Here is a 115,343-nt window from a genome sequence, read left to right on the forward strand (position 1 = left end):
TCACTGTTATCGCGCCCCAGCCGCAGCGGAATACGATAACGCTCAGCATGTTTTTGCAGCATTCGCAGATCGAACTGCACCACGTTCCAGCCGATGATCACATCGGGATCGTGAGTCGCAAACCAGGCGTTGAGTTTTTCCAGTAGCTGCGGGCGGCTGGCGACGTACTCCAGTTCGAAATCGAGCGCGGAGGCGTCGCCATTCTCTGGCCCCAGCATATAAACGATGCGCTGCCCGCACCCTTCCAGGCCGATGCAGTACAGCTCACCGTGGCGGGTGGTTTCAATATCAATAGAAACCCACTTGAGCGGCGGACGATAGTTGGGATGCGGTTTCAGACGGGCATTAACGATAGCGCCATTGCGGATATCACCCTCGACCCACACCGGTGAGGTGATAAACCGCTCCATCAGATAGCGTTCTGGCGGGCGCACATCGGCCTCGTAGACGGTAACGCCAGCTTCACGCAGGCGCTTTTCGTAATTTATCAACTGGCGATGGGCGCGACAGTAAAGGCCATACACCGGCTGGCGATGAAAATCCTTTAACGCCAGCGGCGTCAGGCGAAAGCCTTGTTCACCCTGCAAAATATGCTGAGCGCGGGGAACCTGATCGGCGGGAATAAAGGCCACGGACTCTTGCGGTGCAAGCGTAACCTGCAACGGCCCGTTGTCCGTCGCTAACCAAAAGGAAACTTCGGTTCCTTGCGGGGTATCCCGCCAGTGTCGGGTTAAGATAAAACCTGCCTGCGCCACGCTGAAAATCCAATAAAAAACCAGGCTTGAGTATAGCCTGGTTTTGGTTGACTGGCTGTGGTTTTATACAGTCATTACTGGCCGTAATAGGCTTTTGCGCCATGCTTACGCAGATAGTGCTTATCCAGCAGCGTTTGCTGCATATCCGGTAACTGCGGCGCTAACTGACGGCAGAATATCCCCATATAAGCGACTTCTTCCAGCACGATGGCGTTGTGCACCGCATCTTCGGCATTTTTGCCCCATGCAAACGGGCCGTGAGAATGGACCAGAACGCCGGGCATTTGTGCTGCGTCGATCCCCTGTTTTTCGAAGGTTTCTACGATGACGTTACCGGTTTCCCACTCATATTCACCGTTGATTTCTGCGTCGGTCATTTTGCGGGTGCAGGGAATGGTGCCGTAGAAATAGTCGGCGTGGGTGGTACCGGTTGCCGGAATTGACTGGCCCGCCTGCGCCCAGATGGTGGCGTGGCGGGAGTGCGTATGCACAATGCCGCCAATGGACGGGAATGCCTGATAGAGCAGCCGGTGAGTTGGCGTGTCGGAGGAGGGCTTTTTCGTACCTTCAACCACTTCACCGGTTTCGATGCTAACCACGACCATATCGTCAGCGGTCATGATGCTGTAATCGACGCCGGAAGGTTTGATCACAAAGACGCCGCGCTCGCGATCAACGGCGCTGACGTTGCCCCAGGTGAGCGTGACCAGGTTATGTTTTGGCAGCGCCAGGTTGGCTTCTAATACCTGGCGTTTGAGATCTTCTAACATGTTGACTCCTTCGTGCCGGATGCGCTTTGCTTATCCGGCCTACAAAATCGCAGCGTGTAGGCCTGATAAGACGCGCCAGCGTCGCATCAGGCGTTGCATACCTGATGCAGCTACTTAGCGGCGAAACCCGTAATACACTTCGTTCCAGCGCAGCGCGTCTTTAAACGCTGGCAGGCGGGTGTCGTTATCAATCACCGTGATTTCAATGTCGTGCATCTCGGCAAACTGGCGCATATCGTTGAGGTTCAGCGCATGGCTGAAGACGGTATGGTGCGCGCCACCAGCAAGGATCCACGCTTCGGAAGCGGTTGGTAGATCCGGCTGCGCTTTCCACAGCGCATTCGCTACCGGTAGTTTCGGCAGGGTATGCGGCGTTTTCACCGTGTCGATGCAGTTAACCAGCAGACGGTAACGATCGCCGAGATCAATCAAGCTGGCGACAATGGCTGGGCCGGTTTGGGTATTGAAGATCAGGCGGGCAGGATCTTCTTTACCGCCAATACCGAGGTGCTGAACGTCGAGGATCGGTTTCTCTTCTGCGGCGATCGACGGGCAGACTTCCAGCATGTGGGAGCCGAGCACCAGGTCATTGCCTTTCTCGAAGTGATAGGTGTAGTCCTCCATAAAGGAGGTGCCGCCCTGCAGACCGGTTGACATCACCTTCATGATGCGAAGCAGGGCGGCAGTTTTCCAGTCGCCTTCGCCCGCAAAGCCGTAACCCTGCTGCATCAGACGCTGTACGGCCAGACCAGGAAGCTGTTTCAGACCGTGCAAATCTTCAAAGGTGGTGGTGAACGCGTGGAAGCCACCTTGTTCCAGGAAACGCTTCATCCCCAGCTCAATACGCGCCGCTTCCAGCACGTTCTGGCGTTTTTCGCCGTGGATTTGTGTCGCAGGCGTCATGGTGTAGCAGCTTTCGTACTCATCGACCAGCGCGTTAACATCGCCGTCGCTGATGGAGTTCACTACCTGCACCAGATCGCCAACCGCCCAGGTATTGACGGAGAAACCGAACTTGATCTGTGCGGCAACTTTATCACCATCGGTGACCGCCACTTCACGCATGTTATCGCCAAAACGGCAGACTTTCAGATGACGGGTATCCTGTTTAGAGACCGCCTGACGCATCCAGGAGCCGATACGCTCATGGGCTTGTTTATCCTGCCAGTGACCGGTAACGACGGCATGTTGCTGACGCATACGCGCGCCGATGAAGCCGAACTCACGACCGCCATGTGCAGTCTGGTTCAGGTTCATAAAGTCCATATCGATGCTATCCCACGGCAGCGCCGCGTTAAACTGGGTGTGGAATTGCAGCAACGGTTTGTTGAGCATGGTCAGGCCGTTGATCCACATTTTGGCCGGGGAGAAGGTGTGCAGCCACACCACCAGGCCGGCGCAACGATCGTCGTAATTCGCGTCGCGGCAAATAGCGGTGATTTCATCCGGCGTGGTGCCCAGCGGTTTCAACACCAGTTTGCAGGGCAGCTTCGCTTCCGTATTCAGCGCATTAACAACGTGCTCGGCATGTTGGGTGACCTGACGCAGGGTTTCCGGGCCATACAGATGCTGGCTGCCAATTACAAACCACACTTCATAATTATCAAAAATCGTCATTGTCGTGTCCTTATAGAGTCGGAACGGCCTGGGCAGCCTGTGCCGGGGCGGAAGTTGGAAGATAGTGTTGTTCGGCGCTCATCGCCCATTGCTGATAGCGGCGATAAAGCTGTTCAAAGCGTTGTGCCTGTTCGCTGCGCGGTTGCAGGGTTTTCTCTACCGCACTGGCCATTTTTTGCTGGGCTGATGGGATGTCTGCGTGCACTTTCGCGGCGACGGCAGCGAAAATCGCCGCACCGAGCGCACAGCACTGGTCAGAGGCAACAATTTGCAGCGGGCGATTCAGCACGTCGCAGCAGGCCTGCATAATGACCTGGTTTTTCCGCGCGATGCCGCCCAGCGCCATCACGTTATTAACGGCGATCCCCTGATCGGTAAAGCACTCCATGATTGCGCGTGCGCCAAAGGCGGTGGCAGCAATCAAACCGCCGAACAGCAGCGGAGCGTCGGTAGCGAGGTTAAGATCGGTAATCACCCCTTTCAGGCGTTGATTAGCGTTCGGTGTGCGGCGGCCGTTAAACCAGTCGAGCACCACCGGCAGGTGATCTAGAGACGGATTTTTGGCCCATGCTTCGGTCAGCGCCGGAAGCAGTTGTTTCTGGCTGGCGTTGATTTGCTCTTTCAGTTCCGGATGCTGGGCGGCAAGCTGTTCCAGCGGCCAGCCGAGTACGCGACCGAACCAGGCGTAGATATCACCAAACGCCGATTGGCCTGCTTCCAGACCGATAAATCCAGGCACCACGCTGCCATCAACCTGACCGCAAATACCTTTCACTGCCCGCTCGCCAACGCTCTGTTTGTCGGCAATCAGAATGTCGCAGGTGGAAGTACCGATAACTTTTACCAGTGCGTTAGGCTGTGCGCCTGCGCCAACTGCGCCCATATGGCAGTCAAACGCGCCGCCGGAAATCACCACGCTTTCAGGCAGGCCGAGACGCTGCGCCCATTCCGGACATAAAGTGCCTACCGGAATATCGGCAGTCCAGGTATCAGTGAACAGCGGGGAAGGCAAATGGCGATTGAGGATCGGGTCCAGTTCGTCAAAGAAACTGGCTGGCGGCAGGCCGCCCCAGCTTTCGTGCCATAGCGACTTATGCCCGGCGCTGCAACGTCCGCGACGAATATCCTGCGGGCGGGTGGTACCGGAAAGCAGAGCTGGTACCCAGTCGCACAGCTCAATCCACGATGCGGCAGATTGCGCCACGGCGCTGTCCTGGCGAGTCACATGCAGTATTTTTGCCCAGAACCATTCGCTGGAATAAATACCGCCAATATAGCGGGAGTAGTCAACGTTGCCCGGCGTGTGACATAAGCGGGTAATCTCTTCCGCTTCTTCAACCGCGGTGTGGTCTTTCCACAATACGAACATCGCGTTCGGGTTTTCGGCAAACTCCGGGTGCAGCGCCAGCACGTTACCGTCGGCGTCAATCGGTGCGGGCGTCGAGCCGGTTGTGTCAACGCCAATCCCGACCACAGCTGCGCGCTGCTCGGCGCTAAGCTCTGCAAGCACGGTTTTCAGCGCCGCTTCCATTGACTCAATGTAGTCACGCGGATGATGACGGAACTGGTTATTTGGGGCATCACAAAATTGCCCTTTCTGCCAACGGGGATACCACTCTACGCTGGTGGCGATCTCTTCACCGGTGGCGCAGTCCACCGCCAAAGCTCGCACAGAATCACTGCCAAAATCGAGGCCAATTGCAATCGCCATCGTTTCACTCCATCCAAAAAAACGGGTATGGAGAAACAGTAGAGAGTTGCGAAAAAAAGCGTCAGGTAGGATCCGCTAATCTTATGGATAAAAATGCTATGGCATAGCAAAGTGTGACGCCGTGCAAATAATCAATGTGGACTTTTCTGCCGTGATTATAGACACTTTTGTTACGCGTTTTTGTCATGGCTTTGGTCCCGCTTTGTTACAGAATGCTTTTAATAAGCGGGGTTACCGGTTGGATTAGCGAGAAGAGCCAGTAAAAGACGCAGTGACGGCAATGTCTGATGCAATATGGACAATTGGTTTCTTCTCTGAATGGCGGGAGTATGAAAAGTATGGCTGAAGCGCAAAATGATCCCCTGCTGCCGGGATACTCGTTTAACGCCCATCTGGTGGCGGGTTTAACGCCGATTGAGGCCAACGGTTATCTCGATTTTTTTATCGACCGACCACTGGGAATGAAGGGTTATATTCTCAATCTCACCATACGCGGCCAGGGGGTGGTGAAAAATCAGGGACGAGAATTTGTCTGCCGACCGGGTGATATTTTGCTGTTCCCGCCAGGAGAGATTCATCACTACGGTCGTCATCCGGAGGCTCGCGAATGGTATCACCAGTGGGTTTACTTTCGTCCGCGCGCCTACTGGCATGAATGGCTTAACTGGCCGTCAATATTTGCCAATACGGGTTTCTTTCGCCCGGATGAAGCGCACCAGCCGCATTTCAGCGACCTGTTTGGGCAAATCATTAACGCCGGGCAAGGGGAAGGGCGCTATTCGGAGCTGCTGGCGATAAATCTGCTTGAGCAATTGTTACTGCGGCGCATGGAAGCGATTAACGAGTCGCTCCATCCACCGATGGATAATCGGGTACGCGAGGCTTGTCAGTACATCAGCGATCACCTGGCAGACAGCAATTTTGATATCGCCAGCGTCGCACAGCATGTTTGCCTGTCGCCGTCGCGTCTGTCGCATCTGTTCCGCCAGCAGTTAGGAATTAGCGTCTTAAGCTGGCGCGAGGACCAACGCATTAGTCAGGCGAAGCTGCTTTTGAGCACCACCCGGATGCCTATTGCTACCGTCGGTCGCAATGTTGGTTTTGACGATCAACTCTATTTCTCGCGAGTATTTAAAAAATGCACCGGGGCCAGTCCGAGCGAGTTCCGTGCCGGTTGTGAAGAAAAAGTGAATGATGTAGCCGTCAAGTTGTCATAATTGGTAACGAATCAGACAATTGACGACTTGACGGAGTAGCATAGGGTTTGCAGAATCCCTGCTTCGTCCATTTGACAGGCACATTATGCAAGCATTGCTGGAACACTTTATTACCCAATCCACCGTGTATTCATTGATAGCGGTGGTGTTGGTGGCCTTTCTGGAGTCGCTGGCGCTGGTCGGTTTGATTTTACCCGGTACGGTGCTAATGGCGGGACTGGGGGCGCTGATTGGCAGCGGCGAGTTAAGCTTCTGGCACGCGTGGATGGCGGGGATTGTCGGTTGCCTGCTGGGCGACTGGATCTCCTTCTGGCTGGGCTGGCGTTTTAAAAAGCCGTTGCATCGCTGGTCATTTCTTAAGAAAAACAAAGCACTACTTGATAAAACTGAACATGCGTTGCATCAACACAGCATGTTTACCATTCTGGTCGGTCGTTTTGTCGGCCCAACGCGTCCGCTGGTGCCAATGGTGGCGGGAATGCTGGATCTCCCGGTGGCGAAATTTATCACGCCGAATATTATCGGCTGCCTGCTGTGGCCGCCGTTTTACTTCCTGCCAGGGATTCTGGCGGGTGCGGCGATTGATATTCCTGCCGGAATGCAGAGTGGCGAGTTTAAATGGTTGCTGCTGGCGACGGCGGTATTTTTGTGGGTTGGGGGCTGGCTGTGCTGGCGGTTATGGCGCAGCGGCAAAGCAACCGATCGTTTAAGTCATTATTTGTCGCGCGGTCGTTTGTTGTGGCTGACGCCGTTGATTTCTGCCATCGGCGTGGTGGCGCTGGTGGTGTTAATTCGCCACCCGTTGATGCCGGTGTATATCGATATTTTGCGTAAAGTGGTTGGGGTTTAGGGGATAGCCTTGTGCGGGTTGCCTGATGCGACGCTTGCCGCGTCTTATCAGGCCTACAAAACGCACTGTCCGTAGGTCGGATAAGGCGTTCACGCCGCATCCGACAGTGCATACTAACCCGTAATCCCCAATAGTGCCGAAGCACTCGCCTTACCGCTCAACAACTCATTGGTCATACCCTGCCAGGCGATGCGCCCGTCGGCGACTACCACCGAGCGCGTGGCAATCCGCGCAGCATCTTCCACACTGTGCGACACCATCAATAACGTCATTTTTTGCTGTTGGCAGCTCGTGCTCACTAGCGTTAGCATCTCCTGACGTAGCGCCGGATCGAGCGCAGAGAACGGTTCATCGAGCAATAAAATCGGCTGTTCGCGCACCAGACAACGCGCTAACGCCACGCGCTGTCGTTGACCGCCAGAAAGCTCGCCCGGTAATCGCGCCATTAAATTATCAATCCCCATCTGGCGGGCGATAGCGTGCATTTTCTCCTGCTGTGCCGTGTTCAGCTTCAATCCTGGATTAAGCCCCAACCCGATGTTCTGCGCGACCGTCAGGTGACTGAACAGGTTGTTCTCCTGAAACAGCATCGACACCGGACGGCGTGACGGCGGCGTCGTGGTGTGATCAACGCCGTCGATAGTCAGCGAACCGCTGGCTGGCGTCAGAAAACCGGCGATCAAATTCAGCAGGGTACTTTTACCCGCGCCGCTTGGCCCGAGGATCGCCACCTGCTCGCCCCGTTCCACCGTTAAGCTAAAACGCATCGGCAAATGGTGGTAAAGCCAGGTGATATCAGTCAGTTTTAACATTTCGCCCCGGTAGTTTTTCAATCACAGTAAACAGCAGAAAACAGAGTAGCAGCAGAATTAACGCGGTGACCGCGCCGTCCTGGCTGCGATAGGAGCCAATTTGCTGGTAGAGATAAAACGGCAGGGTGCGGAAATCATCGTTACCGAACAACGCCACCACGCCAAAATCACCAATCGATAGCACACAAGCAAAGGCCAGTGCCTGCGCCAGTGGGCGTTTCAGGGCGCGCAGCTCCACCACTTTTAAGCGTGACCAGCCTTCAATGCCCAGCGACTGACACAACATACTGTAACGCGCGGTGATATCGCGCATCGGGTTTTCCAGCACCTTCAGCGCATAAGGGATCGCCATTAACGCATTGGTGAAAATCACAATGCCGTCAGCAGATTGCGGCAGGCCGATAGTGTTGTTGAGCAGTAAAAAGAAGCCCGTAGCCAGCACAATCCCCGGCATGGCGAGGATCAACATGCCGCTCATCTCCAGCGCCTGACCGGCCAGCATTTTTTGCCGCGCCCGCAGTTCGCGACTGCTCCATAGCAGCATCATGGTCAGCACTACGCATAATACGCCTGCCGCCAGCGCAATACGCAACGAGGTCCACAGCGCCTGCCACAGCACCGGCTGCGCCAGCACTTCCGGCAACTGGCGATTTACCCCATCGACGATCACCGCCAGTAACGGTGGTAGCAACAGCAGCAGCGCCAGCACAATTAACACCGTGTCGCAAATGCGGCTATGCAGACGATCGTCCGGGTCGCGCCAGCCTTGCAGCAGCGTAGTGCCGGGCGCAATGGCCTTACTCAATCGCTGACTCAGCAGCACCAGCCCAAGGCAACACACCATCTGGATCAGCGCCAGCATCGCCGCGCGGGCAGGATCGTAGTCGTAACTCAGCGCCTGATAAATAGCCAGTTCGATAGTGGTCGCCTGCGGACCGCCCCCCAGCGACAACACGGTGGCGAAGCTGGCGAAACAGAGCATAAAGATAAGCGCAGCAACTGGCGGGATTTGTCGCCGTAACCACGGCCATTCGACGAAACGAAAGAAGTGCCAGCCACGCATCCCAAGCTGGGCGGCAAGTTGACGTTGTTCGCCGGGAATGTTTTCCAGTGCCTGGAGTAATAAACGGCTAGCCATCGGCAGATTAAAAAACACATGGGCCAGCAAAATGCCTTGCAGGCCGTAGGGCGAAAAGGTCCACTCCAGACCGAGCGATTGGCAGAGTGATGCCAGCCAGCCCTGGCGACCATAGACGCTAAGAATGCCGAAAACAGCAACCAGCACCGGGAGGATCAAGGTCATGGCGCACAGACGCAACAGCGCCAGCCGACCCGGAAAGCGCCTGCGGTAGAGGGCGCGGGCGAGGAATATCGCGGGCACGACAGAGAGCAGCGCAGAGAGAAACGCCTGCCAGAAGGAGAAGCGCACCACATGCCACAGATAGCTGTCCTGCCAGACTGCCGACCAGTCACCCTGCGGCGCGTTCCACCACAGGGCAAGAAACGCCGCCAGCGCAACCGCCACCACCAGCGTGGCGGCGCTTATTCCTGGAATTAACCAGCCGGGAATTAACGGCTGACGGCGCGTTGCCATTCGCTAATCCATGCCTGACGTTGTGCCGCTACCTCGGCTGGCGTGAACTCCAGCGTGGTTGCCGGTTTGGTCAATTGTTCAAAACCGGCAGGCAGCGTGACGTTTGCCACCGGATACATCCAGTTGCCGGTTGGGATCGCATTCTGAAAAGCCGGAGAAACCATAAACTGGAGGAATTTTTGCGCCAGCTCTGGCTGCTTGCTGGCAGCGGTGCGGGCGGCGACTTCCACTTGCAAATAGTGACCTTCGCTGAAGTTCGCGGCGGCGTAGTTATCTTTCTTCTCTTCGAGAATGTGATAAGCCGGAGAGGTGGTGTAACTCAGTACCAGATCGCTTTCACCTTTTAAAAACAGGCCGTAGGCTTCGCTCCAGCCTTTGGTGACCGTGACCGTTTTCTTCGCCAGTTTCTGCCAGGCTTGTGGGGCGTCATCGCCATAGACTTTTTGCATCCACAACAGCAGACCCAGCCCCGGCGTGCTGGTGCGCGGATCCTGATAAATCACCCGCCAGTTTTGATCGCTCTCAACAAGCTCTTTCAGGCTTTGCGGCGGATTTTTCAGTTTGTTCTTGTCATAGACGAAGGCGAAATAGCCGTAATCAAACGGGACGAAAGTGTCATTATTCCAGCCGCCGGGAACGTTAACGGCATCCGCTGCCACACCGCTTTTAGCAAACAGCCCGGTTTTGCTGGCGGCATCTAACAGATTGTTATCCAGCCCCAGCACCACATCGGCTTTGCTGTTTTTGCCTTCCATCCGTAGACGGTTGAGAAGCGAAACGCCATCTTCCAGCGCCACCAGTTTCAGTTCGCAATTACAGTCGGCTTCAAAGGCTTTTTTAACCACCGGACCTGGACCCCAGTCGGCGGCGAAGGAGTCGTAGGTGTAGACGGTCAGAACGGGTTTAGCGAAAACGGGCGCTGTGCACAGCAACAGCAGGGGCAGACATTTTTTTAACACTTTGCACCTCAAAAAAGAGTGGCAAAGGACTTGAGAAGGAGCCTCAAATCCCTTCGCCGGCGTTATCCGGATCAGGTTCGACGGGTATTTTCTCAGCGCACGCGTCTGCGTGGCACCCCGTTGAGAACGGCGTTAGTGTAGTGATTTTGTTATCAACCAGCAATCCATAGAGAAGGCGTATTAAAAAAGCCAATATTCGTTCAGCTATCAAGGACGTATTTGCATAGCTGGGAAGCTTTGAACCGAAAGAATCCCTTAGCACAGTCAAAATCGGTAATGCAACGGCTTATTGCGTGAATGAGCGATTTTTGACAGTATTCTTATTCAGGACGCTTATTCTGAGTTTTTAACTCAGAGTGGAGCTATCAGCATGAAAGTAAGAAACCCAGAACAGATTAGTATCTCTGCTAGTAATACCACTAAAGATCCAGGCCTTACTCATTCTCAGATTATGAGGATGGTTAACCTGGTCAAAAAGTCCGAGAATATGAATATCTTTGAAGAGCTATGGGAGACGTTACGCAATCTCTTCCGGTCAGATAAACATTCCCAGACTGCGGCAAGGCAAATTCTGAAGGATGCATTTTATTTCCATAATAGTGATGACTACTCAAAATACTTTACCGGGGCTGTCGATGGGGATGCGCGTGATAAGTTTACCCACTGGCTGATAAATTTTAATAAACTCAAAGAACATGCAATAGATCCGGAAAATATGGCCGCGAAGGCCTCACTCTCGTCAGGAGATACGTTAAGAGTCAGTTTTTTTATTGGCGATGAGGCGATATTTACTCTGGAGTTGCAGATGAAAGAGAACACCAGGACCGGGTGCATTGATCTGAGTAATGCTTACTTTAACGGGGTTGTCATTAGTGGTATTGACCGTCTCGAGGTTGACCTGAGCAATGCTGAAATGAACAATAGCAGATGGTATGACTGACCTGTGCGAGGTTAACCTGAAAAAGCTGACCGTTCCGGCCAGAACAAGGCCAGACTGCGCCGTTATTGATTAACTCAGAATATGAAAGAGGGGCTGGAATGCCCCTTCTTTAATCTTATTTGCGACGCTAATCAGACGATGCATAAAACAGAGAAAATATAAAAGTAATGTATTTTATTCATTCCGTCTGAATATAAAAAACGCGCTCATGACCGCCAAAAGGCGTGAGCTACTCTGGATCCGGCGGCGCAAACCACGCTGATTTAAAATCGAACCAGCCGAGGGTGTTCATACGCAGGCCGCGCATACTGCGTTGCCCCTGAATGATCAGCCAGTGGTGGATAAGTGGCACCATTGCTTTGCTGGCGACCAGTTGCTGGCACCAGTTCGCCAGGTTCATTTCGCCATTGCGCCAGCGGGCGGCGTCGGCTTGCCAGTCGATCGGAATACAGTGTTGGAGCAGCGGCACCTCGCACAAGTGCGCGAACAGCGAAAAATCCAGCGGCAGCGTAAAGTTGGCGCTGTTAAGCCAGATATCGCTCTCGATCTCTCCTTCATGCCACTGATCGTAGCTGATCTCTTTGATTTCCAGCGTGACCTGGTGACTTGCCAGAATCTGCTGCATGATCCCGGCAATCACCCGATGCTCACTGTGATCCTGATAAAAGGTCAGGGTGAGGCTTTCCAGGCCAGCCGGTTTTTCGCTCTTTATGGTGCGGGCATGGTGCCAACGGGGGAGCAGTCCATAAGCCGGGAACCACAGTTGCTGGTACTGTTCCTCAGCGAAATAGACCAGATTAGTTGGAGAAAGCACATAGCTTACCCAGTCCCTGACTTGCTGATTCGCCCCGCGATGGGTGCGGCTGTCGAAAAGTAAATAGTAGCAACCTTCCTCCAGGCGGCTTTCAATCTCTTTTTCCTCGCCCTGTGGACCTTTTAGCATCAGACCTCCGGCTGGCTCGTCGGCAATTTCCGGCAGAACCCAGACGTTAACTTCGTCGATTAATGCCCGGTAACCGAAGAAGTCATCGAATGCCTGAATTTTCAGTTGATTGGTGCTGTTGCGGATCACCGCATACGGACCCGTTCCGATGGGATGGCTGGCAAAGTTGCTGAGGGTTTCCCATTCGCGCGGCAGGATCATCGCCGGAACTTGCCCCAGTAGTAACGGTAACCAGCGGTCCGGTTGCGTGAGATGGATATCCAGCGTCCAGGGCGTCGGCGACACAATGTCAGCAATATGCGAATAGAGCGGCAGCGTATTGATTCGTTTTAAAGAGGCGATCACGTCGTCCATGTCAAGTTCACGACCATGATGAAAATGGACTCCTGGACGCAAAAAGAAACGCCAGTGAAGCGGTGAAATTTGCTGCCAGTGGTGGGCGATGTCTGCCTCCAGTTCCCCATTTTCCTCATTTATGCGCGTTAGCGAACTGAAGATTTGCCGGGCGATATGGGTTTCGGAACGGCGCAATGCACTGCCAGGTAGCAGATTACGCAATGGACGATAGTAGAGCACGCGCAGGATGTGTCGCCCCTGGCGGAAGCTGCGGCCCAGATGAGAAACCAGCATTTGCCGCACAGTCGCTTTGTCGCCAACCAACTGCACTAGTTGATCGATACGATCCTGCTCCAGCAGGTCCTCTGCTCGCTGTTGCTGAAGCGCCAGCCCGGTATAGAGGAATGTCAGACGCGAGCGTTTGCCGCGCCCGACTTCCGCTTCCCACGTCAGCCAGCCGCGATCCTGCATGGTGTTGAGCAGGGTGCGCATATGACGACGCGAGCAGCTCAATAACGCTGCCAGTTCGTTGAGCGTCGTGTCCTGCGATTTACCCTCGCAGCATTGCCACAGGCGGATGAACTGTTGTTGCAGACGAGCAGATGGCATAAAAGGGGAACTCCTGCGCAAAAGTCAGCAATTTTATTTTCCCTATATTAAGTCAATAATTCCTAACGATGAAGCAAGGAGGTGCCCCATGCGTCAGTTTTATCAGCACTATTTTACCGCGACAGCGAAGTTGTGCTGGTTGCGTTGGTTAAGCGTCCCACAACGATTAACTATGCTTGAAGAACTGATGCAGTGGGAGGGGAGTCATTCTGACTACTGATTTGCGGACATCATGTGTGACTGAGTATTGGTGTTAATCGCCACGCCAGCAGTGATTATCTGCTGGCTTTTTTCTTTTTGGCGATTGAGTGCCGAACGGTTTACAAACTAACGCATAAATGCCGGTTGCTTCTCTTCATAAGACGCAATAGCGTCGTCGTGCTGCAGGGTCAGGCCAATGCTGTCCAGACCATTCATCATGCAGTGGCGGCGGAAGGCATCAATGGTAAAGCGATAGGTTTTCTCTCCCGCTTTCACCTCTTGCGCTTCCAGGTCTACATCAAAATGAATCCCCGGATTGGCTTTCACCAGCGCAAACAGTTCGTCCACTTCTGCATCGCTTAATTTCACCGGCAGCAGCTGGTTGTTAAAGCTATTGCCGTAGAAGATGTCAGCAAAACTCGGCGCAATCACTACTTTAAAACCGTAGTCAGTCAATGCCCAAGGCGCGTGCTCACGCGAGGAGCCACAGCCGAAGTTTTCCCGCGCCAGCAAAATGGAAGCGCCCTGATACTGCGGGAAGTTCAGCACGAAGTCCGGGTTTGGCTGTTGGCCTTTTTCATCCAGAAAACGCCAGTCGTTAAACAGATGCGCGCCAAAACCTGTACGGGTCACTTTCTGCAAAAACTGTTTCGGGATGATTGCATCGGTATCGACATTGGCGGCATCCAGCGGAACCACCAGGCCTGTGTGTTTGATAAATTTCTCTGCCATGGTGTGCTCCTTATTTAATGTTGCGAATGTCGGCGAAATGTCCGGTCACAGCAGCAGCGGCAGCCATTGCCGGGCTGACCAGATGCGTGCGCCCTCCACGCCCCTGGCGGCCTTCAAAGTTACGGTTGCTGGTGGAGGCACAACGCTCACCCGGATTCAGGCGATCGTTGTTCATCGCCAGACACATTGAGCAGCCGGGTAAACGCCATTCAAAACCAGCTTCAATAAAGATTTTGTCCAGACCTTCCGCTTCTGCCTGCGCTTTTACCGGGCCAGAGCCGGGAACCACCAGTGCCTGCACGCCTGGCGCGACTTTCCGCCCTTTGGCGATTTCAGCCGCCGCGCGTAAATCTTCAATACGCGAGTTAGTGCAGGAACCGATAAACACTTTGTCGATAGCCACTTCGGTCAGCGGAATACCCGGTTTCAACCCCATATAGGCCAGCGCTTTTTCTGCCGACGCGCGTTCAACCGGATCGGCAAACGAAGCCGGATCGGGAATGTTGTCGTTCACGGAAATCACCTGGCCTGGGTTGGTGCCCCAGGTGACCTGCGGCGAAATCTCTTCTGCCTGCAAAGTGACAACGGTATCGAAAGTTGCGCCTTCGTCGGTTTGCAGGGTTTTCCAGTAGGCAACGGCGTCGTCGAAATCATTGCCTTTCGGCGCATGCAGACGGCCTTTGACATAGTTAAAGGTAGTTTCGTCCGGTGCAACCAGACCGGCTTTCGCGCCCATTTCGATTGCCATATTGCACAGGGTCATACGACCTTCCATGCTTAAATCACGGATTGCTTCGCCGCAAAACTCCACCACATGCCCGGTGCCGCCTGCGCTGCCGGTTTTACCGATAATCGCCAGCACGATATCTTTCGCGGTAATGCCTGGCGCGGCTTTGCCCTGGACTTCAATTTTCATGGTCTTCGCACGACCCTGTTTCAGGGTTTGCGTTGCCAGTACGTGTTCAACTTCGGAAGTGCCGATACCAAAGGCCAGTGCGCCAAACGCGCCGTGAGTGGCGGTATGCGAGTCGCCGCAGACGATGGTCATCCCCGGCAATGTGACGCCCTGTTCCGGCCCCATTACGTGGACGATCCCCTGATACGGGTGATTCAGGTCATACAACTCGACGCCAAATTCTTTGCAGTTTTTGATCAGCTCCTGCATCTGGATGCGCGCCATTTCACCGCAGGCATTAATGTCTTTAGTCTGAGTTGAGACGTTGTGATCCATGGTGGCGAAGGTTTTCCCCGGCTGACGTACCGGGCGACCGTGGGCGCGCAGACCATCGAACGCCTGCGGTGAGGTCACTTCATGCACCAGGTGGCGGTCGATATATAACAGCGGGGTTTCGTTTTCGGCTTCGTACACTACGTGAGCGTCGAACAATTTTTCGTATAACGTTTTAGCCATGATTACACCCCTTCTGCCACATAGCGGGCAATGATATCGCCCATTTCATCGGTACTAACGGCGGCAGCGCCACGGGCCAAATCCCTGGTGCGAATGCCTTCTTCTAATGCGCGGTTAATGGCGCGTTCAATGGTGGAAGCCGCATCATCGGCATCCAGGCTGTAGCGCAGCAGCAGTGCCAGCGACAGGATTTGTGCAATCGGGTTGGCGATATTTTTGCCTGCGATATCTGGTGCGGAGCCGCCTGCCGGTTCATACAGACCAAAACCTTGTTCGTTCAGGCTGGCGGAAGGCAACATCCCCATTGAGCCAGTGATCATTGCGCACTCGTCAGACAGAATGTCGCCAAACAGGTTGGAGCACAGCAGAACGTCAAACTGTGATGGATCTTTAATCAGCTGCATGGTGGCGTTGTCGATGTACATATGCGCCAGTTCGACATCCGGGTATTCCGTGGCGATCTCGTTAACGATCTCCCGCCATAAAATAGAGGATTGCAGCACGTTGGCTTTGTCGATAGACGTCACTTTATGGCGACGTTTACGAGCAGATTCAAACGCGATGCGGGCGATACGTTCAATCTCAAAACGGTGATACACCTCGGTATCAAACGCTTTTTCATATTGTCCGCTACCTTCGCGGCCTTTTGGCTGACCGAAATAGATGCCGCCGGTCAGTTCGCGCACGCACAGGATGTCGAAGCCGTTAGCGGCAATGTCAGCACGCAGCGGACAGAATGCTTCCAGCCCCTGATACAGTTTTGCCGGACGCAGATTGCTGAATAATTTGAAGTGCTTACGCAAAGGCAACAGTGCGCCGCGTTCTGGTTGCTGGTCTGGCGGCAAATGTTCCCACTTCGGGCCGCCTACCGAGCCAAACAGAACGGCATCGGCTTGCTCACAACCTTCAACCGTCGCAGGCGGCAGCGGCTGCCCGTGGTTATCAATGGCTGCGCCGCCTACATCGTAATGGCTGGTGGTGATACGCATCGCAAAGCGGTTGCGCACAGCATCCAGCACTTTCAGCGCCTGGGTCATCACTTCCGGACCAATACCGTCCCCCGGCAATACGGCAATATGGTAATTCTTCGACATCACACGGTTTCCTTGTTGTTTTCGTTGTGTTGAGCTTTGCGTTGCAACTCTTTTTCGACTTCTGTGGCACGCCAGATATTGTTAAGTACGTGCACCATGGCTTTGGCGGAGGACTCGACAATATCGGTGGCCAGGCCGACGCCGTGGAAGCGGCGACCGTTGTAGTTGGCGACAATATCCACCTGACCCAGCGCATCTTTACCGTGACCTTTGGCGGTCAGGCTGTATTTCACCAGTTCGACGTTATAGTCAGTGATGCGGTTTATCGCCTGATAGACGGCATCGACCGGGCCGTTACCGTTGGCGGCTTCTGCTTTGACTTCTTCGCCGCAGGCCAGTTTGACGGCGGCAGTGGCAATATCGTTAGAACCTGACTGCACGCTGAAGTAATCCAGACGGAAATGCTCTGGCTCTTCTTGCTGCTTACCGATGAAGGCCAGCGCCTCCAGATCGTAATCAAACACCTGACCTTTTTTGTCCGCCAGCTTCAGGAAAGCATCGTACAAATTGTCTAAATTATATTCACTTTCTTTATACCCCATCTCATCCATGCGATGTTTCACCGCCGCACGCCCCGAACGAGAGGTCAGATTCAGCTGGATTTGGTTCAGACCAATAGATTCTGGTGTCATGATTTCGTAGTTTTCGCGGTTTTTCAGCACGCCATCCTGGTGGATACCGGAGGAGTGTGCGAATGCGCCGCTGCCAACAATGGCTTTGTTCGCCGGGATCGGCATATTACAAATCTGGCTAACTAACTGGCTGGTGCGCCATATCTCCTGGTGATTAATGGCGGTGTGGACGTTGAGAATATCCTTACGAACTTTGATCGCCATGATGACTTCTTCCAGCGAACAGTTACCGGCGCGTTCGCCGATCCCGTTCATTGCACCTTCCACCTGGCGTGCACCGGCATGTACCGCCGCCAGTGAGTTGCCGACCGCCAGGCCCAAATCGTCGTGGGTATGTACGGAAATAATGGCTTTGTCGATGTTAGGCACGCGTTCATACAGGCCGCTGATGATTCCTGCGAACTCAAATGGCATGGTGTAGCCCACGGTGTCCGGAATGTTGATGGTGGTGGCACCGGCATTAATCGCCGCTTCGACCACTCGCGCCAGATCGGCAATTGGGGTGCGTCCGGCATCTTCGCAAGAAAATTCAACATCATCGGTGTAGTTACGGGCGCGTTTCACCATATAGATAGCGCGTTCGATCACCTCGTCCAGCGTGCTACGCAGCTTGGTGGCAATGTGCATTGGCGAAGTGGCAATAAAGGTATGAATCCGGAAGGCTTCGGCGACTTTCAGAGATTCAGCTGCCACGTCAATATCTTTCTCCACGCAGCGAGCTAACGCACATACGCGGCTGTTTTTGACCTGGCGAGCGATGGTTTGCACCGATTCAAAATCACCCGGCGAAGAGACGGGGAACCCGACTTCCATCACGTCAACACCCATACGCTCAAGGGCCAGCGCAATTTGCAGTTTTTCTTTCACACTCAAGCTTGCCTGTAACGCCTGTTCACCGTCGCGCAATGTGGTATCGAAAATAATGACTTGCTGGCTCATGGTTTGGGTCCTTGTCTCTTTTTGAGCGCCTCGCTTCGGGCATAAAAAAACCCGCGCAATGGCGCGGGTTTTTTGTTTGACTGAGTGCTGACTTAATTCTGAATGCCGCTCACCAGTCTACCGCGCAAAGAAGATGCGTTTAGTAGTAGTAGACCGATAAAGCGAACGATGTGAGTCATTAAATCAGCTCCAGATGAATGCGATATGCTTTTAGAGTTACTGGATACAAAAACGGATGTCAACCCTGACGCAATAAAAACGTCCCGCCAGCATGAGTTCTGCATCCGTCAAATTAGCTAATTGTGCTGCGGTGGTTAAAACAAGCGATATTAATTTCTGCTTAACCACCGCTGCTTTTCATCGGTTGACATATTTCAGAATAAATTTTTGCATCTAATCGACGAGGGAAAGGGGGGATAAAATGCACGCGTTACAAAACCTATCCTGATGATTTGTATTGAATTATATGTTTTGCGAATTTTTTGATATTCATTTGGTGAATATTATTGATCAATTAATGTTAAGAATTAATGCATTAAACATATAAATTAATTATTAAAAAAGCACATTTAATCCATTTTGTGGATGATTGAGTATTCGTGGTAGTTATGATTAGATTGTTTTCGCAACAAAAACATTATGGATTATTATGCTGTGGTAAATGACTCTTTGCTCGGCAGTGGATTCTGTTTTTATCAGAACCCGTATCTTTATGTTTTCCTAATTTTACTCATTTTCCTTTTTCTTATTTTATATGCATGATAAATCATATTCTCGAGGATTATTTCTCTGCATTCCAATAAGGGAAAGGGAGTTAAGTGTGACAGTGGAGTTAAGTATGCCAGAGGTACAAACAGATCATCCAGAGACGGCGGAGTTAAGCAAGCCACAGCTACGCATGGTCGATCTCAACTTATTAACCGTTTTCGATGCCGTGATGCAGGAGCAAAACATTACCCGTGCCGCTCATGTTCTGGGAATGTCGCAACCTGCGGTCAGTAACGCTGTTGCACGCCTGAAGGTGATGTTTAATGACGAGCTTTTTGTTCGTTATGGCCGTGGTATTCAACCGACTGCTCGCGCATTTCAACTTTTTGGTTCAGTTCGTCAGGCATTGCAACTAGTACAAAATGAATTGCCTGGTTCAGGTTTTGAACCCGCGAGCAGTGAACGTGTATTTCATCTTTGTGTTTGCAGCCCGTTAGACAGCATTCTGACCTCGCAGATTTATAATCACATTGAGCAGATTGCGCCAAATATACATGTTATGTTCAAGTCTTCATTAAATCAGAACACTGAACATCAGCTGCGTTATCAGGAAACGGAGTTTGTGATTAGTTATGAAGACTTCCATCGTCCTGAATTTACCAGCGTGCCATTATTTAAAGATGAAATGGTGCTGGTAGCCAGCAAAAATCATCCAACAATTAAAGGCCCGTTACTGAAACATGATGTTTATAACGAACAACATGCGGCGGTTTCGCTCGATCGTTTCGCGTCATTTAGTCAACCGTGGTATGACACGGTAGATAAGCAAGCCAGTATCGCGTATCAGGGCATGGCAATGATGAGCGTACTTAGCGTGGTGTCGCAAACGCATCTGGTCGCTATTGCGCCGCGTTGGCTGGCTGAAGAGTTCGCTGAATCCTTAGAGTTACAGGTATTACCGCTGCCGTTAAAACAAAACAGCAGAACCTGTTATCTCTCCTGGCATGAAGCTGCCGGGCGCGATAAAGGCCATCAGTGGATGGAAGAGCAATTAGTCTCAATTTGCAAACGCTAACTGAATGCAGAATAGGTCAGACATCAATGTCTGGTTTATTCTGCATTTTTTATTAAATGTAGAATTTTATCCTGAATGTGTGGACTCTCTATTTTAGGATTAATTAAAAAAATAGAGAAATTGCTGTAAGTTGTGGGATTCAGCCGATTTATTATCAATTTAATCCTTCGTAATGGAGGATTTTATCGTTTCTTTTCACCTTTCCTCCTGTTTATTCTTATTACCCTGCGTTTATGTCTCTGGCTGCCAATTGCTTAAGCAAGATCGGACGGTTAATGTGTTTTACACATTTTTTCCGTCAAACAGTGAGGCAGGCCATGGAGATGTTGTCTGGAGCCGAGATGGTCGTCCGATCGCTTATCGATCAGGGCGTTAAACAAGTATTCGGTTATCCCGGAGGCGCAGTCCTTGATATTTATGATGCATTGCATACCGTGGGTGGTATTGATCATGTATTAGTTCGTCATGAGCAGGCGGCGGTGCATATGGCCGATGGCTTGGCGCGCGCGACCGGGGAAGTCGGCGTCGTGCTGGTAACGTCGGGTCCAGGGGCGACCAATGCGATTACCGGCATCGCCACCGCTTATATGGATTCCATTCCATTAGTTGTCCTTTCCGGGCAGGTAGCGACCTCGTTGATAGGCTACGATGCCTTTCAGGAGTGCGACATGGTGGGGATTTCTCGCCCGGTGGTTAAACACAGTTTTCTGGTTAAGCAAACGGAAGACATTCCGCAGGTGCTGAAAAAGGCTTTCTGGCTGGCGGCAAGTGGTCGCCCTGGGCCCGTGGTCGTTGATTTACCCAAAGATATTCTTAATCCGGCGAACAAATTACCCTATGTCTGGCCGGAGTCGGTCAGTATGCGATCTTACAATCCCACTACTACCGGACATAAAGGGCAAATTAAGCGTGCTCTGCAAACGCTGGTGGCGGCAAAAAAACCGGTTGTCTATGTAGGCGGTGGGGCAATCACGGCGGGCTGTCATCAGCAGCTAAAAGAAACGGTGGAGGCGTTGAATCTGCCCGTTGTTTCCTCATTAATGGGGCTGGGGGCGTTTCCGGCAACGCATCGTCAGGCACTGGGCATGCTGGGAATGCACGGCACCTACGAAGCTAATATGACGATGCATAACGCGGATGTGATTTTTGCCGTCGGGGTACGTTTTGATGACCGAACGACGAACAATCTGGCGAAGTACTGCCCAAATGCCACGGTTCTGCATATCGATATTGATCCTACTTCCATTTCTAAAACCGTGACTGCTGATATCCCGATTGTGGGGGATGCTCGCCAGGTCCTCGAACAAATGCTTGAACTCCTGTCGCAAGAATCCGTCCATCAACCGCTGGATGAGATCCGCGACTGGTGGCAGCAGATTGAACAGTGGCGGGCTCGTCAGTGCCTGAAATATGACTCTTACAGTGAAAAGATTAAACCGCAGGCGGTGATCGAGACTCTTTGGCGGTTGACGAAGGGGGACGCTTACGTGACGTCCGATGTCGGGCAGCACCAGATGTTTGCTGCGCTTTATTATCCATTCGACAAACCGCGTCGCTGGATCAACTCTGGCGGCCTCGGCACGATGGGTTTTGGTTTACCTGCGGCACTGGGCGTCAAAATGGCGTTGCCAGAAGAAACCGTGGTTTGCGTCACTGGCGACGGCAGTATTCAGATGAACATTCAGGAACTGTCTACCGCGTTGCAATACGAGTTGCCCGTACTGGTGGTGAATCTCAATAACCGCTATCTGGGGATGGTAAAACAGTGGCAAGACATGATCTATTCCGGCCGTCATTCACAATCTTATATGCAGTCACTACCCGATTTCGTTCGTCTGGCGGAAGCCTATGGTCACGTCGGGATCCAGATCTCTCATCCGCAAGAACTGGAAAGCAAACTTAGCGAGGCGCTGGAACAGGTGCGCAATAATCGCCTGGTGTTTGTTGATGTTACCGTCGATGGCAGTGAGCACGTCTACCCGATGCAGATTCGCGGGGGCGGAATGGATGAAATGTGGTTAAGCAAAACGGAGAGAACCTGATTATGCGCCGGATATTATCAGTCTTACTCGAAAATGAATCAGGCGCGTTATCCCGCGTGATTGGCCTTTTTTCCCAGCGTGGCTACAACATTGAAAGCCTGACCGTTGCGCCAACCGACGATCCGACATTATCGCGTATGACCATCCAGACCGTGGGCGATGAAAAAGTACTTGAGCAGATCGAAAAGCAATTACACAAGCTGGTCGATGTCTTGCGCGTGAGTGAGTTGGGGCAGGGCGCGCATGTTGAGCGGGAAATCATGCTGGTGAAAATTCAGGCCAGCGGCTACGGGCGTGACGAAGTGAAACGTAATACGGAAATATTCCGTGGGCAAATTATTGATGTCACACCCTCGCTTTATACCGTTCAATTAGCAGGCACCAGCGATAAGCTTGATGCATTTTTAGCATCGATTCGCGATGTGGCGAAAATTGTGGAAGTTGCTCGCTCTGGTGTAGTCGGACTTTCGCGCGGCGATAAAATAATGCGTTGAGAATGATCTCAATGCGCAATTTGCAGCCCAACATGTCACGTTGGGCTTTTTTTGCGAAATCAGTGGGAACCTGGAATAAAAGCAGTTGCCGCAGTTAATTTTCTGCGCTTAGATGTTAATGAATTTAACCCATACCAGTACAATGGCTATGGTTTTTACATTTTACGCAAGGGGCAATTGTGAAACTGGATGAAATCGCTCGGCTGGCGGGAGTGTCGCGGACCACTGCAAGCTATGTTATTAACGGCAAAGCGAAGCAATACCGTGTGAGCGACAAAACCGTTGAAAAAGTCATGGCTGTGGTGCGTGAGCACAATTACCACCCGAACGCCGTGGCAGCTGGGCTTCGTGCTGGACGCACACGTTCTATTGGTCTTGTGATCCCCGATCTGGAGAACACCAGCTATACCCGCATCGCTAACTATCTTGAACGCCAGGCGCGGCAAAGGGGTTATCAACTGCTGATTGCCTGCTCGGAAGATCAGCCCGACAACGAAATGCGCTGCATTGAGCACCTTTTACAGCGTCAGGTTGATGCCATTATTGTTTCGACGTCGTTGCCACCTGAGCATCCTTTTTATCAACGCTGGGCTAACGACCCGTTCCCGATTGTCGCGCTGGACCGCGCCCTCGATCGTGAACACTTCACCAGCGTGGTTGGTGCCGATCAGGATGATGCCGAAATGCTGGCGGAAGAGTTACGTAAGTTTCCCGCCGAGACGGTACTTTATCTTGGCGCGCTGCCGGAGCTTTCTGTCAGCTTCCTGCGTGAACAAGGTTTCCGTACTGCCTGGAAAGATGATCCTCGCGAAGTGCATTTCCTTTATGCCAACAGCTATGAGCGGGAGGCGGCTGCCCAGTTATTCGAAAAATGGCTGGAAACGCATCCGATGCCGCAGGCACTGTTCACAACGTCGTTTGCGTTGTTGCAAGGGGTGATGGATGTCACGCTACGTCGTGACGGCAAACTGCCTTCTGACCTGGCAATTGCCACCTTTGGCGATAACGAACTGCTCGACTTCTTACAGTGCCCGGTGCTGGCAGTGGCTCAACGTCACCGCGATGTCGCAGAGCGTGTGCTGGAGATTGTCCTGGCAAGCCTGGACGAACCGCGTAAGCCAAAACCTGGTTTAACGCGCATTAAACGTAATCTCTATCGCCGCGGCGTGCTCAGCCGTAGCTAAGCCGCGAACAAAAATACGCGCCAGGTGAATTTCTCTCTGGCGCGTTGAGTACGGAATGGACATCAATATCCTTAAAGTAAATAAGACTATTCCTGGCTATTATTGATAAATGCTTTTAAACCTGCCCGTTAATTACCTCACCAGCTGAAATTCACAATAATTAAGTGATATCGATAGCGCGTTTTTGCATTATTTTGTTACATGCAGAGATGAATTGCCGATTTAACAAACACTTTTCTTTGCTTTTGCGCAAACCCGCTGGCATCAAGCGCCACACAGACGCAACAGGGACTGTTAACCGGGGAAGATATGTCCTAAAATGCCGCTCGCGTCGCAAACTGACACTTTATATTTGCTGTGGAAAATAGTGAGTCATTTTAAAACGGTGATGACGATGAGGGATTTTTTCTTACAGCTATTCATAACGTTAATTTGCTTCGCACGTTGGACGTAAAATAAACAACGCTGATATTAGCCGTAAACATCGGGTTTTTTACCTCGGTATGCCTTGTGACTGGCTTGACAAGCTTTTCCTCCGCTCCGTAAACTCCTTTCAGTGGGAAATTGTGGGGCAAAGTGGGAATAAGGGGTGAGGCTGGCATGTTCCGGGGAGCAACGTTAGTCAATCTCGACAGCAAAGGGCGCTTATCAGTGCCTACCCGTTATCGGGAGCAGCTGCTTGAGAACGCTGCCGGTCAAATGGTTTGCACCATTGACATTCATCACCCGTGCCTGCTGCTTTACCCCCTGCCTGAATGGGAAATTATCGAGCAAAAATTATCGCGTCTGTCGAGCATGAACCCGGTTGAGCGCCGTGTGCAGCGCCTACTGTTAGGTCATGCCAGCGAATGTCAGATGGATGGCGCAGGTCGATTGTTAATCGCGCCAGTACTGCGGCAACATGCCGGGCTGACAAAAGAAGTGATGCTGGTTGGACAGTTCAACAAGTTTGAGCTGTGGGATGAAACAACCTGGCATCAACAGGTCAAGGAAGATATCGACGCAGAGCAGTTGGCTACTGGAGACTTATCAGAGCGACTGCAGGACTTGTCTCTATAAAATGATGGAAAACTATAAACATACTACGGTGCTGCTGGATGAAGCCGTTAATGGCCTCAATATCCGTCCTGATGGCATCTACATTGATGGGACTTTTGGTCGCGGTGGTCACTCACGTCTGATCCTCTCGCAGCTTGGCGAAGAGGGGCGTTTGCTGGCGATCGATCGCGACCCGCAGGCTATCGCCGTTGCGAAGACTATTGATGATCCGCGCTTCTCCATCATCCACGGACCTTTCTCCGCGCTGGGCGAATATGTTGCCGAGCGCGATCTTATCGGCAAGATCGACGGCATTCTCCTCGATCTTGGCGTCTCTTCACCGCAACTTGATGATGCTGAACGCGGCTTTTCCTTTATGCGCGATGGTCCGCTGGACATGCGTATGGACCCAACCCGTGGGCAGTCAGCCGCTGAATGGCTACAAACCGCAGAAGAAGCCGATATCGCCTGGGTATTGAAAACCTATGGTGAAGAGCGTTTTGCCAAACGCATTGCCCGCGCCATTGTCGAGCGTAACCGCGAACAGCCGATGACCCGCACCAAAGAACTGGCGGAAGTCGTGGCTGCTGCAACGCCGGTGAAAGATAAGTTTAAACATCCCGCGACTCGGACCTTCCAGGCGGTGCGCATTTGGGTAAACAGTGAACTGGAGGAGATAGAGCAGGCGCTAAAAAGCTCGCTCAACGTGCTGGCCCCGGGTGGGCGGCTTTCGATCATCAGCTTCCACTCGCTGGAAGACCGTATTGTGAAACGTTTTATGCGTGAAAACAGCCGCGGTCCGCAAGTTCCGGCAGGGTTACCGATGACTGAAGAGCAGCTCAAAAAACTGGGTGGCCGTCAGCTGCGAGCACTAGGCAAGTTAATGCCGGGCGAAGAAGAGGTGGCTGAGAACCCTCGTGCCCGTAGTTCAGTTCTGCGTATTGCAGAGAGGACGAACGCATGATCAGCAGAGTGACAGAAGCTCTAAGCAAAGTTAAAGGATCGATGGGAAGCCACGAGCGCCATGCATTGCCTGGTGTTATCGGTGACGATCTTTTGCGATTTGGGAAGCTGCCACTCTGCCTGTTCATTTGCATTATTTTGACGGCGGTGACTGTGGTAACCACGGCGCACCATACCCGTTTACTGACCGCTCAGCGCGAACAACTGGTGCTGGAGCGAGATGCTTTAGACATTGAATGGCGCAACCTGATCCTTGAAGAGAATGCGCTCGGCGACCATAGCCGGGTGGAAAGGATCGCCACGGAAAAGCTGCAAATGCAGCATGTTGATCCGTCACAAGAAAATATCGTAGTGCAAAAATAAGGATAAACGCGACGCATGAAAGCAGCGGCGAAAACGCAGAAACCAAAACGTCAGGAAGAACATGCCAACTTTATCAGTTGGCGTTTTGCGTTGTTATGCGGCTGTATTCTCCTGGCGCTGGCTTTTCTGCTCGGACGCGTAGCGTGGTTACAAGTTATCTCTCCGGATATGCTGGTAAAAGAGGGCGACATGCGTTCTCTTCGCGTTCAGCAAGTTTCCACCTCCCGCGGCATGATTACTGACCGTTCTGGTCGCCCGTTAGCGGTGAGCGTGCCGGTAAAAGCGATTTGGGCTGACCCGAAAGAAGTACATGACGCTGGCGGTATCAGCGTCGGTGATCGCTGGAAGGCGCTGGCTAACGCGCTTAATATTCCGCTGGATCAGCTTTCAGCCCGCATTAACGCCAACCCGAAAGGGCGCTTTATTTATCTGGCGCGTCAGGTAAACCCTGACATGGCGGACTACATCAAAAAACTGAAACTGCCGGGGATTCATCTGCGTGAAGAATCTCGCCGTTATTATCCATCCGGCGAAGTGACTGCTCACCTCATCGGCTTTACTAACGTCGATAGTCAGGGGATTGAGGGCGTCGAGAAGAGTTTCGATAAATGGCTTACCGGGCAGCCGGGTGAGCGCATTGTGCGTAAAGACCGCTATGGTCGCGTAATTGAAGATATCTCTTCCACCGACAGTCAGGCGGCGCACAACCTGGCGCTGAGTATTGATGAACGCCTGCAGGCGCTGGTTTATCGCGAACTGAACAACGCGGTGGCCTTTAACAAAGCTGAATCTGGTAGCGCCGTGCTGGTGGATGTCAACACCGGTGAAGTGCTGGCGATGGCTAACAGCCCGTCATACAACCCAAACAATCTGAGTGGCACGCCGAAAGAGGCGATGCGTAACCGTACCATCACTGACGTGTTTGAACCGGGTTCAACGGTTAAACCGATGGTGGTGATGACCGCGTTGCAACGTGGCGTAGTGCGGGAAAACTCGGTACTCAATACCATTCCTTATCGAATTAACGGCCACGAAATCAAAGACGTGGCACGCTACAGCGAATTAACCCTGACCGGGGTATTACAGAAGTCGAGTAACGTCGGTGTTTCCAAGCTGGCGTTAGCGATGCCGTCCTCAGCGTTAGTAGATACTTACTCACGTTTTGGACTGGGAAAAGCGACCAATTTGGGGTTGGTCGGAGAACGCAGTGGCTTATATCCTCAAAAACAACGGTGGTCTGACATAGAGAGGGCCACCTTCTCTTTCGGCTACGGGCTAATGGTAACACCGTTACAGTTAGCGCGAGTCTACGCAACTATCGGCAGCTACGGCATTTATCGCCCACTGTCGATTACCAAAGTTGACCCCCCGGTTCCCGGTGAACGAGTCTTCCCGGAATCCATTGTTCGCACCGTGGTGCATATGATGGAAAGCGTGGCGCTACCGGGTGGTGGCGGCGTGAAGGCGGCGATTAAGGGCTATCGTATCGCCATTAAAACCGGTACCGCGAAAAAGGTCGGGCCGGACGGTCGCTACATCAATAAATATATTGCTTATACCGCAGGCGTTGCGCCTGCGAGTCAGCCGCGCTTCGCGCTGGTTGTTGTTATCAACGATCCGCAGGCGGGTAAATACTACGGCGGCGCCGTTTCCGCGCCGGTCTTTGGTGCCATCATGGGCGGCGTATTGCGTACCATGAACATCGAGCCGGATGCGCTGACAACGGGCGATAAAAATGAATTTGTGATTAATCAAGGCGAGGGGACAGGTGGCAGATCGTAATTTGCGCGACCTTCTTGCTCCGTGGGTGCCAGACGCACCTTCGCGAGCACTGCGAGAGATGACACTCGACAGCCGTGTGGCTGCGGCGGGCGATCTCTTTGTAGCTGTAGTAGGTCATCAGGCGGACGGGCGTCGATATATCCCGCAGGCGATAGCGCAAGGTGTGGCTGCCATTATTGCAGAGGCGAAAGATGAGGCGACCGACGGTGAAATCCGTGAAATGCACGGCGTACCGGTCATCTATCTCAGCCAGCTCAACGAGCGTTTATCTGCACTGGCGGGCCGCTTTTACCATGAACCCTCTGACAATTTACGTCTTGTAGGCGTAACGGGCACCAACGGCAAAACCACGACGACCCAGCTGCTGGCACAGTGGAGCCAACTGCTTGGCGAAACCAGCGCGGTAATGGGCACCGTTGGTAACGGCCTGCTGGGGAAAGTGATCCCGACAGAAAATACCACCGGTTCGGCAGTCGATGTTCAGCATGAGCTGGCGGGGCTGGTGGATCAGGGCGCGACTTTTTGCGCAATGGAAGTTTCCTCCCACGGGCTGGTACAGCACCGTGTGGCGGCATTGAAATTTGCGGCATCGGTCTTTACCAACTTAAGCCGCGATCACCTTGATTATCATGGTGATATGGAACACTACGAAGCTGCGAAATGGCTGCTTTATTCTGCACATCATTGCGGTCAGGCGATTGTTAACGCCGACGATGAAGTGGGTCGCCGCTGGCTGGCAAAACTGCCAGACGCGGTTGCGGTGTCAATGGAAGATCATATCAATCCGAACTGTCACGGACGCTGGTTGAAAGCGACCGACGTGAACTATCACGACAGCGGTGCGACGATTCGCTTTAGCTCAAGCTGGGGCGATGGCGAAATTGAAAGCCATCTGATGGGCGCTTTTAACGTCAGCAACTTGCTGCTGGCGCTGGCGACGCTGCTGGCGCTGGGCTATCCACTGGCTGAGCTGCTGAAAACCGCCGCGCGTCTGCAACCGGTTTGCGGACGTATGGAAGTGTTCACTGCACCAGGCAAACCGACGGTGGTGGTGGATTACGCGCATACGCCAGATGCACTGGAAAAAGCCTTACAGGCGGCGCGCCTGCACTGTACGGGCAAGCTGTGGTGCGTCTTTGGCTGTGGTGGCGATCGTGATAAAGGCAAACGTCCACTGATGGGCGCAATTGCTGAAGAGTTCGCTGACGTGGCGGTGGTAACGGACGATAACCCGCGTACCGAAGAACCGCGTGCCATTATCAACGATATTCTGGCGGGAATGTTAGATGCCGGACATGCCAAAGTGATGGAAGGCCGTGCTGAAGCGGTGACTTGCGCCGTTATGCAGGCTAAAGAGAATGATGTGGTACTGGTCGCGGGCAAAGGTCATGAGGATTACCAGATTGTTGGCAATCAGCGTCTGGACTACTCCGATCGCGTCACGGTGGCGCGTCTGCTGGGGGTGATTGCATGATTAGCGTAACCCTTAGCCAACTTACCGATATTCTCAACGGTGAACTGCAAGGTGCAGATATCACCCTTGATGCTGTAACCACTGACACGCGAAAACTGACGCCGGGCTGCCTGTTTGTTGCCCTGAAAGGCGAACGTTTCGATGCTCATGATTTTGCCGACCAGGCGAAAGCTGGCGGCGCGGGCGCACTACTGGTCAGCCGTCCGCTGGATATCGATCTGCCGCAGTTAATCGTCAAGGATACGCGTCTGGCGTTTGGTGAACTGGCTGCATGGGTTCGCCAGCAAGTTCCGGCGCGCGTGGTTGCTCTGACGGGCTCCTCCGGCAAAACCTCTGTTAAAGAGATGACGGCGGCAATTTTAAGCCAGTGCGGCAACACACTTTATACGGCAGGCAATCTCAACAACGACATCGGTGTACCGATGACGCTGTTGCGCTTAACGCCGGAATACGATTTCGCAGTTATTGAACTTGGCGCGAACCATCAGGGCGAAATTGCCTGGACTGTGAGTCTGACTCGCCCGGAAGCGGCGCTGGTCAACAACCTGGCAGCGGCACATCTGGAAGGTTTTGGCTCGCTTGCGGGTGTCGCGAAAGCGAAAGGTGAAATCTTTAGCGGCCTGCCGGAAAACGGTATCGCCATCATGAACGCTGACAACAACGACTGGCTGAACTGGCAGAGCGTAATTGGCTCACGCAAAGTGTGGCGTTTCTCACCCAATGCCGCCAACAGCGATTTCACCGCCACCAACATCCATGTGACTTCGCACGGTACGGAATTTACCCTCCAAACCCCAACAGGTAGCGTCGATGTTCTGCTGCCGCTTCCAGGGCGTCACAATATTGCGAATGCGCTGGCAGCCGCTGCGCTCTCCATGTCCGTGGGCGCAACGCTTGATGCTATCAAAGCGGGGCTGGCAAATCTGAAAGCTGTTCCAGGCCGTCTGTTCCCCATCCAACTGGCGGAAAACCAGTTGCTGCTCGACGACTCCTACAACGCCAATGTCGGTTCAATGACCGCAGCAGTCCAGGTACTGGCTGAAATGCCGGGCTACCGCGTGCTGGTGGTGGGCGATATGGCGGAATTGGGCGCTGAAAGCGAAGCCTGCCATGTACAGGTGGGCGAGGCGGCAAAAGCTGCTGGTATTGACCACGTGTTAAGCGTGGGTAAACAAAGCCATGCTATCAGCACCGCCAGCGGCGTTGGCGAACATTTTGCAGATAAAACAGCGCTTATCGCGCGTATTAAATCACTGATTGCTGAGCAACAGGTAATTACGATTTTAGTTAAGGGTTCACGTAGTGCCGCCATGGAAGAGGTAGTACGCGCTTTACAGGAGAATGGGACATGTTAGTTTGGCTGGCCGAACATTTGGTCAAATATTATTCCGGCTTTAACGTCTTTTCCTATCTGACGTTTCGCGCCATCGTCAGCCTGCTGACCGCGCTGTTCATCTCATTGTGGATGGGCCCGCGTATGATTGCTCATTTGCAAAAACTTTCCTTTGGTCAGGTAGTGCGTAACGACGGTCCTGAATCACACTTCAGCAAGCGCGGTACGCCGACCATGGGCGGGATTATGATCCTGACAGCGATTGTGATCTCCGTGCTGCTATGGGCTTATCCATCCAATCCGTACGTCTGGTGCGTACTGGTGGTGCTGGTAGGTTACGGCATCATTGGCTTTGTTGATGACTATCGCAAAGTGGTGCGTAAAGACACCAAGGGCCTGATTGCGCGCTGGAAGTATTTCTGGATGTCGGTGATCGCGCTGGGTGTTGCCTTCGCGCTGTACCTTGCCGGCAAAGACACGCCCGCAACGCAGCTGGTGGTTCCGTTCTTTAAAGATGTGATGCCGCAACTGGGGCTGTTCTACATTCTGCTGGCTTACTTCGTCATTGTGGGTACTGGCAACGCGGTAAACCTGACTGATGGTCTCGACGGTCTGGCAATTATGCCGACCGTATTTGTCGCCGGTGGTTTTGCGCTGGTGGCGTGGGCGACCGGCAACATGAACTTTGCCAGCTATTTACACATACCGTATCTACGACACGCCGGGGAACTGGTCATTGTCTGTACCGCGATAGTTGGGGCAGGGCTGGGCTTCCTGTGGTTTAACACCTATCCGGCGCAGGTCTTTATGGGCGATGTCGGTTCGCTGGCGTTAGGTGGTGCGTTAGGTATTATCGCCGTACTGCTGCGTCAGGAATTCCTGCTGGTGATTATGGGGGGCGTGTTCGTGGTAGAAACACTTTCCGTCATCCTGCAGGTCGGCTCCTTTAAACTGCGCGGACAACGTATTTTCCGCATGGCACCGATTCATCACCACTATGAACTGAAAGGCTGGCCGGAACCGCGCGTCATTGTACGTTTCTGGATTATTTCGCTGATGCTGGTCCTGATTGGTCTGGCAACGCTGAAGGTACGTTAATCATGGCTGATTACCAGGGTAAAAATGTCGTCATTATCGGCCTGGGCCTCACCGGGCTTTCTTGCGTGGACTTTTTCCTCGCTCGCGGTGTGACGCCGCGCGTTATGGATACGCGTATGACACCGCCTGGCCTGGATAAATTACCCGAAGCTGTAGAACGCCACACGGGCGGTCTGAATGATGAATGGCTGATGGCGGCCGATCTGATTGTCGCCAGTCCCGGTATTGCACTGGCGCATCCATCCTTAAGCGCTGCCGCTGATGCCGGAATCGAAATCGTTGGCGATATCGAGCTGTTCTGTCGTGAAGCACAAGCACCGATTGTGGCGATCACCGGTTCTAACGGCAAAAGCACGGTCACCACGCTAGTGGGTGAAATGGCGAAAGCGGCGGGGGTTAACGTTGGTGTGGGTGGCAATATTGGCCTGCCTGCGTTGATGCTGCTGGATGATGAGTGCGAACTGTACGTGCTGGAGCTGTCGAGCTTCCAGCTTGAAACCACCTCCAGTTTACAGGCGGTAGCAGCGACCATTCTGAACGTGACTGAAGATCATATGGATCGCTATCCGTTTGGTTTACAACAGTATCGTGCAGCAAAACTGCGCATTTACGAAAACGCAAAAATTTGCGTGGTTAATGCTGATGATGCCTTAACAATGCCGATTCGCGGTGCGGATGAACGCTGTGTCAGCTTTGGCGTCAACATGGGTGACTATCACCTGAATCATCAGCAGGGTGAAACCTGGCTGCGGGTGAAGGGCGAGAAAGTGCTGAACGTGAAAGAAATGAAACTTTCCGGGCAGCATAACTACACCAATGCACTGGCAGCTCTGGCACTGGCAGATGCCGCTGGTTTGCCGCGCGCCAGCAGCCTGAAAGCGTTAACCACATTCACTGGTCTGCCGCATCGCTTTGAAGTTGTGCTGGAGCATAACGGTGTGCGCTGGATTAACGATTCAAAAGCGACCAACGTCGGCAGTACGGAAGCGGCACTGAATGGCCTGCACGTAGACGGCACGCTGCATTTGTTGCTGGGCGGCGATGGTAAATCGGCAGATTTTAGCCCACTGGCGCGTTACCTGAATGGCGATAACGTACGTCTGTATTGTTTCGGTCGGGACGGCGCGCAGCTGGCGGCGCTACGCCCGGAAGTGGCAGAACAAACCGAAACCATGGAACAGGCGATGCGCTTGCTGGCTCCGCGTGTTCAGCCGGGCGATATGGTTCTGCTCTCCCCGGCCTGTGCCAGCCTTGATCAGTTCAAGAACTTTGAACAACGAGGCAATGAGTTTGCCCGTCTGGCGAAGGAGTTAGGTTGATGCGTTTATCTCTCCCTCGCCTGAAAATGCCGCGCCTGCCAGGATTCAGTATTCTGGTCTGGATCTCCACGGCGCTAAAGGGCTGGGTGATGGGCTCGCGGGAAAAAGATACCGACAGCCTGATCATGTACGATCGCACCTTACTGTGGCTGACCTTCGGCCTCGCGGCGATTGGCTTTATCATGGTGACCTCGGCGTCAATGCCCATCGGGCAACGCTTAACCAACGATCCGTTCTTCTTCGCGAAGCGTGATGGCGTCTATCTGATCCTGGCATTCATTCTGGCGATCATTACGCTGCGTCTGCCGATGGAATTCTGGCAACGTTACAGCGCTACGATGCTACTCGGATCAATCATCCTGTTGATGATCGTTCTGGTAGTGGGTAGCTCTGTTAAAGGGGCATCGCGTTGGATCGATCTCGGCTTGCTGCGTATCCAGCCTGCGGAGCTGACAAAACTGTCGTTGTTTTGCTATATCGCCAACTATCTGGTGCGTAAAGGCGACGAAGTACGTAATAACCTGCGCGGCTTCCTGAAACCGATGGGCGTGATTCTGGTGTTGGCAGTGTTACTGCTGGCACAGCCAGACCTTGGTACGGTGGTGGTGTTGTTTGTGACTACGCTGGCGATGTTATTCCTGGCGGGAGCGAAATTGTGGCAGTTCATTGCCATTATCGGTATGGGCATTTCAGCGGTTGTGTTGCTGATCCTCGCCGAACCGTACCGTATCCGCCGTGTTACCGCATTCTGGAACCCGTGGGAAGATCCCTTTGGCAGCGGCTATCAGTTAACGCAATCGCTGATGGCGTTTGGTCGCGGCGAACTTTGGGGGCAAGGTTTAGGTAACTCGGTACAAAAACTGGAGTATCTGCCGGAAGCGCACACTGACTTTATTTTCGCCATTATCGGCGAAGAATTAGGTTATGTCGGTGTGGTACTAGCACTTTTAATGGTATTCTTCGTCGCTTTTCGTGCGATGTCGATTGGCCGTAAAGCATTAGAAATTGACCATCGTTTTTCCGGTTTTCTCGCCTGTTCCATTGGCATCTGGTTTAGCTTCCAGGCGCTGGTTAACGTAGGCGCGGCGGCGGGGATGTTACCGACCAAAGGTCTGACATTGCCGCTGATCAGTTACGGTGGTTCGAGCTTACTGATTATGTCGACAGCCATCATGATGCTGTTGCGTATTGATTATGAAACGCGTCTGGAGAAAGCGCAGGCGTTTGTACGAGGTTCACGATGAGTGGTCAAGGAAAGCGATTAATGGTGATGGCAGGCGGAACCGGTGGACATGTATTCCCGGGGCTGGCGGTTGCGCACCATCTAATGGCTCAGGGTTGGCAAGTCCGCTGGCTGGGGACTGCCGACCGTATGGAAGCGGACTTAGTGCCAAAACATGGCATCGAAATTGATTTCATTCGTATCTCTGGTCTGCGTGGAAAAGGTATAAAAGCACTGATAGCTGCCCCGCTGCGTATCTTCAACGCCTGGCGTCAGGCGCGGGCGATTATGAAAGCGTACAAACCTGACGTGGTGCTCGGTATGGGCGGCTACGTATCAGGTCCAGGTGGTCTGGCCGCGTGGTCGTTAGGCATTCCGGTTGTGCTTCATGAACAAAACGGTATTGCGGGCTTAACCAATAAATGGCTGGCGAAGATTGCTACCAAAGTGATGCAGGCGTTTCCAGGCGCTTTCCCTAATGCGGAAGTGGTGGGTAACCCGGTGCGTACCGATGTGCTGGCGCTGCCGTTGCCGCAGCAACGTTTGGCTGGACGTGAAGGTCCGGTTCGTGTGTTGGTAGTGGGTGGTTCCCAGGGCGCACGCATTCTTAACCAGACAATGCCGCAGGTTGCTGCGAAACTGGGTGATTCAGTCACTATCTGGCATCAGAGCGGCAAAGGTTCGCAACAATCCGTTGAACAGGCGTATGCCGAAGCGGGGCAACCGCAGCATAAAGTGACGGAATTTATTGATGATATGGCGGCGGCGTATGCGTGGGCGGATGTCGTCGTTTGCCGCTCCGGTGCGTTAACGGTGAGTGAAATCGCTGCGGCAGGACTACCGGCGTTGTTTGTGCCGTTTCAACATAAAGACCGCCAGCAATACTGGAATGCGCTACCGCTGGAAAAAGCGGGCGCAGCCAAAATTATCGAGCAGCCACAGCTTAACGTGGATGCTGTCGCCAACACCCTGGCCGGGTGGTCGCGAGAAACCTTATTAACCATGGCAGAACGCGCCCGCGCCGCATCCATTCCGGATGCCACCGAGCGAGTGGCAAATGAAGTGAGCCGGGCTGCCCGGGCGTAATTGTAGCGATGCCTTTTGCATCGTATGAATTTAAGAAGTTAATGGCGTAAAGAATGAATACACAACAATTGGCAAAACTGCGTTCCATCGTGCCCGAAATGCGTCGCGTTCGGCACATACATTTTGTCGGCATCGGTGGTGCCGGTATGGGCGGTATTGCCGAAGTTCTGGCCAATGAAGGTTATCAGATCAGTGGTTCCGATTTAGCGCCAAATCCGGTCACGCAGCAGTTAATGAATCTTGGGGCGACAATTTATTTCAACCATCGCCCGGAAAACGTACGTGATGCCAGCGTGGTCGTTGTTTCCAGCGCGATTTCTGCCGATAACCCGGAAATTGTCGCAGCTCATGAAGCGCGTATTCCGGTGATCCGTCGTGCCGAAATGCTGGCTGAGTTAATGCGTTTTCGTCATGGCATCGCCATTGCCGGAACGCACGGCAAAACGACAACCACTGCGATGGTTTCCAGCATCTACGCAGAAGCGGGACTCGACCCAACCTTCGTTAACGGTGGGCTGGTAAAAGCGGCGGGCGTTCATGCGCGTTTGGGGCATGGTCGGTACCTGATTGCCGAAGCAGATGAGAGTGATGCATCGTTCCTGCATCTGCAACCGATGGTGGCGATTGTCACCAATATCGAAGCCGACCACATGGATACCTACCAGGGCGACTTTGAGAATTTAAAACAGACCTTTATTAATTTTCTGCACAACCTGCCGTTTTACGGTCGTGCAGTGATGTGTGTTGATGATCCGGTGATCCGCGAATTGTTACCGCGTGTGGGACGTCAGACCACGACTTACGGCTTCAGCGAAGATGCCGACGTGCGTGTAGAAGATTATCAGCAGATTGGCCCGCAAGGGCACTTTACGCTGCTGCGCCAGGACAAAGAGCCGATGCGCGTCACCCTAAATGCGCCAGGTCGTCATAACGCGCTGAACGCCGCAGCTGCGGTTGCGGTTGCTACGGAAGAGGGCATTGACGACGAGGCTATTTTGCGTGCGCTGGAGAGCTTCCAGGGGACTGGTCGTCGTTTTGATTTCCTCGGTGAATTCCCGCTGGAGCCAGTGAATGGTAAAAGCGGTACGGCAATGCTGGTCGATGACTACGGCCACCACCCGACGGAAGTGGACGCCACTATTAAAGCGGCGCGTGCAGGCTGGCCGGATAAAAACCTGGTAATGCTGTTTCAGCCGCACCGTTTTACCCGTACACGCGACCTGTATGATGATTTCGCCAATGTGCTGACGCAGGTTGATACCCTGTTGATGCTGGAAGTGTATCCGGCTGGCGAAGCGCCAATTCCGGGAGCGGACAGCCGTTCGCTGTGTCGCACAATTCGTGGACGTGGGAAAATTGATCCCATTCTGGTGCCTGACCCGGCGCAGGTAGCCGAGATGCTGGCACCGGTATTAACCGGTAACGACCTGATTCTCGTTCAGGGGGCTGGTAATATTGGAAAAATTGCCCGTTCTTTAGCTGAAATCAAACTGAAGCCGCAAACTCCGGAGGAAGCACAACATGACTGATAAAATCGCGGTCCTGTTGGGTGGGACCTCCGCTGAGCGGGAAGTTTCTCTGAATTCTGGCGCAGCGGTGTTAGCCGGGCTGCGTGAAGGCGGTATTGACGCGTATCCTGTCGACCCGAAAGAAGTCGACGTGACGCAACTGAAGTCGATGGGCTTTCAGAAAGTGTTTATCGCGCTACACGGTCGCGGCGGTGAAGATGGCACGCTGCAGGGCATGCTCGAGCTGATGGGCTTGCCTTATACCGGCAGCGGAGTGATGGCATCTGCGCTTTCAATGGATAAACTACGCAGCAAATTGCTTTGGCAGGGCGCTGGTTTACCGGTAGCGCCGTGGGTAGCATTAACCCGCGCAGAGTTTGAAAAAGGCCTGAGTGATAAGCAGTTAGCAGAAATTTCTGCTCTGGGTTTGCCGGTTATCGTTAAGCCGAGCCGCGAAGGTTCCAGTGTGGGAATGTCAAAAGTAGTAGCAGAAAATGCTCTACAAGATGCATTAAGATTGGCATTTCAGCACGATGAGGAAGTATTGATTGAAAAATGGCTAAGTGGGCCGGAGTTCACGGTTGCGATACTCGGTGAAGAAATTTTACCGTCAATACGTATTCAACCGTCCGGAACCTTCTATGATTATGAGGCGAAGTATCTCTCTGATGAGACACAGTATTTCTGCCCCGCAGGTCTGGAAGCGTCACAAGAGGCCAATTTGCAGGCATTAGTGCTGAAAGCATGGACGACGTTAGGTTGCAAAGGATGGGGACGTATTGACGTTATGCTGGACAGCGATGGACAGTTTTATCTGCTGGAAGCCAATACCTCACCGGGTATGACCAGCCACAGCCTGGTGCCGATGGCGGCACGTCAGGCAGGTATGAGCTTCTCGCAGTTGGTAGTACGAATTCTGGAACTGGCGGACTAATATGTCGCAGGCTGCTCTGAACACGCGAAACAGCGAAGAAGAGGTTTCTTCTCGCCGCAATAATGGAACGCGTCTGGCGGGGATCCTTTTCCTGCTGACCGTTTTAACGACAGTGTTGGTGAGCGGCTGGGTCGTGTTGGGCTGGATGGAAGATGCGCAACGCCTGCCGCTCTCAAAGCTGGTGTTGACCGGTGAACGCCATTACACGCGTAATGACGATATCCGGCAGTCGATCCTGGCATTGGGTGAGCCAGGTACCTTTATGACCCAGGATGTCAACATCATCCAGACGCAAATAGAACAACGCCTGCCGTGGATTAAGCAGGTGAGCGTCAGAAAGCAGTGGCCTGATGAATTGAAGATTCATCTGGTTGAATATGTGCCGATTGCGCGGTGGAATGATCAACATATGGTAGACGCGGAAGGAAACACTTTCAGCGTGCCGCCAGATCGCACCAGCAAGCAGGTGCTTCCAATGCTGTATGGCCCGGAAGGCAGCGCCAATGAAGTGTTGCAGGGCTATCGCGAAATGGGGCAGATGCTGGCAAAGGACAGATTTACTCTGAAGGAAGCGGCGATGACCGCGCGGCGTTCCTGGCAGTTGACGCTGAATAACGATATTAAGCTCAATCTTGGCCGGGGCGATACGATGAAACGTTTGGCTCGCTTTGTAGAACTTTATCCGGTTTTACAGCAGCAGGCGCAAACCGATGGCAAACGGATTAGCTACGTTGATTTGCGTTATGACTCTGGAGCGGCAGTAGGCTGGGCGCCCTTGCCGCCAGAGGAATCTACTCAGCAACAAAATCAGGCACAGGCAGAACAACAATGATCAAGGCGACGGACAGAAAACTGGTAGTAGGACTGGAGATTGGTACCGCGAAGGTTGCCGCTTTAGTAGGGGAAGTTCTGCCCGACGGTATGGTCAATATCATTGGCGTGGGCAGCTGCCCGTCGCGTGGTATGGATAAAGGCGGGGTGAACGACCTCGAATCCGTGGTCAAGTGCGTACAACGCGCCATTGACCAGGCAGAATTGATGGCAGATTGTCAGATCTCTTCGGTATATCTGGCGCTTTCTGGTAAGCACATCAGCTGCCAGAATGAAATTGGTATGGTGCCTATTTCTGAAGAAGAAGTGACGCAAGAAGATGTGGAAAACGTCGTCCATACCGCGAAATCGGTGCGTGTGCGCGATGAGCATCGTGTGCTGCATGTGATCCCGCAAGAGTATGCGATTGACTATCAGGAAGGGATCAAGAATCCGGTAGGACTTTCGGGCGTGCGGATGCAGGCAAAAGTGCACCTGATCACATGTCACAACGATATGGCGAAAAACATCGTCAAAGCGGTTGAACGTTGTGGGCTGAAAGTTGACCAACTGATATTTGCCGGACTGGCATCAAGTTATTCGGTATTGACGGAAGATGAACGTGAACTGGGTGTCTGCGTCGTCGATATCGGTGGTGGTACAATGGATATCGCCGTTTATACCGGTGGGGCATTGCGCCACACTAAGGTAATTCCTTATGCTGGCAATGTCGTGACCAGTGATATCGCTTACGCCTTTGGCACGCCGCCAAGCGACGCCGAAGCGATTAAAGTTCGCCACGGTTGTGCGCTGGGTTCCATCGTTGGAAAAGATGAGAGCGTGGAAGTGCCGAGCGTAGGCGGTCGTCCGCCGCGGAGTCTGCAACGTCAGACCCTGGCAGAGGTGATCGAGCCGCGCTATACCGAGCTGCTCAACCTGGTCAACGAAGAGATATTGCAGTTGCAGGAAAAGCTTCGCCAACAAGGGGTTAAACATCACCTGGCGGCAGGCATTGTATTAACTGGTGGCGCAGCGCAGATCGAAGGTCTTGCAGCCTGTGCTCAGCGCGTGTTTCATACGCAAGTGCGTATCGGCGCGCCGCTGAACATTACCGGTTTAACGGATTATGCTCAGGAGCCGTATTATTCGACGGCGGTGGGATTGCTTCACTATGGAAAAGAGTCACATCTTAACGGTGAAGCTGAAGTAGAAAAACGTGTTACAGCATCAGTTGGCTCGTGGATCAAGCGACTCAATAGTTGGCTGCGAAAAGAGTTTTAATTTTTATGAGGCCGACGATGATTACGGCCTCAGGCGACAGGCACAAATCGGAGAGAAACTATGTTTGAACCAATGGAACTTACCAATGACGCGGTGATTAAAGTCATCGGCGTCGGCGGCGGCGGCGGTAATGCTGTTGAACACATGGTGCGCGAGCGCATTGAAGGTGTTGAATTCTTCGCGGTAAATACCGATGCACAAGCGCTGCGTAAAACAGCGGTTGGACAGACGATTCAAATCGGTAGCGGTATCACCAAAGGACTGGGCGCTGGCGCTAATCCAGAAGTTGGCCGTAATGCGGCTGATGAGGATCGCGATGCACTGCGTGCGGCGCTGGAAGGTGCAGACATGGTCTTTATCGCAGCGGGTATGGGTGGTGGTACCGGTACAGGCGCAGCACCAGTCGTCGCTGAAGTGGCAAAAGATTTGGGTATCCTGACCGTTGCTGTCGTCACTAAGCCTTTCAACTTTGAAGGCAAGAAGCGTATGGCATTCGCGGAGCAGGGGATCACTGAACTGTCCAAGCATGTGGACTCTCTGATTACTATCCCGAACGACAAACTGCTGAAAGTTCTGGGCCGCGGTATCTCCCTGCTGGATGCGTTTGGCGCAGCGAACGACGTACTCAAAGGCGCTGTGCAAGGTATCGCCGAACTGATTACTCGTCCGGGTTTGATGAACGTGGACTTTGCAGACGTACGCACCGTAATGTCTGAAATGGGCTACGCAATGATGGGTTCTGGCGTGGCGAGCGGTGAAGACCGTGCGGAAGAAGCTGCTGAAATGGCTATCTCTTCTCCGCTGCTGGAAGATATCGACCTGTCTGGCGCACGCGGCGTGCTGGTTAACATCACGGCGGGCTTCGACCTGCGTCTGGATGAGTTCGAAACGGTAGGTAACACCATCCGTGCATTTGCTTCCGACAACGCGACTGTGGTTATCGGTACTTCTCTTGACCCGGATATGAATGACGAGCTGCGCGTAACTGTTGTTGCGACAGGTATCGGCATGGACAAACGTCCTGAAATCACTCTGGTGACCAATAAGCAGGTTCAGCAGCCAGTGATGGATCGCTACCAGCAGCACGGGATGGCTCCGCTGACCCAGGAGCAGAAGCCGGTTGCTAAAGTCGTGAATGACAATGCGCCGCAAACTGCGAAAGAGCCGGATTATCTGGATATCCCAGCATTCCTGCGTAAGCAAGCTGATTAAGAATTGACTGGAATTTGGGTTTCGAGGCTCTTTGTGCTAAACTGGCCCGCCGAATGTATAGTACACTTCGGTTGGATAGGTAATTTGGCGAGATAATACGATGATCAAACAAAGGACACTTAAACGTATCGTTCAGGCGACGGGTGTCGGTTTACATACCGGCAAGAAAGTCACCCTGACGTTACGCCCTGCGCCGGCCAACACCGGGGTCATCTATCGTCGCACCGACTTGAATCCACCGGTAGATTTCCCGGCCGATGCCAAATCTGTGCGTGATACCATGCTCTGTACGTGTCTGGTCAACGAGCATGATGTACGGATTTCAACCGTAGAGCACCTCAATGCTGCTCTCGCGGGCCTGGGCATCGATAACATTGTTATCGAAGTTAACGCGCCGGAAATCCCGATCATGGACGGCAGCGCCGCTCCGTTTGTATACCTGCTGCTTGACGCCGGTATCGACGAGTTGAACTGCGCCAAGAAATTTGTTCGCATCAAAGAGACTGTTCGTGTCGAAGATGGCGATAAGTGGGCTGAATTTAAGCCGTACAATGGTTTTTCGCTGGATTTCACCATCGATTTTAACCATCCGGCTATTGATTCCAGCAACCAGCGCTATGCGATGAACTTCTCCGCTGATGCGTTTATGCGCCAGATCAGCCGTGCGCGTACGTTCGGTTTCATGCGTGATATCGAATATCTGCAGTCCCGTGGTTTGTGCCTGGGCGGTAGCTTCGATTGTGCCATCGTTGTTGACGATTATCGCGTACTGAACGAAGACGGCCTGCGTTTTGAAGACGAATTTGTGCGTCACAAAATGCTCGATGCGATCGGTGACTTGTTCATGTGTGGTCACAATATTATTGGTGCATTTACCGCTTATAAATCCGGTCATGCACTGAATAACAAACTGCTGCAGGCTGTCCTTGCAAAACAGGAAGCCTGGGAATATGTGACCTTCCAGGACGACGCAGAACTGCCGTTGGCCTTCAAAGCGCCTTCAGCCGTACTGGCATAACGACATTTATACTGTCGTATAAAATTCGACTGGCAAATCTGGCACTCTCTCCGGCCAGGTGAACCAGTCGTTTTTTTTTGAATTTTATAAGAACGATAAAAAACGGTGCGAACGCTGTTTTCTTAAGCACTTTTACGCACAACTTATCTTCATTCGTGCTGTGGACTTCAGGCTTTAATGATAAGATTTGTGCGCTAAATACGTTTGAATACGATCGGGATGGCAATAACGTGAGTGGAATACTGACGCGCTGGCGACAGTTTGGTAAACGCTACTTCTGGCCGCATCTCTTATTAGGGATGGTCGCGGCGAGTTTAGGTTTGCCTGCGCTCAGCAACGCCGCCGAACCAAACGCGCCCGCAAAAGCGACAACCCGCAACCACGAGCCTTCAGCCAAAGTTAACTTTGGTCAATTGGCCTTGCTGGAAGCGAACACGCGCCGCCCGAATTCGAACTATTCCGTTGATTACTGGCATCAACATGCCATTCGCACGGTAATCCGTCATCTTTCCTTCGCAATGGCACCGCAAACGCTGCCCGTTGCTGAAGAATCTTTGCCTCTTCAGGCGCAACATCTTGCATTACTGGATACGCTCAGCGCGCTGTTGACCCAGGAAGGCACGCCGTCTGAAAAGGGTTATCGCATTGATTATGCGCATTTTACCCCGCAAGCAAAATTCAGCACGCCCGTCTGGATAAGCCAGGCGCAAGGCATCCGTGCTGGCCCTCAACGCCTCAGCTAACAACAATAAACCTTTACTTCATTTTATTGACTCCGCAACGCGGGGCGTTTGAGATTTTATTATGCTAATCAAATTATTAACTAAAGTTTTCGGTAGTCGTAACGATCGCACCCTGCGCCGGATGCGCAAAGTGGTCAACATCATCAATGCCATGGAACCGGAGATGGAAAAACTCTCCGACGAAGAACTGAAAGGGAAAACCGCAGAGTTTCGTGCACGTCTGGAAAAAGGCGAAGTGCTGGAAAATCTGATCCCGGAAGCTTTCGCCGTGGTGCGTGAGGCAAGTAAGCGCGTCTTTGGTATGCGTCACTTCGACGTTCAGTTACTCGGCGGTATGGTTCTTAACGAACGCTGCATCGCCGAAATGCGTACCGGTGAAGGTAAAACCCTGACCGCAACGCTGCCTGCTTACCTGAACGCATTAACCGGTAAGGGCGTACACGTTGTTACCGTCAACGACTACCTGGCGCAACGTGACGCCGAAAACAACCGTCCGCTGTTTGAATTCCTTGGCCTGACTGTCGGTATCAACCTGCCGGGCATGCCAGCACCGGCGAAGCGTGAAGCTTACGCAGCTGACATCACTTACGGTACGAACAACGAATACGGCTTTGACTACCTGCGCGATAACATGGCGTTCAGCCCTGAAGAACGTGTACAGCGTAAACTGCACTATGCGCTGGTGGACGAAGTGGACTCCATCCTGATCGATGAAGCTCGTACACCGCTGATCATTTCCGGCCCGGCAGAAGACAGCTCGGAAATGTATAAACGCGTGAATAAAATTATTCCGCACCTGATCCGTCAGGAAAAAGAAGACTCCGAAACCTTCCAGGGCGAAGGCCACTTCTCGGTGGACGAAAAATCTCGCCAGGTGAACCTGACCGAACGTGGTCTGGTGCTGATTGAAGAACTGCTGGTGAAAGAAGGCATCATGGATGAAGGGGAGTCTCTGTACTCTCCGGCCAACATCATGCTGATGCACCACGTAACGGCGGCGCTGCGCGCTCATGCGCTGTTTACCCGAGACGTCGACTACATCGTTAAAGATGGTGAAGTTATCATCGTTGACGAACACACCGGTCGTACCATGCAGGGACGTCGTTGGTCCGATGGCCTGCATCAGGCAGTGGAAGCGAAAGAAGGTGTACAGATCCAGAACGAAAACCAGACGCTGGCGTCGATCACCTTTCAGAACTACTTCCGTCTGTATGAAAAACTGGCGGGGATGACCGGTACTGCTGATACCGAAGCTTTCGAATTTAGCTCCATCTACAAGCTGGATACCGTCGTTGTTCCGACCAACCGTCCAATGATTCGTAAAGATCTGCCGGACCTGGTCTACATGACTGAAGCGGAAAAAATTCAGGCGATCATTGAAGATATCAAAGAACGTACGGCGAAAGGCCAGCCGGTGCTGGTGGGTACTATCTCCATCGAAAAATCGGAGCTGGTGTCAAACGAACTGACCAAAGCCGGTATTAAGCACAACGTCCTGAACGCCAAATTCCACGCCAACGAAGCGGCGATTGTTGCTCAGGCAGGTTATCCGGCTGCGGTGACTATCGCGACCAACATGGCGGGTCGTGGTACAGATATTGTGCTCGGTGGTAGCTGGCAGGCAGAAGTTGCCGCGCTGGAAAATCCGACCGCAGAGCAAATTGAAAAAATTAAGGCCGACTGGCAGGTACGTCACGATGCGGTACTGGAAGCAGGTGGCCTGCATATCATCGGTACCGAGCGTCACGAATCCCGTCGTATCGATAACCAGTTGCGCGGTCGTTCTGGTCGTCAGGGGGATGCTGGTTCTTCCCGTTTCTACCTGTCGATGGAAGATGCGCTGATGCGTATTTTTGCTTCCGACCGAGTATCCGGCATGATGCGTAAACTGGGTATGAAGCCAGGCGAAGCCATTGAACACCCGTGGGTGACCAAAGCGATTGCCAACGCCCAGCGTAAAGTTGAAAGCCGTAACTTCGACATTCGTAAGCAACTGCTGGAATATGATGATGTGGCTAACGATCAGCGTCGCGCCATTTACTCCCAGCGTAACGAACTGCTGGATGTCAGCGATGTGAGCGAAACCATCAACAGCATTCGTGAAGATGTGTTCAAAGCGACCATTGATGCCTACATTCCGCCACAGTCGCTGGAAGAAATGTGGGATATTCCGGGACTGCAGGAACGTCTGAAGAACGATTTCGACCTCGATTTGCCAATTGCCGAGTGGCTGGATAAAGAACCAGAACTGCATGAAGAGACGCTGCGTGAGCGCATTCTGGCGCAGTCCATCGAAGTGTATCAGCGTAAAGAAGAAGTGGTTGGTGCTGAGATGATGCGTCACTTCGAAAAAGGCGTCATGCTGCAAACTCTCGACTCTCTGTGGAAAGAGCACCTGGCAGCGATGGACTATCTGCGTCAGGGTATCCACCTGCGTGGCTATGCACAGAAAGATCCGAAGCAGGAATACAAACGTGAATCGTTCTCCATGTTTGCAGCGATGCTGGAGTCGTTGAAATATGAAGTTATTAGCACGCTGAGCAAAGTTCAGGTACGTATGCCTGAAGAGGTTGAGGAGCTGGAACAACAGCGTCGTATGGAAGCCGAGCGTTTAGCGCAAATGCAGCAGCTTAGCCATCAGGATGACGACTCTGCAGCCGCAGCTGCACTGGCGGCGCAAACCGGTGAGCGCAAAGTAGGACGTAACGATCCTTGCCCGTGCGGTTCTGGTAAAAAATACAAGCAGTGCCATGGTCGCCTGCAATAAAAGCTAACAGTTGAAGTAAAAGGCGCAGGATTCTGCGCCTTTTTTATAGGTTTAAGACAATGAAAAAGCTGCAAATTGCGGTAGGTATTATTCGCAACGAGAACAATGAAATCTTTATAACGCGTCGCGCAGCAGATGCGCACATGGCGAATAAACTGGAGTTTCCCGGCGGTAAAATTGAAATGGGCGAAACGCCGGAACAGGCGGTGGTGCGTGAACTTCAGGAAGAGGTCGGGATTACCCCACAACATTTTTCGCTATTTGAAAAACTGGAATATGAATTCCCGGACAGGCATATAACACTGTGGTTTTGGCTGGTCGAAAGCTGGGAAGGGGAGCCGTGGGGTAAAGAAGGGCAACCCGGTGAGTGGATGTCGCTGGTCGGTCTGAATGCCGATGATTTTCCGCCAGCCAATGAACCGGTACTTGCGAAGCTTAAGCGTGTGTATGTCGGATAGGTGTTTATGCCGCATCCAACATTTGCACAAGATGCCCGATGCGACGCTGGCGCGTCTTATCAGCATCTACAATTTTAACACGTTGATATATAAGGTCTTGTAGGTCGGATAAGGCGTTCACACCGCATCCGACATTTGCACACGATGCCTGATACGACGCTGCCCGCGTCTTATCAGGCCAGCGTCGCATCAGAAAAAATGTCACTGCTTTGGCTCTTCGCTCCAGTCATCGCTTTCGGAAAGATCGCCACTGCTGGGGATTCGTTTTTCTTCAGCAGCCCATTCTCCGAGGTCGATCAGCTGACAACGTTTGGAGCAAAATGGCCGAAACGGGCTGATTTCACCCCACACCACCGTTTTCCCGCAGGTTGGGCAATTCACCGTAATAGTTTCTGACATTTTTACTCCTTAGCAACAGGCCAGTTCGAAATCCAGACGTTCCGGTACCTGTCCGTTTTCACTGTCCAGCGGCATAAAACGAATGGCAAAACGGCTCTTATGACCGGAAATTTGCGGATAAAGCTGTGAATCGAGTGACAGATTCAGGCGCAGCAAGTCGGCATCGCCACCGTTATCCTGATAAAAACCATTCAGGCTGGTTTGTTTACGGAAGGGGGCCGACTGGCGAATTAAATCCAGCACCATGGTAAGTGCCTGGGTGAGCGGGTTCAGGCTGGCAATCCAGGTTTCTACCTGGCTGTCGCGCTGCGCCTGGGGTAGATGCAGCCAAATGTGCAATGTAGGTAAATCAAAGCTACAACAGCCGCCTGGGATGCTCAGTCGCTGACGCACCAGAGCAATCAAACGATCTTCACGCAGAAATTGCCCGATACGCGGCGCGGAAATTAATACGCTCCCCGCCGCTTTTAACTGCTGAATTAATGCTTCAATACGGCTCTGGTCCACGCCAGGCACGCCAATCCAGGTCTGGAGTTTACGTTGCTGCCGGTCAAGTTCTTTCAACAGCTCAGTGCGGACTTCGCCGCGCTCGAAAACATCCAGTAATTCACTGACATTACGGAAGAAATGCAGCGCGCCAGCGTGGTCAGCGATGGGTAAATTAACGGTGAGTTGCTGAATCAAAAACTCAATGCGCAGCCACGTACGCATTTTTTCATTTAGTGGATGTTCAAAAAGGACCTGGGTCTGCATTACGGTTTTTCCTGTGAGACAAACTGCGACGCAAGCTGCAAATAGTGTGCGTGCAGGCGGGCAACATCCGATGCGATAGCATCCGGTGCGCCGTTATTATCAATGACGTCATCTGCCACGGCAAGGCGAGCTTCGCGCGGTGCCTGAGCAGCAAGGATTTGTTCGACATGCTCGCGAGTTACATCATCGCGCTGCATGGTGCGCTTAAGTTGCGTTTCTGGGCTGACATCCACCACCAGCACTCGATTCGCTTTTTTATACAGTGAGTTTTCTACCAGCAATGGCACAACCCACAGTACATAGGGGGAAGTTGCTTGCTGGATCTGGTGTTGCGTCTCTTGCTGAATCAGCGGATGCAGCAGGGCGTTAAGCCAGTTTTTCTCTTCCGGGTTGGCGAAGATCCGCTCGCGCAAGGCCCGGCGCTGCAATGTTCCATCAGCAGCAATCATGTTAGCGCCAAAGTGATCAGCAATGGCATGTAGCGCAGGTGCACCTGGTTCAACCACCTGACGCGCAATAATATCGGCATCAATGACGTTAATTCCGAGATCAGCAAACGCATTGGCAACGGTACTCTTGCCACTGCCAATGCCTCCCGTTAAGGCAACTATATACCTCATAATTTATATTCCCGGGAATTCATCATGATTATCAAAACGTTAAAAATGAGCGCACGAAAGCGAAATTGATGAAACGTTCGCTCACTATTTACCAGGTAAATTTATGGGATTGTAGCGTAAAAAAAGACAATTTCGCAGTCTTGCGCCGCATTGATTAGTGCGTATGATAGCGTCACTGGAGTTGCGCTCTTACCCTTATAGCCATTAACCCCAGGAATCCGCACATGCGTATTGAAGAAGATCTGAAGTTAGGTTTTAAAGACGTTCTCATCCGCCCTAAACGCTCCACTCTTAAAAGCCGTTCCGATGTTGAACTGGAACGTCAATTCACCTTCAAACATTCAGGTCAGAGCTGGTCCGGCGTGCCGATTATCGCCGCAAATATGGACACCGTAGGCACATTTTCTATGGCCTCTGCGCTGGCTTCTTTTGATATTTTGACTGCTGTGCATAAACACTATTCTGTCGAAGAGTGGCAAGCGTTTATCAACAATTCTTCCGCTGATGTGCTGAAACATGTGATGGTTTCTACCGGTACATCAGATGCGGATTTCGAAAAAACTAAACAGATTCTCGACCTGAACCCGGCATTAAATTTCGTTTGTATTGACGTGGCGAATGGTTATTCCGAACACTTCGTGCAGTTCGTTGCGAAAGCGCGTGAAGCGTGGCCGACCAAAACCATTTGTGCTGGCAACGTAGTGACTGGTGAAATGTGTGAGGAGCTTATCCTCTCCGGTGCTGATATCGTTAAAGTTGGCATCGGCCCAGGTTCTGTTTGTACAACTCGCGTCAAAACAGGCGTCGGTTATCCGCAACTTTCTGCGGTAATCGAATGTGCCGATGCTGCGCACGGTCTGGGCGGAATGATCGTCAGCGACGGTGGCTGCACCACGCCGGGCGATGTCGCGAAAGCCTTTGGCGGCGGTGCCGATTTCGTCATGCTTGGCGGCATGCTGGCGGGCCACGAAGAGAGCGGCGGTCGCATCGTTGAGGAGAACGGCGAGAAATTTATGCTGTTCTACGGCATGAGCTCCGAGTCTGCGATGAAACGTCACGTTGGCGGCGTTGCGGAATACCGCGCAGCAGAAGGTAAAACCGTTAAGCTGCCGCTGCGAGGCCCGGTTGAAAATACCGCGCGTGATATTTTGGGCGGCCTGCGTTCAGCTTGTACATACGTTGGGGCTTCACGCCTGAAAGAGCTGACCAAGCGCACCACGTTTATTCGTGTGCTGGAACAAGAAAACCGCATCTTCAACAACCTGTAATCTCCCAACGCTGGCGTGGAGCAACACGCCAGCGTTATCCCATTCCACTCATCGCATCGCCTAAATGGAAAATTGGCAGATACATTGCCACCACCAGCGTACCGATAATTCCTCCCGTTATGATCAGCAACGCCGGTTCCAGTAAGGCTGCGAGGTTATCCGCCAGCGCCAGTGTGTTATCCCGATGATGATGGGCGAGGTTGTCTAACATGAGATCCAGCGAGCCGGATGCCTCTCCTGTTCTCACTAATTGCAAACAGAGTGGGCTAAACTCACCGGTATTTTTTAGCGCCAGCCAGATGGGGTGACCGTTACTGATATCGTGCTGGATTTGTGTCAGAAGTTGCACCCAGTACGGGCAGCGCATTGTTTCTCTGACGCTCTCTACGCCCTGTAAAAAAGTAATGCCTGCACTTTGAGTCAGCGCCAGAATCGTAAAGATCTGCGTGAGTTTTTGTCCCCGCATCAGTGAACCCATAATCGGGATGCGTAACAGCAATTTCTGCCGCGCGATAAGCCAGGTCGGGCGGCGCATCAGCAACTTATTGGCTATCGCCAGCAGAAAGCCGAACAACACCAGCAGCCAGCCCCATTCGCCACTAAAGTCTGCCAGCGTCATGATCCCCTGCGTTAGTACCGGTAGTGGGGTGTTGAAGGTCTTATAAATAGCAGCAAACTCCGGCAGCACAAAATGCAGCATTGCCACAACCACCATGATTGCCATCGCTAAAATGATGATGGGATAACGCAACGCTGATTTCACTTTATCGGCTAACTGACGCTGGGCTTTTTGCTGTCGAGCAAGTTCAAAGCAACATTCATCTAACTTACCAGTCAATTCCCCCGTGCGGATCATTGCCTGATAGAGCGGCGGAAATACCTCTGACCAGGGTAATAAGGCATTGGAAAAAGCAATGCCCTGTTCGAGATCGTACGCCAGCGATTGCAGCAACGCTTGCCATTGCTTACTGGGATGCTGTTCCGCCAGCAGTGCCAGCCCTTCAGAAAGCGTTAACCCGGCTTTGAGTAGCGTCGCCAGTTGATGAATGACTTCCGCGCTTTTATCTCCTCGCCACTGCGCAGAATTGATGGCGATTCGCTTCAGGCTTAGTGGGGTAACCATCTGTTGCTGTAGTGCCATAAGCAGCAAAGCACGGCTCTCAGCCCATAGCATCCCATCTTGCGCATTGCCGTCGCCGGTTATGCCATGCCAGCGCCAGAGTTGCTTACTCGCCATGCGGCATCCCCAATACGCGGATTAACTCTTCAAAGGTGGTTAAGCCTTGCTCCACGGCCAGGCAGCCGTTTTCAAAAAGCGTACGCATACCCGCCTGTCGGGCGTGCGTTTCCAGCGATTCAACGTCGGTATTAGCGGAAATAAGCTGACGTATGACCGGTGTTATGGGCAGAACTTCAAATAAGGCCGTGCGACCATAAAAACCGTGGTAGCAATGTACACAACCGGGTGCCTGCCAGTGGGGCAGCGGCGACGGCCATACATTGTCTGGAATATGGATGGGCTCCCCTTGCTGTCGGCGACAATGTGGGCAAAGTTTACGTACCAGACGCTGGGCTATTACCAGTGTAAGCGCCGATGAGAGCATCCAGCGGGCGACCCCCATTTGCTGTAAACGTACCAGCGTTTCAGTGGTGGAATTGGTGTGTAGGGTAGACAACACCAGGTGACCGGTTTGCGCCGCTTTAATAGCGATCTCTGCTGTTTCGCCATCGCGGATCTCTCCGATCATGATGACGTCAGGGTCCTGGCGCAATAACGCACGCAAAACGCCCTGAAAGGTAAGACCGGCACGCGGATGGATTTGCGTCTGGTTTAGTCCGGCTATGGGGATCTCAACCGGATCTTCGACGCTACAAATATTAATGTCAGCGGTATTCAGCGTTTGCAGGGCACTATAAAGCGTGACCGTTTTGCCGCTGCCTGTAGGGCCTGTTACCAGCACCAGTCCCTGTGGTTGTTGCAAGGCATGAGCAAAGTCCGCCAGTTGTAACGGCTGCATTCCAAGCGTGTTGACATCCAGTGCCTGACTCACCTGCTGTAACAACCTTAATACCACCTTTTCACCACCCCGACATGGTAAGGTCGCAATACGAAATGAGACGGCGTTTCCTGCCAGTTCGACAGTGAATTGCCCGTCCTGCGGCAGGCGATGTTCCGCAATATCCAGGTTGCCCAGCACTTTTAATCTGGCGGTTAATGCGACTCCGGCATCCGGTGAAACATCCGGTAAAGGATGCAATACGCCGTCGATACGCAAGCGGATGCGGTAGGCATTGTCCGCTGGTTCGATATGAATATCAGACGCGCGTTGTTCCAGCGCAGATTGTAACGTTCGAGTCAGCAACTCTGCTTTGGGCTGATGCTTCTCATGAATAGCTACGGGCAATGTCTGTTGTGTGCGACTGGCGTGACCTTCCATTTGTTGGCGCGTCCAGCAGGTGATCTCAATACGTTTGGTGGTAGCGAAATGCAATGCGTCCAGTAGCTCATGCGAAGGGGCATCGACCACCGCAACATGAACCACCTCTTCGCTGGCATCCAGCAAGACTCCCTGATAACGCAGACACAGGGCGGTGAGCTGTGGAATATTCATTGCCGCTCCTTAGTTGGCGTCATCAAAACGGAAGACATCTTCGCAGGCTTGCTGCAATGCGCTGTCACTTTGAATATTGCAGTTGCGCGTCCAACCGGTGACGCCGTTTGCGTTATCCCAACCCGGCGTCATGACGACGCTTAGCCCATTGAGACTTTCTTGCCCGGTCAGCGACACCACGCCCTTTGCCACACTCATGGCTGAAACATAGCGGGTGGTGGTAGGCGAGGGGATGCCATTACTGCCACCGTCGCAGGTATCTAATCCACCATGTTCCAGCGCGCACAACTCTACGGCGGTACGGTAAGGCACAAAGGTTTGTAGCATGTCGGTGAGTGCGGCTTTGCGCAGGTAGTTTTGATAAGCGGGAATACCAATGGCGCTTAAAATGGCAATGATGCCAATAACCACCATCAGTTCGATAAGTGTAAAACCGCGTTGCTTGTCCATTTGTTTCGCTCCTTGATTTGGTTGGCGCTACTTTGGCAAACGCCATCAGCACAAGCGAGGGGCAAAAAACGAAACGGGAAAGCAGCTTCCGGAGTTTTTTATTACGTTGCAGCGAAAGACAAGAAATTTGCGAGGCGTTACGAAGAAAGTTGGGAAAGGGGAGATTATCCGCCCGCGATGGAGCGGATAAATCTGTCAGCAATCAGCAAAAACGCATTGATAGGTCGAGTGCCTGTACGTGTTTAGTTAGCGCACCGACGGAGATAAAGTCCACGCCCGTTTCGGCAAATTCGCGCAGTGTTTTGTCAGTGACGTTGCCAGACACTTCCAGTAGCGCCTTGCCGTTGGTGCGTTTGACGGCTTCGCGCATCTGTTCTGTTTCGAAGTTATCCAGCATGATGATATCGGCACCTGCTTTCAGGGCTTCATCAAGTTCTTCCAGATTCTCTACTTCGACTTCTACTGGCGCATCCGGGTGCAGCCAGGATGCTTTTTCGACCGCCTGGCGTACTGAGCCGGAGGCAATAATATGGTTTTCTTTGATCAGGAAGGCATCAGAAAGCCCCAGACGGTGATTCGCTCCGCCGCCGCAAAGTACCGCGTATTTCAGAGCTGAACGCAGGCCGGGTAAGGTTTTGCGCGTATCCAACAACTGCGTGTTGGTGCCCTCCAGTAATTCGACATAGTGGCGTACCTTACTGGCAACCCCTGAAAGGGTTTGCACAAAATTAAGCGCAGTGCGTTCGCCCGTTAACAGCACGCGGGATGGGCCTTCAAGTTCGAACAAGGGTTCATTGGCGTTGATGACATCGCCGTCATCCACATGCCAGATTATGGTGACATCGTCGCCTGCCAGTTGAATAAACACCTCTTCAACCCAGCGTTTGCCGCAAAATACGCCATTCTCGCGGGTGATCACTGTGGCATGAGAGCGAGAGTTTTCCGGTAAAAGTTTTGCCGTAATGTCATTGTTGGCATCGACTGTTCCGCCTAAATCTTCCCGTAGCGCCTGGGCCACCGCGCCGGGGATATCGAGATTAATGCGTTCCAGCAGCTCGTCACGTCGGGTTTCAGGGTTATAGCGGCGAGGCGGCATGTTAAAACTCCAGATAGCTAACGAATCATAAGGTAGAAACATGCTACTCTGAACCGGGTATTAGCACCACATATAAGGAGATCCTGCATGTTGTTAGAACAGGGGTGGCTGGTTGGCGCGCGCCGCGTTCCCTCACCACATTACGATTGCCGCCCGGATGACGAAACACCCACCCTGCTGGTGGTGCACAATATTAGCCTGCCGCCAGGCGAGTTTGGCGGTCCGTGGATCGACGCATTATTCACTGGAACTATTGATCCGCAGGCACATCCTTTCTTTGCTGAGATCGCCCATTTGCGCGTCTCCGCTCACTGTTTGATTCGCCGTGATGGTGAAATAGTCCAGTATGTTCCTTTCGATAAACGTGCATGGCATGCGGGAGTCTCTCAGTATCAGGGGCGCGAACGCTGCAATGATTTTTCTATTGGGATTGAGCTGGAAGGCACCGATACGCTGGCGTATACCGATGCGCAGCATCAACAGCTTGCGGCGGTTACGCGGGCACTGATTGATCGCTATCCAGATATCGCTAATAACATGACGGGCCATTGTGATATTGCGCCGGATCGGAAAACCGATCCCGGTCCTGCATTTGATTGGGCACGGTTTCGTGCACTGGTCAGCAAGGAGACAACATGACGCTATTTACAACCTTACTGGTGTTAATTTTCGAGCGCCTGTTTAAGTTGGGCGAGCACTGGCAACTTGATCATCGTCTTGAAGCGTTCTTTCGGCGGGTGAAACATTTTTCTCTCGGGCGCACATTAGGCATGACCATTATTGCGATGGGCGTGACTTTTTTACTGTTACGCACATTGCAGGGAGTATTGTTCAACGTTCCCACGCTGCTGGTGTGGCTGCTGATTGGTTTGCTGTGTATTGGCGCAGGTAAAGTTCGTCTTCATTATCATGCTTATCTGACAGCTGCTTCACGTAATGATAGCCATGCCCGTGCCACGATGGCTGGCGAACTCACCATGATTCACGGCGTCCCGGCAGGCTGCGATGAACGTGAGTATTTGCGTGAGCTGCAAAATGCATTGCTGTGGATTAACTTTCGTTTTTATCTTGCTCCGTTGTTCTGGCTGATTGTGGGGGGAACTTGGGGACCCGTTACGCTGATGGGGTATGCGTTTTTGCGTGCATGGCAATACTGGCTGGCGCGTTACCAGACGCCGCATCATCGTTTACAGTCCGGCATTGATGCCGTGCTTCATGTACTGGATTGGGTGCCGGTTCGTCTTGCGGGTGTGGTATATGCCTTGATCGGTCATGGGGAGAAAGCGTTACCGGCCTGGTTTGCTTCGCTGGGTGATTTCCATACTTCGCAATATCAGGTATTAACGCGTCTGGCACAGTTCTCTCTGGCGCGTGAACCGCATGTCGATAAGGTGGAGACGCCGAAGGCAGCGGTTTCCATGGCGAAGAAAACCTCGTTCGTGGTCGTGGTGGTAATTGCGCTACTGACGATTTACGGGGCGTTGGTGTAAAGATTATTGCCCTCACCCTGCACGGGTGAGGGCGTAGAGAGATTAATGCGCTTTTACGGCTTTGGCGGTTTTCTCTTTAAACAGATAGCCGATACCTAACACGATCAGCCATACCGGGATCAGGTATACCGAAATCGCCATTCCTGGGGTCATCAGCATAATCACCAGTACCGCCGCCATAAACAGCAGGCAGATCCAGTTACCCAGCGGATAAAGCAGAGCAGGGAAGCGAGTTACCACGCCTTGTTCCTGCTTGGCGCGACGGAATTTCATATGCGCCAGGCTAATCATCGCCCAGTTGATTACCAGTGCAGATACCACCAGCGCCATTAACAGGCCGAATGCGGATTCCGGTGCAAGGTAGTTAATCAGCACGCACAATGCCGTAACCAGCGCAGACACCAGAATGGTGTTGACTGGTACGCCGCGTTTATCAACAGACGCCAGCGCTTTTGGCGCGTTGCCCTGCTGTGCCAGACCAAACAGCATACGGCTGTTGCAATATACGCAGCTGTTGTACACGGAGAGCGCAGCAGTCAGTACCACGATGTTCAGCGCATTCGCCACAAAGGTATCGCCCAATTCGTGGAAGATCAGTACAAACGGACTGGTATCAGCAGTAACGCGGGTCCACGGCATCAGCGAGAGCAGAACGGCTAACGAACCAATATAGAAAATCAGGATGCGGTAGATAACCTGGTTAGTTGCTTTCGGGATACTTTGCTCCGGGTTATCAGCTTCTGCTGCGGTGATCCCCACCAGTTCCAGACCACCGAACGAGAACATGATAATCGCCATCATCATCACCAGCCCGGTGAAGCCGTGCGGCAGGAAACCACCCTGATCCCACAGGTTGCTAACGGTCGCCTGCGGGCCGCCGTTGCCACTGAATAGCAGCCAGCCGCCGAAGATGATCATCGCTACTACCGCAATAACTTTGATAATGGCAAACCAGAACTCCATCTCACCAAACACTTTTACGTTGGTCAGGTTGATGGCGTTAATCACCACAAAGAACACGGCGGCAGAAACCCAGGTTGGGATTTCCGGATACCAGAACTGAATGTATTTACCCACAGCAGTAAGCTCTGCCATGGCAACTAAAACGTACAGTACCCAGTAGTTCCAGCCAGAGGCGAAACCGGCAAAACAGCCCCAGTATTTATAAGCAAAGTGGCTAAAGGAGCCTGCGACAGGTTCTTCGACCACCATTTCACCTAGCTGACGCATGATCAGAAAGGCGATAAAACCAGCAATGGCGTAACCCAGGATAATCCCTGGCCCTGCGGACTGTATTACGGAGGCGCTACCCAGGAATAGCCCTGTCCCTATCGCGCCTCCCAGCGCGATAAGCTGTATGTGGCGGTTTTTAAGGCCGCGCTTTAGCTGCTCGCCGTGCTGTTGACCTTCCATCATGAAACCTCGTGCGGTGATTGTTTTTTTGATCTACGCAGTGATGCGTGTGTAAGTTTGCAATTCCGTTTGTTGTATTGATTTGTTTACATCAAGGAAGTTTGAATTGTTACAAAATGACTTCCGTCAGATCAAGAATAATGGTATGTGGCAGCGAATGCACCCGCTTTATGCATGGTTGAAGATGAGTTGCTTAAAAAGGAACCGTTTGTAAATGTCAGCCTCAAATCCCCTCAACATATACAATGAATATAAATTCATTACATATGAATTAAAAATCGATAAATTGGTAAGTGAATCGGTTCAATTCGGATTTTTATAGTTTAATAATCGTTAAAAAATCCCTTTCCTACGTAAAGTCTACATTTGTGCATAGTTACAACTTTGAAACGTTATATATGTCAAGTTGTTAAAATGTGCACAGTTTCATGATTTCAATCAAAACCTGTATGGACATAAGGTGAATACTTTGTTACTTTAGCGTCACAGACATGAAATTGGTAAGACCAATTGACTTCGGCAAGTGGCTTAAGACAGGAACTCATGGCCTACAGCAAAATCCGCCAACCAAAACTCTCCGATGTGATTGAGCAGCAACTGGAGTTTTTGATCCTCGAAGGCACTCTCCGCCCGGGCGAAAAACTCCCACCGGAACGCGAACTGGCAAAACAGTTTGACGTCTCCCGTCCCTCATTGCGTGAGGCGATTCAACGTCTCGAAGCGAAGGGCTTGTTGCTTCGTCGCCAGGGTGGCGGCACTTTTGTCCAGAGCAGCCTATGGCAAAGCTTCAGCGATCCACTGGTGGAGCTGCTCTCCGACCATCCTGAATCACAGTATGACTTGCTCGAAACACGACACGCCCTGGAAGGTATCGCCGCTTATTACGCCGCGCTGCGTAGTACCGATGAAGACAAGGAACGCATCCGTGAACTCCACCACGCCATAGAGCTGGCGCAGCAGTCTGGCGATCTGGACGCGGAATCAAATGCCGTACTCCAGTATCAGATTGCCGTCACCGAAGCAGCCCACAATGTGGTTCTGCTTCATCTGCTAAGGTGTATGGAGCCGATGTTGGCCCAGAATGTCCGCCAGAACTTCGAATTGCTCTATTCGCGTCGCGAGATGCTGCCGCTGGTGAGTAGTCACCGCACCCGCATATTTGAAGCGATTATGGCCGGTAAGCCGGAAGAAGCGCGCGAAGCATCGCATCGCCATCTGGCCTTTATCGAAGAAATTTTGCTCGACAGAAGCCGTGAAGAGAGCCGCCGTGAGCGTTCTCTACGTCGTCTGGAGCAACGAAAGAATTAGTGATTTTTCTGGTAAAAATTATCCAGAAGATGTTGTAAATCAAGCGCATATAAAAGCGCGGCAACTAAACGTAGAACCTGTCTTATTGAGCTTTCCGGCGAGAGTTCAATGGGACAGGTTCCAGAAAACTCAACGTTATTAGATAGATAAGGAATAACCCATGTCAGAACGTTTCCCAAATGACGTGGATCCGATCGAAACTCGCGACTGGCTCCAGGCGATCGAATCGGTCATCCGTGAAGAAGGTGTTGAGCGTGCTCAGTATCTGATCGACCAACTGCTTGCTGAAGCCCGCAAAGGCGGTGTCAACGTAGCCGCAGGCACCGGTATCAGCAACTACATCAACACCATCCCCGTTGAAGAACAACCGGAGTATCCGGGTAATCTGGAACTGGAACGCCGTATTCGTTCAGCTATCCGCTGGAACGCCATCATGACGGTTCTGCGTGCGTCGAAAAAAGACCTCGAACTGGGCGGCCACATGGCGTCCTTCCAGTCTTCCGCAACCATTTATGATGTGTGCTTTAACCACTTCTTCCGTGCACGCAACGAGCAGGATGGCGGCGACCTGGTTTACTTCCAGGGCCACATCTCCCCGGGCGTTTACGCACGTGCTTTCCTGGAAGGTCGTCTGACTCAGGAGCAGCTGGATAACTTCCGTCAGGAAGTTCACGGCAATGGCCTCTCTTCCTATCCGCACCCGAAACTGATGCCGGAATTCTGGCAGTTCCCGACCGTATCTATGGGTCTGGGTCCGATTGGTGCTATTTACCAGGCTAAATTCCTGAAATATCTGGAACACCGTGGCCTGAAAGATACCTCTAAACAGACCGTTTACGCCTTCCTCGGCGACGGTGAAATGGACGAACCGGAATCCAAAGGTGCGATCACCATCGCTACCCGTGAAAAACTGGATAACCTGGTCTTCGTTATCAACTGTAACCTGCAGCGTCTTGACGGCCCGGTCACCGGTAACGGCAAGATCATCAACGAACTGGAAGGCATCTTCGAAGGTGCTGGCTGGAACGTGATCAAAGTAATGTGGGGTAGCCGTTGGGATGAACTGCTGCGTAAAGATACCAGCGGTAAACTGATCCAGCTGATGAACGAAACCGTTGACGGCGACTACCAGACCTTCAAATCGAAAGATGGTGCGTACGTTCGTGAACACTTCTTCGGTAAATATCCTGAAACCGCAGCACTGGTTGCAGACTGGACTGACGAGCAGATCTGGGCGCTGAACCGTGGTGGTCACGATCCGAAGAAAATCTACGCTGCATTCAAGAAAGCGCAGGAAACCAAAGGCAAAGCGACGGTGATCCTTGCTCATACCATTAAAGGTTACGGCATGGGCGACGCGGCTGAAGGTAAAAACATCGCGCACCAGGTTAAGAAAATGAACATGGACGGCGTGCGTCACATCCGCGACCGTTTCAATGTGCCGGTGTCTGATGCTGATATCGAAAAACTGCCGTACATCACCTTCCCGGAAGGTTCTGAAGAGCATACCTATCTGCACGCTCAGCGTCAGAAACTGCACGGTTATCTGCCAAGCCGTCAGCCGAACTTCACCGAGAAGCTTGAGCTGCCGAGCCTGCAAGACTTCGGCGCGCTGCTGGAAGAGCAGAGCAAAGAGATCTCTACCACTATCGCTTTCGTTCGTGCCCTGAACGTAATGCTGAAGAACAAGTCGATCAAAGATCGTCTGGTACCGATCATCGCCGACGAAGCGCGTACTTTCGGTATGGAAGGTCTGTTCCGTCAGATTGGTATTTACAGCCCGAACGGTCAGCAGTACACCCCGCAGGACCGCGAGCAGGTTGCTTACTATAAAGAAGACGAGAAAGGTCAGATTCTGCAGGAAGGGATCAACGAGCTGGGCGCAGGTTGTTCCTGGCTGGCAGCGGCGACCTCTTACAGCACCAACAATCTGCCGATGATTCCGTTCTACATCTATTACTCGATGTTCGGCTTCCAGCGTATCGGCGATCTGTGCTGGGCGGCTGGCGACCAGCAAGCGCGTGGCTTCCTGATCGGCGGTACTTCCGGTCGTACCACCCTGAACGGTGAAGGTCTGCAGCACGAAGATGGTCACAGCCACATTCAGTCGCTGACTATCCCGAACTGTATCTCTTACGACCCGGCTTACGCTTACGAAGTTGCTGTCATCATGCATGACGGTCTGGAGCGTATGTACGGTGAAAAACAAGAGAACGTTTACTACTACATCACTACGCTGAACGAAAACTACCACATGCCGGCAATGCCTGAAGGTGCTGAGGAAGGTATCCGTAAAGGTATCTACAAACTCGAAACCATTGAAGGTAGCAAAGGTAAAGTTCAGCTGCTGGGCTCCGGTTCTATCCTGCGTCACGTCCGTGAAGCGGCAGAGATCCTGGCGAAAGATTACGGCGTAGGTTCTGACGTTTATAGCGTGACCTCCTTCACAGAACTGGCGCGTGATGGTCAGGATTGTGAACGCTGGAACATGCTGCACCCGCTGGAAACTCCGCGCGTTCCATACATCGCTCAGGTGATGAACGACGCTCCGGCAGTGGCATCTACCGACTATATGAAACTGTTCGCTGAGCAGGTCCGTACTTACGTACCGGCTGACGACTACCGCGTACTGGGTACTGATGGCTTCGGTCGTTCCGACAGCCGTGAGAACCTGCGTCACCACTTCGAAGTTGATGCTTCTTATGTCGTGGTTGCGGCGCTGGGCGAACTGGCTAAACGTGGCGAAATCGATAAGAAAGTGGTTGCTGATGCAATCGCCAAATTCAACATCGATGCAGATAAAGTTAACCCGCGTCTGGCGTAAGAGGTAAAAGAATAATGGCTATCGAAATCAAAGTACCGGACATCGGGGCTGATGAAGTTGAAATCACCGAGATCCTGGTCAAAGTGGGCGACAAAGTTGAAGCCGAACAGTCGCTGATCACCGTAGAAGGCGACAAAGCCTCTATGGAAGTTCCGTCTCCGCAGGCGGGTATCGTTAAAGAGATCAAAGTCTCTGTTGGCGATAAAACCCAGACCGGCGCACTGATTATGATTTTCGATTCCGCCGACGGTGCAGCTGACGCTGCACCTGCTCAGGCAGAAGAGAAGAAAGAAGCAGCTCCGGCAGCAGCACCAGCGGCTGCGGCGGCAAAAGACGTTAACGTTCCGGATATCGGCAGCGACGAAGTTGAAGTGACCGAAATCCTGGTGAAAGTTGGCGATAAAGTTGAAGCTGAACAGTCGCTGATCACCGTAGAAGGCGATAAGGCTTCTATGGAAGTTCCTGCTCCGTTTGCAGGCACCGTGAAAGAGATCAAAGTGAACGTGGGTGACAAAGTGTCTACCGGCTCGCTGATTATGGTCTTCGAAGTCGCGGGTGAAGCAGGCGCGGCAGCTCCGGCGGCTAAACAGGAAGCGGCTCCGGCAGCGGCCCCTGCATCAGCGGCTGGCGTGAAAGAAGTTAACGTTCCGGATATCGGCGGTGACGAAGTTGAAGTGACCGAAGTGATGGTGAAAGTGGGCGACAAAGTTGCCGCTGAACAGTCACTGATCACCGTAGAAGGCGATAAAGCTTCTATGGAAGTTCCGGCTCCGTTTGCAGGCGTCGTGAAGGAACTGAAAGTCAACGTTGGCGATAAAGTGAAAACTGGCTCGCTGATTATGATCTTCGAAGTTGAAGGCGCAGCGCCTGCGGCAGCTCCTGCGAAACAGGAAGCGGCAGCGCCGGCTCCGGCAGCAAAAGCTGAAGCCCCGGCAGCAGCATCGGCTGCGAAAGCGGAAGGCAAATCTGAATTTGCTGTAAACGACGCTTACGTTCACGCGACTCCGCTGATCCGCCGTCTGGCACGCGAGTTTGGCGTTAACCTGGCGAAAGTGAAGGGCACTGGCCGTAAAGGTCGTATCCTGCGCGAAGACGTTCAGGCTTACGTGAAAGAAGCTATCAAACGTGCAGAAGCAGCTCCGGCGGCAACTGGCGGCGGTATCCCAGGCATGCTGCCGTGGCCTAAAGTGGACTTCAGCAAGTTTGGTGAAATCGAAGAAGTGGAACTGGGCCGCATCCAGAAAATCTCTGGTGCGAACCTGAGCCGTAACTGGGTGATGATCCCGCATGTTACTCACTTCGACAAAACCGATATCACCGAGCTGGAAGCGTTCCGTAAACAGCAGAACGAAGAAGCGGCGAAACGTAAGCTGGATGTGAAGATCACCCCGGTTGTCTTCATCATGAAAGCGGTTGCTGCAGCTCTTGAGCAGATGCCTCGCTTCAACAGTTCGCTGTCGGAAGACGGTCAGCGTCTGACCCTGAAGAAATACATCAACATCGGTGTGGCGGTGGATACCCCGAACGGTCTGGTTGTTCCGGTATTCAAAGACGTCAACAAGAAAGGCATCATCGAACTGTCTCGCGAGCTGATGACTATTTCTAAGAAAGCGCGTGACGGTAAGCTGACTGCGGGCGAAATGCAGGGCGGTTGCTTCACCATCTCCAGCATCGGCGGCCTGGGTACTACCCACTTCGCGCCGATTGTGAACGCGCCGGAAGTGGCTATCCTCGGCGTTTCCAAGTCCGCGATGGAGCCGGTGTGGAATGGTAAAGAGTTCGTGCCGCGTCTGATGCTGCCGATTTCTCTCTCCTTCGACCACCGCGTGATCGACGGTGCTGATGGTGCCCGTTTCATTACCATCATTAACAACACGCTGTCTGACATTCGCCGTCTGGTGATGTAAGTAAAAGAGCCGGCCCAACGGCCGGCTTTTTTCTGGTAATCTCATGAATGTATTGAGGTTATTAGTGAATAGACAAATCGGTTGCCGTTTGTTGTTTAAAAATTGTTAACAATTTTGTAAAATACCGACGGATAGAACGACCCGGTGGTGGTTAGGGTATTACTTCACATACCCTATGGATTTCTGGGTGCAGCAAGGTAGCAAGCGCCAGAATCCCCAGGAGCTTACATAAGTAAGTGACTGGGGTGAGGGCGTGAAGCTAACGCCGCTGCGGCCTGAAAGACGACGGGTATGACCGCCGGAGATAAATATATAGAGGTCATGATGAGTACTGAAATCAAAACTCAGGTCGTGGTACTTGGGGCAGGCCCCGCAGGTTACTCCGCTGCCTTCCGTTGCGCTGATTTAGGTCTGGAAACCGTAATCGTAGAACGTTACAACACCCTTGGCGGTGTTTGCCTGAACGTCGGCTGTATCCCTTCTAAAGCACTGCTGCACGTAGCAAAAGTTATCGAAGAAGCCAAAGCGCTGGCTGAACACGGTATCGTCTTCGGCGAACCGAAAACCGATATCGACAAGATTCGTACCTGGAAAGAGAAAGTGATCAATCAGCTGACCGGTGGTCTGGCTGGTATGGCAAAAGGCCGCAAAGTCAAAGTGGTCAACGGTCTGGGTAAATTCACCGGGGCTAACACCCTGGAAGTTGAAGGTGAGAACGGCAAAACCGTGATCAACTTCGACAACGCGATCATTGCAGCGGGTTCTCGCCCGATCCAACTGCCGTTTATTCCGCATGAAGATCCGCGTATCTGGGACTCCACTGACGCGCTGGAACTGAAAGAAGTACCAGAACGCCTGCTGGTAATGGGTGGCGGTATCATCGGTCTGGAAATGGGGACCGTATACCACGCGCTGGGTTCACAGATTGATGTGGTTGAAATGTTCGACCAGGTTATCCCGGCAGCTGACAAAGACATCGTTAAAGTCTTCACCAAGCGTATCAGCAAAAAATTCAACCTGATGCTGGAAACCAAAGTTACCGCCGTTGAAGCGAAAGAAGACGGTATTTATGTGACGATGGAAGGCAAAAAAGCACCCGCTGAACCGCAGCGTTACGACGCCGTGCTGGTAGCAATTGGTCGTGTGCCGAACGGTAAAAACCTCGACGCAGGCAAAGCTGGCGTGGAAGTTGACGACCGTGGTTTCATCCGCGTTGACAAACAGCTGCGTACCAACGTACCGCACATCTTTGCTATCGGCGATATCGTCGGTCAGCCGATGCTGGCACATAAAGGTGTTCACGAAGGTCACGTTGCCGCTGAAGTTATCGCCGGTAAGAAACACTACTTCGATCCGAAAGTTATCCCGTCCATCGCCTATACCGAACCAGAAGTTGCATGGGTGGGTCTGACCGAGAAAGAAGCGAAAGAGAAAGGCATCAGCTATGAAACCGCCACCTTCCCGTGGGCTGCTTCTGGTCGTGCTATCGCTTCCGACTGCGCAGACGGTATGACCAAGCTGATTTTCGACAAAGAATCTCACCGTGTGATCGGTGGTGCGATTGTCGGTACTAACGGCGGCGAGCTGCTGGGTGAAATCGGCCTGGCAATCGAAATGGGTTGTGATGCTGAAGACATCGCGCTGACCATCCATGCGCACCCGACGCTGCACGAGTCTGTGGGCCTGGCGGCAGAAGTGTTCGAAGGTAGCATTACCGACCTGCCGAACCCGAAAGCGAAGAAGAAGTAATTTTTCGTTTGCCGGAACATCCGGCAATTAAAAAAGCGGCTAACCACGCCGCTTTTTTTACGCCTGCATTTTACCTTTCCATTCTCCTTGCTCCACGCTCAGACAACCGTTCCCGTATCGCTGACCGTTGCTCGTTATTCAGCCTGACAGTATGGTTACTGTCGTTTAGACGTTGCGGGCGGCTCTCCTGAACTTTCTCCCGAAAAACCTGACGTTGCTCAGGTGATGCTGATTGAACACGCTGGCGGGCGTTATCACGTTGCTGTTGGTTCAGTGGGCGCTGCTGTACTTTTTCCTTAAACACCTGGCGCTGTTCGGGAGTTGCAGACTGAATACGCTCACGCGCTGCCTCTTTTCGCTGCTGGTTCTGTGGGTTAGTCTGCATTTTCTCGCGAACCGCCTGGCGCTGCTCAGGCGAGGCGGCCTGAATACGCTCACGCGCTGCCTCTCTTCGCTGCTGGATCTGCGGGTTAGTCTGCATTTTCTCGCGGACTGCCTGGCGCTGCTCAGGAGAGGCCGACTGATAACGCTGACGAGCGGCGTCCTTTTGTTGCTGGGTCAGTGGTTGGCGACGGCTGAAGTCGCGGAAGTCGTCATAGCTCCCATAGTTTTCAGCTTCATTAAACCGCTGTGCCGCAGCCTGACGTTGAGTATCTCGCGTAATGACTGGCGCAGTGTGTGTTCGTTGCTGAAACTGACTTGCTGCTGCCTGACGCTGACTGTCGCGCGATAGAGCAGGTAACTGCGTGGCGCTCATGCCGCCGTTGACATCGGTTTGGTGAAACCGCTTTGCCATATCCTGATCATGATAGGGCACACCATTGCGGTAGTTTGGATTGTGCCGCCATGCCATATTCTTATCAGTAAGATGCTCACCGGTGATACGGTTGAAATTGTTTACGTCGATATTGATGTTGTCGCCGTTGTGTTGCCAGCCATTACCGTCACGATGACCGCCATCGTGACGGTGATAATCATCATCGTCATGATGATGATGGTCATGATCGTCATCGTCCCAGTCGATGCTGCTGAATAGTGCGTACGTGGTAGCAACGCCCATGCTATAGCCGAATCCGCGCACAAAGCTGTCAACAAACGGTTCTCCGGCTGGTGGTGGCAGATAAACCGGCGGATACGCAGTATTGGCCCAGTTCCCGTAAACCACGGTTGGGTTGTAGTTGGGAATATAGACCACATCAGGATTGGCGGGCTCAATGGAAATGACGGTTGTTGCAGGCTCTGTAATGACAGGGTTGGCAGTTGAGACGGTATTGGATGGTATGACGGGAGCCGTGACTGTCTGTTTTACCGGTACAGCTTTCTTCGTTGTGGTAATAACTTTCTGTTCGGTTGATGACTTCAGCGAACCGGTTTGTTGCGCCAGTTGCCGCAATCGCTGTACCGAGTCCATCACGTCCTGCGGCTGCGCCAGAAAAGCATCGCCCAGGTTTTGCACCCATTGCGGGTTTTCGCCCATCAACGCCATCAACTGTGGAAAGGCCACCAGTGATTTGACGCTGGCGTCCCACGGCTGGTCAGATACCGCCTGAATAGCAGCATCGCCTTGTTTAAGTGGATTATCGTGCGACCATTGCACTGCTTGCGCAACGTTTGCCGGATAGGTCGATGCCATTAACACTTGTGAAAGCAGAGAGTCGGGATACAGCGCGACGGGCGCGACCCATTGATCTATTTGTGCAGTGCTGAATGCGGATTTGACGACGGCGGGTGTTACGGGAGGTGCGGAAACCGTTGCAGGAAGTGTAACCGCGGCAGCCTCAGACACAGCCAGTTGTGTCGATTGCGCTTCCACAGGCGCTTCCACTGTGCGGCTTTTTATATATAGCCCGGTAGAGGCGGCACAAAGCCCGGCACTGCAAATGAGCGCCAGCACATGGGGTTTAAACGGCAAAGTCATTTTCATAATTCGGATCTCAAGGAAATCGCAATGGTCGGCGAACTGCCACCCGCAGGTGCTGTGATTCCGAGTATAAAGAGGCGGTAGTTTAAATTTTGACTAATCTTGGGATTCGTTGAGAAAGGTGATTATCACCATACGAATTAACGAAGTTTTTACGGAGGGAAACAATCTCTAGACCATCCTTAACGATTCAGCCACTTTTTTATGTTGCTTTTTTGTAAACGGATTAACACATCGTCAAAATCCTGCTATTCTGCCCGTTGCGGTACTGGGCATTTACCCTACAAACTGCTGTCTCACAGGAGCGTGAAGAGAATCGCCTGCCGCACTATGACAATGAGAGCGAGGAGAACCGTCGTGCTAGAAGAATACCGTAAGCACGTAGCTGAGCGTGCCGCTGAGGGGATTGCGCCCAAACCCCTGGATGCAAACCAAATGGCCGCGCTTGTAGAGCTGCTGAAAAACCCGCCCGCGGGCGAAGAAGAATTCCTGTTAGATCTGTTAACCAACCGTGTTCCCCCAGGCGTCGATGAAGCCGCCTATGTAAAAGCAGGCTTCCTGGCTGCTATCGCTAAAGACGAAGCCAAATCCCCACTGCTGACTCCGGAAAAAGCCATCGAACTGCTGGGCACCATGCAGGGTGGTTACAACATTCATCCGCTGATCGACGCGCTGGATGATGCCAAACTGGCACCGATCGCTGCCAAAGCACTTTCTCACACGCTGCTGATGTTCGATAACTTCTATGACGTAGAAGAGAAAGCCAAAGCAGGCAATGAATATGCTAAGCAGGTAATGCAGTCCTGGGCGGATGCCGAATGGTTCCTGAATCGCCCGGCGCTGGCTGAAAAACTGACCGTTACCGTCTTTAAAGTAACTGGCGAAACCAACACCGATGACCTCTCTCCGGCACCGGATGCGTGGTCACGCCCGGATATCCCACTGCACGCGCTGGCGATGCTGAAAAACGCCCGTGAAGGTATTGAGCCAGATCAGCCAGGCGTTGTTGGTCCGATTAAGCAAATCGAAGCTCTGCAGCAGAAAGGTTTCCCGCTGGCGTACGTCGGTGACGTTGTGGGTACCGGTTCTTCGCGTAAATCCGCCACGAACTCCGTTCTGTGGTTTATGGGCGATGATATTCCACATGTGCCGAACAAACGCGGCGGTGGTTTGTGCCTCGGCGGTAAAATTGCACCCATCTTCTTTAACACGATGGAAGACGCGGGTGCGCTGCCAATCGAAGTCGACGTCTCTAACCTGAACATGGGCGACGTAATTGACGTTTACCCGTACAAAGGTGAAGTGCGTAACCACGAAACCGGCGAACTGCTGGCGACCTTCGAACTGAAAACCGACGTGCTGATTGATGAAGTGCGTGCCGGTGGTCGTATTCCGCTGATTATCGGGCGTGGCCTGACCACCAAAGCGCGTGAAGCACTTGGTCTGCCGCACAGCGATGTGTTCCGTCAGGCGAAAGATGTCGCTGAGAGCGATCGCGGCTTCTCGCTGGCGCAGAAAATGGTAGGCCGTGCCTGCGGCGTGAAAGGCATTCGTCCGGGCGCGTACTGCGAACCGAAAATGACTTCTGTAGGTTCTCAGGACACCACCGGCCCGATGACCCGTGATGAACTGAAAGACCTGGCGTGCCTGGGCTTCTCGGCTGACCTGGTGATGCAGTCTTTCTGCCACACCGCGGCGTATCCGAAACCAGTTGACGTGAATACGCACCACACGCTGCCGGACTTCATTATGAACCGTGGCGGTGTGTCGCTGCGTCCGGGTGACGGCGTAATCCACTCCTGGCTGAACCGTATGCTGCTGCCGGATACCGTCGGTACGGGTGGTGACTCCCATACCCGTTTCCCGATCGGCATTTCTTTCCCGGCGGGTTCTGGTCTGGTGGCATTTGCAGCCGCAACAGGCGTAATGCCGCTGGATATGCCGGAATCCGTTCTGGTGCGCTTCAAAGGCAAAATGCAGCCGGGCATCACCCTGCGCGATCTGGTACACGCTATTCCGCTGTATGCGATCAAACAAGGTCTGCTGACTGTTGAGAAGAAAGGCAAGAAAAACATCTTCTCAGGTCGCATTCTGGAAATTGAAGGTCTGCCGGATCTGAAAGTTGAGCAGGCCTTTGAGCTGACCGATGCGTCCGCCGAGCGTTCTGCTGCCGGTTGTACCATCAAGCTGAACAAAGAACCGGTCATCGAATACCTGAACTCTAACATCGTCCTGCTGAAGTGGATGATCGCGGAAGGTTACGGCGATCGTCGTACCCTGGAACGCCGTATTCAGGGCATGGAAAAATGGCTGGCGAATCCTGAGCTGCTGGAAGCCGATGCAGATGCGGAATACGCGGCAGTGATCGACATCGATCTGGCGGATATTAAAGAGCCAATCCTCTGTGCACCGAACGATCCGGATGACGCGCGTCCGCTGTCTGCGGTACAGGGCGAGAAGATCGACGAAGTATTTATCGGTTCTTGCATGACTAACATCGGTCACTTCCGTGCCGCTGGTAAACTGCTGGATGCGCACAAAGGTCAGTTGCCGACCCGCCTGTGGGTGGCGCCGCCAACCCGTATGGACGCCGCGCAACTGACGGAAGAAGGCTACTACAGCGTCTTCGGTAAGAGTGGTGCGCGTATCGAGATCCCTGGCTGTTCCCTGTGTATGGGTAACCAGGCGCGTGTAGCAGACGGTGCGACGGTGGTTTCCACCTCTACCCGTAACTTCCCGAACCGTTTGGGTACTGGCGCGAATGTCTTCCTGGCTTCTGCGGAACTGGCTGCTGTTGCGGCGCTGATTGGCAAACTGCCGACGCCGGAAGAGTACCAGACCTACGTGGCGCAAGTAGATAAAACTGCCGTTGATACTTACCGTTATCTGAACTTCAACCAGCTTTCTCAGTACACCGAAAAAGCCGATGGGGTGATTTTCCAGACTGCGGTTTAATAAGTCAGCGCACGCGCTGCGCATAAACGACACAATGCCCGGTGAATGAGATTCCCGGGCATTTTTTTATTTCTAAACCATCGCCGTTCCGCTGTTTTTCTCCGGTAAGGCTGCGATAATTACATCAATGGCGCAATGCGATTTCGGCGCATTGCCGGGAGCAGAGGAACACACTATGGATTACGAATTTCTGCGTGATATTACCGGAGTGGTAAAGGTGCGTATGTCCATGGGGCATGAAGTGGTCGGGCACTGGTTTAACGAAGAGGTGAAAGAAAACCTGGCCTTGCTTGATGAAGTGGAAGACGCCGCGCGCACGCTCAAAGGTAGCGAGCGTTCCTGGCAGCGGGCAGGGCATGAGTACACGCTATGGATGGACGGCGAAGAAGTGATGGTTCGCGCCAATCAACTGGAATTCGCTGGCGATGAAATGGAAGAGGGGATGAACTACTACGACGAAGAAAGCCTGTCGCTATGCGGCGTTGAGGATTTTCTGCAGGTGGTGGCTGCTTATCGTAATTTCGTGCAGCAAAAGTAAATAAATCTGGCGGAGCCCGCGAGCTCCGCCAGAGCCGTTAAACAGCGGGCATATTGCGCCCGTAATAAATCTCGCGCATTTCTTTCCACAGCGCAGCGGTAATTTCCTGGCGCTCGCTGTCGGTTAAATCTTCCGGTTTGGTGTGGAACATGTAGTGCTTAAGGTCGAACTCTTTAAGCAACATCTTGGTATGGAAGATATTTTCCTGATAGACGTTTACATCCACCATGTCATACAGCGCCTTCATATCGTCAGACATAAAGTTCTGAATCGAATTAATTTCATGGTCGATAAAGTGCTTCATACCGTTGATGTCGCGGGTAAAACCGCGCACGCGATAATCAATGGTTACGATATCGGATTCAAGCTGGTGGATCAGGTAATTCAGCGCCTTCAGCGGAGAAATCACGCCGCAGGTAGAGACTTCAATATCGGCGCGGAAGGTACATAAACCGCCTTCAGGATGACTTTCCGGGTAGGTATGTACGCAAATATGACTTTTATCGAGATGGGCAACGACCGTTTCTGGCAGCGGACCGGGGTGTTCTGTTTTGTCGATAAGTTTTGGGTCGACCGGTTCTTCACTCACCAGAATAGTGACGCTGGCACCTTGTGGTTCGTAATCCTGGCGGGCGATGTTAAGAATATTGGCCCCGATAATGGAACAGGTTTCTGACAGGATTTCGGTCAGACGGTTGGCATTATAGAGTTCATCGATATAAGCAATATAACCGTCGCGTTCTTCGGCAGTTTTGGCGTAGCAGATATCGTAAATACAAAAACTCAGACTTTTGGTCAGATTATTAAAGCCATGCAGTTTCAGTTTTTTCAATTTCTTATCTTCTCCTTAGGACGGCTGTGAAGCCAGTGCGTCTTGCAGATACTGAGGTAAGGCAAAAGCTGCCGTATGGATTGCCGGATTGTAATAACGGCATTTCAGGCCAGAAGCGAGAAAACGCGCCTGAATAATTTCGGTTGAGAGATGGCGTAAGGCGTCGTTATCTGTCGCCCATGCAAAGGTCATGATACCGCCGTAATAGGTCGGGATCGCCGCCTGATAAAAGCCAACGTCGCTGAAGTAATGGCTGAGTTTGCGATGGCTGTCGATAGCCTCTTCCTGCTGTAAAAAGCAGACGCCATTTTGTGCGACGAAGATACCGCCAGGATTCAGGCAACGTTTGCAGCCTTCATAAAATGCTGAGGTGAACAGGCTTTCGCCGGGACCGATAGGATCGGTGCAGTCGGAGATGATCACATCAAAGGTCTGGCTGGTTTGATTAACAAAATTGACGCCATCGTCGATCACCAGTTTAAAGCGCGGATCGTCGTAGCTACCGGCGTTATGGTTGGGCAGATACTGACGGCAGAACGACACGACACCCGCATCGATTTCCACCATCGTGATTGACTCAACGTTTTTATGTCGGGTTACTTCACGCAGCATGGCACCGTCGCCGCCGCCGATAATCAGCACATGTTTCGCGTGACCGTGGGCCAGTAGCGGAACATGGGTCATCATCTCATGATAGATAAACTCGTCGCGCTCGGTGGTTTGTACTACGCCATCCAGCGCCATTACGCGGCCAAATGCGGCGTTCTCAAAAATGATCAGATCCTGGTGATCGGTCTTTTCATGATACAGAACGTTATCTACCGCAAAGTACTGCCCAAACTGGTCGTGTAGCGTTTCATGCCACTGTTTTTTTTCGGCCATGGGTTGATACCTCCTTTGTTAACACCCGTAAAAAAAGGGCGCAACATAATAGCTAACATTGACCGCGGATGCACGGTCAATATTTCTACAAAAAGGTATCAGGGATTATTTGACGTAGGCAAGCAGGCTTAAGGAATCGCGAGCCAGGGCTTTGCACTTTTTAGCGACGGGAATGCCAATGCCGCTGAGATCGCGGTAGCTGTCTTCACCGAGGGCTTTCATGTCGAAGGTGTCGTAATTACTGAGATCCCACTGGTTTTGCTGGGCGAAAAAGACCAGTGCGCGACGAATTTGCCCGTTAGGTAAGTTCTGGTAACCACAATCGTTCTTCAGAAAGACAAAAACTGCCGTTAAATCGGCCATATCTTCGGCTTCAGACTCGCTGAGCGCGTAACTGTTTGCGCAGACGGCCATCAGGCTGCCGAATAACACTGTTCTGAAAAACGTCTTCATTGCTTCTACCAGGGGCTTAAAGAAGATAAACGTTAGCACACTGCGAGCGAGGCGACGACCATTATTGTCGATTAAATTGTGTCTGCGGCTTGACCTTCCCGTAAGGGGAAGGACTATGCTCAACGTTTGATTTTGTTTCGCCTGCTTAAGAATAAGGAAATAACTATGCAACGTCGTGATTTCTTAAAATATTCCGTCGCGCTGGGCGTGGCTTCGGCTTTACCGCTGTGGAGCCGCGCAGTATTTGCGGCGGAACGCCCAACGTTACCGATCCCTGATTTGCTCACGACCGATGCCCGTAATCGCATTCAGTTAACTATTGGCGCAGGTCAGTCCACCTTTGGCGAGAAAACTGCAACTACCTGGGGCTATAACGGTAATCTGCTGGGGCCGGCGGTGAAATTACAGCGCGGCAAAGCGGTAACGGTTGATATCTATAACCAACTGACGGAAGAGACGACGTTGCACTGGCACGGGCTGGAAGTACCGGGTGAAGTCGACGGCGGCCCGCAGGGAATTATTCCGCCAGGTGGCAAGCGCTCGGTGACGTTGAACGTTGATCAACCTGCCGCTACCTGCTGGTTCCATCCGCATCAGCACGGCAAGACCGGACGTCAGGTGGCGATGGGGCTGGCTGGTTTGGTGGTGATTGAAGATGACGAGATCCTGAAATTAATGCTGCCAAAACAGTGGGGTATCGATGATGTTCCGGTGATCGTTCAGGATAAGAAATTTAGCGCTGACGGGCAGATTGATTATCAACTGGATGTGATGACCGCCGCCGTGGGCTGGTTTGGCGATACGTTGCTGACCAACGGTGCAATCTACCCACAACACGCTGCCCCGCGTGGTTGGCTGCGCCTGCGTTTGCTCAATGGCTGTAACGCCCGCTCGCTCAATTTCGCCACCAGCGACAATCGCCCGCTTTATGTGATTGCCAGCGACGGTGGTCTGCTACCTGAACCGGTGAAGGTGAGCGAACTGCCGGTGCTGATGGGCGAGCGTTTTGAAGTGCTGGTGGAGGTTAACGACAACAAACCCTTTGACCTGGTGACGCTGCCGGTCAGCCAGATGGGGATGGCGATTGCACCGTTTGACAAGCCGCATCCGGTAATGCGGATTCAGCCGATTGCTATTAGTGCCTCCGGTGCTTTGCCAGACACATTAAGTAGCCTGCCTGCGTTACCTTCGCTGGAAGGGCTGACGGTACGCAAGCTGCAACTTTCTATGGACCCGATGCTCGATATGATGGGGATGCAGATGCTAATGGAGAAATATGGCGATCAGGCGATGGCCGGAATGGATCACAGCCAGATGATGGGCCATATGGGGCACGGCAATATGAATCATATGAACCACGGCGGGAAGTTCGATTTCCACCATGCCAATAAAATCAACGGTCAGGCGTTTGATATGAACAAGCCGATGTTTGCGGCGGCGAAAGGGCAATACGAACGTTGGGTTATCTCTGGCGTGGGCGACATGATGCTGCATCCGTTCCATATCCACGGTACGCAGTTCCGTATCTTGTCAGAAAATGGCAAACCGCCAGCGACTCATCGCGCGGGCTGGAAAGATACCGTTAAGGTAGAAGGTAATGTCAGCGAAGTGCTGGTGAAGTTTAATCACGAGGCACCGAAAGAACATGCTTATATGGCGCACTGCCATCTGCTGGAGCATGAAGATACGGGGATGATGTTAGGGTTTACGGTATAAAAAGACCGTATTCGGAAATATGCCCGGATCTCTCCGGGCATTATGGTTACTTCACATCATCCGGCAGCGCATAAGCCACAATATAGTCGCCCATCTTCGTACCAAATGAACCGTGACCGCCTGCGGAGATCACCACATACTGCTTACCATTCACTTCATAGGTCATTGGCGTAGCCTGACCACCCGCTGGTAAACGACCCTGCCACAGTTTTTCACCGTTGCTCATGTTGTAAGCGCGCAGGTAGTTGTCTGCCGTAGCGGCGATAAACAGCACGTTACCCGCCGTGGAGATTGGCCCGCCCAGCATCGGCATCCCCATATTGAACGGCACCGGAACCGGCATCGGGAACGGCATACTGTCCTGCGGAGTACCAATGCGTTTCTTCCACACCACTTCGTTGGTTTTCAGATCCAGCGCCGAAATATAGCCCCATGCTGGCTGTTTACACGGCAGACCAAAAGGTGAGAGGAACGGATTGAGCGTGACGCCATACGGTACACCGTACTGCGGCTGAATGCCGGATTCCGTACCCGTGCCTTTGGCGTCTTTCGGCTGCTCCATCGGGTTACCAGGACCGCGTGGGATCAGTTTCGAAACAAACGGCAGTGCCATTGGGTTGGCAATTGCCACTTCACGATTCGGATCAACGGAAATCCCGCCCCATTCGAACATCCCCAGGTTACCAGGGAAGACCAGCGTACCCTGTTCAGATGGCGGGGTGAAAATGCCTTCATAGCGCATCTGGTGGAACATCACGCGGCACACCAGCTGGTCAAACATGGTGGCTCCCCACATATCCGCACCGCTTAAATCTTTCGTCGGACGGAAGCTCAGTTCAGAGAACGGTTGGGTCGGGGTGACGTAATCGCCTTTCGCTGCACCTTGGGGAACCGGTTTTTCCGGGGCCGGAACCACCAGTTCACCATTACGACGATCGAGCACAAAAATGTTGCCGGTTTTCGCTGGAGCATAAATGACCGGAACCTTTTGACCGTTAACGGTGATGTCCGCCAGCGTCGGCTGTGCCGGAAGATCCATATCCCACAGGTCGTGGTGAACGGTCTGGTAGCTCCACGCCAGTTTCCCGGTAGTGGCATTCAGCGCCAGAATCGAGCTGGCATAACGTTCCTGTTCCGGTGTGCGATTACCGCCCCAGATATCCGGCGTGGTCACGCCCATCGGCAGATACACCAGATCCAGCTTCGCATCATAGGCCGCTGGTGCCCACGAGTTTGGCGAGTTAAAGGTAAAGGTGTGTTCGTCAGACGGGATTGCGTTAGGATCTTTCGCACCAGGATCAAAAGCCCACAACAGCTCCCCGGTGTTGACATCAAAACCACGGATCACGCCAGACGTTTCGCGGGTTGAGAAGTTGTCGGTGACTGAACCGGCCATCACGATGGTTTTATCGGTGATAATCGGCGGCGAAGTCGGCTCATACAGACCCGGCTTGGTGTCCGGCATATTGCTTTGCAGATTGAGCACGCCTTTATTAGCGAAGGTTTCGCACAGCTTGCCGTTTTCAGCGTTAATCGCAATCAGACGACCATCATTCACCGGAAGAATGATACGACGCGGGCAATCCGCCATCACTTCTGGCGAGGCAGTTTCTGCTTTGGCTTCATGATAAGAGACGCCACGACAGGTTACATGCTGGAAGGACTCGTTGGTTTTCAGCTCAGGATCGTAATGCCATTTCTCTTTACCGCTGGCGGCATCGAGCGCAAACAGGCGCTGGTGCGCGGTACACAGGTAAAGGGTGTCGCCCACTTTAATTGGCGTCACTTCATTGGTGATTTCACCCGGATCGTTCGGCTGCTTCACATCGCCAGTACGGAACACCCAGGCTTCTTTCAGCTTGTGAACGTTATCGGCGTTAATTTGTTTCAGAGGTGAAAAGCGTTGACCTTCCTGATTACGACCATAGGCAGGCCAGTCCTGATCGGCAACGGGGGAGATTGCTTCGGCAGGTGTGGCATCGGCGCTTAAGGTGCCGTTGATTTCCTGCGGATCGTTAAATCCCGCCCAGGTGAGGATTCCGCCACTAATCAGCAACGCCACCACCAGAGCGGCAACTGCGCCGCTGGCAGGAATGACCAGGCGACGCCAGACAAACGGCAGGATCAGCCAGATGCCGAAGAAGACCAGAATGTCGCTGCGCGGAGTCAGCGCCCAGAAGTCGAAACCAACTTCCCAGACGCCCCAAATCATGGTGCCGAGCAGCAGGGCGGCGTATAGCCAAAGCGCGGCGCGTTTACTGCGCCACAGCATCCAGGCGACGCCGAGCATCACAAGGCCAGCGATAGGGTAGTACCAGGAGCCGCCAATCGCGACCAGCCAGCCTCCGCCAATGAGTAGATACAGCCCGCAAAGCGCTGCAAAAAGGGCTGTTAGCGTGACGAGTAATCGTCGCGAGCCTGTATTGTTAATTGCCATAAAGAGACACCATTTCAATTCATTAATATTTTAGTAGCAATTAATTATAGGTTTTAACATGTGTGATCGTCATCACAATTCGAGCTTTATTAACAGATTCCGCGAATGAATAGTTTTACTGGTATACTGCGTGTCTTGCGCTTTGTTGCGGTGCCAAAACCTGCCCGTGCGAAGTGATTTGTTTTTAAATCATATGGTTAGAGATATGAAACATACTGTAGAAGTAATGATCCCCGAAGCGGAGATTAAAGCGCGTATCGCCGAACTGGGTCGTCAGATTACTGAGCGTTACAAAGACAGCGGCAGCGATATGGTGCTGGTGGGTCTGCTGCGTGGCTCATTTATGTTTATGGCGGACCTGTGTCGTGAAGTTCAGGTATCTCATGAAGTCGATTTTATGACCGCCTCCAGCTACGGTAGCGGCATGTCCACCACCCGTGATGTGAAAATCCTCAAAGATCTGGATGAAGATATCCGTGGCAAGGACGTGCTGATTGTTGAAGATATCATCGACTCGGGTAATACACTGTCGAAAGTGCGTGAGATCTTAAGCCTGCGCGAACCGAAGTCGTTGGCGATTTGTACGCTGCTGGATAAACCGTCCCGTCGTGAAGTGAACGTCCCGGTAGAATTCATCGGTTTCTCGATCCCGGATGAGTTTGTGGTGGGTTACGGCATTGATTACGCACAGCGTTACCGTCATCTGCCGTATATCGGCAAAGTGATTCTGCTGGACGAGTAAGTGTGAAGTTGCCGGATGTGTTGCATCCGGCATGGCATTTTTATTTGTGGTTGGCGTGTTTCAGCTTGAGATTGGAAATCCCGTGACGGTAACGTTGCTCAAGAGTTTCGCGGTTGGTCGCTGTGACATCCAGATCACGCAGCAAGCCGTCGTGAATGCCGTAGGCCCAGCCGTGAATGGTGACTTTCTGCCCGCGTTTCCACGCTGATTGCATAATGGTGGAGTGGCCCAGGTTATACACCTGTTCCATGACGTTCAGTTCACACAATGTATCCAGACGGCGCTCTTGCGGCATTTCGCCGAGCAATGAGCTATGTTTGAACCAGATATCGCGGATATGCAGCAGCCAGTTGTTGATAAGCCCCAGTTCCGGGTTTTCAACTGCGGCTTGTACGCCGCCGCAACCGTAGTGACCACAGATAATAATGTGTTCAACTTCGAGTACATCCACTGCATACTGAACCACGGAAAGGCAGTTCAGGTCGGTGTGAATGACCAGGTTAGCAACATTACGGTGAACAAAGAGTTCGCCCGGCTCAAGACCGGTTAAACGTTCTGCAGGAACGCGACTGTCGGAACATCCAATCCATAGAAAGCGCGGTTTTTGCGCTTGTGCCAGTTTCTCAAAAAACCCGGGATCCTCTTCCACCAGCATTTTTGACCATAGTGCATTGTTGCTGATGAGTGTATCTATGTCTTTCATGGAGGTTAACGACCTGTAACCAAATAATTACGTTTGGCTAATATAGGGCAACTCCGGGACGATTTAAACCACAGATAAAGTGTAAGAACGTAAGGTAAGTAAAAATTTATGACCATTGCACTGGAACTTCAACAGCTTAAAAAAACCTATCCAGGCGGCGTTCAGGCGCTTCGTGGAATAGATTTGCAGGTCGAAGCGGGTGATTTTTATGCGCTTCTCGGGCCGAACGGGGCCGGGAAATCGACCACTATCGGTATTATCAGCTCTCTGGTAAATAAAACCTCCGGGCGGGTCAGCGTATTTGGTTACGATCTCGAGAAGGATGTCGTGAACGCTAAACGTCAGTTGGGACTGGTTCCGCAGGAATTTAACTTCAACCCGTTTGAAACCGTGCAGCAAATTGTGGTGAATCAGGCAGGGTACTACGGTGTGGAGCGCAAAGAAGCGTATATCCGCAGCGAAAAGTATCTTAAGCAGCTCGATCTCTGGGGGAAACGCAACGAACGTGCGCGTATGTTATCGGGCGGGATGAAACGCCGTTTAATGATTGCCCGTGCGTTAATGCATGAACCTAAACTACTGATTCTCGACGAGCCAACGGCAGGCGTGGATATTGAACTTCGCCGCTCAATGTGGGGCTTTTTGAAGGATTTAAACGACAAAGGCACCACCATCATTCTCACCACACACTACCTGGAAGAAGCAGAAATGCTGTGCCGCAATATCGGCATTATTCAACACGGTGAGCTGGTGGAAAATACCTCGATGAAGGCGCTGCTGGCGAAGCTGAAATCAGAAACATTTATTCTCGATCTCGCACCGAAAAGCCCGTTACCGAAGCTCGATGGCTATCAGTATCGACTGGTCGATACCGCGACGCTGGAAGTTGAAGTGCTGCGTGAGCAGGGGATCAACAGCGTATTTACGCAGTTAAGTGAGCAGGGCATTCAGGTATTAAGTATGCGTAACAAAGCTAACCGTCTGGAAGAGCTGTTTGTTTCACTGGTTAATGAAAAACAAGGAGAGCGCGCATGATGCATCTTTACTGGGTGGCGCTAAAAAGCATCTGGGCGAAAGAGATCCATCGCTTTATGCGTATCTGGGTGCAGACGCTGGTGCCGCCAGTCATCACCATGACCCTTTACTTTATTATCTTCGGTAACCTGATTGGTTCGCGTATTGGCGATATGCATGGCTTCAGCTACATGCAGTTCATCGTACCGGGGCTGATCATGATGTCGGTGATCACCAACGCCTACGCTAACGTCGCGTCATCATTTTTTGGTGCCAAGTTTCAGCGTAATATTGAAGAGCTGCTGGTAGCGCCGGTTCCGACTCACGTCATTATTGCCGGATATGTCGGCGGTGGCGTGGCGCGTGGTCTGTTTGTTGGCATTCTGGTGACGGCAATTTCACTGTTTTTTGTGCCGTTTCAGGTGCATTCGTGGGTATTTGTCGCTTTAACGCTGGTGCTCACGGCGGTGTTGTTCTCCCTTGCGGGTTTGCTGAACGGCGTGTTTGCCAAAACGTTCGATGACATCAGCCTGGTGCCAACCTTTGTGTTAACGCCACTTACGTATTTGGGCGGGGTCTTTTACTCACTGACTTTGTTGCCGCCGTTCTGGCAAGGGCTGTCGCATCTGAACCCAATCGTTTATATGATCAGTGGTTTCCGCTACGGCTTCCTCGGTATCAATGATGTTCCGCTGGTCACTACCTTCGGTGTACTGGTGGTCTTTATTGTGGCGTTTTATTTGATCTGTTGGTCGCTGATCCAACGTGGACGTGGTTTGCGTAGCTAAGGCTATTTCCTCTCCTCTGGATTTGGGGGAGAGGAGTTTTGACGGCTATCACCCTTTATCAACAATGGTCAGGGTAGACTGATTTTCGGCTAAGGAGGAAGGCGATGTTAGGTTGGGTAATTACCTGTCACGATGACCGTGCGCAAGAGATACTGGATGCGCTGGAGAAAAAACATGGGGCACTTCTTCAGTGCCGGGCCGTGAATTTCTGGCGCGGATTAAGCTCTAATATGCTCAGCCGCATGATGTGCGATGCTCTGCATGAAGCGGACTCTGGTGAAGGTGTCATCTTCTTAACCGATATAGCCGGAGCGCCGCCGTACCGCGTGGCTTCATTATTAAGCCACAAACACTCCCGTTGCGAAGTGATTTCTGGCGTCACGTTACCGTTAATTGAGCAGATGCTGGTCTACCGTGAAACGTTATCCAGCGCAGAGTTTCGCGAGCGTATTGTCGAACTGGGTGCGCCGGAGGTGAGTAGTCTTTGGCACCAGCAACAAAAAAATCCGCCTTTCGTCCTCAAACATAATTTGTATGAGTATTAACCCGCGATTCTGATGACGCTTTTGCTACAATAAAAGCGTTGTTTCACCCTCGGTTATTTTTTCATGTACAAACAAGCTGTTATTCTCCTGCTGATGCTGTTTACCGCAAGTGTCAGTGCCGCGTTACCTGCCCGTTATATGCAAACCATCGAAAATGCTGCGGTCTGGGCGCAAATTGGCGACAAGATGGTGACCGTGGGGAATATTCGGGCCGGACAAATCATTGCCGTGGAGCCCACTGCCGCAAGTTATTACGCATTTAATTTTGGCTTTGGTAAAGGGTTTATCGATAAAGGGCATCTCGAGCCGGTTCAGGGGCGACAAAAAGTTGAAGATGGTTTGGGTGACCTCAACAAGCCGCTGAGTAATCAGAACTTAATAACCTGGAAAGATACGCCGGTCTACAACGCGCCGAGTGCGGGCAGTGCGCCGTTTGGGGTACTGGCGGACAATTTGCGCTACCCAATTTTGCATAAACTGAAAGACAGGTTAAATCAAACCTGGTATCAGGTCCGTATTGGCGATCGACTGGCCTATATCAGTGCGCTGGATGCCCAACCCGATAATGGCCTGCCGGTGCTAACCTATCACCATATTCTGCGCGACGAAGAAAACACCCGTTTTCGCCATACTTCGACGACCACCTCGGTACGCGCTTTCAATAACCAGATGGCCTGGCTGCGCGACAGGGGATACGCGACACTGAGCATGGCGCAACTGGAAGGTTACGTGAAGAATAAGATCAATCTCCCTGCGCGAGCGGTGGTGATTACCTTTGATGATGGCCTAAAGTCGGTGAGCCGCTATGCGTATCCTGTGTTGAAACAATATGGTATGAAGGCGACGGCGTTTATTGTTACCTCGCGCATCAAACGTCACCCGCAGAAGTGGGACCCAAAATCGCTGCAATTTATGAGCGTTTCTGAACTTAACGAAATTCGCGATGTATTTGATTTCCAGTCACATACCCATTTTTTGCATCGGGTGGATGGTTATCGCCGACCCATATTACTGAGCCGTAGTGAGCACAATATTCTGTTTGATTTTGCACGTTCACGCCGCGCTCTGGCGCAATTTAATCCGCATGTCTGGTATCTTTCGTATCCGTTTGGCGGATTTAATGACAAAGCCGTGAAGGCAGCAAAAGAAGCCGGATTTCACCTGGCGGTGACAACCATGAAAGGCAAAGTAAAACCGGGGGATAATCCGTTGTTACTAAAACGACTTTATATCTTAAGAACGGATTCGCTGGAGACGATGTCGCGGCTGGTGAGTAACCAGCCGCAGGGGTGATTATCAGGCAACCTGTACCGGAATCGCTTTCGCGGTACGTTTCATTTCGTTGTCGCCTTCAAAATAGGCGACGTTGGGCCGCCAGGTGCGAGCTTCTTCATCTGGCATGGTAACGAAGCTGGCGATGATGACAATATCGCCGACGCTGGCGCAGTGGGCCGCCGCACCGTTAACGGAAATAATTCTCGAACCGCGTTCTGCCGCGATGGCATAGGTGGAGAAACGCTTGCCGTTGGTCACATTCCAGATATCAATGGCTTCGTTTTCGAGAATACCGGCTGCGTCAAGAAAATCCTGGTCAATGGCGCAAGAACCTTCATAGTGCAGGTCCGCATGAGTCACTTTCACGCGGTGGAGTTTGCCCTGCAGCATCGTGCGAATCATAACTTCTACCTTTCTACCCTGTCGTTAACGAAGCAGGCGATGCCTGCTTTGAGGAAATTCTCACGCAGTATTGCCCGATTTTTGTTTAGTGTCTACTCATCTGACGGCATTTGCATCAGCAGTTTGCGTACCGCGCCGAAGCGTGCCATGTATCGCCTGTAACGAATTGATATTTCTCTGAACGCTGCTCGGTAAACACTAAAGAGGCGGCTGACGACGGCGCGCCTTGACTGGATACTGCCTTCACGCAAGACAACACGGAAGGCAGGGAAGATGGATGCACCGAGTACCACACCGCATGATGCGGTATTTAAACAATTTTTAATGCATGCGGAAACGGCTCGTGACTTTCTGGATATCCATTTGCCAGCGGAACTACGCGAACTGTGTGACCTCGACACGCTGCATCTTGAGTCGGGGAGTTTTATTGAAGAAAGCCTGAAAGGGCACAGCACGGACGTACTCTATTCCGTGCAAATGCAGGGTAATCCCGGTTATTTGCATGTGGTGATTGAACATCAAAGCAAGCCGGATAAGAAAATGACCTTTCGCATGATGCGCTATGCCATTGCCGCCATGCACCGGCATCTGGAGGCGGATCACGATAAGCTGCCGCTGGTGGTGCCGATTCTGTTTTATCAGGGCGAGGCCACACCTTATCCGCTCTCAATGTGCTGGTTTGATATGTTTTACTCGCCGGAGCTGGCGCGACGCGTTTACAACAACCCTTTCCCGCTGGTGGATATCACCATCACACCGGATGACGAAATCATGCAACATCGGCGGATTGCGATTCTCGAACTACTGCAAAAACATATTCGCCAGCGCGACTTAATGTTATTGCTGGAGCAACTGGTCACGCTGATTGACGAAGGGTACACTAGCGGAAGTCAGTTAGTTGCCATGCAAAACTATATGCTGCAACGCGGTCATACTGAACAAGCGGATTTGTTTTATGGTGTGCTGAGAGACAGGGAAACGGGAGGGGAGTCTATGATGACGCTGGCGCAGTGGTTTGAAGAGAAGGGAATTGAGAAGGGAATTGAGAAGGGAATGGAGAAAGGAATGGAGAAAGGAATTGAGAAGGGGATTCAGCAGGGAAGACAGGAGGAAAGGCAAGAATTCGCCCTGCGTCTTCTGAGTAAAGGAATGTCTCGGGAAGACGTTGCAGAGATGGCAAATTTACCTCTTGCTGAGATTGATAAACTGATTAACTAAGTTGTCTGTATTATCAGTTATAGCCAGATAATTGTTATTGTTAACTGACCAGATAATTAAGGGAACATATGGAAATAAAGACACGGAGAGAAACCAGGCAGACGTTAGCGCAGTGGTTTGAAGAGAAGGGATTCCAGAAGGCGTATCAAGAAGCGTATCAAGAAGTAAGACAGGAAGTAAGACAGGAAGTAAGACAGGAATTCGCCCAGCGTTTTCTAAGTAAAGGGATGTCTCGGGAAGACGTTGCAGAGGTGACAACTTTACCTCTTACAGAGATTGATAAGCTAATTAACTCTAACTAAGTTGTCTACGATATGAATAATTGCTTACAGATGACGTGGCAATGAATAACTGGCGCCATCAGCCGTAGCGCCAGTTAAGTATTACACCAGCTCGACTATTTTGTTGTCGATCAGGCGGGCATCGCCAAGCCAGGCGGCTACCAGAATCACTGCACGTTTGCTGTTTTCAGAGACTTCCAGCAATGTGTCGGCATCACGAATCTGAATATCATCGGCGCGGAAGCCTTTTTCATTCAGTTCTTGGCCTGCAATAGCAATAATTTCATCGAGATCCCGTTCGCCAGCCTGCAATTTGTCGGCAATCGAACTTAAAACCTTGTACAGACCAGGCGCAATTTTGCGTTGTTCCGCCGTCAGATAACCGTTACGGGAACTCAGCGCCAGACCGTCTTTGGCGCGCATAATTGGCACACCGACAATCTCAATATCAAAGCCCATATCAGCAACCATTTTGCGGATCAGCGCCAGTTGCTGAAAATCTTTTTCACCGAAGCAGGCGATGTCCGGCTGGACCAGATTGAACAGCTTGCTGACAATAGTCGACACGCCGCGAAAATGTCCCGGACGGCTGGCACCTTCCAGCATGGTAGAAAGGCCGGGAACATCAACATAGGTGTGGGTTTCTGTACCGTTCGGGTAGATCTCTTTTACCGAAGGGGCGAAAACTAAATCCACTTTACGTTTGTTTAGCTTCTCGCAGTCTTCCTGCAAGGTCCGTGGATAACGTGCCAGATCTTCCGGGCGGTCAAACTGCATCGGGTTAACGAAAATACTGACGACGACCACATCGGCGCGGGCTTTGGCTTCGTCGACCAGCTTCATATGGCCGTCGTGCAGGTTACCCATGGTGGGCACCAGCGCCACGCGCTTACCTTCCATACGCAGGCGGCGGATTTGCTGACGCAGCAGCGGCAGGGTTTCGATAATTAACACAACGTCACTCCTTAATGGAAACTGTGTTCTTCGCCCGGATAAACGCCGGACTCCACTTCAGCCATATACTGCCGCACAGCCGCGCGGATGTCGCCCGTTTCGGCGAGGAAATTTTTGGCAAATTTAGGGATATGACCGCCAGTAATGCCGAACGCATCGTGCATCACGAGGATCTGTCCATCGGTAACGTTGCCTGCGCCAATACCGATAACCGGGATCGCCAGTGCTTCGGTAATGCGTTTTGCCAGTTCAACCGGCACGCACTCCAGTACCAGCAGTTGTGCCCCAGCAGCTTCTATGGCTAATGCATCGCTGAGCAGTCGATCGGCCGCTTCATCGCCGCGCCCCTGGACTTTGTAGCCACCGAAAATATTCACTGACTGTGGGGTTAAACCTAAGTGACCACAAACAGGAACGGCACGTTCGGTCAGCATTTGTACGGTTTCTACCAGCCACTCACCGCCTTCAATTTTGACCATGTTGGCCCCAGCACGCATAACCGTTGCGGCGTTTTCAAAGGCTTGTTCTGGTGTGGCATACGCCATAAACGGCAGATCAGCCAGCAGCAGGCAGTTTGGCGCACCGCGACGTACAGCAGCAGTGTGGTAGGCGATATCAGCAACGGTAACCGGTAGCGTGGAGTCATGCCCCTGAACCGTCATGCCCAGTGAATCGCCGACCAGCATCACGTTAAGCCCTTCATCGGCAAACAGTTTTGCGAAGCTATAGTCGTAAGCGGTGATGGTCGCGAAACGTTTTTTGTCCTGCTTGCATTTCTGCAATGAAGCAATAGTGGTTGGTTTCATAACGTATCCTGATAAGTAATGTCGTGCTGTCTGGCATTTTATCAGTCACATTGGTGGGGGCAATGATTTATCAATTGCAGCACCGCCAGATGATGGCGGTGCGGTAATGTCATCAAGGATAGGTTACCTGGAAGGTACTGGTGGCTTTGAATTCACCGGATTCGATAGCGATATTTCCGTCTTGTTTTAACGTTGCCTGGAAGTGAAGAGGCTGTGATGTGCCGCTGCCTTGATTAGGGTAAACACCATCGGAGGTGTCATCTTCGGTTTCATAATCTTTATAAATAGAGGTTGCATCGTTAGGTTTTAATGTCATTAGCGGATTTTTACTGGTTGCTAATCCTTCAATGAGTACGCCAACGCCTTTGGCTGCGGTGCTTCCGGTAAGCGTATTGCCAAGCAGTTGTGTATTTTCAGTACCTACTTTTCCAGTGACGAGTTTTGTTTCAATATTACGCACACGAATACAGTTCTGAAGCGAAATATCAAAGGGAACAGGTGAAGCACCATTTTTAATTGTCCCGGAACTATACTCTCCCATTCTAACCGTTGAACCATTGACTGATGATCCGGTAAGTATGGAGGTAAAACATGTTGGTAAGGTTAATTTGACATTATTCAGTGTGAAATTGACATAAAGGTGATGGCTATGATCTACGACTCTGGTACCTGGACTGTAGGCCTTAAACGCATAAAGGTAATCGGATGAACTGGATAACTGGACTTGCTGATTAAGTGTAGGATCGAAACTAGCATCTGTATAAAATTCAACAGTTATGTCGTGTACAACACCACCAATAGCCCAAAACTTATCGTAGCTGTTTGCTTTGTTGCAACCCTTGGTTTGTAGATCGTTGTCTGTTATGGAGAAGTGAAATTGTTGGGTTGAAGTGTCTCCGATATAGATTCCTGGTGATTGAATATCAGTTGTTGTATTGTATGCAGACCAGACCCTTGATATTAACATGGTGTAATACAGACCAGGAACAGATGTCTTAAAGAGTTTATGTCCACCATAATCTTTACCTGAATAAACCATGGCATTTTCAATGGTTATTGGCCCAGGATTTGCTCTGCCAGATGTATTACAGTAAAGAATACCACTCGGACCCGTGTCCAGGTATGACCAGTACATTTTTACCCCTGTCGGGCCGAGTTGCGTGGGTTTATAAAAAACCAGGTTGCTTGCTGTTGATGTGTAATTAAAGGTTACCCGTGCAGCAGTGGAAGGTCCTTTATAATTATCAACTCCTGCATTATTTCCCACAATAAAACTTGTATATGCACTAACTGTATAACAACAAGAATACAGTGCTAAAAAAAGAAAGTATCTGAAGAGTGTCTTCATTTTTACTCCAGTATTGAGTTTTTGTTAGAGTTGGTGTTATTTTTGTTCGTTATTCGTAGTAAATATCAACTAACACATGGCTCATAAGTTGACCAGATGTAACACTCAATGCAGGATCAATTTTTTGCATTCGGGTGCTAAATTTCCAGGACGAACCATTCATGTCATCCGACATTACTGGATAAACGGAGCGAGAACCGCCTGAAGCATTAAGAACATTGAATATATTCGCCGAATCCTGGATAGAAAATATAACCACTCCTACATTACTCGCCCCTGACGAAATTTCATTGGCAAATATTTGTCGGGAACCATTAGCCATTGCACCACTTTGTGCCCTAAAGTCTATGTGTAGTTGATTTAAGACATTTCCTGTTCCCTGAAATGCACAGTCTTTCACCGATATGGTGAACTCTTTACCACCAGTCTGATAACTCTCGGGAGAAATATTACCAGCAAAATAGCCCACGCCAACCACACCCAGATCTATATTTCCCTGATTACTGATACCGCTCTGGCAAGTGCTGTTTTTTACATTCGCAGTTAAATTAATATCCTGCCCAGCGAAGGCCGAAAAGGAAGTAGTGAATATGAATGCCAGGAACAGACCTGTTTTTTTCTTAATTTTACGTTTAGAGGAAAGCATAATCAGTTCCTGAATTCGACGTGCCGTTAGTTGTATGTCACAGAGAAAGTTGCTGGTGCTGAAAATGTGCCCGCTGTAACATCGCTTACGGTTTTACTCTTATCTACGACCAGGCGCGCACTCATCGGATAATCTACAACTGTATTCCCCGTGGCTGTGGCAATAGACACTTCCTGATCGGCTGGGGTAACACAACTGAATTGTGCCGCACTACCAACTGCTGGAGTGCTTGTACTCCACACTTCAACTGCAACAGCACTTGCTTTATCGCTAGCCGTGGAGCCGTTCGCAAAACCGAGACCGTCGTTACTTGCTCCTTCACAGGTGGCACGCTTTGTCAGTTTAATCTTAGCTTTTTTGCCAGGTATACCCGCGCAGTCTTTAAACTGTAATTTAAAGGTTTTAATTTTTGTTTTTGCATTGATTTCAGAAATATAAACATCGCCAAAAGCAACGACAGAAATGGTTTGATCATTATCATCAACCAGACTGGCTGTACAGGTTCCCATTTCTACCGTGGTTTTTACATTTAATTTAACGCTATCAGTCGCAGCAAATGACGAAAAAGTGAGCACTGATGCCGCCAGAATAGTTGCAGTCGATAATCCAAAACGTGAAGGTTTAAATTTCATCATTGTCATCCTTGTTATTCATAGGTGAAATTGAAAATTGCCTGAGCACGAAAGTCTCCGGGTATCCCCTCACCTGCGCTCGTTTCACGTAGTGCCACGGTCATTTCCAGACCTGTGGTACTAATTTCTGTTGCACTCCAGCGTATTTTTTCTGCGCTGTTTGGTTTTAAAAATGTTTCATCACCAGCATTACGTTTTTTGAACCCCATACCGATATAACTGGTGGTTGATGTGGTGTCTGAAGACAGCGGTATAACAAGTCTATCAAAGGTTCGGGACCCATTACCTGACAATGTAGTATCAATATGGCTGATACCTGCACTGCAACCACTGGCTACCATCGTAAAGTCAGCCTGGGCCCTGGTGGTTTTATTTACTATTTGATCCAGACCCATATTGGGTAATGTTAACGTATAACTGTCATTTCCGTCTTCGGTGACATTATTACCGGTTATCTTAATATTACATGTTGTCGCTTTAACTGTGGCCGTAAAATCGACATTTATATCGGTAGCAAATACACCTGGAGATAACAGTATCCCTGTCAGTATCGCGAATTTATAGGGTGCTATTTTTATCATGTGAAATTCCTTGTTGTTACTGTATCTGACAACTAATTCCATTCAGAATAATAGTTTGTGTTATTTTTTGTTGATCTGCTGTTTGCTTATAATGGGCAATACATGCGACAGGTTTACCCTCTTCAACCCAGTTTATGCGGATATTACCTTGCTGTTCGATGCCTCGAACAAAAGCTTGTCCGCCCTGGCCGACGTTACCAATCATGTTATTTTGTTCATCAAAGATATCCGCCGCGAATGGAATATTTTTACCGTCATTACGCTTAATATTCATGATTGCCGATTGTCCCTGGACGGTTTCAAAATCGGCGAAGACAACAGAGCCCTGACGAGGGACGGCAATTGCACTGGTAGATTTCATTTCTACATCATTTTCGATTCCGCTAATGTCCAGAGCGATACGGTTTTCGTGATATGGCGAGAGGGCGCTGGTCACGCCGTATCCCCAGCGGTCTACTGTACTGTTGCCATAGTTAATGCGCGCACCTTTTGCTCCAGGTGCTTGTACAACGGCAAGCGTGTCGGAGTCGCTAAAACTATCGTTACTGAACGTCAGGCCGCCGCTGTGCAGCACGAATCCACCGTCAGTATTAAGCGAGAATTGACGACTGTTATCGCTACTTGCGGAAACGGAACCTGCAAGCGTTCCCCAGGGCGATTCGTAACTGGCATAACCACCGATGTAACTTAAATCGTCACTGGCTTTCATCATTGTATAGCCGGTGTTTACGCTGTAACTGACGCGATTTGCGTCGCTAAAGCCACTGCTGCTGATGTTGAGCTGATTATTGCCTTTAAAATCACTATTTAACTGAGTATCAATACTCTGAAAACCGGAATCGCGATGGCTTGTGCCTAATAATTTTTCAATTGGAATGGTGAAACTAAGGTAGATGCTATCATCCGTTTCACCATCCTCATTCCATGAACGTTGTGCACTGATGCTGTAACTTCCCCAGGAAGCGCTATTACTGTAACCAATAGAGTAATTGCTGCGATTTTGCCCGGAAGCCCAGTAATCTGACCAATCACCAGTGAGATAGAATGAACCGTAATCCTGCTTCTCAAATTTCAGCGGTTGGCTAATGCTGACCGTCACCTGATTTTTCATGCGAGAGTAGTTACGCATGGTTTGCGGTTCGAGGTCCTGTTCCGGATGTTTTACTTCGTCGATTAAAGTCAGTGCGTCGTTAAGGCCAAGGTAATTCTGCGTTGAATAGCGATAAGCCGCGATATTTAGTGATGTGTTGGTATTTTCGAATAATTTGTTCCATGAGAGGCGATAGCTTTGCCCCTGGTAGGTTTTATCATCCGGAATGCTGACATTTGAATGGGTGATATCGAATGAAAAAGCACCTACAGCGGTATTCAGGCCCAGACCCAGTAATCCGGCAGTGTAATGATTGTCAGTAAGTTGGATCCCGGTATAACCGGTCAGATAGTTGTTTAAACCGTAGTAATAACTGGCCTGAAAAAGATTGGGCTCGTCTTGTATATCGTCTTTTATGACCTGACCACCGCTGATATCCCAGCGACCGACGCCTGGTCGTAACATCTGTACAACTGATGAAAATGGTTGCGAGAAAGTTCGCTTCGAACCATCCGCTTCTTCAATAGTGACGATAAGATCGCTGCCGTAACCCGATGGGCTAAGATCATCGATGACAAACGCACCTGGCGGTACGGTAGTTTCATAGATCTTATAACTGCCCTGGGTAATAGTGACCTTGGCGTTAGTGTTCGCAACACCATGAATAATTGGCGCAAAACTGGCTAACGCAGGGGGTAACATACGACTGTCGCTATATAAGCGAACTCCCCGAATGCTGACTGAATCGAAGGTTTCACCCGTGGTATATGACTCGCCGACAATTAACTGCGAGCGTAAGGATGCGAGATCGCGCTGGAGGTAGCGATTTTGAAAGTCATAATTACTGTCTGAATCATTCCTCCAACTGTAGTTACCGGTAGCGCGTAACCGCCATGCTCCTAAATTCATACCGCCATTAAAAGCAGCATAAACACTGTCATTTTTCCTGTCGGGGCTTTCACTGTGATATGCGTTGACGTTGTAAGACAACATGGCCGCGTTGATACCGTTTTCCCACAAGGAAGGATCAACATAGTTTTGGTAATTTTTCATTACCCATGCCTGGGGAACATAGATGTCCAGGCGCTGATCGTTGACATCATAACGAATCGACGTCTGGGGGATGAGTTCCGCCAGGTTGAGGCAATCCCCGAGTTCGTTATCTCTTGCAAGCAGCACGGCATTAGCAGCATTGATATCGGGTTGATTGATATGAAACTGCAATAAGTTCTTCAGGGTGAGACAAGCCTGAGCGTTTTTCTTACCCTCAACCGTAACAAAGGCAATGCTCTGGTTGGTGACGGGCTGGTCGTTGATATAAACGCTGACGTCGTAAAGGCCTGGTAATGTTGGGTTACCCTCGCTATAGCGACTAAGATCAATATTTGAAGCATCACGACCCATCAGGAAGGTATTGTCATATTCAACGTGCTCGGCGCTTAAAGCACTACTGCTGTAAAGCAGTGCGCAAAACGTGGCGATATGCGTAAAGGGATAGTGATAATTTGTAGTTGTTTTTTTGTTCACGTTTTGCTTCCTGCTGCGTGTGGTTTTGAAGACTTTATAGAGTGGCATTGCCTTCAATCGCGCCGCCAAAATCATTAATGGCAAAGAAGTGAACTTTTGCAGAACTCACTTTGCTACTGATCCCATTAACTGTGATGGCATCTTCACTGCGTGGCGCGATCATTTTGACGTCTAACGGATAACGCTTTCCGCTGGCGACAACGTCACCACTGCTGAAAGAGACGTAGAAGGGGGTAGGATTAACGACACGAAGCGCCACTTTGCCGCCGGATGTTGTCCACGACCACTTCAGTGCAGCCGGAGCATCGGAAGGTATTCCGGTGAGTCCTTCCGGACGATAAAACAGTTTGATGCGAGTACGGAATGCCAGTTGCAACATGCTTTGGTTAGCCATTTTTTCCGCGTCGGGTTTTGGTGGAACTTCGAGGACATTGAACCAAAACACACTTTCCCGATCTTTGGGTAAAGCAGACCTGCCGGTATACATCAGCTTGATTGTTTGACCGCGTTTGCCGTCAATACGTGAAACAGGGGGAGTCGCCGTAAATGGGACATTGATACTGCCAGGTTCGGCGTTATCATCTCCGGTATCTAACCAACTCTGGACCAGCAATGGGTTATTGCCTTTATTTTCCAGACGTACATTGACACTTTTTTGATCGCTTGTGTAAATAACGCGTGTACCTGAAATGACGATATCTGCAATAGCTGAAGAGCTAAAAGCTAAACAGGTTGCAAAGCATAATGCTACAGTATGTTTTGTATTAAAAAACATAAACCATCCCTGATCGAATTATTTAGAACAGGGAATAATCATTGTCATAATTACAGGCAATGTTATTCCCTATATATTCACTAAATCAATTAATTCGGTGAAATATTACTGATAAGTAACGGTATATGCGGTATTGGTTTTTACATAACCAGCAGTTGCCGTCTGGTCATTTACAGCACGAACATAGGATGCTTTAAAATCATAGGTTACAGATTTAGTGGTCGCGTCCAGTGCTTTAGTGTAAACATCGCCAGGATTATTAATTTTTACCTGCTTAACAGTGGAACCGTCAATGTTGTGCAGAGCAATATTCACACCGTCAGATGGGTTATTGATAGACATATCGTTGTTCAGCGTACCTTTGCTGTTACCAAAGAACACGGAACCGAAGGTCATTTTGGCAGAGCTGCCCGGTGCAGGGTTTGCTTTGCTGCAATCAACGGTGATGCTGAAAGGTTTAGCCTTGGCACCAACGGTAGTTTCGAGTACGCCTGCATCGATTTCACCAACGGTTGCGGTTTGCAGCAGGATCAGGCCATCTTTGTTACCGCCGTCAACACGGGTTTCACAGGTGTTATCAACAACCAGGCCACTGATATTTAACTGACCACCGTCCATATCAGCAGAAGCAGTACCTGCAACCATTGCCAGCATAAGACCAGACAGGGCAAAACCTAATTTTTTAGACATAAAAATCCTTGAATAAAATTCCATTAGTCAGACTACATGTTTGAAGAATGACTATTCATGACACAAATAGGAGAAACAAATGTTAGATATTAATGAGCAATGATATTTGTTACCCAAATTTACAACCATTGTTCATTAGGTCGCCTATTGTGCACTTTAGAAGCTTTTAAACAAATTAAATTTACTTAATTCAAAATTAAGTAAAAATAAGTTCACAAGTGCAATTGGTTAGGGTATGGAGATGGGATTGATATTTATCTGCGGGAATTTATATTATGTTTCTATAAAAATGTTTAAAGTAAAATCGTTATTAAGGAAAGAGAGGTGGTGTGATTTTCAGAAAATATTTATATTCGCAATATAAATAAATTACCATTTGTTTAATTTGTCAAATGCTCTTGTATGTAAGATTTGACGCAACGTCTCCCCATCAGGAAACACCAGTCCCGGCGCAATTTCAAACAGTGGCCACAGCATAAATCCACGATTCTTCATATCGTAGTGCGGAACGGTCAGGCGTTCGGTATTTATCACTTCATTACCAAACAGCATGATGTCGAGATCCAGCGTACGCGGTCCCCAGCGTTCCGCTTTACGGACGCGACCTTGCTGCAATTCGATACGCTGTGTGTGATTGAGTAGCTCTTCAGGTGCAAGAGAGGTTTCCAGCGCCACGGCTGCGTTTAAGTAATCGGGTTGATCTTGCGGCCCCAGCGGTGGGGTGCGGTAGAACGAAGAAACGGCAAGAATGTGGCTTTCAGGGATATCGCCTAATGCTTTCAGGGCAGCATTGACCTGCTCCAGTGGAGAGGCCAGATTGCTGCCTATGGCAATATACGCCACTGTCATGCGGTACCCTCACGACGCGGTGCGCGTTTGCGTGGACGACGAGAACGGCGACGCGGTGACGGCTCTTCATCCAGCTCGTTGAGCATCCCTTTTTGGTCTGGTGGCGCGGAAACCTGGAACTCACCCCACCATTTCACAAGACGCTGCAGTTCAGCGTTACGTTCAACTTCAGCTCGCAAGGCCAACAGGTCATAAGCCGCACGGAACTTAGGATGCTCCAGCAGTTTCCATGCGCGTTTACCCTGACGACGGGACATACGCAACTGCAACTGCCAGATATCGCGGGTTAACGTCGTCAGACGTTTCGGGATCGCCAGTGAACGGCAGGCTTCGTCCAGCACGTCGTTCATCGCCAGCGCGAAAGCGTCGTGATAGGTCAGGCCACTTTCCTGGGCGATCTTCTGTGCCGTCTCCAGCAGTGGGTACCAGAACATGGCGGCAAACAGGAACGCCGGGTTCACGCGCATATCGTTATGGATACGCGTATCGGTATTCTTCAGCACCTGTTCAATGATCCGCTCCATCGGGCTGTCGCCATTTTCCGTGAAGTAGCGGGTAATGGTCGGGAACAGCGGCTGGAACAGATGATATTCACACAGCAGCTTATAGGTTTCGTAACCGTAGCCCGCTTGCAGCAGTTTCAAAGATTCTTCAAACAGACGTGCAGGAGGAATATCGTTCAGCAGGGTAGCCAGGCGAGGGATCGGTTCTGCGGTTTCAGGACTGATACGCATACCCAATTTGGCGGCAAAACGTACCGCGCGCAGCATCCGTACCGGATCTTCACGGTAGCGCGTTTCCGGGTTACCAATCAGACGGATAACGCCGTCCTTCAGATCCTTCATGCCGCCAACGTAATCACGGACGGTAAAATCTGCCACGCTGTAATACAGGCTGTTGATAGTGAAATCGCGGCGCTGGGCGTCTTCTTCGATGGAGCCGAAAATGTTGTCGCGCAACAACATGCCGTTTTGCCCGCGTTGGGAGGTCGTGCGGTCGCTGACGTTACCTTCGTGATGTCCACGGAAGGTCGCAACTTCGATAATCTCCGGGCCAAACATCACATGAGCCAGACGGAAACGGCGACCCACCAGCCGGCAGTTACGGAACAGTTTACGTACCTGTTCAGGCGTGGCGTTAGTGGTTACGTCAAAATCTTTCGGCTTTTTGCCAAGTAACAGGTCGCGCACGCCGCCGCCAACCAGCCAGGCTTCGTATCCCGCTTTATTGAGCCTGTACATTACCTTCAGGGCATTTTCACTGATATCTTTGCGGGAAATAGCATGCTGCTCACGCGGGATCACCGTCACCTGTGGACGGGCGACTGCCTGTTCAGCCTCGCTTTCCTCGCGGCTTAGCACCTTGCGGCAAAAATTAGCGACTCGGGTAAAAATAGTACACCTCGGTAGTGTCAAACATCATTCAGGACAAAAAAATAGCGGCTAATCATAGCTCAGCATGACGCATTTGAGAATGTTGAATTTACAATTGCCGACTCAGGCACGGCGGTAAGCCGCCAGTTTTTGACGGCTGACTGAAGGATTTGCTCGACGCTGAAATCCTGCCAGTGTGCTTCTGCCTGCTGACCCAGAAATTGAAGTGCCGCGATTAGTACCGGGCGTGGATCGCCTTTCGGCAACGCAGGCGCATGATTCTGCTTGGAAAGTTTAGCGCCTTGTGTGTTAAGCGCCAGCGGTAAATGAATGTAATCTGGCACTTTCCAGCCAAAAAGCTGGTACAGCGAGATTTGCCGCACTGTCGGTTCGATCAAATCTGCCCCGCGGACAATTTCGCTCACGCCCTGGAAGTGATCATCCACCACCACCGCCAGGTTATAGGCAAACAAACCATCACGGCGATGAATAATAAAATCTTCCCGCGCCAGTTTTTCGTCGGCGTGAATAATGCCGCGCAGCTGATCAGTAAATTGCGTGACCGGATGCTGCTGGCGGATACGTACTGCGGCGTTGTCTGGTCCATGATGCAATTCCCGGCAATGGCCGTCGTAAATACCGCCAATGCTTTGAATACGCGCGCGCGTGCAGGTGCAGTAATAACTTAGTCCTTGCTCATGTAACCAGGCGAGTGCTTCGCGATAGGCGTCGTGACGTTGCGATTGCCAGAGAACGTCGCCGTCCCAGTGCAGACCGTAATGTTCCAGCTGGCGCAGGATAGTCTCTGCGGCACCGGGAACTTCACGAGGCGGGTCTATATCTTCAATGCGTACCAGCCAGCGACCTTGCCGAGCGCGAGCCTGTAAATAGCTGCCAAGCGCGGCAATCAGAGAGCCAAAATGAAGCTCGCCGGAAGGAGAGGGGGCAAAGCGGCCAATATAGTGTGTGTCTGTCATCTCGTTGAACAAAAAATAAGGCGGGAGCATTTCCCGCCTGTGGTAAACGTGATGGAACGGCTGTAATTAGCCAGCCATTTGTTTTTCGCGAATTTCAGCCAGCGTTTTGCAGTCGATGCACAGATCGGCTGTCGGGCGCGCTTCCAGACGGCGAATACCAATTTCAACACCGCAGGACTCGCAGTAGCCGAAATCTTCGTCTTCCACTTTTTTCAGCGTCTTCTCGATCTTTTTGATCAGCTTACGCTCGCGATCGCGGTTACGCAGTTCGAGGCTGAACTCTTCTTCCTGGGCTGCACGGTCTACCGGGTCCGGGAAGTTGGCTGCTTCATCCTGCATATGTGTAACGGTGCGATCGACTTCATCCCTGAGTTGATTACGCCATGCTTCCAGAATACGACGGAAGTGCGCCAGCTGGGCTTCATTCATATACTCTTCGCCCGGCTTCTCCTGATATGGTTCCACCCCAGCGATGGCGAGAATACTCAGGGACGATGTTTTACGGTTTTGCCCTTCTTGCATGTTGCTTCTCCTTAACACGCACTATCGATCCCCATGTTCGGGGGAAAAATGAGGCCGCTATAAATAGCAGATGCTTTTCCGGATAGCAATTATCTAAACGTAACACTTGACAACTGTGTGAGGAAAAGCGTATTTGCGCACGCGACCAGAATGTAAATTAACCAGTTACATACTTTACTACAATGTAACCGGCAGTGATTTTTTAAGAGCCATGCCTTCAGCAGAAAGTTCCGCTTTGTAAGCCAGAATTTCTACCCCCCTCTGTTGAGCTTCTGACAATAGTTGCGCGTATTTCTCATCGATGTGGCGCGCGGGTGAAAACCGTGTAATGGCTGAATGCAGCACGGCAAAAAAGATAACCGCACGCTGGCCTTCAGCCGCTACGCTCATCAACTCCCGAAGGTGTTTCTGACCTCGTTCAGTGACCGCATCGGGAAAATATCCCTGTTCGTTCTCCGCTAACGTAACCGATTTCACTTCAATATAGCAGTCTGGACGCGAATCCGCCTGCAACATAAAGTCAATACGGCTGCGTTCTGCGCCGTATTTTACTTCGCTTTTCAGCGAGCTATAGCCTGACAGTTCTGAAATTGATTCATTAAGGATAGCCTCTTTCGTCAGCCTGTTAGCCCAAAGCGTATTGACGCAAATAAATGCGCCGCTCTGGCTTTGAGTTAATTCCCAGGTGTGTGGGTATTTCCGTTTGGTGTTGTCTGAAGTTGAATACCAGACGGTATCGCCAGGCGTTGCACAACCGGTCATCGCACCCGTATTCGGGCAGTGTAGCGTTAATTCGCGACCATCGGGTGTGATCACATCGGCTAAAAAACGTTTGTAACGCTGAATTAGCGTCGCGCGCTGTAGAGGGGGAGAAAATTCCATTACGACAATCCTTGTTATTGCGTTAGCGCCCAGCGTTTTAGCGGCGTGTAGCGTGTGCGTCCACGGGCAAACGAGGAGGCGTAAAGGGTGAACTCCGTCACCGTATACGACCAGTTAAAACCTGGCGGCGGGATTGTCACCGCCTCGCTGGCGTCGCGCAATAAGGTAATATGTGGATGAAACGGACGATTGCTTTGAAAACAACCGCTGCGGGCAGCCTGTGAACGGAGCATATTCGCCAGCTGGATTAAGCCGCGTGGTGGCTGACGCATCCCTAACCACACCACACGCGAACGCAGCCATTGACCGGCGTCATCAAGCGTGAGTGTGAAACCCGGTTGACGAATCCGCCCGGCTAAAAGAGAAAGCGCCTTCTCTTTCTCGGCGCTCACTTCGCCTAAAAATGCCAGAGTCAGATGCAAATTATCGGCGGCGACCGGACGTCCCGCGTCAGGTGGGAAGTGTGTGGCGCGCCAGTGGATAATCTGTTCGCGGATTTCTGCAGGTAAGTCGATAGCAAAGAACAGCCGTTGCGGTTCAGACATGTGAGGCACTCGGTTATGAATTACCGCGATGCTACAATGTGCCGCGAAGAATGTTAACCCTCTGGAGCGTTTTGTGTCGTCGTTGCCCGTTGCTGCCGTCTTACCTGAATTACTTACCGCTCTCGATTGTGCATCGCAGGTGTTATTAAGTGCGCCGACCGGGGCCGGGAAATCAACCTGGCTGCCGCTGCAACTGCTGGCGCATCCCGGCATTAACGGGAAAATTATCCTGTTGGAGCCGCGTCGTTTGGCGGCGCGTAACGTTGCGCAACGACTGGCGGAGCTGCTTAACGAAAAGCCAGGCGATACCGTTGGCTACCGGATGCGTGCGCAAAACCGCGTCGGGCCGAATACCCGCCTGGAAGTGGTTACCGAAGGCGTGCTGACGCGCATGATCCAGCGTGACCCGGAACTGAGCGGTGTTGGATTGGTGATCCTCGATGAGTTTCATGAGCGCAGCTTGCAGGCGGATTTGGCGTTGGCGCTGTTACTCGATGTGCAACAAGGTCTGCGTGATGACCTTAAACTGCTGATTATGTCGGCTACGCTGGACAACGACAGCTTGCAGCAAATGCTGCCAGAAGCGCCCGTCGTCATCTCAGAAGGGCGCTCGTTTCCGGTTGAACGCCGTTATTTACCGCTGCCCGCGCATCAGCGTTTTGACGAAGCCGTTGCGGTAGCCACCGCCGAAATGCTGCGTCAGGAAAGTGGATCATTACTGTTATTTTTACCTGGCGTCGGAGAAATTCAGCGCGTGCAGGAACAACTGGCTTCGCGCATCGGCAGTGATGTGTTGCTCTGCCCGCTGTATGGCGCGTTGTCGCTGAACGATCAGCGAAAAGCGATCCTTCCGGCACCGCAAGGAATGCGCAAAGTGGTGCTGGCGACCAATATTGCTGAAACCAGTTTAACCATTGAAGGTATTCGTCTGGTGGTGGATTGTGCTCAGGAAAGGGTGGCGCGCTTTGATCCGCGCACGGGGCTTACGCGACTGATTACTCAACGCGTTAGTCAGGCATCCATGACGCAGCGTGCCGGGCGCGCCGGGCGTCTGGAGCCGGGTATCTGCCTGCATTTAATCGCCAAAGAACAAGCAGAACGCGCTGCCGCGCAAAGTGAACCGGAGATATTACAAAGCGATCTTTCCGGTTTGCTGATGGAATTACTGCAATGGGGATGCAGCGATCCGGCGCAGATGAGCTGGCTGGATCAACCGCCAACGGTGAATCTACTGGCCGCGAAACGCATGTTACGGATGCTGGGGGCGCTGGACGGTGAACGGCTTAGTGCGCAAGGGCAAAAAATGGCAGCGCTGGGTAACGATCCGCGTTTAGCGGCAATGCTGGTTAGCGCGAAGAACGACGACGAAGCTGCTACCGCGGCAAAAATTGCCGCCATTCTCGAAGAGCCGCCACGGATGGGCAATAGTGACCTGGGCGTGGCGTTTTCGCGCAATCAACCAGCCTGGCAGCAACGTAGTCAGCAACTGTTAAAACGTTTAAACGTACGCGGCGGTGAGGCAGACAGTTCTCTTATCGCGCCGCTACTTGCCGGGGCGTATGCCGATCGCATTGCTCGTCGCCGTGGGCAAGATGGACGCTATCAACTGGCAAACGGCATGGGGGCGATGCTCGATGCCGACGATGCGCTAAGCCGCCACGAATGGTTGATCGCACCGTTATTATTGCAGGGCAGCGCCTCGCCGGATGCACGGATTTTACTGGCGCTACCGGTCGATATTGATGAGTTAGTACAACGCTGTCCGCAGCTGGTACAGCAGTCTGACACCGTGGAATGGGATGACGCGCAAGGCACGCTGAAAGCCTGGCGTCGGCTGCAAATCGGTCAGTTGACGGTGAAAGTGCAGCCACTGGCGAAACCCTCGGAAGACGAGTTGCATCAGGCGATGCTTAACGGCATTCGTGATAAAGGTTTAAGCGTGCTCAACTGGACGGCGGAAGCGGAACAGCTACGCTTGCGTTTGTTATGCGCCGCAAAGTGGTTGCCGGAATATGACTGGCCAGCGGTTGATGATGAGAGTTTGTTGGCGACGCTGGAAACGTGGCTGCTGCCACATATGACTGGCGTACATTCACTACGCGGCCTGAAATCACTCGACATTTATCAGGCACTACGCGGATTACTTGATTGGGGAATGCAGCAACGTCTGGATAGTGAATTGCCTGCGCATTACACTGTGCCGACGGGAAGCCGGATCGTCATTCGTTATCATGAAGATAATCCGCCCGCGCTGGCGGTGAGAATGCAGGAGATGTTTGGTGAGGCCACCAATCCGACGATCGCTCAGGGGCGCGTGCCGCTGGTGCTGGAGTTGCTTTCCCCTGCCCAAAGGCCGCTGCAAATCACGCGTGATTTGAGCGCCTTCTGGAAAGGAGCGTACCGTGAGGTGCAAAAAGAGATGAAAGGGCGTTATCCCAAACACGTCTGGCCGGACGACCCGGCAAACACAGCACCGACGCGACGGACGAAAAAGTATTCGTGAAGACCAAAGCAAATTTGAGAGATATCTTCTTCTGTCTTGCAACAGAAGAACAGAAAATCGGGCTTTTGCGCCTGAATATTGCGGAGAAAAAGCATGGCCGGGAATGACCGCGAGCCAATTGGACGCAAAGGGAAACCGACGCGTCCGGTAAAACAAAAGGTAAGCCGTCGTCGTTACGAAGATGACGATTACGACGATTATGATGACTATGAGGATGAAGAACCGATGCCGCGCAAAGGTAAGGGCAAAGGCAAAGGGCGTAAGCCTCGTGGCAAACGCGGCTGGCTATGGCTGCTGCTAAAACTGGCTATCGTTTTTGCCGTGCTGATCGCCATTTACGGCGTTTATCTCGATCAAAAAATTCGCAGCCGTATTGATGGCAAGGTCTGGCAATTGCCCGCGGCAGTTTATGGCCGAATGGTCAACCTTGAGCCAGACATGACCATCAGCAAGAACGAAATGGTGAAGCTGCTGGAGGCGACCCAGTATCGTCAGGTGTCGAAAATGACCCGTCCTGGCGAATTTACCGTGCAGGCCAACAGCATTGAGATGATCCGCCGTCCGTTTGATTTCCCGGACAGTAAAGAAGGGCAGGTGCGTGCGCGTCTGACCTTTGATGGCGATCATCTGGCGACCATCGTCAATATGGAGAACAACCGTCAGTTTGGTTTCTTCCGTCTTGATCCGCGCCTGATCACCATGATCTCCTCGCCAAACGGTGAGCAACGTCTGTTTGTGCCGCGCAGTGGTTTCCCTGATTTGCTGGTGGATACTTTGCTGGCGACAGAAGACCGCCATTTCTACGAGCATGATGGGATCAGTCTCTACTCCATCGGACGTGCGGTGCTGGCAAACCTGACCGCCGGACGCACGGTGCAGGGTGCGAGTACGCTGACGCAACAGCTGGTGAAAAACCTGTTCCTCTCCAGCGAGCGCTCTTACTGGCGTAAAGCGAACGAAGCTTACATGGCGCTGATCATGGACGCGCGTTACAGCAAAGACCGTATTCTTGAGCTGTATATGAACGAGGTGTATCTCGGTCAGAGCGGCGACAACGAAATCCGCGGCTTCCCGCTGGCGAGCTTGTATTACTTTGGTCGCCCGGTAGAAGAATTGAGCCTCGACCAGCAGGCGCTGTTGGTGGGTATGGTGAAAGGGGCGTCCATCTACAATCCGTGGCGTAACCCGAAACTGGCGCTGGAGCGACGTAACCTGGTGCTACGTTTGCTGCAACAGCAACAGATTATTGATCAAGAACTCTATGACATGTTGAGTGCACGTCCGCTGGGTGTTCAGCCGCGCGGTGGGGTGATCTCTCCTCAGCCAGCCTTTATGCAACTGGTGCGTCAGGAGCTGCAGGCAAAACTGGGCGATAAGGTAAAAGATCTCTCCGGCGTGAAGATCTTCACTACCTTTGACTCGGTGGCACAGGACGCGGCAGAAAAAGCCGCCGTGGAAGGCATTCCGGCACTGAAGAAACAGCGTAAGCTGAGCGATCTTGAAACTGCGATTGTGGTCGTCGACCGCTTTAGTGGTGAAGTTCGTGCGATGGTCGGTGGTTCTGAGCCGCAGTTTGCGGGCTACAACCGTGCGATGCAGGCGCGTCGCTCGATTGGTTCTCTTGCAAAACCAGCGACTTATCTGACTGCCTTAAGCCAGCCGAAAATCTATCGTTTGAATACGTGGATTGCCGATGCACCAATCGCGCTGCGTCAGCCGAATGGCCAGGTCTGGTCACCGCAGAATGATGACCGTCGTTATAGCGAAAGTGGCAGAGTGATGCTGGTAGATGCGTTGACCCGTTCGATGAACGTGCCGACGGTGAATCTGGGCATGGCGTTGGGGCTGCCTGCGGTTACGGAGACCTGGATCAAACTGGGCGTACCGAAAGATCAGCTGCATCCGGTTCCGGCAATGCTGCTGGGGGCGTTGAACTTAACGCCAATCGAAGTGGCGCAGGCATTCCAGACCATCGCCAGCGGCGGTAACCGTGCTCCGCTTTCTGCGCTGCGTTCGGTAATCGCGGAAGATGGCAAGGTGCTGTATCAGAGCTTCCCGCAGGCAGAACGCGCTGTTCCGGCGCAGGCGGCGTATCTGACACTATGGACCATGCAGCAGGTGGTACAACGTGGTACGGGGCGTCAGCTTGGGGCGAAATATCCAAATCTGCATCTGGCGGGAAAAACCGGGACTACCAACAACAACGTAGATACCTGGTTTGCGGGCATTGACGGCAGCACGGTGACCATCACCTGGGTCGGCCGTGATAACAACCAACCGACCAAACTGTATGGAGCCAGCGGGGCAATGTCGATTTATCAGCGTTATCTGGCTAACCAGACGCCAACGCCGCTGAATCTTGTTCCGCCAGAAGATATTGCAGATATGGGCGTGGACTACGACGGCAACTTTGTTTGCAGCGGTGGCATGCGTGTCTTGCCGGTCTGGACCAGCGATCCGCAATCGCTGTGCCAGCAGAGTGAGATGCAGCAGCAGCCGTCAGGCAATCCGTTTGATCAGTCTTCTCAGCCGCAGCAACAGCCGCAACAGCAACCTGCTCAGCAAGAGCAGAAAGACAGCGACGGTGTAGCCGGTTGGATCAAGGATATGTTTGGTAGTAATTAACGTCTAAGCGTGACATACCGGATGGCGAGTAGCCATCCGGTAAAATAACATCCCACCTAAAGTATTAACCCTTTCTTTTCATCTGGTTGTTTATTAACCCTTCAGGAACGCTCAGATTGCGTACCGCTTGCGAACCCGCCAGCGTTTCGAATATTATCTTATCTTTATAATAATCATTCTCGTTTACGTTATCATTCACTTTACATCAGAGATATACCAATGGCGCGTTCCAAAACTGCTCAGCCAAAACATTCACTGCGTAAAATCGCAGTTGTAGTAGCCACAGCGGTTAGCGGCATGTCTGTTTATGCACAGGCAGCGGTTGAACCGAAAGAAGACACTATCACCGTTACCGCTGCACCTGCGCCGCAAGAAAGCGCATGGGGGCCAGCTGCAACTATTGCGGCGCGACAGTCCGCTACCGGCACCAAAACAGATACGCCGATTCAAAAAGTGCCACAGTCTATTTCTGTTGTGACCGCCGAAGAGATGGCGCTGCATCAGCCGAAGTCAGTAAAAGAGGCGCTTAGCTACACGCCGGGTGTCTCTGTTGGTACGCGTGGCGCATCCAACACCTATGACCACCTGATCATTCGCGGCTTTGCAGCAGAAGGCCAAAGTCAGAATAACTATCTGAATGGCCTGAAGTTGCAGGGCAACTTCTATAACGATGCGGTCATTGACCCGTATATGCTGGAACGCGCTGAAATTATGCGTGGCCCGGTTTCCGTGCTTTACGGTAAAAGCAGTCCTGGCGGTCTGTTGAATATGGTCAGCAAGCGTCCGACCACCGAACCGCTGAAAGAAGTTCAGTTTAAAGCCGGTACTGACAGCCTGTTCCAGACTGGTTTTGACTTTAGCGATGCGTTGGATGATGACGGTGTTTACTCTTATCGCCTGACCGGTCTTGCGCGTTCTGCCAATGCCCAGCAGAAAGGCTCAGAAGAGCAGCGTTATGCTATTGCACCGGCGTTCACCTGGCGTCCGGATGATAAAACCAATTTCACCTTCCTTTCTTACTTCCAGAACGAGCCGGAAACCGGTTATTACGGCTGGTTGCCGAAAGAGGGAACTGTTGAGCCGCTACCGAACGGTAAGCGTCTGCCGACAGACTTTAACGAAGGGGCGAAGAACAACACCTATTCTCGTAATGAGAAGATGGTGGGCTACAGCTTCGATCACGAATTTAACGACACCTTTACTGTGCGTCAGAACCTGCGCTTTGCTGAAAACAAAACCTCGCAAAACAGCGTTTATGGTTACGGCGTCTGCTCCGATCCGGCGAATGCTTACAGCAAACAGTGTGCGGCATTAGCGCCAGCGGATAAAGGCCATTATCTGGCACGTAAATACGTCGTTGATGATGAGAAGCTGCAAAACTTCTCCGTTGATACCCAGTTGCAGAGCAAGTTTGCCACTGGCGATATCGACCACACCCTGTTGACCGGTGTCGACTTTATGCGTATGCGTAATGACATCAACGCCTGGTTTGGTTACGACGACTCTGTGCCACTGCTCGATCTGTACAATCCGGTGAATACCGATTTCGATTTCAATGCGAAAGATCCGGCAAACTCCGGTCCTTACCGCATTCTGAATAAGCAGAAACAAACGGGTGTTTATGTTCAGGATCAGGCGCAGTGGGATAAAGTGCTGGTCACCCTGGGCGGTCGTTACGACTGGGCAGATCAAGAATCTCTTAACCGCGTAGCGGGAACGACCGATAAACGTGATGACAAACAGTTTACCTGGCGTGGTGGTGTTAACTACCTGTTTGATAATGGTGTAACACCTTACTTCAGCTATAGCGAATCGTTTGAACCTTCTTCGCAAGTTGGGAAGGATGGTAATATTTTTGCACCGTCTAAAGGTAAGCAGTATGAAGTCGGCGTGAAATATGTACCGGAAGATCGTCCGATTGTAGTTACTGGTGCAGTGTATAATCTCACTAAAACCAACAACCTGATGGCGGACCCTGAGGGTTCCTTCTTCTCGGTTGAAGGTGGCGAGATCCGCGCTCGTGGCGTAGAAATCGAAGCGAAAGCGGCGCTGTCGGCGAGTGTTAACGTAGTAGGTTCTTATACTTACACCGATGCGGAATACACCACCGACACTACCTATAAAGGCAATACGCCTGCACAGGTGCCAAAACACATGGCTTCGCTGTGGGCTGACTATACCTTCTTTGACGGTCCGCTTTCAGGTCTGACGCTGGGCACCGGTGGTCGTTATACTGGCTCCAGCTATGGTGATCCGGCTAACTCCTTTAAAGTGGGAAGTTATACGGTCGTGGATGCGTTAGTGCGTTATGATCTGGCACGAGTCGGCATGGCTGGCTCCAACGTGGCGCTGCATGTCAACAACCTGTTCGATCGTGAATACGTCGCCAGCTGCTTTAACACCTATGGCTGCTTCTGGGGCGCAGAACGTCAGGTCGTTGCAACCGCAACCTTCCGCTTCTAATTTTTTCTTTGGGGCACGGATTTCCGTGCCCGCTTCACAAGTTGGCTGTTATGCAGGAATACACGAATCATTCCGATACCACTTTTGCACTGCGTAATATCTCCTTTCGTGTGCCCGGGCGCACGCTTTTGCATCCGCTGTCGTTAACCTTTCCTGCCGGGAAAGTGACCGGTCTGATTGGTCACAACGGTTCTGGTAAATCCACTCTGCTCAAAATGCTTGGTCGTCACCAGCCACCGTCGGAAGGGGAGATTCTTCTTGATGCCCAGCCGCTGGAAAGCTGGAGCAGCAAAGCGTTCGCCCGCAAAGTGGCTTATTTGCCGCAGCAGCTTCCTCCGGCAGAAGGGATGACCGTGCGTGAACTGGTGGCGATTGGTCGTTACCCGTGGCATGGCGCACTGGGGCGCTTTGGCGCGGCAGATCGCGAAAAGGTCGAAGAGGCGATTTCGCTGGTTGGCTTAAAACCGCTGGCGCATCGGCTGGTCGATAGTCTCTCTGGCGGCGAACGTCAGCGGGCGTGGATCGCTATGCTGGTGGCGCAGGATAGCCGTTGTCTGTTGCTCGACGAACCGACCTCGGCGCTGGATATCGCCCACCAGGTTGACGTGCTGGCGCTGGTGCATCGTTTAAGTCAGGAGCGTGGCCTGACGGTCATTGCCGTGCTGCACGATATCAATATGGCTGCGCGTTACTGTGATTATCTGGTCGCCCTGCGCGGCGGTGAAATGATTGCTCAGGGAACGCCTGCGGAAATTATGCGCGGCGAAACCCTCGAAATGATTTATGGCATCCCGATGGGTATTTTGCCGCATCCGGCGGGTGCTGCACCTGTGAGTTTTGTTTATTGATGAGCGGCTTACCTCTTATTTCGCGCCGTCGACTGTTAACGGCGATGGCGCTTTCTCCGTTGTTATGGCAGATGAATACCGCCCACGCGGCGGCTATTGATCCCAATCGTATTGTGGCGCTGGAGTGGTTGCCGGTGGAATTACTGCTGGCGCTCGGCATCGTGCCTTACGGCGTGGCGGACACCATCAACTATCGCCTGTGGGTCAGCGAGCCGCCATTGCCGGACTCAGTGATCGACGTTGGTTTGCGTACAGAACCTAACCTTGAACTGCTGACCGAAATGAAACCGTCGTTTATGGTCTGGTCGGCAGGGTATGGCCCTTCACCAGAAATGCTGGCACGCATTGCGCCTGGGCGCGGATTTAACTTCAGCGACGGCAAACAGCCGCTGGCGATGGCGCGTAAGTCACTGACGGAAATGGCAGATTTACTTAACCTGCAAAGCGCAGCAGAAACGCATTTAGCGCACTATGAAGACTTTATCCGCAGCATGAAACCCCGCTTTGTGAAGCGTGGTGCGCGCCCGTTATTGCTGACGACACTTATCGATCCGCGCCATATGCTGGTCTTCGGTCCAAACAGCTTGTTCCAGGAAATTCTTGATGAGTACGGCATCCCAAATGCCTGGCAAGGGGAAACCAACTTCTGGGGCAGTACCGCCGTCAGTATCGATCGTCTGGCAGCGTATAAAGACGTTGATGTGCTCTGTTTTGATCACGACAACAGCAAAGACATGGATGCGCTAATGGCAACCCCGCTGTGGCAGGCCATGCCGTTTGTCCGTGCAGGACGTTTTCAGCGCGTTCCGGCGGTCTGGTTCTATGGCGCGACGCTTTCGGCAATGCACTTTGTGCGTATTCTGGATAACGCCATCGGAGGTAAAGCGTGAGTAAACGAATTGCGCTTTTCCCGGCGTTATTGCTGGCGCTGCTGGTTATTGTCGCAGCGGCGCTCACCTGGATGAACTTTTCGCAAGCGCTGCCGCGTAGCCAGTGGGCGCAGGCTGCCTGGTCGCCGGATATTGACGTCATCGAGCAGATGATTTTTCACTACAGCTTGTTGCCGCGTCTGGCGATTTCGCTGCTGGTGGGCGCGGGCCTGGGGCTGGTGGGTGTGCTGTTTCAGCAAGTGCTGCGTAACCCGCTGGCGGAACCGACGACACTTGGCGTTGCTACAGGCGCGCAACTGGGGATTACCGTCACTACGCTCTGGGCGATCCCCGGCGCGATGGCGAGCCAGTTTGCTGCGCTGGCAGGGGCTTGTGTGGTTGGCTTAATCGTCTTTGGCGTCGCGTGGGGGAAACGGCTTTCGCCGGTAACGCTGATCCTCGCGGGGCTGGTGGTGAGCCTTTATTGCGGGGCAATCAATCAGTTACTGGTTATCTTCCATCACGACCAGCTACAAAGCATGTTCCTCTGGAGCACCGGAACGCTGACGCAAACCGACTGGGGCGGCGTTGAGCGTTTATGGCCGCAGCTGCTGGGCGGCGTGATGCTGACGTTACTGCTACTTCGTCCGTTAACCCTGATGGGGCTTGATGATGGCGTGGCGCGCAACCTCGGGCTGGCCTTGTCGCTCGCGCGTCTGGCGGCGCTGTCGCTGGCGATAGTCATCAGTGCGCTGCTGGTGAACGCAGTGGGGATTATCGGCTTTATCGGGTTGTTCGCGCCACTGCTGGCAAAAATGCTGGGGGCGCGGCGTTTGTTGCCACGGTTGATGCTGGCGTCGCTGATTGGTGCGTTAATTCTGTGGCTTTCTGATCAAATCATCCTCTGGCTGACTCGCGTGTGGATGGAAGTTTCCACCGGTTCGGTCACTGCGTTGATCGGTGCGCCGCTGCTACTGTGGCTGCTGCCGCGTTTACGCAGCATTAGCGCGCCGGATATGAAGGTCAACGATCGTGTCGCGACTGAACGCCAACATGTGCTGGCGTTTGCCCTCGCGGGCGGCGTGCTGCTGTTGATGGCTGTGGTAGTGGCGCTGTCGTTTGGTCGTGATGCGCACGGCTGGACGTGGGCGAGCGGGGCGTTGCTCGAGGATTTAATGCCCTGGCGCTGGCCGCGAATTATGGCGGCGCTGTTTGCGGGCGTCATGCTGGCGGTGGCGGGCTGTATTATTCAGCGGCTGACCGGAAACCCGATGGCAAGCCCGGAAGTGCTGGGGATTAGCTCCGGCGCGGCGTTTGGCGTGGTGTTGATGCTGTTTCTGGTGCCGGGTAATGCCTTTGGCTGGCTGTTACCTGCAGGCAGTCTCGGCGCGGCGGTGACGCTGTTGATCATTATGATCGCCGCCGGACGCGGTGGATTTTCCCCACACCGCATGTTACTGGCGGGGATGGCGTTAAGTACCGCGTTCACCATGCTTTTGATGATGTTGCAGGCAAGTGGTGACCCGCGAATGGCGCAAGTTCTGACCTGGATTTCCGGTTCGACTTACAACGCGACCGATGCGCAGGTCTGGCGTACCGGAATTGTGATGGTGATTTTGCTGGCGATTACCCCGCTGTGCCGCCGCTGGCTGACCATTTTACCGCTGGGAGGTGATACCGCACGAGCCGTGGGGATGGCGCTGACGCCGACGCGAATTGCGCTGCTGCTGTTAGCGGCTTGCCTGACAGCGACTGCGACAATGACCATTGGACCGTTGAGTTTTGTTGGTTTAATGGCACCGCATATTGCGCGGATGATGGGCTTTCGACGGACGATGCCACACATCGTAATTTCGGCGCTGGTGGGAGGATTACTGCTGGTGTTCGCTGACTGGTGTGGGCGAATGGTGCTGTTTCCATTCCAGATCCCAGCGGGGCTGCTGTCGACCTTTATCGGCGCGCCATATTTTATCTATTTGTTGAGAAAGCAGAGCCGTTAATTGAATGCCTCGCCCGGTGGGCGAGGCAAAATCATCACAACTTCGCAAACACCCGACGTGCAGCATCGATGGTGTTATTGATATCTTCCATGCTGTGCGCCACAGACATAAAGCCCGCTTCAAACGCTGACGGTGCCAGATAAACACCTTCGTCCAGCATCATATGGAAGAAACGCTTAAAGCGTTCCACGTCACAGGCCATCACATCCTGATAGCACGTCACGGACTCGGCGTCGGTAAAGAAAATACCGAACATGCCGCCAACGTGGTTTACCACCAGCGGAATTCCGGCTTCTTCTGCCGCTTCCAGCAGACCTTCTGCCAGACGTGTTGTCAGCTCATCCAGCGTTTCGTGAACGCCCGGCTGCGCGACTTCATTCAGACAGGCGAAACCAGCAGCCATCGCAATCGGGTTACCGGAAAGCGTACCCGCCTGATAGACCGGACCGGTCGGGGCCAGCGCATCCATTACATCACGACGACCACCGAATGCGCCTACCGGCATTCCACCGCCGATGATTTTGCCGAGGCAGGTGAGATCCGGTTCCACACCGTAATAATCCTGTGCGCCAGCTAGCGCTACGCGGAAACCGGTCATCACTTCATCGATGATCAGCAACGCGCCAAATTCGTCGCACAGCGCGCGCAGACCTGGCAGGAACTCTGGCAGCGGTGGAACGCAGTTCATATTGCCTGCCACCGGCTCGACGATAATACAGGCAATCTCTTGCGGGTATTGCTCAAACGCGGCGCGTACAGAGGCCAGATCGTTATAAGTACAGGTTAAGGTATGTTTGGCGAAATCTGCCGGAACGCCCGGCGAATTTGGCTGGCCTAACGTGAGTGCGCCAGAACCGGCTTTCACCAGCAGGCAGTCAGCGTGACCGTGGTAACAACCTTCAAATTTAATAATTTTGTCGCGATCGGTAAAACCACGGGCCAGGCGGATGGCGCTCATGGTCGCTTCAGTGCCGGAGTTCACCATGCGCACCATATCCATGGTCGGGACCAGTTCGGTCACCAGTTGCGCCATTTTCACTTCCATTTCGGTTGGTGCACCAAAGCTTAAACCACGCTCGGCGGCTTCAATCACGGCATTGCGGATCGCCGGATGGTTATGGCCCAGCACCATCGGCCCCCAGGAACCGACATAATCGATATAGGCTTTGCCATCAACATCGTACAGATAAGCGCCGTCCGCTTTTTCGATAAACAGTGGAGTGCCGCCCACGCCAGTAAAGGCGCGAACAGGGGAGTTCACACCGCCAGGGATCAGCTCGCGCGCTGCGCTGTAAAGATTTTCAGACTTACTCATGGAGGGTTCCTGATTCGTAGAAAAAGTGAATGGCTGCTATTCTATGTTATTCATAACAAGTTAAATACTCGTCAAACATCAGGCTGCTTGTACTGGTGCAATCCTGATTTCTTAGAGTATAAAAGTTTTGTGCATTTGAAACATTACGCTTTGCAAAGGATTTTCATGGAACGTGCGAGTAAAATGCCGTCATCTTATTTGTATGACCAATAAGTGATCATTGGATGAAAACTGATACTCCCTCTTTAGAAACACCGCAGGCCGCGCGCCTGCGACGCAGACAACTGATTCGCCAACTTCTTGAGCGCGATAAAACCCCGTTAGCCATTTTGTTTATGGCGGCAGTCGTCGGCACGCTTGTCGGGCTGGCTGCGGTTGCTTTTGACAAAGGTGTCGCCTGGTTGCAGAACCAGCGTATGGGGGCGCTGGTACATACTGCTGATAATTATCCGCTTCTGTTAACCGTCGCTTTTCTCTGTTCGGCGGTGCTGGCGATGTTCGGCTACTTTTTGGTGCGCAAATACGCGCCGGAAGCAGGTGGTTCGGGGATCCCGGAAATTGAAGGGGCGCTGGAAGATCAACGTCCCGTTCGCTGGTGGCGTGTGTTGCCGGTGAAATTCTTTGGCGGGCTGGGGACACTCGGCGGAGGCATGGTGTTGGGGCGCGAAGGGCCAACCGTACAGATCGGCGGCAATATCGGTCGCATGGTGCTTGATATTTTCCGCCTGAAAGGTGATGAAGCTCGCCATACGCTGTTGGCAACCGGTGCGGCGGCGGGTCTGGCGGCGGCCTTTAACGCCCCGCTAGCGGGTATTTTGTTTATTATCGAAGAGATGCGTCCGCAGTTTCGCTATACGTTAATTTCGATTAAAGCGGTATTTATTGGCGTCATTATGTCGACCATTATGTACCGGATTTTTAATCATGAAGTTGCATTGATTGACGTCGGTAAACTTTCTGACGCGCCGCTTAATACGCTGTGGCTTTATCTGATCCTCGGTATTATTTTTGGCATTTTCGGCCCTATTTTTAATAAATGGGTGCTGGGGATGCAGGATTTGCTGCACCGTGTGCACGGCGGCAATATTACCAAATGGGTACTGATGGGCGGTGCAATTGGCGGTCTGTGTGGATTGCTGGGGTTTGTGGCACCAGCAACGTCGGGCGGCGGCTTTAACCTGATTCCTATCGCTACCGCAGGGAATTTCAGCATGGGAATGCTGGTGTTTATCTTCGTCGCGCGGGTCATTACCACCTTACTCTGTTTCTCTTCCGGCGCGCCGGGCGGTATTTTTGCCCCTATGCTGGCGCTGGGTACTGTGCTGGGAACCGCTTTCGGAATGGTTGCCGTTGAGCTGTTTCCGCAATATCACCTTGAAGCAGGCACTTTTGCTATTGCCGGAATGGGGGCGTTACTGGCGGCATCTATTCGCGCGCCGTTAACGGGAATCATTCTGGTTCTGGAAATGACCGATAACTACCAGCTCATTTTGCCAATGATTATTACCGGTCTTGGCGCAACACTATTAGCACAATTTACCGGCGGGAAACCGCTATACTCGGCGATTCTTGCGCGCACGCTGGCAAAACAGGAAGCTGAGCAACTGGCGCGAAGCAAGGCCGCATCAGCCAGCGAGAATACTTGAACGAAATACCAGGGTATTAGATAATGGCGATTATTATTGGGTTAGAATTTGCCCAATTGCCGATGTCGTTTGGAGCAAAATATGAGTGATGACGTAGCACTGCCGCTGGAGTTTACCGACGCAGCAGCCAACAAAGTTAAAAGCCTGATCGCTGACGAAGATAACCCGAATCTGAAATTACGCGTGTATATCACCGGTGGCGGTTGCAGCGGCTTCCAGTATGGTTTCACCTTTGATGATCAGGTGAACGAAGGCGATATGACCATCGAAAAACAGGGCGTTGGCCTGGTGGTTGATCCGATGAGCCTGCAATATCTGGTCGGCGGTTCCGTTGACTATACCGAAGGTCTGGAAGGTTCTCGTTTCATCGTGACCAACCCGAACGCGAAAAGCACCTGCGGTTGCGGTTCTTCCTTTAGTATCTAATCTGTTGTTCATGTGCCGGATAAACTATCCGGCACATCTTCTCTCTTCAACGCCCATTCTCATCCAGCGCAAACGTCGGTAGCTTAAGATGCCAACGAATAGCCGCCAGTCGAATCAATAGCGTCACGACCATGCCCATCATACTGGCTGTTTCCAGTGGTACGGAAAATGTGTAATAAGCCGTAGCGTGGACAATACCGCCGATAATACAGGCAGTTGCGTAAATTTCTGTACGTAAAATCATGGGGATTTCGCGGGCCAGTACATCACGAATGATCCCGCCGCCAACGCCAGTAATGACGCCCATACAAACCGCGATTAACGGACCGGCTTCCGCATTAAAGGCTTTATTCACGCCAATGCCGACAAACACCGCCAGACCAACGGCGTCCAGCACCGGCAACATCCATTTTGGTAAGCGTCTTGGCTGGCGCACCAGCACGATGGTCAGCATGCTGGTGACCATTGCAACGACCAGATCGGTGGGATCTTTCACCCAAAATACCGGGCCGTGATCCAGCGCCATGTCGCGAATTGTCCCGCCGCCTACTGCGGTAACCACGCCCAGTACCAGAACACCAAAAGGGTCCATACGCAATTTTCCGGCTAACAAAACGCCGGAGATGGCAAATACCGCTGTGCCGACTATATCCAGCCAATAGACGAGCATTGTTCAATCCCCACTGAGCACCTGAAAAGGTCAGGCGCTAATCTACCTGTGAAAGCGCATTACAGAGCTGTTGTGCAGCGAGGATAATACGTGGGCTTGCACGTTCAAACCAGTCACTCGTGAGAGGAATAACGGGAATTTTGAGCTGTTCACCCCAGTATTGTTTGATTTTAGGAATTTGGTCCGGTCCGCCTGTAATGACTATCGCCTGTGGCGCGCGTGCTAACACCTGTTCGCGGCTAACTTGCGGCCAGGGAACCCGGCTATCTTTAAAGATGTTTTCTCCGCCACAAACTTCGAGTACCTGGTTCTGAATCGACTCTTTTCCACTGGTAAATGGCGGATTAATGCCGAATTGCAGAAAAACACGTTTTTTAGGTTTATCAGCATATTGCGCTTTCAATTGCGCGTACTGATCCAGCAGGGATTGCGCGGCTTGTTCGGCCTTGTCTGGTTGCGGACTCCAGGGGGCCAGTTGACGTAACGCATTGGCAATTTGTTCAATGCTTGTCGCATCGACCCACATCACTTTTATTCCCAGCGAAGCCAGCTGGTCAACCTGCCGCTCGGCATTACCTCCACGCCAGGCAATCACCAGATCGGGTTTCAGCGCGACAATGCGTTCCAGATTCATCCCCTGCCAGGTGGAAACCTGCTCAATCTTTTGCGCTTGTGGAGGATAGTCGGAATAGCTGCTGACCCCAACCGGCGTGATCCCGGCGGCAAAGGCAAGTTCAGTGTTGGCGGGAGAAAGCGTGATGACGCGCGGCGCGGCGTTGAGCCACAGTGGCGCAAGAAAAGACAGGGCGACCAGCGCCCTGAACAGTGACTTAGCCATGTGCCAGTTTCTGCACCAGTGACTCAACCATCAGGCTGGACTGTTTAGCGGCAACAGCCAGGAACTCATCGAAGCTAAGATGAGACTGTTGATCGGCCACGTCGGAGATGGCGCGTACTACGACAAACGGGACGTTGAAATTGTGGCAGACATGGGCGATTGCCGTCGCTTCCATCTCTACAGCAATGGCCTGTGGGAAGTTGTGGCGGATTTTTGCCAGACCAACAGAACCGTTGATGAAAGCGTCGCCGCTAACAATCAGGCCACGTACAGCGTTAAGATTTAGTTCGGCAATGCAGGCCTCAGCGGCAGCGATCAGTTTATCGTCAGCTTTAAAGCCTGCCGGACAGCCTGGTAACTGACCGTATTCATAACCAAATGCCGTGACATCCGCGTCGTGATAACGTGCTTCGTCCGAGACAACGATATCGCCCACTTTCAGCGTCGGTGCCAGGCCACCGGCAGAACCGGTGTTAATAATCACATCTGGCTTGCAGTGTTCCAACAGCAGAGTGGCACCCAGCGCCGCAGCGACTTTACCGATGCCCGATTTCAGAAGCGCAACCTCGGTTCCATTCAGTTGGCCGGTATAGATTTCGCAACCGCCGAGACTGATAGTTTGACGGTTTTCGATTTTGTCACGCAGCAGCGTAACTTCTTCTTCCATTGCACCAATGATGCCGATTTTCATAGATTTACTCGCGATAAGCCCGATTTGAAGGCATAGTTTACCATGCGCTTACGGGGAAGCGTATTTCTCACGCGGGAGAGGACATGGCACAGATTGATTTCCGAAAAAAAATAAACTGGCATCGTCGTTACCGTTCACCGCAGGGCGTTAAAACCGAACATGAGATTCTGCGGATCTTCGAGAGCGATCGCGGGCGTATCATCAACTCTCCGGCAATTCGTCGTCTGCAACAAAAGACCCAGGTTTTTCCACTGGAGCGCAATGCTGCCGTGCGCACGCGTCTTACCCACTCAATGGAAGTTCAGCAGGTGGGGCGCTACATCGCCAAAGAAATTTTAAGCCGTCTGAAAGAGCTTAAATTGCTGGAAGCATACGGCCTGGATGAACTGACCGGACCTTTTGAAAGCATTGTTGAGATGTCATGCCTGATGCACGATATCGGCAATCCGCCGTTTGGTCATTTTGGCGAAGCAGCGATAAATGACTGGTTTCGCCAACGTTTGCACCCGGAAGATGCCGAAAGCCAGCCTCTGACTGACGATCGCTGCAGCGTGGCGGCACTACGTTTACGGGACGGGGAAGAACCGCTTAACGAGCTGCGGCGCAAGATTCGTCAGGACTTATGTCATTTTGAGGGGAATGCACAAGGCATTCGTCTGGTGCATACATTGATGCGGATGAATCTCACCTGGGCACAGGTTGGCGGTATTTTAAAATATACCCGTCCGGCGTGGTGGCGTGGCGAAACGCCTGAGACACATCACTATTTAATGAAAAAGCCGGGTTATTATCTTTCTGAGGAAGCCTATATTGCCCGGTTGCGTAAAGAACTTAATTTGGCGCTTTACAGTCGTTTTCCATTAACGTGGATTATGGAAGCTGCCGACGACATCTCCTATTGTGTGGCAGATCTTGAAGATGCGGTAGAGAAAAGAATATTCAGCGTTGAGCAGCTTTATCATCATTTGCACGAAGCGTGGGGCCAGCATGAGAAAGGTTCGCTCTTTTCGCTGGTGGTTGAAAATGCCTGGGAAAAATCACGCTCAAATAGTTTAAGCCGCAGTACGGAAGAACAGTTTTTTATGTATTTACGGGTAAACACCCTAAATAAACTGGTACCCTACGCGGCACAACGATTTATTGATAATCTGCCTGCGATTTTCGCCGGAACGTTTAATCATGCATTATTGGAAGATGCCAGCGAATGCAGCGATCTTCTTAAGCTTTATAAAAATGTCGCTGTAAAACATGTGTTTAGCCATCCAGATGTCGAACAGCTTGAATTGCAGGGCTATCGGGTCATTAGCGGATTATTAGAGATTTATCGTCCTTTATTAAGCCTGTCGTTATCAGACTTTACTGAACTGGTAGAAAAAGAACGGGTGAAACGTTTCCCTATTGAATCGCGCTTATTCCACAAACTCTCGACGCGCCATCGGCTGGCCTATGTCGAGGCTGTCAGTAAATTACCGTCAGATTCTCCTGAGTTTCCGCTATGGGAATATTATTACCGTTGCCGCCTGCTGCAGGATTATATCAGCGGTATGACCGACCTCTATGCGTGGGATGAATACCGACGTCTGATGGCCGTAGAACAATAACCAGGCTTTTGTAAAGACGAACAATA

Annotated in this window: 104 protein-coding genes, 1 pseudogene and 1 riboswitch (1 of these 106 cut by a window edge); of the genes and pseudogenes, 57 read left to right on the plus strand and 48 right to left on the minus strand. The window is 52.0% G+C overall.

From position 1 onward, the window contains the following. The 4 genes from polB to araB form a co-directional block, all read right to left on the minus strand. Nucleotides 1–755, minus strand: the start of a protein-coding gene (gene polB, locus ACJHXB_RS04530) for a DNA polymerase II (protein WP_000035626.1). The gene continues 1,597 nt to the left of window position 1, outside the view; only the first 755 of its 2,352 coding nucleotides appear in the window; it begins with the start codon at nucleotides 753–755; its stop codon lies beyond the left edge, outside the window. A gap of 74 nt (nucleotides 756–829) precedes the next feature. Then, the gene (gene araD, locus ACJHXB_RS04535) at nucleotides 830–1,525 is read right to left on the minus strand and encodes an L-ribulose-5-phosphate 4-epimerase (RefSeq protein WP_000888658.1); all 696 of its coding nucleotides are present in this window, start codon (nucleotides 1,523–1,525) and stop codon (nucleotides 830–832) included. Nucleotides 1,526–1,639: 114 nt separating this feature from the next. Next, a complete protein-coding gene (araA, locus tag ACJHXB_RS04540; protein WP_000151728.1) occupies nucleotides 1,640–3,142 on the minus strand; it encodes an L-arabinose isomerase in 1,503 nt (500 codons plus the stop codon). Nucleotides 3,143–3,152: 10 nt separating this feature from the next. Then, nucleotides 3,153–4,853, minus strand: a complete 1,701-nt coding sequence (araB, locus tag ACJHXB_RS04545; RefSeq protein ID WP_000951838.1) for a ribulokinase — start codon at nucleotides 4,851–4,853, stop codon at nucleotides 3,153–3,155. A gap of 338 nt (nucleotides 4,854–5,191) precedes the next feature. On the opposite strand from araB, the gene araC reads away from it, so the two are divergent. Together araC and ACJHXB_RS04555 are read left to right on the plus strand one after the other, a co-directional pair. Then, nucleotides 5,192–6,070, plus strand: coding sequence for an arabinose operon transcriptional regulator AraC (araC, locus tag ACJHXB_RS04550; RefSeq protein ID WP_001300811.1), 879 nt, complete (start codon nucleotides 5,192–5,194; stop codon nucleotides 6,068–6,070). A gap of 85 nt (nucleotides 6,071–6,155) precedes the next feature. Continuing rightward, nucleotides 6,156–6,920 (plus strand): DedA family protein, encoded by a 765-nt coding sequence (locus ACJHXB_RS04555; RefSeq protein WP_001148378.1) that lies wholly within the window; start codon nucleotides 6,156–6,158, stop codon nucleotides 6,918–6,920. Between the two features lie 113 nt (nucleotides 6,921–7,033). Here the strand turns inward: ACJHXB_RS04555 and thiQ are convergent, their stop codons facing one another. From thiQ to thiB, 3 genes are read right to left on the minus strand one after another with little or no spacing between them, the layout of a single operon-like run. Beyond that, nucleotides 7,034–7,732, minus strand: coding sequence for a thiamine ABC transporter ATP-binding protein ThiQ (thiQ, locus tag ACJHXB_RS04560; RefSeq protein WP_000916301.1), 699 nt, complete (start codon nucleotides 7,730–7,732; stop codon nucleotides 7,034–7,036). Further along, nucleotides 7,716–9,326 (minus strand): thiamine/thiamine pyrophosphate ABC transporter permease ThiP, encoded by a 1,611-nt coding sequence (gene thiP / locus ACJHXB_RS04565; protein WP_000235617.1) that lies wholly within the window; start codon nucleotides 9,324–9,326, stop codon nucleotides 7,716–7,718. The genes thiQ and thiP overlap by 17 nt, the downstream gene beginning before the upstream one ends. Continuing rightward, nucleotides 9,302–10,285: a thiamine ABC transporter substrate binding subunit gene (gene thiB / locus ACJHXB_RS04570; RefSeq protein ID WP_001469031.1), complete on the minus strand. Its 984-nt coding sequence runs from the start codon at nucleotides 10,283–10,285 to the stop codon at nucleotides 9,302–9,304. Before thiB ends, thiP begins: the two co-directional genes overlap by 25 nt. A gap of 30 nt (nucleotides 10,286–10,315) precedes the next feature. Beyond that, a riboswitch (TPP riboswitch) is annotated at nucleotides 10,316–10,415 on the minus strand. 240 nt (nucleotides 10,416–10,655) lie between these two features. Between thiB and espY2 the strand changes: the two genes are divergently transcribed. Further along, nucleotides 10,656–11,225, plus strand: coding sequence for a T3SS effector EspY2 (espY2, locus tag ACJHXB_RS04575; protein WP_000868331.1), 570 nt, complete (start codon nucleotides 10,656–10,658; stop codon nucleotides 11,223–11,225). A gap of 229 nt (nucleotides 11,226–11,454) precedes the next feature. On the opposite strand, the gene sgrR is transcribed toward espY2, so the two are convergent. Further along, complete coding sequence (gene sgrR, locus ACJHXB_RS04580; protein WP_001138617.1) at nucleotides 11,455–13,113, minus strand: DNA-binding transcriptional regulator SgrR; 1,659 nt, start codon at nucleotides 13,111–13,113, stop codon at nucleotides 11,455–11,457. 88 nt (nucleotides 13,114–13,201) lie between these two features. Between sgrR and sgrT the strand changes: the two genes are divergently transcribed. After that, on the plus strand, nucleotides 13,202–13,333 hold the full coding sequence (gene sgrT, locus ACJHXB_RS04585) for a glucose uptake inhibitor SgrT (RefSeq protein WP_001248768.1): 132 nt from the start codon (nucleotides 13,202–13,204) through the stop codon (nucleotides 13,331–13,333). Between the two features lie 107 nt (nucleotides 13,334–13,440). Here the strand turns inward: sgrT and leuD are convergent, their stop codons facing one another. The 5 genes from leuD to leuL form a co-directional block, all read right to left on the minus strand. Continuing rightward, nucleotides 13,441–14,046 (minus strand): 3-isopropylmalate dehydratase small subunit, encoded by a 606-nt coding sequence (gene leuD, locus ACJHXB_RS04590; RefSeq protein WP_000818231.1) that lies wholly within the window; start codon nucleotides 14,044–14,046, stop codon nucleotides 13,441–13,443. A gap of 10 nt (nucleotides 14,047–14,056) precedes the next feature. Next, entirely contained in the window at nucleotides 14,057–15,457 is a 1,401-nt protein-coding gene (gene leuC / locus ACJHXB_RS04595) for a 3-isopropylmalate dehydratase large subunit (RefSeq protein WP_001140667.1), read from the minus strand. A 2-nt stretch (nucleotides 15,458–15,459) separates the two neighbouring features. Then, entirely contained in the window at nucleotides 15,460–16,551 is a 1,092-nt protein-coding gene (leuB, locus tag ACJHXB_RS04600) for a 3-isopropylmalate dehydrogenase (RefSeq protein WP_000042361.1), read from the minus strand. Further along, a complete protein-coding gene (leuA, locus tag ACJHXB_RS04605; protein ID WP_000082847.1) occupies nucleotides 16,551–18,122 on the minus strand; it encodes a 2-isopropylmalate synthase in 1,572 nt (523 codons plus the stop codon). The genes leuB and leuA overlap by 1 nt, the downstream gene beginning before the upstream one ends. Nucleotides 18,123–18,214: 92 nt before the next feature. Then, on the minus strand, nucleotides 18,215–18,301 hold the full coding sequence (gene leuL, locus ACJHXB_RS04610) for a leu operon leader peptide (protein ID WP_032141177.1): 87 nt from the start codon (nucleotides 18,299–18,301) through the stop codon (nucleotides 18,215–18,217). Between the two features lie 659 nt (nucleotides 18,302–18,960). Here leuL and leuO point away from each other — a divergent pair. Continuing rightward, complete coding sequence (gene leuO / locus ACJHXB_RS04615; RefSeq protein ID WP_001115472.1) at nucleotides 18,961–19,905, plus strand: transcriptional regulator LeuO; 945 nt, start codon at nucleotides 18,961–18,963, stop codon at nucleotides 19,903–19,905. 154 nt (nucleotides 19,906–20,059) lie between these two features. Here leuO and ACJHXB_RS04620 read toward each other — a convergent pair whose 3' ends face one another. After that, on the minus strand, nucleotides 20,060–20,104 hold the full coding sequence (locus ACJHXB_RS04620) for a hypothetical protein (protein ID WP_128566915.1): 45 nt from the start codon (nucleotides 20,102–20,104) through the stop codon (nucleotides 20,060–20,062). Between the two features lie 118 nt (nucleotides 20,105–20,222). Between ACJHXB_RS04620 and ilvI the strand changes: the two genes are divergently transcribed. The 23 genes from ilvI to mutT all read left to right on the plus strand — a co-directional run bounded on the left by ilvI (nucleotide 20,223) and on the right by mutT (nucleotide 46,034). After that, the gene (gene ilvI / locus ACJHXB_RS04625) at nucleotides 20,223–21,947 is read left to right on the plus strand and encodes an acetolactate synthase 3 large subunit (RefSeq protein WP_000425672.1); all 1,725 of its coding nucleotides are present in this window, start codon (nucleotides 20,223–20,225) and stop codon (nucleotides 21,945–21,947) included. 2 nt (nucleotides 21,948–21,949) lie between these two features. Then, a complete protein-coding gene (gene ilvN, locus ACJHXB_RS04630) occupies nucleotides 21,950–22,441 on the plus strand; it encodes an acetolactate synthase small subunit (RefSeq protein ID WP_001252744.1) in 492 nt (163 codons plus the stop codon). A gap of 11 nt (nucleotides 22,442–22,452) precedes the next feature. Next, nucleotides 22,453–22,539: a fruR/shl operon leader peptide gene (locus ACJHXB_RS04635; protein ID WP_001303787.1), complete on the plus strand. Its 87-nt coding sequence runs from the start codon at nucleotides 22,453–22,455 to the stop codon at nucleotides 22,537–22,539. Between the two features lie 81 nt (nucleotides 22,540–22,620). Next, on the plus strand, nucleotides 22,621–23,625 hold the full coding sequence (gene cra, locus ACJHXB_RS04640) for a catabolite repressor/activator (protein WP_000762401.1): 1,005 nt from the start codon (nucleotides 22,621–22,623) through the stop codon (nucleotides 23,623–23,625). 600 nt (nucleotides 23,626–24,225) lie between these two features. Then, nucleotides 24,226–24,684, plus strand: a complete 459-nt coding sequence (gene mraZ / locus ACJHXB_RS04645) for a division/cell wall cluster transcriptional repressor MraZ (protein ID WP_001295770.1) — start codon at nucleotides 24,226–24,228, stop codon at nucleotides 24,682–24,684. Nucleotide 24,685: 1 nt separating this feature from the next. Continuing rightward, nucleotides 24,686–25,627, plus strand: a complete 942-nt coding sequence (gene rsmH / locus ACJHXB_RS04650) for a 16S rRNA (cytosine(1402)-N(4))-methyltransferase RsmH (protein ID WP_000970479.1) — start codon at nucleotides 24,686–24,688, stop codon at nucleotides 25,625–25,627. Beyond that, entirely contained in the window at nucleotides 25,624–25,989 is a 366-nt protein-coding gene (gene ftsL / locus ACJHXB_RS04655; RefSeq protein ID WP_000625658.1) for a cell division protein FtsL, read from the plus strand. The genes rsmH and ftsL overlap by 4 nt, the downstream gene beginning before the upstream one ends. 15 nt (nucleotides 25,990–26,004) lie before the next feature. Continuing rightward, entirely contained in the window at nucleotides 26,005–27,771 is a 1,767-nt protein-coding gene (ftsI, locus tag ACJHXB_RS04660; protein ID WP_000642196.1) for a peptidoglycan glycosyltransferase FtsI, read from the plus strand. Next, complete coding sequence (gene murE, locus ACJHXB_RS04665; RefSeq protein WP_000775101.1) at nucleotides 27,758–29,245, plus strand: UDP-N-acetylmuramoyl-L-alanyl-D-glutamate--2,6-diaminopimelate ligase; 1,488 nt, start codon at nucleotides 27,758–27,760, stop codon at nucleotides 29,243–29,245. The genes ftsI and murE overlap by 14 nt, the downstream gene beginning before the upstream one ends. After that, nucleotides 29,242–30,600, plus strand: a complete 1,359-nt coding sequence (murF, locus tag ACJHXB_RS04670; RefSeq protein WP_410233466.1) for a UDP-N-acetylmuramoyl-tripeptide--D-alanyl-D-alanine ligase — start codon at nucleotides 29,242–29,244, stop codon at nucleotides 30,598–30,600. Before murE ends, murF begins: the two co-directional genes overlap by 4 nt. Further along, a complete protein-coding gene (mraY, locus tag ACJHXB_RS04675) occupies nucleotides 30,594–31,676 on the plus strand; it encodes a phospho-N-acetylmuramoyl-pentapeptide-transferase (RefSeq protein ID WP_000964122.1) in 1,083 nt (360 codons plus the stop codon). The genes murF and mraY overlap by 7 nt, the downstream gene beginning before the upstream one ends. A 2-nt stretch (nucleotides 31,677–31,678) precedes the next feature. Then, a complete protein-coding gene (gene murD, locus ACJHXB_RS04680; protein WP_000796455.1) occupies nucleotides 31,679–32,995 on the plus strand; it encodes a UDP-N-acetylmuramoyl-L-alanine--D-glutamate ligase in 1,317 nt (438 codons plus the stop codon). Next, entirely contained in the window at nucleotides 32,995–34,239 is a 1,245-nt protein-coding gene (ftsW, locus tag ACJHXB_RS04685) for a cell division protein FtsW (RefSeq protein WP_001295532.1), read from the plus strand. The genes murD and ftsW overlap by 1 nt, the downstream gene beginning before the upstream one ends. Beyond that, nucleotides 34,236–35,303, plus strand: coding sequence for an undecaprenyldiphospho-muramoylpentapeptide beta-N-acetylglucosaminyltransferase (gene murG / locus ACJHXB_RS04690; protein WP_000016555.1), 1,068 nt, complete (start codon nucleotides 34,236–34,238; stop codon nucleotides 35,301–35,303). The genes ftsW and murG overlap by 4 nt, the downstream gene beginning before the upstream one ends. A 53-nt stretch (nucleotides 35,304–35,356) precedes the next feature. Next, on the plus strand, nucleotides 35,357–36,832 hold the full coding sequence (gene murC / locus ACJHXB_RS04695; RefSeq protein WP_001096047.1) for a UDP-N-acetylmuramate--L-alanine ligase: 1,476 nt from the start codon (nucleotides 35,357–35,359) through the stop codon (nucleotides 36,830–36,832). Beyond that, complete coding sequence (gene ddlB, locus ACJHXB_RS04700) at nucleotides 36,825–37,745, plus strand: D-alanine--D-alanine ligase (protein ID WP_000130056.1); 921 nt, start codon at nucleotides 36,825–36,827, stop codon at nucleotides 37,743–37,745. The genes murC and ddlB overlap by 8 nt, the downstream gene beginning before the upstream one ends. A 1-nt stretch (nucleotide 37,746) precedes the next feature. Beyond that, nucleotides 37,747–38,577, plus strand: a complete 831-nt coding sequence (gene ftsQ / locus ACJHXB_RS04705; RefSeq protein WP_000075744.1) for a cell division protein FtsQ — start codon at nucleotides 37,747–37,749, stop codon at nucleotides 38,575–38,577. Then, nucleotides 38,574–39,836 carry a cell division protein FtsA gene (gene ftsA, locus ACJHXB_RS04710; protein WP_000588474.1) on the plus strand — a complete coding sequence of 421 codons (1,263 nt, stop codon included), beginning with the start codon at nucleotides 38,574–38,576 and terminating at the stop codon, nucleotides 39,834–39,836. The genes ftsQ and ftsA overlap by 4 nt, the downstream gene beginning before the upstream one ends. A 60-nt stretch (nucleotides 39,837–39,896) precedes the next feature. Next, on the plus strand, nucleotides 39,897–41,048 hold the full coding sequence (ftsZ, locus tag ACJHXB_RS04715; RefSeq protein ID WP_000462776.1) for a cell division protein FtsZ: 1,152 nt from the start codon (nucleotides 39,897–39,899) through the stop codon (nucleotides 41,046–41,048). Nucleotides 41,049–41,148: 100 nt separating this feature from the next. Next, nucleotides 41,149–42,066, plus strand: a complete 918-nt coding sequence (lpxC, locus tag ACJHXB_RS04720; protein ID WP_000595482.1) for a UDP-3-O-acyl-N-acetylglucosamine deacetylase — start codon at nucleotides 41,149–41,151, stop codon at nucleotides 42,064–42,066. A 230-nt stretch (nucleotides 42,067–42,296) separates the two neighbouring features. Next, nucleotides 42,297–42,809: a secA translation cis-regulator SecM gene (gene secM / locus ACJHXB_RS04725; RefSeq protein WP_000014320.1), complete on the plus strand. Its 513-nt coding sequence runs from the start codon at nucleotides 42,297–42,299 to the stop codon at nucleotides 42,807–42,809. Between the two features lie 61 nt (nucleotides 42,810–42,870). Further along, the gene (gene secA, locus ACJHXB_RS04730; RefSeq protein WP_000905789.1) at nucleotides 42,871–45,576 is read left to right on the plus strand and encodes a preprotein translocase subunit SecA; all 2,706 of its coding nucleotides are present in this window, start codon (nucleotides 42,871–42,873) and stop codon (nucleotides 45,574–45,576) included. Between the two features lie 59 nt (nucleotides 45,577–45,635). Next, a complete protein-coding gene (gene mutT, locus ACJHXB_RS04735) occupies nucleotides 45,636–46,034 on the plus strand; it encodes an 8-oxo-dGTP diphosphatase MutT (protein WP_000736017.1) in 399 nt (132 codons plus the stop codon). 201 nt (nucleotides 46,035–46,235) lie between these two features. On the opposite strand, the gene yacG is transcribed toward mutT, so the two are convergent. The 3 genes from yacG to coaE are packed head-to-tail and all read right to left on the minus strand — an operon-like array spanning nucleotide 46,236 to nucleotide 47,806. Next, nucleotides 46,236–46,433: a DNA gyrase inhibitor YacG gene (gene yacG, locus ACJHXB_RS04740; RefSeq protein WP_000005042.1), complete on the minus strand. Its 198-nt coding sequence runs from the start codon at nucleotides 46,431–46,433 to the stop codon at nucleotides 46,236–46,238. 9 nt (nucleotides 46,434–46,442) lie between these two features. Then, entirely contained in the window at nucleotides 46,443–47,186 is a 744-nt protein-coding gene (gene zapD / locus ACJHXB_RS04745; protein ID WP_001194721.1) for a cell division protein ZapD, read from the minus strand. Next, nucleotides 47,186–47,806: a dephospho-CoA kinase gene (gene coaE / locus ACJHXB_RS04750; RefSeq protein WP_001269517.1), complete on the minus strand. Its 621-nt coding sequence runs from the start codon at nucleotides 47,804–47,806 to the stop codon at nucleotides 47,186–47,188. The genes zapD and coaE overlap by 1 nt, the downstream gene beginning before the upstream one ends. A 24-nt stretch (nucleotides 47,807–47,830) precedes the next feature. Here coaE and ACJHXB_RS04755 point away from each other — a divergent pair, with 24 nt between their 5' ends. Continuing rightward, nucleotides 47,831–47,875, plus strand: coding sequence for a protein YacM (locus tag ACJHXB_RS04755; protein WP_120795372.1), 45 nt, complete (start codon nucleotides 47,831–47,833; stop codon nucleotides 47,873–47,875). A 155-nt stretch (nucleotides 47,876–48,030) separates the two neighbouring features. Beyond that, nucleotides 48,031–49,074, plus strand: a complete 1,044-nt coding sequence (guaC, locus tag ACJHXB_RS04760) for a GMP reductase (protein ID WP_001217337.1) — start codon at nucleotides 48,031–48,033, stop codon at nucleotides 49,072–49,074. Nucleotides 49,075–49,108: 34 nt separating this feature from the next. Here guaC and hofC read toward each other — a convergent pair whose 3' ends face one another. The 4 genes from hofC to nadC all read right to left on the minus strand — a co-directional run bounded on the left by hofC (nucleotide 49,109) and on the right by nadC (nucleotide 53,232). Beyond that, nucleotides 49,109–50,311, minus strand: a complete 1,203-nt coding sequence (gene hofC, locus ACJHXB_RS04765) for a protein transport protein HofC (RefSeq protein ID WP_000157245.1) — start codon at nucleotides 50,309–50,311, stop codon at nucleotides 49,109–49,111. Further along, nucleotides 50,301–51,686 (minus strand): type II secretion system protein GspE, encoded by a 1,386-nt coding sequence (gspE, locus tag ACJHXB_RS04770; protein WP_001025166.1) that lies wholly within the window; start codon nucleotides 51,684–51,686, stop codon nucleotides 50,301–50,303. Before gspE ends, hofC begins: the two co-directional genes overlap by 11 nt. Before the next feature lie 9 nt (nucleotides 51,687–51,695). Further along, nucleotides 51,696–52,136 carry a prepilin peptidase-dependent pilin gene (ppdD, locus tag ACJHXB_RS04775; RefSeq protein WP_000360904.1) on the minus strand — a complete coding sequence of 147 codons (441 nt, stop codon included), beginning with the start codon at nucleotides 52,134–52,136 and terminating at the stop codon, nucleotides 51,696–51,698. 202 nt (nucleotides 52,137–52,338) lie between these two features. Further along, nucleotides 52,339–53,232 carry a carboxylating nicotinate-nucleotide diphosphorylase gene (gene nadC, locus ACJHXB_RS04780; protein WP_001135190.1) on the minus strand — a complete coding sequence of 298 codons (894 nt, stop codon included), beginning with the start codon at nucleotides 53,230–53,232 and terminating at the stop codon, nucleotides 52,339–52,341. 87 nt (nucleotides 53,233–53,319) lie between these two features. Between nadC and ampD the strand changes: the two genes are divergently transcribed. Together ampD and ampE are read left to right on the plus strand one after the other, a co-directional pair. Next, nucleotides 53,320–53,871: a 1,6-anhydro-N-acetylmuramyl-L-alanine amidase AmpD gene (gene ampD, locus ACJHXB_RS04785; RefSeq protein ID WP_410233467.1), complete on the plus strand. Its 552-nt coding sequence runs from the start codon at nucleotides 53,320–53,322 to the stop codon at nucleotides 53,869–53,871. Further along, nucleotides 53,868–54,722 (plus strand): beta-lactamase regulator AmpE, encoded by an 855-nt coding sequence (gene ampE, locus ACJHXB_RS04790; protein ID WP_000172019.1) that lies wholly within the window; start codon nucleotides 53,868–53,870, stop codon nucleotides 54,720–54,722. Before ampD ends, ampE begins: the two co-directional genes overlap by 4 nt. A 42-nt stretch (nucleotides 54,723–54,764) precedes the next feature. On the opposite strand, the gene aroP is transcribed toward ampE, so the two are convergent. Next, complete coding sequence (aroP, locus tag ACJHXB_RS04795) at nucleotides 54,765–56,138, minus strand: aromatic amino acid transporter AroP (protein WP_072146659.1); 1,374 nt, start codon at nucleotides 56,136–56,138, stop codon at nucleotides 54,765–54,767. Nucleotides 56,139–56,678: 540 nt separating this feature from the next. Here aroP and pdhR point away from each other — a divergent pair. The 4 genes from pdhR to lpdA all read left to right on the plus strand — a co-directional run bounded on the left by pdhR (nucleotide 56,679) and on the right by lpdA (nucleotide 63,923). Then, nucleotides 56,679–57,443, plus strand: a complete 765-nt coding sequence (gene pdhR, locus ACJHXB_RS04800; RefSeq protein ID WP_000331776.1) for a pyruvate dehydrogenase complex transcriptional repressor PdhR — start codon at nucleotides 56,679–56,681, stop codon at nucleotides 57,441–57,443. Between the two features lie 160 nt (nucleotides 57,444–57,603). After that, a complete protein-coding gene (aceE, locus tag ACJHXB_RS04805) occupies nucleotides 57,604–60,267 on the plus strand; it encodes a pyruvate dehydrogenase (acetyl-transferring), homodimeric type (RefSeq protein WP_000003820.1) in 2,664 nt (887 codons plus the stop codon). A 14-nt stretch (nucleotides 60,268–60,281) separates the two neighbouring features. Then, complete coding sequence (gene aceF / locus ACJHXB_RS04810; protein WP_000963537.1) at nucleotides 60,282–62,174, plus strand: pyruvate dehydrogenase complex dihydrolipoyllysine-residue acetyltransferase; 1,893 nt, start codon at nucleotides 60,282–60,284, stop codon at nucleotides 62,172–62,174. A 324-nt stretch (nucleotides 62,175–62,498) separates the two neighbouring features. Next, on the plus strand, nucleotides 62,499–63,923 hold the full coding sequence (gene lpdA, locus ACJHXB_RS04815; RefSeq protein ID WP_000102485.1) for a dihydrolipoyl dehydrogenase: 1,425 nt from the start codon (nucleotides 62,499–62,501) through the stop codon (nucleotides 63,921–63,923). Between the two features lie 70 nt (nucleotides 63,924–63,993). Here lpdA and ACJHXB_RS04820 read toward each other — a convergent pair whose 3' ends face one another. Then, nucleotides 63,994–65,847 carry a DUF3300 domain-containing protein gene (locus ACJHXB_RS04820; RefSeq protein ID WP_000784454.1) on the minus strand — a complete coding sequence of 618 codons (1,854 nt, stop codon included), beginning with the start codon at nucleotides 65,845–65,847 and terminating at the stop codon, nucleotides 63,994–63,996. Nucleotides 65,848–66,201: 354 nt separating this feature from the next. On the opposite strand from ACJHXB_RS04820, the gene acnB reads away from it, so the two are divergent. Continuing rightward, nucleotides 66,202–68,799 carry a bifunctional aconitate hydratase 2/2-methylisocitrate dehydratase gene (acnB, locus tag ACJHXB_RS04825; protein WP_001469027.1) on the plus strand — a complete coding sequence of 866 codons (2,598 nt, stop codon included), beginning with the start codon at nucleotides 66,202–66,204 and terminating at the stop codon, nucleotides 68,797–68,799. A gap of 175 nt (nucleotides 68,800–68,974) precedes the next feature. Next, a complete protein-coding gene (gene yacL / locus ACJHXB_RS04830) occupies nucleotides 68,975–69,337 on the plus strand; it encodes a protein YacL (protein WP_000384304.1) in 363 nt (120 codons plus the stop codon). Nucleotides 69,338–69,374: 37 nt separating this feature from the next. Here yacL and speD read toward each other — a convergent pair whose 3' ends face one another. From speD to ACJHXB_RS04845, 3 genes are all read right to left on the minus strand, one after another. Further along, a complete protein-coding gene (speD, locus tag ACJHXB_RS04835) occupies nucleotides 69,375–70,169 on the minus strand; it encodes an adenosylmethionine decarboxylase (protein ID WP_000734287.1) in 795 nt (264 codons plus the stop codon). Between the two features lie 15 nt (nucleotides 70,170–70,184). Next, entirely contained in the window at nucleotides 70,185–71,051 is an 867-nt protein-coding gene (gene speE, locus ACJHXB_RS04840; protein WP_000818411.1) for a polyamine aminopropyltransferase, read from the minus strand. A gap of 105 nt (nucleotides 71,052–71,156) precedes the next feature. Beyond that, complete coding sequence (locus ACJHXB_RS04845; protein ID WP_001295568.1) at nucleotides 71,157–71,504, minus strand: YacC family pilotin-like protein; 348 nt, start codon at nucleotides 71,502–71,504, stop codon at nucleotides 71,157–71,159. Nucleotides 71,505–71,669: 165 nt separating this feature from the next. Here ACJHXB_RS04845 and cueO point away from each other — a divergent pair, with 165 nt between their 5' ends. Then, entirely contained in the window at nucleotides 71,670–73,220 is a 1,551-nt protein-coding gene (gene cueO / locus ACJHXB_RS04850; protein WP_001189618.1) for a multicopper oxidase CueO, read from the plus strand. A 46-nt stretch (nucleotides 73,221–73,266) separates the two neighbouring features. Here cueO and gcd read toward each other — a convergent pair whose 3' ends face one another. Beyond that, a complete protein-coding gene (gene gcd, locus ACJHXB_RS04855; protein ID WP_001309217.1) occupies nucleotides 73,267–75,657 on the minus strand; it encodes a quinoprotein glucose dehydrogenase in 2,391 nt (796 codons plus the stop codon). 205 nt (nucleotides 75,658–75,862) lie between these two features. Here gcd and hpt point away from each other — a divergent pair, with 205 nt between their 5' ends. Then, a complete protein-coding gene (hpt, locus tag ACJHXB_RS04860; protein WP_000683335.1) occupies nucleotides 75,863–76,399 on the plus strand; it encodes a hypoxanthine phosphoribosyltransferase in 537 nt (178 codons plus the stop codon). A gap of 40 nt (nucleotides 76,400–76,439) precedes the next feature. On the opposite strand, the gene can is transcribed toward hpt, so the two are convergent. Further along, a complete protein-coding gene (gene can / locus ACJHXB_RS04865) occupies nucleotides 76,440–77,102 on the minus strand; it encodes a carbonate dehydratase (RefSeq protein WP_000651599.1) in 663 nt (220 codons plus the stop codon). Nucleotides 77,103–77,210: 108 nt separating this feature from the next. On the opposite strand from can, the gene ACJHXB_RS04870 reads away from it, so the two are divergent. The 4 genes from ACJHXB_RS04870 to ACJHXB_RS04885 all read left to right on the plus strand — a co-directional run bounded on the left by ACJHXB_RS04870 (nucleotide 77,211) and on the right by ACJHXB_RS04885 (nucleotide 80,742). After that, entirely contained in the window at nucleotides 77,211–78,137 is a 927-nt protein-coding gene (locus tag ACJHXB_RS04870) for an ABC transporter ATP-binding protein (RefSeq protein ID WP_000150639.1), read from the plus strand. Further along, complete coding sequence (locus ACJHXB_RS04875; protein ID WP_000972203.1) at nucleotides 78,134–78,904, plus strand: ABC transporter permease; 771 nt, start codon at nucleotides 78,134–78,136, stop codon at nucleotides 78,902–78,904. The genes ACJHXB_RS04870 and ACJHXB_RS04875 overlap by 4 nt, the downstream gene beginning before the upstream one ends. A gap of 104 nt (nucleotides 78,905–79,008) precedes the next feature. Beyond that, complete coding sequence (locus ACJHXB_RS04880; RefSeq protein WP_000901984.1) at nucleotides 79,009–79,449, plus strand: PTS sugar transporter subunit IIA; 441 nt, start codon at nucleotides 79,009–79,011, stop codon at nucleotides 79,447–79,449. Nucleotides 79,450–79,512: 63 nt separating this feature from the next. Continuing rightward, the gene (locus tag ACJHXB_RS04885) at nucleotides 79,513–80,742 is read left to right on the plus strand and encodes a polysaccharide deacetylase family protein (RefSeq protein ID WP_000277894.1); all 1,230 of its coding nucleotides are present in this window, start codon (nucleotides 79,513–79,515) and stop codon (nucleotides 80,740–80,742) included. 3 nt (nucleotides 80,743–80,745) lie between these two features. Here the strand turns inward: ACJHXB_RS04885 and panD are convergent, their stop codons facing one another. Beyond that, a complete protein-coding gene (gene panD, locus ACJHXB_RS04890) occupies nucleotides 80,746–81,126 on the minus strand; it encodes an aspartate 1-decarboxylase (RefSeq protein WP_000621515.1) in 381 nt (126 codons plus the stop codon). A 273-nt stretch (nucleotides 81,127–81,399) separates the two neighbouring features. On the opposite strand from panD, the gene ACJHXB_RS04895 reads away from it, so the two are divergent. Both ACJHXB_RS04895 and ACJHXB_RS04900 read left to right on the plus strand, forming a co-directional pair. Beyond that, nucleotides 81,400–82,344, plus strand: coding sequence for an Rpn family recombination-promoting nuclease/putative transposase (locus ACJHXB_RS04895; RefSeq protein ID WP_000339915.1), 945 nt, complete (start codon nucleotides 81,400–81,402; stop codon nucleotides 82,342–82,344). A 68-nt stretch (nucleotides 82,345–82,412) separates the two neighbouring features. Further along, nucleotides 82,413–82,646, plus strand: a complete 234-nt coding sequence (locus ACJHXB_RS04900; protein WP_000404118.1) for a hypothetical protein — start codon at nucleotides 82,413–82,415, stop codon at nucleotides 82,644–82,646. An 81-nt stretch (nucleotides 82,647–82,727) separates the two neighbouring features. Here ACJHXB_RS04900 and panC read toward each other — a convergent pair whose 3' ends face one another. From panC to thpR, 15 genes and pseudogenes are all read right to left on the minus strand, one after another. Then, nucleotides 82,728–83,579, minus strand: coding sequence for a pantoate--beta-alanine ligase (panC, locus tag ACJHXB_RS04905; RefSeq protein WP_000905369.1), 852 nt, complete (start codon nucleotides 83,577–83,579; stop codon nucleotides 82,728–82,730). Between the two features lie 11 nt (nucleotides 83,580–83,590). Beyond that, a complete protein-coding gene (gene panB, locus ACJHXB_RS04910; protein ID WP_000805447.1) occupies nucleotides 83,591–84,385 on the minus strand; it encodes a 3-methyl-2-oxobutanoate hydroxymethyltransferase in 795 nt (264 codons plus the stop codon). Nucleotides 84,386–84,497: 112 nt separating this feature from the next. Continuing rightward, a pseudogene (locus tag ACJHXB_RS04915) lies at nucleotides 84,498–85,739 on the minus strand (fimbrial-like adhesin); the annotation flags it as partial. Between the two features lie 43 nt (nucleotides 85,740–85,782). Then, entirely contained in the window at nucleotides 85,783–86,379 is a 597-nt protein-coding gene (locus ACJHXB_RS04920) for a fimbrial-like protein (RefSeq protein ID WP_000952989.1), read from the minus strand. A 26-nt stretch (nucleotides 86,380–86,405) separates the two neighbouring features. Next, nucleotides 86,406–87,014 (minus strand): fimbrial-like protein YadL, encoded by a 609-nt coding sequence (gene yadL, locus ACJHXB_RS04925; RefSeq protein ID WP_001605062.1) that lies wholly within the window; start codon nucleotides 87,012–87,014, stop codon nucleotides 86,406–86,408. Between the two features lie 11 nt (nucleotides 87,015–87,025). Further along, nucleotides 87,026–87,592 carry a fimbrial protein gene (locus tag ACJHXB_RS04930; protein WP_000589979.1) on the minus strand — a complete coding sequence of 189 codons (567 nt, stop codon included), beginning with the start codon at nucleotides 87,590–87,592 and terminating at the stop codon, nucleotides 87,026–87,028. Between the two features lie 16 nt (nucleotides 87,593–87,608). Beyond that, nucleotides 87,609–90,209, minus strand: coding sequence for an outer membrane usher protein (locus tag ACJHXB_RS04935; protein ID WP_001036797.1), 2,601 nt, complete (start codon nucleotides 90,207–90,209; stop codon nucleotides 87,609–87,611). Nucleotides 90,210–90,243: 34 nt separating this feature from the next. Then, complete coding sequence (locus ACJHXB_RS04940) at nucleotides 90,244–90,984, minus strand: fimbrial chaperone (protein ID WP_000465939.1); 741 nt, start codon at nucleotides 90,982–90,984, stop codon at nucleotides 90,244–90,246. 105 nt (nucleotides 90,985–91,089) lie between these two features. After that, nucleotides 91,090–91,674, minus strand: a complete 585-nt coding sequence (locus ACJHXB_RS04945; protein WP_000038435.1) for a fimbrial protein — start codon at nucleotides 91,672–91,674, stop codon at nucleotides 91,090–91,092. A 369-nt stretch (nucleotides 91,675–92,043) separates the two neighbouring features. Continuing rightward, the gene (folK, locus tag ACJHXB_RS04950; RefSeq protein WP_000215131.1) at nucleotides 92,044–92,523 is read right to left on the minus strand and encodes a 2-amino-4-hydroxy-6-hydroxymethyldihydropteridine diphosphokinase; all 480 of its coding nucleotides are present in this window, start codon (nucleotides 92,521–92,523) and stop codon (nucleotides 92,044–92,046) included. Then, entirely contained in the window at nucleotides 92,520–93,917 is a 1,398-nt protein-coding gene (pcnB, locus tag ACJHXB_RS04955; protein WP_014639063.1) for a polynucleotide adenylyltransferase PcnB, read from the minus strand. Before pcnB ends, folK begins: the two co-directional genes overlap by 4 nt. 59 nt (nucleotides 93,918–93,976) lie before the next feature. After that, nucleotides 93,977–94,873: a tRNA glutamyl-Q(34) synthetase GluQRS gene (gluQRS, locus tag ACJHXB_RS04960; protein WP_032159290.1), complete on the minus strand. Its 897-nt coding sequence runs from the start codon at nucleotides 94,871–94,873 to the stop codon at nucleotides 93,977–93,979. 66 nt (nucleotides 94,874–94,939) lie between these two features. Beyond that, nucleotides 94,940–95,395, minus strand: a complete 456-nt coding sequence (gene dksA, locus ACJHXB_RS04965; RefSeq protein ID WP_001155227.1) for an RNA polymerase-binding protein DksA — start codon at nucleotides 95,393–95,395, stop codon at nucleotides 94,940–94,942. A 177-nt stretch (nucleotides 95,396–95,572) separates the two neighbouring features. Then, nucleotides 95,573–96,277, minus strand: coding sequence for a DNA/RNA nuclease SfsA (gene sfsA, locus ACJHXB_RS04970; RefSeq protein ID WP_000396038.1), 705 nt, complete (start codon nucleotides 96,275–96,277; stop codon nucleotides 95,573–95,575). A gap of 14 nt (nucleotides 96,278–96,291) precedes the next feature. After that, complete coding sequence (gene thpR / locus ACJHXB_RS04975; protein WP_001294687.1) at nucleotides 96,292–96,822, minus strand: RNA 2',3'-cyclic phosphodiesterase; 531 nt, start codon at nucleotides 96,820–96,822, stop codon at nucleotides 96,292–96,294. Between the two features lie 73 nt (nucleotides 96,823–96,895). Here thpR and hrpB point away from each other — a divergent pair, with 73 nt between their 5' ends. The 6 genes from hrpB (at nucleotide 96,896) to fhuB (ending at nucleotide 108,130) form a co-directional block, all read left to right on the plus strand. Then, nucleotides 96,896–99,325 (plus strand): ATP-dependent helicase HrpB, encoded by a 2,430-nt coding sequence (gene hrpB / locus ACJHXB_RS04980; protein ID WP_001469023.1) that lies wholly within the window; start codon nucleotides 96,896–96,898, stop codon nucleotides 99,323–99,325. Between the two features lie 93 nt (nucleotides 99,326–99,418). Beyond that, nucleotides 99,419–101,950 (plus strand): bifunctional glycosyl transferase/transpeptidase, encoded by a 2,532-nt coding sequence (mrcB, locus tag ACJHXB_RS04985; protein ID WP_000918206.1) that lies wholly within the window; start codon nucleotides 99,419–99,421, stop codon nucleotides 101,948–101,950. A 219-nt stretch (nucleotides 101,951–102,169) separates the two neighbouring features. Next, entirely contained in the window at nucleotides 102,170–104,413 is a 2,244-nt protein-coding gene (gene fhuA / locus ACJHXB_RS04990) for a ferrichrome porin FhuA (protein ID WP_000124416.1), read from the plus strand. A gap of 50 nt (nucleotides 104,414–104,463) precedes the next feature. Continuing rightward, nucleotides 104,464–105,261 carry a Fe3+-hydroxamate ABC transporter ATP-binding protein FhuC gene (gene fhuC, locus ACJHXB_RS04995; protein ID WP_001158929.1) on the plus strand — a complete coding sequence of 266 codons (798 nt, stop codon included), beginning with the start codon at nucleotides 104,464–104,466 and terminating at the stop codon, nucleotides 105,259–105,261. After that, nucleotides 105,261–106,151, plus strand: coding sequence for a Fe(3+)-hydroxamate ABC transporter substrate-binding protein FhuD (gene fhuD, locus ACJHXB_RS05000; RefSeq protein WP_001308368.1), 891 nt, complete (start codon nucleotides 105,261–105,263; stop codon nucleotides 106,149–106,151). Before fhuC ends, fhuD begins: the two co-directional genes overlap by 1 nt. Then, complete coding sequence (gene fhuB, locus ACJHXB_RS05005) at nucleotides 106,148–108,130, plus strand: Fe(3+)-hydroxamate ABC transporter permease FhuB (RefSeq protein ID WP_000044040.1); 1,983 nt, start codon at nucleotides 106,148–106,150, stop codon at nucleotides 108,128–108,130. The genes fhuD and fhuB overlap by 4 nt, the downstream gene beginning before the upstream one ends. Nucleotides 108,131–108,164: 34 nt before the next feature. Here the strand turns inward: fhuB and hemL are convergent, their stop codons facing one another. Next, nucleotides 108,165–109,445 (minus strand): glutamate-1-semialdehyde 2,1-aminomutase, encoded by a 1,281-nt coding sequence (hemL, locus tag ACJHXB_RS05010; protein ID WP_000045273.1) that lies wholly within the window; start codon nucleotides 109,443–109,445, stop codon nucleotides 108,165–108,167. A 165-nt stretch (nucleotides 109,446–109,610) separates the two neighbouring features. Here hemL and yadX point away from each other — a divergent pair, with 165 nt between their 5' ends. From yadX to erpA, 4 genes are read left to right on the plus strand one after another with little or no spacing between them, the layout of a single operon-like run. Continuing rightward, complete coding sequence (yadX, locus tag ACJHXB_RS05015) at nucleotides 109,611–109,658, plus strand: protein YadX (RefSeq protein ID WP_211180485.1); 48 nt, start codon at nucleotides 109,611–109,613, stop codon at nucleotides 109,656–109,658. A gap of 11 nt (nucleotides 109,659–109,669) precedes the next feature. Further along, complete coding sequence (gene clcA / locus ACJHXB_RS05020) at nucleotides 109,670–111,091, plus strand: H(+)/Cl(-) exchange transporter ClcA (RefSeq protein WP_000845394.1); 1,422 nt, start codon at nucleotides 109,670–109,672, stop codon at nucleotides 111,089–111,091. 23 nt (nucleotides 111,092–111,114) lie between these two features. Then, entirely contained in the window at nucleotides 111,115–111,180 is a 66-nt protein-coding gene (gene yadW / locus ACJHXB_RS05025) for a small protein YadW (protein ID WP_120795373.1), read from the plus strand. Next, nucleotides 111,173–111,517 carry an iron-sulfur cluster insertion protein ErpA gene (gene erpA, locus ACJHXB_RS05030; protein WP_001295564.1) on the plus strand — a complete coding sequence of 115 codons (345 nt, stop codon included), beginning with the start codon at nucleotides 111,173–111,175 and terminating at the stop codon, nucleotides 111,515–111,517. The genes yadW and erpA overlap by 8 nt, the downstream gene beginning before the upstream one ends. Before the next feature lie 46 nt (nucleotides 111,518–111,563). On the opposite strand, the gene ACJHXB_RS05035 is transcribed toward erpA, so the two are convergent. Genes ACJHXB_RS05035 through mtnN form a run of 3 tightly spaced genes read right to left on the minus strand, consistent with a single transcriptional unit; the run spans nucleotide 111,564 to nucleotide 113,716 of the window. Next, nucleotides 111,564–112,187 carry a TRIC cation channel family protein gene (locus tag ACJHXB_RS05035; RefSeq protein ID WP_000964221.1) on the minus strand — a complete coding sequence of 208 codons (624 nt, stop codon included), beginning with the start codon at nucleotides 112,185–112,187 and terminating at the stop codon, nucleotides 111,564–111,566. Nucleotides 112,188–112,224: 37 nt separating this feature from the next. Further along, entirely contained in the window at nucleotides 112,225–113,025 is an 801-nt protein-coding gene (gene btuF, locus ACJHXB_RS05040) for a vitamin B12 ABC transporter substrate-binding protein BtuF (protein ID WP_001306218.1), read from the minus strand. Next, entirely contained in the window at nucleotides 113,018–113,716 is a 699-nt protein-coding gene (mtnN, locus tag ACJHXB_RS05045) for a 5'-methylthioadenosine/S-adenosylhomocysteine nucleosidase (protein ID WP_000689844.1), read from the minus strand. The genes btuF and mtnN overlap by 8 nt, the downstream gene beginning before the upstream one ends. 83 nt (nucleotides 113,717–113,799) lie before the next feature. Here mtnN and dgt point away from each other — a divergent pair, with 83 nt between their 5' ends. After that, complete coding sequence (gene dgt / locus ACJHXB_RS05050; RefSeq protein WP_000057062.1) at nucleotides 113,800–115,317, plus strand: dGTPase; 1,518 nt, start codon at nucleotides 113,800–113,802, stop codon at nucleotides 115,315–115,317. Nucleotides 115,318–115,343 lie beyond the last annotated feature (26 nt).

It is taken from the genome of Escherichia sp. WS3227_2, assembly GCF_046486495.1.
GTDB classification, from domain to species: domain Bacteria; phylum Pseudomonadota; class Gammaproteobacteria; order Enterobacterales; family Enterobacteriaceae; genus Escherichia; species Escherichia coli.

Bases quoted from the DNA above. Each gene is read 5' to 3' on its own strand.
- sfsA (WP_000396038.1), bottom strand. From the start codon at position 96,277: ATGGAATTTTCTCCCCCTCTACAGCGCGCGACGCTAATTCAGCGTTAC.
- ACJHXB_RS05035 (WP_000964221.1), bottom strand. From the start codon at position 112,187: ATGCTCGTCTATTGGCTGGATATAGTCGGCACAGCGGTATTTGCCATC.
- hemL (WP_000045273.1), bottom strand. From the start codon at position 109,445: ATGAGTAAGTCTGAAAATCTTTACAGCGCAGCGCGCGAGCTGATCCCT.
- ACJHXB_RS04555 (WP_001148378.1), top strand. From the start codon at position 6,156: ATGCAAGCATTGCTGGAACACTTTATTACCCAATCCACCGTGTATTCA.
- guaC (WP_001217337.1), top strand. From the start codon at position 48,031: ATGCGTATTGAAGAAGATCTGAAGTTAGGTTTTAAAGACGTTCTCATC.
- ACJHXB_RS04920 (WP_000952989.1), bottom strand. From the start codon at position 86,379: ATGCTTTCCTCTAAACGTAAAATTAAGAAAAAAACAGGTCTGTTCCTG.
- ACJHXB_RS04900 (WP_000404118.1), top strand. From the start codon at position 82,413: ATGGAAATAAAGACACGGAGAGAAACCAGGCAGACGTTAGCGCAGTGG.
- espY2 (WP_000868331.1), top strand. From the start codon at position 10,656: ATGAAAGTAAGAAACCCAGAACAGATTAGTATCTCTGCTAGTAATACC.
- lpxC (WP_000595482.1), top strand. From the start codon at position 41,149: ATGATCAAACAAAGGACACTTAAACGTATCGTTCAGGCGACGGGTGTC.
- ftsQ (WP_000075744.1), top strand. From the start codon at position 37,747: ATGTCGCAGGCTGCTCTGAACACGCGAAACAGCGAAGAAGAGGTTTCT.
- gluQRS (WP_032159290.1), bottom strand. From the start codon at position 94,873: ATGACAGACACACACTATATTGGCCGCTTTGCCCCCTCTCCTTCCGGC.
- gcd (WP_001309217.1), bottom strand. From the start codon at position 75,657: ATGGCAATTAACAATACAGGCTCGCGACGATTACTCGTCACGCTAACA.
- aceF (WP_000963537.1), top strand. From the start codon at position 60,282: ATGGCTATCGAAATCAAAGTACCGGACATCGGGGCTGATGAAGTTGAA.
- can (WP_000651599.1), bottom strand. From the start codon at position 77,102: ATGAAAGACATAGATACACTCATCAGCAACAATGCACTATGGTCAAAA.
- clcA (WP_000845394.1), top strand. From the start codon at position 109,670: ATGAAAACTGATACTCCCTCTTTAGAAACACCGCAGGCCGCGCGCCTG.
- leuA (WP_000082847.1), bottom strand. From the start codon at position 18,122: ATGAGCCAGCAAGTCATTATTTTCGATACCACATTGCGCGACGGTGAA.
- araB (WP_000951838.1), bottom strand. From the start codon at position 4,853: ATGGCGATTGCAATTGGCCTCGATTTTGGCAGTGATTCTGTGCGAGCT.
- nadC (WP_001135190.1), bottom strand. From the start codon at position 53,232: ATGCCGCCTCGCCGCTATAACCCTGAAACCCGACGTGACGAGCTGCTG.
- araA (WP_000151728.1), bottom strand. From the start codon at position 3,142: ATGACGATTTTTGATAATTATGAAGTGTGGTTTGTAATTGGCAGCCAG.
- gspE (WP_001025166.1), bottom strand. From the start codon at position 51,686: ATGAATATTCCACAGCTCACCGCCCTGTGTCTGCGTTATCAGGGAGTC.
- yadL (WP_001605062.1), bottom strand. From the start codon at position 87,014: ATGATGAAATTTAAACCTTCACGTTTTGGATTATCGACTGCAACTATT.
- ilvN (WP_001252744.1), top strand. From the start codon at position 21,950: ATGCGCCGGATATTATCAGTCTTACTCGAAAATGAATCAGGCGCGTTA.
- ACJHXB_RS04895 (WP_000339915.1), top strand. From the start codon at position 81,400: ATGGATGCACCGAGTACCACACCGCATGATGCGGTATTTAAACAATTT.
- ACJHXB_RS04945 (WP_000038435.1), bottom strand. From the start codon at position 91,674: ATGTCTAAAAAATTAGGTTTTGCCCTGTCTGGTCTTATGCTGGCAATG.
- ACJHXB_RS04930 (WP_000589979.1), bottom strand. From the start codon at position 87,592: ATGATAAAAATAGCACCCTATAAATTCGCGATACTGACAGGGATACTG.
- rsmH (WP_000970479.1), top strand. From the start codon at position 24,686: ATGATGGAAAACTATAAACATACTACGGTGCTGCTGGATGAAGCCGTT.
- araC (WP_001300811.1), top strand. From the start codon at position 5,192: ATGGCTGAAGCGCAAAATGATCCCCTGCTGCCGGGATACTCGTTTAAC.
- araD (WP_000888658.1), bottom strand. From the start codon at position 1,525: ATGTTAGAAGATCTCAAACGCCAGGTATTAGAAGCCAACCTGGCGCTG.
- speE (WP_000818411.1), bottom strand. From the start codon at position 71,051: ATGGCCGAAAAAAAACAGTGGCATGAAACGCTACACGACCAGTTTGGG.
- ACJHXB_RS04820 (WP_000784454.1), bottom strand. From the start codon at position 65,847: ATGAAAATGACTTTGCCGTTTAAACCCCATGTGCTGGCGCTCATTTGC.
- ftsI (WP_000642196.1), top strand. From the start codon at position 26,005: ATGAAAGCAGCGGCGAAAACGCAGAAACCAAAACGTCAGGAAGAACAT.
- thiP (WP_000235617.1), bottom strand. From the start codon at position 9,326: ATGGCAACGCGCCGTCAGCCGTTAATTCCCGGCTGGTTAATTCCAGGA.
- ddlB (WP_000130056.1), top strand. From the start codon at position 36,825: ATGACTGATAAAATCGCGGTCCTGTTGGGTGGGACCTCCGCTGAGCGG.
- aceE (WP_000003820.1), top strand. From the start codon at position 57,604: ATGTCAGAACGTTTCCCAAATGACGTGGATCCGATCGAAACTCGCGAC.
- aroP (WP_072146659.1), bottom strand. From the start codon at position 56,138: ATGATGGAAGGTCAACAGCACGGCGAGCAGCTAAAGCGCGGCCTTAAA.
- mtnN (WP_000689844.1), bottom strand. From the start codon at position 113,716: ATGAAAATCGGCATCATTGGTGCAATGGAAGAAGAAGTTACGCTGCTG.
- cueO (WP_001189618.1), top strand. From the start codon at position 71,670: ATGCAACGTCGTGATTTCTTAAAATATTCCGTCGCGCTGGGCGTGGCT.
- murD (WP_000796455.1), top strand. From the start codon at position 31,679: ATGGCTGATTACCAGGGTAAAAATGTCGTCATTATCGGCCTGGGCCTC.
- erpA (WP_001295564.1), top strand. From the start codon at position 111,173: ATGAGTGATGACGTAGCACTGCCGCTGGAGTTTACCGACGCAGCAGCC.
- fhuC (WP_001158929.1), top strand. From the start codon at position 104,464: ATGCAGGAATACACGAATCATTCCGATACCACTTTTGCACTGCGTAAT.
- panD (WP_000621515.1), bottom strand. From the start codon at position 81,126: ATGATTCGCACGATGCTGCAGGGCAAACTCCACCGCGTGAAAGTGACT.
- ampD (WP_410233467.1), top strand. From the start codon at position 53,320: ATGTTGTTAGAACAGGGGTGGCTGGTTGGCGCGCGCCGCGTTCCCTCA.
- thiQ (WP_000916301.1), bottom strand. From the start codon at position 7,732: ATGTTAAAACTGACTGATATCACCTGGCTTTACCACCATTTGCCGATG.
- leuO (WP_001115472.1), top strand. From the start codon at position 18,961: ATGCCAGAGGTACAAACAGATCATCCAGAGACGGCGGAGTTAAGCAAG.
- yacL (WP_000384304.1), top strand. From the start codon at position 68,975: ATGGATTACGAATTTCTGCGTGATATTACCGGAGTGGTAAAGGTGCGT.
- ftsL (WP_000625658.1), top strand. From the start codon at position 25,624: ATGATCAGCAGAGTGACAGAAGCTCTAAGCAAAGTTAAAGGATCGATG.
- leuC (WP_001140667.1), bottom strand. From the start codon at position 15,457: ATGGCTAAAACGTTATACGAAAAATTGTTCGACGCTCACGTAGTGTAC.
- mutT (WP_000736017.1), top strand. From the start codon at position 45,636: ATGAAAAAGCTGCAAATTGCGGTAGGTATTATTCGCAACGAGAACAAT.
- secA (WP_000905789.1), top strand. From the start codon at position 42,871: ATGCTAATCAAATTATTAACTAAAGTTTTCGGTAGTCGTAACGATCGC.
- sgrT (WP_001248768.1), top strand. From the start codon at position 13,202: ATGCGTCAGTTTTATCAGCACTATTTTACCGCGACAGCGAAGTTGTGC.
- folK (WP_000215131.1), bottom strand. From the start codon at position 92,523: ATGACAGTGGCGTATATTGCCATAGGCAGCAATCTGGCCTCTCCACTG.
- dgt (WP_000057062.1), top strand. From the start codon at position 113,800: ATGGCACAGATTGATTTCCGAAAAAAAATAAACTGGCATCGTCGTTAC.
- murC (WP_001096047.1), top strand. From the start codon at position 35,357: ATGAATACACAACAATTGGCAAAACTGCGTTCCATCGTGCCCGAAATG.
- dksA (WP_001155227.1), bottom strand. From the start codon at position 95,395: ATGCAAGAAGGGCAAAACCGTAAAACATCGTCCCTGAGTATTCTCGCC.
- ilvI (WP_000425672.1), top strand. From the start codon at position 20,223: ATGGAGATGTTGTCTGGAGCCGAGATGGTCGTCCGATCGCTTATCGAT.
- murG (WP_000016555.1), top strand. From the start codon at position 34,236: ATGAGTGGTCAAGGAAAGCGATTAATGGTGATGGCAGGCGGAACCGGT.
- coaE (WP_001269517.1), bottom strand. From the start codon at position 47,806: ATGAGGTATATAGTTGCCTTAACGGGAGGCATTGGCAGTGGCAAGAGT.
- ACJHXB_RS04870 (WP_000150639.1), top strand. From the start codon at position 77,211: ATGACCATTGCACTGGAACTTCAACAGCTTAAAAAAACCTATCCAGGC.
- ACJHXB_RS04635 (WP_001303787.1), top strand. From the start codon at position 22,453: ATGCGCAATTTGCAGCCCAACATGTCACGTTGGGCTTTTTTTGCGAAA.
- mrcB (WP_000918206.1), top strand. From the start codon at position 99,419: ATGGCCGGGAATGACCGCGAGCCAATTGGACGCAAAGGGAAACCGACG.
- panB (WP_000805447.1), bottom strand. From the start codon at position 84,385: ATGAAACCAACCACTATTGCTTCATTGCAGAAATGCAAGCAGGACAAA.
- leuD (WP_000818231.1), bottom strand. From the start codon at position 14,046: ATGGCAGAGAAATTTATCAAACACACAGGCCTGGTGGTTCCGCTGGAT.
- fhuD (WP_001308368.1), top strand. From the start codon at position 105,261: ATGAGCGGCTTACCTCTTATTTCGCGCCGTCGACTGTTAACGGCGATG.
- zapD (WP_001194721.1), bottom strand. From the start codon at position 47,186: ATGCAGACCCAGGTCCTTTTTGAACATCCACTAAATGAAAAAATGCGT.
- yacG (WP_000005042.1), bottom strand. From the start codon at position 46,433: ATGTCAGAAACTATTACGGTGAATTGCCCAACCTGCGGGAAAACGGTG.
- mraZ (WP_001295770.1), top strand. From the start codon at position 24,226: ATGTTCCGGGGAGCAACGTTAGTCAATCTCGACAGCAAAGGGCGCTTA.
- ftsZ (WP_000462776.1), top strand. From the start codon at position 39,897: ATGTTTGAACCAATGGAACTTACCAATGACGCGGTGATTAAAGTCATC.
- ppdD (WP_000360904.1), bottom strand. From the start codon at position 52,136: ATGGACAAGCAACGCGGTTTTACACTTATCGAACTGATGGTGGTTATT.
- leuL (WP_032141177.1), bottom strand. From the start codon at position 18,301: ATGACTCACATCGTTCGCTTTATCGGTCTACTACTACTAAACGCATCT.
- ACJHXB_RS04885 (WP_000277894.1), top strand. From the start codon at position 79,513: ATGTACAAACAAGCTGTTATTCTCCTGCTGATGCTGTTTACCGCAAGT.
- ampE (WP_000172019.1), top strand. From the start codon at position 53,868: ATGACGCTATTTACAACCTTACTGGTGTTAATTTTCGAGCGCCTGTTT.
- thpR (WP_001294687.1), bottom strand. From the start codon at position 96,822: ATGTCTGAACCGCAACGGCTGTTCTTTGCTATCGACTTACCTGCAGAA.
- ACJHXB_RS04940 (WP_000465939.1), bottom strand. From the start codon at position 90,984: ATGTTTTTTAATACAAAACATACTGTAGCATTATGCTTTGCAACCTGT.
- ftsW (WP_001295532.1), top strand. From the start codon at position 32,995: ATGCGTTTATCTCTCCCTCGCCTGAAAATGCCGCGCCTGCCAGGATTC.
- btuF (WP_001306218.1), bottom strand. From the start codon at position 113,025: ATGGCTAAGTCACTGTTCAGGGCGCTGGTCGCCCTGTCTTTTCTTGCG.
- mraY (WP_000964122.1), top strand. From the start codon at position 30,594: ATGTTAGTTTGGCTGGCCGAACATTTGGTCAAATATTATTCCGGCTTT.
- pdhR (WP_000331776.1), top strand. From the start codon at position 56,679: ATGGCCTACAGCAAAATCCGCCAACCAAAACTCTCCGATGTGATTGAG.
- ftsA (WP_000588474.1), top strand. From the start codon at position 38,574: ATGATCAAGGCGACGGACAGAAAACTGGTAGTAGGACTGGAGATTGGT.
- hofC (WP_000157245.1), bottom strand. From the start codon at position 50,311: ATGGCGAGTAAGCAACTCTGGCGCTGGCATGGCATAACCGGCGACGGC.
- sgrR (WP_001138617.1), bottom strand. From the start codon at position 13,113: ATGCCATCTGCTCGTCTGCAACAACAGTTCATCCGCCTGTGGCAATGC.
- ACJHXB_RS04880 (WP_000901984.1), top strand. From the start codon at position 79,009: ATGTTAGGTTGGGTAATTACCTGTCACGATGACCGTGCGCAAGAGATA.
- lpdA (WP_000102485.1), top strand. From the start codon at position 62,499: ATGAGTACTGAAATCAAAACTCAGGTCGTGGTACTTGGGGCAGGCCCC.
- hpt (WP_000683335.1), top strand. From the start codon at position 75,863: ATGAAACATACTGTAGAAGTAATGATCCCCGAAGCGGAGATTAAAGCG.
- ACJHXB_RS04875 (WP_000972203.1), top strand. From the start codon at position 78,134: ATGATGCATCTTTACTGGGTGGCGCTAAAAAGCATCTGGGCGAAAGAG.
- leuB (WP_000042361.1), bottom strand. From the start codon at position 16,551: ATGTCGAAGAATTACCATATTGCCGTATTGCCGGGGGACGGTATTGGT.
- ACJHXB_RS04845 (WP_001295568.1), bottom strand. From the start codon at position 71,504: ATGAAGACGTTTTTCAGAACAGTGTTATTCGGCAGCCTGATGGCCGTC.
- fhuA (WP_000124416.1), top strand. From the start codon at position 102,170: ATGGCGCGTTCCAAAACTGCTCAGCCAAAACATTCACTGCGTAAAATC.
- murF (WP_410233466.1), top strand. From the start codon at position 29,242: ATGATTAGCGTAACCCTTAGCCAACTTACCGATATTCTCAACGGTGAA.